At 63.4% G+C, this 114,901-nt stretch carries 103 protein-coding genes and 3 pseudogenes (2 of these 106 cut by a window edge); 57 read left to right on the top strand and 49 right to left on the bottom strand.

The features are described 5' to 3' along the window. From AWB75_RS04660 to AWB75_RS04630, 7 genes are all read left to right on the top strand, one after another. A protein-coding gene (locus AWB75_RS04660; RefSeq protein ID WP_061122900.1) for a pyridoxal-phosphate-dependent aminotransferase family protein crosses the window boundary here: on the top strand, window positions 1-1,010 show its 3' portion. It extends 211 nt beyond the left edge of the window; only the last 1,010 of its 1,221 coding nucleotides appear in the window; its start codon lies off the left edge, out of view; the stop codon is at window positions 1,008-1,010. Next, window positions 1,007-1,201 (top strand): hypothetical protein, encoded by a 195-nt coding sequence (locus AWB75_RS04655; RefSeq protein WP_061122899.1) that lies wholly within the window; start codon window positions 1,007-1,009, stop codon window positions 1,199-1,201. The genes AWB75_RS04660 and AWB75_RS04655 overlap by 4 nt, the downstream gene beginning before the upstream one ends. A 68-nt stretch (window positions 1,202-1,269) precedes the next feature. Beyond that, window positions 1,270-4,308, top strand: a complete 3,039-nt coding sequence (locus AWB75_RS04650; protein ID WP_061122898.1) for an FAD-binding and (Fe-S)-binding domain-containing protein — start codon at window positions 1,270-1,272, stop codon at window positions 4,306-4,308. A gap of 250 nt (window positions 4,309-4,558) precedes the next feature. Then, the gene (locus AWB75_RS04645; protein WP_061122897.1) at window positions 4,559-5,854 is read left to right on the top strand and encodes an MFS transporter; all 1,296 of its coding nucleotides are present in this window, start codon (window positions 4,559-4,561) and stop codon (window positions 5,852-5,854) included. 58 nt (window positions 5,855-5,912) lie between these two features. After that, complete coding sequence (locus tag AWB75_RS04640; RefSeq protein ID WP_087086470.1) at window positions 5,913-6,722, top strand: enoyl-CoA hydratase/isomerase family protein; 810 nt, start codon at window positions 5,913-5,915, stop codon at window positions 6,720-6,722. A 10-nt stretch (window positions 6,723-6,732) separates the two neighbouring features. Beyond that, a complete protein-coding gene (locus AWB75_RS04635; protein WP_061123048.1) occupies window positions 6,733-7,950 on the top strand; it encodes a CaiB/BaiF CoA transferase family protein in 1,218 nt (405 codons plus the stop codon). Between the two features lie 93 nt (window positions 7,951-8,043). After that, window positions 8,044-9,192 (top strand): DSD1 family PLP-dependent enzyme, encoded by a 1,149-nt coding sequence (locus AWB75_RS04630; RefSeq protein ID WP_061122895.1) that lies wholly within the window; start codon window positions 8,044-8,046, stop codon window positions 9,190-9,192. Here AWB75_RS04630 and AWB75_RS04625 read toward each other — a convergent pair. The 11 genes from AWB75_RS04625 to AWB75_RS04575 form a co-directional block, all read right to left on the bottom strand. Further along, window positions 9,189-10,238, bottom strand: a complete 1,050-nt coding sequence (locus tag AWB75_RS04625; RefSeq protein ID WP_061123047.1) for an FUSC family protein — start codon at window positions 10,236-10,238, stop codon at window positions 9,189-9,191. The genes AWB75_RS04630 and AWB75_RS04625 overlap by 4 nt on opposite strands. Window positions 10,239-10,458: 220 nt before the next feature. Continuing rightward, window positions 10,459-10,644 carry a hypothetical protein gene (locus tag AWB75_RS04620; RefSeq protein WP_061122894.1) on the bottom strand — a complete coding sequence of 62 codons (186 nt, stop codon included), beginning with the start codon at window positions 10,642-10,644 and terminating at the stop codon, window positions 10,459-10,461. Window positions 10,645-10,791: 147 nt separating this feature from the next. Then, entirely contained in the window at window positions 10,792-11,988 is a 1,197-nt protein-coding gene (locus tag AWB75_RS04615) for a c-type cytochrome (RefSeq protein WP_061122893.1), read from the bottom strand. Between the two features lie 74 nt (window positions 11,989-12,062). After that, a complete protein-coding gene (locus tag AWB75_RS04610; protein ID WP_061122892.1) occupies window positions 12,063-13,802 on the bottom strand; it encodes a methanol/ethanol family PQQ-dependent dehydrogenase in 1,740 nt (579 codons plus the stop codon). Between the two features lie 239 nt (window positions 13,803-14,041). Beyond that, window positions 14,042-14,323, bottom strand: coding sequence for a pyrroloquinoline quinone biosynthesis peptide chaperone PqqD (pqqD, locus tag AWB75_RS04605; protein ID WP_061122891.1), 282 nt, complete (start codon window positions 14,321-14,323; stop codon window positions 14,042-14,044). 66 nt (window positions 14,324-14,389) lie between these two features. After that, window positions 14,390-14,464, bottom strand: coding sequence for a pyrroloquinoline quinone precursor peptide PqqA (gene pqqA, locus AWB75_RS04600; RefSeq protein WP_008347847.1), 75 nt, complete (start codon window positions 14,462-14,464; stop codon window positions 14,390-14,392). Between the two features lie 195 nt (window positions 14,465-14,659). After that, a complete protein-coding gene (locus AWB75_RS04595; RefSeq protein ID WP_061122890.1) occupies window positions 14,660-16,603 on the bottom strand; it encodes a sigma-54-dependent Fis family transcriptional regulator in 1,944 nt (647 codons plus the stop codon). 182 nt (window positions 16,604-16,785) lie between these two features. Continuing rightward, window positions 16,786-17,430 carry a LysE family translocator gene (locus AWB75_RS04590; protein ID WP_061123045.1) on the bottom strand — a complete coding sequence of 215 codons (645 nt, stop codon included), beginning with the start codon at window positions 17,428-17,430 and terminating at the stop codon, window positions 16,786-16,788. A 72-nt stretch (window positions 17,431-17,502) separates the two neighbouring features. Then, window positions 17,503-19,083 (bottom strand): sensor domain-containing diguanylate cyclase, encoded by a 1,581-nt coding sequence (locus tag AWB75_RS04585; RefSeq protein WP_235011964.1) that lies wholly within the window; start codon window positions 19,081-19,083, stop codon window positions 17,503-17,505. A gap of 222 nt (window positions 19,084-19,305) precedes the next feature. After that, complete coding sequence (locus AWB75_RS04580; protein WP_061123044.1) at window positions 19,306-20,145, bottom strand: hypothetical protein; 840 nt, start codon at window positions 20,143-20,145, stop codon at window positions 19,306-19,308. A 93-nt stretch (window positions 20,146-20,238) separates the two neighbouring features. Then, window positions 20,239-21,705 carry a mannitol dehydrogenase family protein gene (locus AWB75_RS04575; protein WP_087086469.1) on the bottom strand — a complete coding sequence of 489 codons (1,467 nt, stop codon included), beginning with the start codon at window positions 21,703-21,705 and terminating at the stop codon, window positions 20,239-20,241. A 120-nt stretch (window positions 21,706-21,825) separates the two neighbouring features. On the opposite strand from AWB75_RS04575, the gene manD reads away from it, so the two are divergent. The 5 genes from manD to AWB75_RS04550 all read left to right on the top strand — a co-directional run bounded on the left by manD (window position 21,826) and on the right by AWB75_RS04550 (window position 27,779). Then, window positions 21,826-23,034, top strand: a complete 1,209-nt coding sequence (manD, locus tag AWB75_RS04570) for a D-mannonate dehydratase ManD (RefSeq protein WP_061122888.1) — start codon at window positions 21,826-21,828, stop codon at window positions 23,032-23,034. A gap of 56 nt (window positions 23,035-23,090) precedes the next feature. Continuing rightward, window positions 23,091-24,458, top strand: a complete 1,368-nt coding sequence (locus AWB75_RS04565) for an MFS transporter (protein ID WP_061122887.1) — start codon at window positions 23,091-23,093, stop codon at window positions 24,456-24,458. Between the two features lie 34 nt (window positions 24,459-24,492). After that, window positions 24,493-25,530 carry an L-idonate 5-dehydrogenase gene (locus AWB75_RS04560; protein ID WP_061122886.1) on the top strand — a complete coding sequence of 346 codons (1,038 nt, stop codon included), beginning with the start codon at window positions 24,493-24,495 and terminating at the stop codon, window positions 25,528-25,530. A 90-nt stretch (window positions 25,531-25,620) separates the two neighbouring features. After that, entirely contained in the window at window positions 25,621-26,919 is a 1,299-nt protein-coding gene (locus tag AWB75_RS04555; RefSeq protein WP_061122885.1) for an MFS transporter, read from the top strand. Between the two features lie 89 nt (window positions 26,920-27,008). After that, window positions 27,009-27,779: a GntR family transcriptional regulator gene (locus AWB75_RS04550; protein ID WP_407642123.1), complete on the top strand. Its 771-nt coding sequence runs from the start codon at window positions 27,009-27,011 to the stop codon at window positions 27,777-27,779. 49 nt (window positions 27,780-27,828) lie between these two features. Here AWB75_RS04550 and AWB75_RS04545 read toward each other — a convergent pair whose 3' ends face one another. Next, complete coding sequence (locus AWB75_RS04545; protein WP_407642119.1) at window positions 27,829-29,148, bottom strand: MFS transporter; 1,320 nt, start codon at window positions 29,146-29,148, stop codon at window positions 27,829-27,831. 128 nt (window positions 29,149-29,276) lie between these two features. Beyond that, entirely contained in the window at window positions 29,277-30,362 is a 1,086-nt protein-coding gene (locus tag AWB75_RS04540) for a tartrate dehydrogenase (RefSeq protein ID WP_061122884.1), read from the bottom strand. Between the two features lie 276 nt (window positions 30,363-30,638). On the opposite strand from AWB75_RS04540, the gene AWB75_RS04535 reads away from it, so the two are divergent. The 8 genes from AWB75_RS04535 (at window position 30,639) to AWB75_RS04500 (ending at window position 38,505) form a co-directional block, all read left to right on the top strand. Beyond that, the gene (locus AWB75_RS04535) at window positions 30,639-31,847 is read left to right on the top strand and encodes an efflux RND transporter periplasmic adaptor subunit (protein WP_061122883.1); all 1,209 of its coding nucleotides are present in this window, start codon (window positions 30,639-30,641) and stop codon (window positions 31,845-31,847) included. Window position 31,848: 1 nt separating this feature from the next. Continuing rightward, the gene (locus AWB75_RS04530) at window positions 31,849-32,550 is read left to right on the top strand and encodes an ABC transporter ATP-binding protein (RefSeq protein ID WP_061122882.1); all 702 of its coding nucleotides are present in this window, start codon (window positions 31,849-31,851) and stop codon (window positions 32,548-32,550) included. After that, window positions 32,547-33,701 (top strand): ABC transporter permease, encoded by a 1,155-nt coding sequence (locus AWB75_RS04525; protein WP_061122881.1) that lies wholly within the window; start codon window positions 32,547-32,549, stop codon window positions 33,699-33,701. The genes AWB75_RS04530 and AWB75_RS04525 overlap by 4 nt, the downstream gene beginning before the upstream one ends. Window positions 33,702-33,710: 9 nt before the next feature. Further along, window positions 33,711-34,877 carry an ABC transporter permease gene (locus AWB75_RS04520; RefSeq protein ID WP_061122880.1) on the top strand — a complete coding sequence of 389 codons (1,167 nt, stop codon included), beginning with the start codon at window positions 33,711-33,713 and terminating at the stop codon, window positions 34,875-34,877. A 116-nt stretch (window positions 34,878-34,993) separates the two neighbouring features. Then, on the top strand, window positions 34,994-35,386 hold the full coding sequence (locus AWB75_RS04515; RefSeq protein WP_061122879.1) for a tautomerase family protein: 393 nt from the start codon (window positions 34,994-34,996) through the stop codon (window positions 35,384-35,386). A 25-nt stretch (window positions 35,387-35,411) separates the two neighbouring features. Next, entirely contained in the window at window positions 35,412-35,783 is a 372-nt protein-coding gene (locus tag AWB75_RS04510; protein WP_061122878.1) for a GFA family protein, read from the top strand. A 155-nt stretch (window positions 35,784-35,938) separates the two neighbouring features. Next, window positions 35,939-37,405, top strand: coding sequence for an alkaline phosphatase family protein (locus tag AWB75_RS04505; RefSeq protein WP_061122877.1), 1,467 nt, complete (start codon window positions 35,939-35,941; stop codon window positions 37,403-37,405). Between the two features lie 116 nt (window positions 37,406-37,521). Further along, entirely contained in the window at window positions 37,522-38,505 is a 984-nt protein-coding gene (locus AWB75_RS04500; protein WP_407642118.1) for a SphA family protein, read from the top strand. Between the two features lie 11 nt (window positions 38,506-38,516). Here AWB75_RS04500 and AWB75_RS04495 read toward each other — a convergent pair whose 3' ends face one another. The 4 genes and pseudogenes from AWB75_RS04495 to AWB75_RS04480 form a co-directional block, all read right to left on the bottom strand. Next, window positions 38,517-41,084 carry a fused MFS/spermidine synthase gene (locus AWB75_RS04495; RefSeq protein WP_061122876.1) on the bottom strand — a complete coding sequence of 856 codons (2,568 nt, stop codon included), beginning with the start codon at window positions 41,082-41,084 and terminating at the stop codon, window positions 38,517-38,519. 16 nt (window positions 41,085-41,100) lie between these two features. Continuing rightward, a complete protein-coding gene (locus AWB75_RS04490; RefSeq protein WP_061122875.1) occupies window positions 41,101-42,771 on the bottom strand; it encodes an arylsulfatase in 1,671 nt (556 codons plus the stop codon). A 37-nt stretch (window positions 42,772-42,808) separates the two neighbouring features. Continuing rightward, window positions 42,809-43,021, bottom strand: a pseudogene (locus tag AWB75_RS04485) (haloacid dehalogenase-like hydrolase); the annotation flags it as partial. A 58-nt stretch (window positions 43,022-43,079) separates the two neighbouring features. Then, window positions 43,080-44,150, bottom strand: a complete 1,071-nt coding sequence (locus tag AWB75_RS04480) for a formylglycine-generating enzyme family protein (RefSeq protein ID WP_235011993.1) — start codon at window positions 44,148-44,150, stop codon at window positions 43,080-43,082. 411 nt (window positions 44,151-44,561) lie between these two features. Here AWB75_RS04480 and AWB75_RS04475 point away from each other — a divergent pair, with 411 nt between their 5' ends. The 11 genes from AWB75_RS04475 (at window position 44,562) to AWB75_RS04425 (ending at window position 56,201) form a co-directional block, all read left to right on the top strand. Then, window positions 44,562-45,521, top strand: coding sequence for an AAA family ATPase (locus AWB75_RS04475; RefSeq protein ID WP_061122873.1), 960 nt, complete (start codon window positions 44,562-44,564; stop codon window positions 45,519-45,521). An 18-nt stretch (window positions 45,522-45,539) separates the two neighbouring features. Beyond that, a complete protein-coding gene (locus tag AWB75_RS04470) occupies window positions 45,540-46,502 on the top strand; it encodes a DUF58 domain-containing protein (RefSeq protein ID WP_061122872.1) in 963 nt (320 codons plus the stop codon). Beyond that, window positions 46,499-46,987 (top strand): DUF4381 domain-containing protein, encoded by a 489-nt coding sequence (locus tag AWB75_RS04465; RefSeq protein ID WP_061122871.1) that lies wholly within the window; start codon window positions 46,499-46,501, stop codon window positions 46,985-46,987. Before AWB75_RS04470 ends, AWB75_RS04465 begins: the two co-directional genes overlap by 4 nt. Next, complete coding sequence (locus AWB75_RS04460) at window positions 46,974-47,993, top strand: vWA domain-containing protein (RefSeq protein ID WP_061122870.1); 1,020 nt, start codon at window positions 46,974-46,976, stop codon at window positions 47,991-47,993. The genes AWB75_RS04465 and AWB75_RS04460 overlap by 14 nt, the downstream gene beginning before the upstream one ends. A gap of 1 nt (window position 47,994) precedes the next feature. After that, on the top strand, window positions 47,995-49,575 hold the full coding sequence (locus AWB75_RS04455) for a vWA domain-containing protein (protein ID WP_061122869.1): 1,581 nt from the start codon (window positions 47,995-47,997) through the stop codon (window positions 49,573-49,575). After that, entirely contained in the window at window positions 49,575-50,885 is a 1,311-nt protein-coding gene (locus tag AWB75_RS04450; RefSeq protein ID WP_061122868.1) for a BatD family protein, read from the top strand. Before AWB75_RS04455 ends, AWB75_RS04450 begins: the two co-directional genes overlap by 1 nt. 22 nt (window positions 50,886-50,907) lie before the next feature. After that, complete coding sequence (locus AWB75_RS04445) at window positions 50,908-51,993, top strand: linear amide C-N hydrolase (RefSeq protein WP_061122867.1); 1,086 nt, start codon at window positions 50,908-50,910, stop codon at window positions 51,991-51,993. 76 nt (window positions 51,994-52,069) lie between these two features. Next, window positions 52,070-52,765: a DUF3348 domain-containing protein gene (locus AWB75_RS04440; RefSeq protein ID WP_061122866.1), complete on the top strand. Its 696-nt coding sequence runs from the start codon at window positions 52,070-52,072 to the stop codon at window positions 52,763-52,765. Between the two features lie 10 nt (window positions 52,766-52,775). Next, window positions 52,776-54,989, top strand: a complete 2,214-nt coding sequence (locus AWB75_RS04435; protein ID WP_061122865.1) for a DUF802 domain-containing protein — start codon at window positions 52,776-52,778, stop codon at window positions 54,987-54,989. Further along, window positions 54,986-55,633 carry an OmpA family protein gene (locus tag AWB75_RS04430; RefSeq protein WP_061122864.1) on the top strand — a complete coding sequence of 216 codons (648 nt, stop codon included), beginning with the start codon at window positions 54,986-54,988 and terminating at the stop codon, window positions 55,631-55,633. Before AWB75_RS04435 ends, AWB75_RS04430 begins: the two co-directional genes overlap by 4 nt. After that, window positions 55,626-56,201, top strand: coding sequence for a DUF2894 domain-containing protein (locus tag AWB75_RS04425; protein WP_061122863.1), 576 nt, complete (start codon window positions 55,626-55,628; stop codon window positions 56,199-56,201). The genes AWB75_RS04430 and AWB75_RS04425 overlap by 8 nt, the downstream gene beginning before the upstream one ends. A gap of 43 nt (window positions 56,202-56,244) precedes the next feature. On the opposite strand, the gene AWB75_RS04420 is transcribed toward AWB75_RS04425, so the two are convergent. The 8 genes from AWB75_RS04420 to AWB75_RS04385 form a co-directional block, all read right to left on the bottom strand. Next, window positions 56,245-57,228 (bottom strand): transketolase family protein, encoded by a 984-nt coding sequence (locus AWB75_RS04420; RefSeq protein WP_061122862.1) that lies wholly within the window; start codon window positions 57,226-57,228, stop codon window positions 56,245-56,247. After that, window positions 57,225-58,067, bottom strand: a complete 843-nt coding sequence (locus tag AWB75_RS04415) for a transketolase (RefSeq protein WP_061122861.1) — start codon at window positions 58,065-58,067, stop codon at window positions 57,225-57,227. The genes AWB75_RS04420 and AWB75_RS04415 overlap by 4 nt, the downstream gene beginning before the upstream one ends. Window positions 58,068-58,093: 26 nt before the next feature. Next, the gene (locus AWB75_RS04410; RefSeq protein ID WP_061123039.1) at window positions 58,094-59,422 is read right to left on the bottom strand and encodes an MFS transporter; all 1,329 of its coding nucleotides are present in this window, start codon (window positions 59,420-59,422) and stop codon (window positions 58,094-58,096) included. A 56-nt stretch (window positions 59,423-59,478) separates the two neighbouring features. Further along, complete coding sequence (locus tag AWB75_RS04405; RefSeq protein WP_061122860.1) at window positions 59,479-60,228, bottom strand: SDR family NAD(P)-dependent oxidoreductase; 750 nt, start codon at window positions 60,226-60,228, stop codon at window positions 59,479-59,481. Between the two features lie 93 nt (window positions 60,229-60,321). Beyond that, complete coding sequence (locus tag AWB75_RS04400; RefSeq protein ID WP_061122859.1) at window positions 60,322-61,215, bottom strand: LysR substrate-binding domain-containing protein; 894 nt, start codon at window positions 61,213-61,215, stop codon at window positions 60,322-60,324. A 6-nt stretch (window positions 61,216-61,221) separates the two neighbouring features. Next, a complete protein-coding gene (locus AWB75_RS04395; protein WP_061122858.1) occupies window positions 61,222-61,809 on the bottom strand; it encodes a peroxidase-related enzyme in 588 nt (195 codons plus the stop codon). A 48-nt stretch (window positions 61,810-61,857) separates the two neighbouring features. Then, a complete protein-coding gene (locus tag AWB75_RS04390; protein ID WP_061122857.1) occupies window positions 61,858-64,467 on the bottom strand; it encodes a PAS domain-containing hybrid sensor histidine kinase/response regulator in 2,610 nt (869 codons plus the stop codon). Window positions 64,468-64,677: 210 nt separating this feature from the next. Next, window positions 64,678-64,863 (bottom strand): hypothetical protein, encoded by a 186-nt coding sequence (locus AWB75_RS04385; protein WP_061123038.1) that lies wholly within the window; start codon window positions 64,861-64,863, stop codon window positions 64,678-64,680. 117 nt (window positions 64,864-64,980) lie between these two features. Here AWB75_RS04385 and AWB75_RS04380 point away from each other — a divergent pair, with 117 nt between their 5' ends. Further along, window positions 64,981-66,135 (top strand): aldose epimerase family protein, encoded by a 1,155-nt coding sequence (locus AWB75_RS04380; RefSeq protein ID WP_061122856.1) that lies wholly within the window; start codon window positions 64,981-64,983, stop codon window positions 66,133-66,135. A 254-nt stretch (window positions 66,136-66,389) separates the two neighbouring features. Here the strand turns inward: AWB75_RS04380 and AWB75_RS04375 are convergent, their stop codons facing one another. Further along, window positions 66,390-66,689 (bottom strand): hypothetical protein, encoded by a 300-nt coding sequence (locus AWB75_RS04375; RefSeq protein WP_061122855.1) that lies wholly within the window; start codon window positions 66,687-66,689, stop codon window positions 66,390-66,392. A 274-nt stretch (window positions 66,690-66,963) separates the two neighbouring features. Between AWB75_RS04375 and AWB75_RS04370 the strand changes: the two genes are divergently transcribed. Further along, window positions 66,964-68,016 (top strand): helix-turn-helix domain-containing protein, encoded by a 1,053-nt coding sequence (locus AWB75_RS04370; protein ID WP_061122854.1) that lies wholly within the window; start codon window positions 66,964-66,966, stop codon window positions 68,014-68,016. Here AWB75_RS04370 and AWB75_RS04365 read toward each other — a convergent pair. Next, window positions 67,967-69,253: an MFS transporter gene (locus tag AWB75_RS04365; RefSeq protein ID WP_061123037.1), complete on the bottom strand. Its 1,287-nt coding sequence runs from the start codon at window positions 69,251-69,253 to the stop codon at window positions 67,967-67,969. The genes AWB75_RS04370 and AWB75_RS04365 overlap by 50 nt on opposite strands. A 190-nt stretch (window positions 69,254-69,443) precedes the next feature. On the opposite strand from AWB75_RS04365, the gene AWB75_RS04360 reads away from it, so the two are divergent. The 5 genes from AWB75_RS04360 (at window position 69,444) to AWB75_RS04340 (ending at window position 73,081) form a co-directional block, all read left to right on the top strand. Continuing rightward, complete coding sequence (locus tag AWB75_RS04360) at window positions 69,444-70,325, top strand: RNA polymerase sigma-70 factor (protein WP_061122853.1); 882 nt, start codon at window positions 69,444-69,446, stop codon at window positions 70,323-70,325. Between the two features lie 122 nt (window positions 70,326-70,447). Next, complete coding sequence (locus AWB75_RS04355) at window positions 70,448-70,927, top strand: carboxymuconolactone decarboxylase family protein (protein ID WP_061122852.1); 480 nt, start codon at window positions 70,448-70,450, stop codon at window positions 70,925-70,927. A 39-nt stretch (window positions 70,928-70,966) separates the two neighbouring features. Continuing rightward, window positions 70,967-71,374 carry a cupin domain-containing protein gene (locus tag AWB75_RS04350; RefSeq protein WP_061122851.1) on the top strand — a complete coding sequence of 136 codons (408 nt, stop codon included), beginning with the start codon at window positions 70,967-70,969 and terminating at the stop codon, window positions 71,372-71,374. Window positions 71,375-71,473: 99 nt separating this feature from the next. Then, entirely contained in the window at window positions 71,474-72,481 is a 1,008-nt protein-coding gene (locus AWB75_RS04345; RefSeq protein WP_061122850.1) for a LysR family transcriptional regulator, read from the top strand. 102 nt (window positions 72,482-72,583) lie between these two features. Beyond that, window positions 72,584-73,081, top strand: coding sequence for an Ohr family peroxiredoxin (locus AWB75_RS04340; protein ID WP_061122849.1), 498 nt, complete (start codon window positions 72,584-72,586; stop codon window positions 73,079-73,081). Here the strand turns inward: AWB75_RS04340 and AWB75_RS04335 are convergent, their stop codons facing one another. The 4 genes from AWB75_RS04335 to AWB75_RS04320 all read right to left on the bottom strand — a co-directional run bounded on the left by AWB75_RS04335 (window position 73,082) and on the right by AWB75_RS04320 (window position 77,547). After that, a complete protein-coding gene (locus tag AWB75_RS04335; RefSeq protein WP_061122848.1) occupies window positions 73,082-74,482 on the bottom strand; it encodes an MFS transporter in 1,401 nt (466 codons plus the stop codon). A 100-nt stretch (window positions 74,483-74,582) separates the two neighbouring features. Next, window positions 74,583-74,918 (bottom strand): NIPSNAP family protein, encoded by a 336-nt coding sequence (locus AWB75_RS04330; protein WP_061122847.1) that lies wholly within the window; start codon window positions 74,916-74,918, stop codon window positions 74,583-74,585. Then, on the bottom strand, window positions 74,915-76,660 hold the full coding sequence (locus tag AWB75_RS04325) for an FAD-dependent oxidoreductase (RefSeq protein WP_061122846.1): 1,746 nt from the start codon (window positions 76,658-76,660) through the stop codon (window positions 74,915-74,917). The genes AWB75_RS04330 and AWB75_RS04325 overlap by 4 nt, the downstream gene beginning before the upstream one ends. A gap of 47 nt (window positions 76,661-76,707) precedes the next feature. After that, window positions 76,708-77,547: an SDR family NAD(P)-dependent oxidoreductase gene (locus AWB75_RS04320; RefSeq protein ID WP_061122845.1), complete on the bottom strand. Its 840-nt coding sequence runs from the start codon at window positions 77,545-77,547 to the stop codon at window positions 76,708-76,710. Window positions 77,548-77,683: 136 nt separating this feature from the next. On the opposite strand from AWB75_RS04320, the gene AWB75_RS04315 reads away from it, so the two are divergent. Together AWB75_RS04315 and treA are read left to right on the top strand one after the other, a co-directional pair. Then, window positions 77,684-78,577: a helix-turn-helix domain-containing protein gene (locus tag AWB75_RS04315; RefSeq protein ID WP_061123036.1), complete on the top strand. Its 894-nt coding sequence runs from the start codon at window positions 77,684-77,686 to the stop codon at window positions 78,575-78,577. 134 nt (window positions 78,578-78,711) lie between these two features. Next, window positions 78,712-80,361: an alpha,alpha-trehalase TreA gene (treA, locus tag AWB75_RS04310; protein ID WP_061122844.1), complete on the top strand. Its 1,650-nt coding sequence runs from the start codon at window positions 78,712-78,714 to the stop codon at window positions 80,359-80,361. 66 nt (window positions 80,362-80,427) lie between these two features. On the opposite strand, the gene AWB75_RS04305 is transcribed toward treA, so the two are convergent. Then, the gene (locus AWB75_RS04305) at window positions 80,428-80,664 is read right to left on the bottom strand and encodes a tautomerase family protein (RefSeq protein ID WP_061122843.1); all 237 of its coding nucleotides are present in this window, start codon (window positions 80,662-80,664) and stop codon (window positions 80,428-80,430) included. Between the two features lie 78 nt (window positions 80,665-80,742). After that, window positions 80,743-81,453: an SDR family NAD(P)-dependent oxidoreductase gene (locus AWB75_RS04300; RefSeq protein ID WP_061122842.1), complete on the bottom strand. Its 711-nt coding sequence runs from the start codon at window positions 81,451-81,453 to the stop codon at window positions 80,743-80,745. Between the two features lie 191 nt (window positions 81,454-81,644). Here AWB75_RS04300 and AWB75_RS04295 point away from each other — a divergent pair, with 191 nt between their 5' ends. Beyond that, window positions 81,645-82,367, top strand: coding sequence for a haloacid dehalogenase type II (locus AWB75_RS04295; protein WP_061122841.1), 723 nt, complete (start codon window positions 81,645-81,647; stop codon window positions 82,365-82,367). A 37-nt stretch (window positions 82,368-82,404) separates the two neighbouring features. Here the strand turns inward: AWB75_RS04295 and AWB75_RS04290 are convergent, their stop codons facing one another. Next, window positions 82,405-82,698: a DUF1330 domain-containing protein gene (locus AWB75_RS04290; RefSeq protein ID WP_061123035.1), complete on the bottom strand. Its 294-nt coding sequence runs from the start codon at window positions 82,696-82,698 to the stop codon at window positions 82,405-82,407. Window positions 82,699-82,923: 225 nt separating this feature from the next. Between AWB75_RS04290 and AWB75_RS04285 the strand changes: the two genes are divergently transcribed. After that, window positions 82,924-83,223: a DUF4148 domain-containing protein gene (locus AWB75_RS04285; protein ID WP_061122840.1), complete on the top strand. Its 300-nt coding sequence runs from the start codon at window positions 82,924-82,926 to the stop codon at window positions 83,221-83,223. A 7-nt stretch (window positions 83,224-83,230) separates the two neighbouring features. On the opposite strand, the gene AWB75_RS04280 is transcribed toward AWB75_RS04285, so the two are convergent. Further along, window positions 83,231-84,112, bottom strand: a complete 882-nt coding sequence (locus AWB75_RS04280; protein WP_061122839.1) for an isocitrate lyase/PEP mutase family protein — start codon at window positions 84,110-84,112, stop codon at window positions 83,231-83,233. Between the two features lie 187 nt (window positions 84,113-84,299). Here AWB75_RS04280 and AWB75_RS04275 point away from each other — a divergent pair, with 187 nt between their 5' ends. Continuing rightward, complete coding sequence (locus AWB75_RS04275) at window positions 84,300-85,475, top strand: alpha/beta hydrolase (protein WP_061122838.1); 1,176 nt, start codon at window positions 84,300-84,302, stop codon at window positions 85,473-85,475. A gap of 130 nt (window positions 85,476-85,605) precedes the next feature. Next, window positions 85,606-86,799 (top strand): acyltransferase family protein, encoded by a 1,194-nt coding sequence (locus AWB75_RS04270; RefSeq protein WP_061122837.1) that lies wholly within the window; start codon window positions 85,606-85,608, stop codon window positions 86,797-86,799. 2 nt (window positions 86,800-86,801) lie between these two features. On the opposite strand, the gene AWB75_RS04265 is transcribed toward AWB75_RS04270, so the two are convergent. Together AWB75_RS04265 and AWB75_RS04260 are read right to left on the bottom strand one after the other, a co-directional pair. Further along, on the bottom strand, window positions 86,802-88,103 hold the full coding sequence (locus tag AWB75_RS04265) for an MATE family efflux transporter (RefSeq protein ID WP_235011963.1): 1,302 nt from the start codon (window positions 88,101-88,103) through the stop codon (window positions 86,802-86,804). Window positions 88,104-88,512: 409 nt separating this feature from the next. Continuing rightward, the gene (locus AWB75_RS04260) at window positions 88,513-89,886 is read right to left on the bottom strand and encodes a sigma-54 dependent transcriptional regulator (protein ID WP_061122835.1); all 1,374 of its coding nucleotides are present in this window, start codon (window positions 89,884-89,886) and stop codon (window positions 88,513-88,515) included. Window positions 89,887-90,292: 406 nt separating this feature from the next. Between AWB75_RS04260 and AWB75_RS04255 the strand changes: the two genes are divergently transcribed. Beyond that, complete coding sequence (locus tag AWB75_RS04255) at window positions 90,293-91,180, top strand: response regulator (protein WP_061122834.1); 888 nt, start codon at window positions 90,293-90,295, stop codon at window positions 91,178-91,180. A gap of 7 nt (window positions 91,181-91,187) precedes the next feature. On the opposite strand, the gene AWB75_RS04250 is transcribed toward AWB75_RS04255, so the two are convergent. Then, window positions 91,188-95,153, bottom strand: a complete 3,966-nt coding sequence (locus tag AWB75_RS04250) for a response regulator (protein WP_235011962.1) — start codon at window positions 95,151-95,153, stop codon at window positions 91,188-91,190. A gap of 454 nt (window positions 95,154-95,607) precedes the next feature. On the opposite strand from AWB75_RS04250, the gene AWB75_RS04245 reads away from it, so the two are divergent. Together AWB75_RS04245 and AWB75_RS04240 are read left to right on the top strand one after the other, a co-directional pair. Next, window positions 95,608-95,781, top strand: a complete 174-nt coding sequence (locus AWB75_RS04245) for a DUF3563 family protein (protein ID WP_143746401.1) — start codon at window positions 95,608-95,610, stop codon at window positions 95,779-95,781. A gap of 24 nt (window positions 95,782-95,805) precedes the next feature. Then, on the top strand, window positions 95,806-96,648 hold the full coding sequence (locus AWB75_RS04240) for an alpha/beta fold hydrolase (protein WP_061122831.1): 843 nt from the start codon (window positions 95,806-95,808) through the stop codon (window positions 96,646-96,648). On the opposite strand, the gene AWB75_RS04235 is transcribed toward AWB75_RS04240, so the two are convergent. Together AWB75_RS04235 and AWB75_RS04230 are read right to left on the bottom strand one after the other, a co-directional pair. Continuing rightward, a complete protein-coding gene (locus AWB75_RS04235; protein WP_061122830.1) occupies window positions 96,637-97,284 on the bottom strand; it encodes a VC0807 family protein in 648 nt (215 codons plus the stop codon). The two genes, AWB75_RS04240 and AWB75_RS04235, sit on opposite strands and share 12 nt — an antisense overlap. Before the next feature lie 163 nt (window positions 97,285-97,447). Beyond that, the gene (locus tag AWB75_RS04230; RefSeq protein ID WP_061122829.1) at window positions 97,448-97,810 is read right to left on the bottom strand and encodes a hypothetical protein; all 363 of its coding nucleotides are present in this window, start codon (window positions 97,808-97,810) and stop codon (window positions 97,448-97,450) included. A 219-nt stretch (window positions 97,811-98,029) separates the two neighbouring features. Between AWB75_RS04230 and AWB75_RS04225 the strand changes: the two genes are divergently transcribed. Both AWB75_RS04225 and ppk2 read left to right on the top strand, forming a co-directional pair. Beyond that, window positions 98,030-98,251 carry a YdcH family protein gene (locus tag AWB75_RS04225; RefSeq protein WP_061122828.1) on the top strand — a complete coding sequence of 74 codons (222 nt, stop codon included), beginning with the start codon at window positions 98,030-98,032 and terminating at the stop codon, window positions 98,249-98,251. A gap of 53 nt (window positions 98,252-98,304) precedes the next feature. Then, window positions 98,305-99,396 carry a polyphosphate kinase 2 gene (gene ppk2, locus AWB75_RS04220; protein WP_061122827.1) on the top strand — a complete coding sequence of 364 codons (1,092 nt, stop codon included), beginning with the start codon at window positions 98,305-98,307 and terminating at the stop codon, window positions 99,394-99,396. Here the strand turns inward: ppk2 and AWB75_RS04215 are convergent. Beyond that, window positions 99,393-100,283 carry a LysR substrate-binding domain-containing protein gene (locus tag AWB75_RS04215; protein ID WP_061122826.1) on the bottom strand — a complete coding sequence of 297 codons (891 nt, stop codon included), beginning with the start codon at window positions 100,281-100,283 and terminating at the stop codon, window positions 99,393-99,395. The two genes, ppk2 and AWB75_RS04215, sit on opposite strands and share 4 nt — an antisense overlap. 82 nt (window positions 100,284-100,365) lie before the next feature. On the opposite strand from AWB75_RS04215, the gene AWB75_RS04210 reads away from it, so the two are divergent. Continuing rightward, on the top strand, window positions 100,366-101,133 hold the full coding sequence (locus AWB75_RS04210; RefSeq protein WP_061122825.1) for a sulfite exporter TauE/SafE family protein: 768 nt from the start codon (window positions 100,366-100,368) through the stop codon (window positions 101,131-101,133). 222 nt (window positions 101,134-101,355) lie between these two features. Here the strand turns inward: AWB75_RS04210 and AWB75_RS04205 are convergent, their stop codons facing one another. Then, complete coding sequence (locus AWB75_RS04205) at window positions 101,356-101,706, bottom strand: hypothetical protein (RefSeq protein WP_235011961.1); 351 nt, start codon at window positions 101,704-101,706, stop codon at window positions 101,356-101,358. A gap of 346 nt (window positions 101,707-102,052) precedes the next feature. Beyond that, on the bottom strand, window positions 102,053-102,256 hold the full coding sequence (locus AWB75_RS04200) for a cold-shock protein (protein WP_008347993.1): 204 nt from the start codon (window positions 102,254-102,256) through the stop codon (window positions 102,053-102,055). A 245-nt stretch (window positions 102,257-102,501) separates the two neighbouring features. Here AWB75_RS04200 and AWB75_RS04195 point away from each other — a divergent pair, with 245 nt between their 5' ends. Then, window positions 102,502-103,290 carry an aldolase gene (locus AWB75_RS04195; RefSeq protein WP_061123034.1) on the top strand — a complete coding sequence of 263 codons (789 nt, stop codon included), beginning with the start codon at window positions 102,502-102,504 and terminating at the stop codon, window positions 103,288-103,290. A 120-nt stretch (window positions 103,291-103,410) separates the two neighbouring features. Continuing rightward, a complete protein-coding gene (locus AWB75_RS04190; RefSeq protein WP_061122823.1) occupies window positions 103,411-104,823 on the top strand; it encodes an HdeD family acid-resistance protein in 1,413 nt (470 codons plus the stop codon). A gap of 15 nt (window positions 104,824-104,838) precedes the next feature. On the opposite strand, the gene AWB75_RS04185 is transcribed toward AWB75_RS04190, so the two are convergent. Both AWB75_RS04185 and AWB75_RS04180 read right to left on the bottom strand, forming a co-directional pair. Continuing rightward, on the bottom strand, window positions 104,839-105,096 hold the full coding sequence (locus tag AWB75_RS04185) for a hypothetical protein (RefSeq protein WP_061122822.1): 258 nt from the start codon (window positions 105,094-105,096) through the stop codon (window positions 104,839-104,841). Between the two features lie 40 nt (window positions 105,097-105,136). After that, window positions 105,137-105,976, bottom strand: coding sequence for an NAD(P)H-binding protein (locus AWB75_RS04180; protein WP_061122821.1), 840 nt, complete (start codon window positions 105,974-105,976; stop codon window positions 105,137-105,139). 112 nt (window positions 105,977-106,088) lie between these two features. Here AWB75_RS04180 and AWB75_RS04175 point away from each other — a divergent pair, with 112 nt between their 5' ends. Next, the gene (locus AWB75_RS04175; RefSeq protein ID WP_061122820.1) at window positions 106,089-106,724 is read left to right on the top strand and encodes a TetR/AcrR family transcriptional regulator; all 636 of its coding nucleotides are present in this window, start codon (window positions 106,089-106,091) and stop codon (window positions 106,722-106,724) included. A gap of 13 nt (window positions 106,725-106,737) precedes the next feature. Here AWB75_RS04175 and AWB75_RS04170 read toward each other — a convergent pair whose 3' ends face one another. Next, window positions 106,738-107,820: a glycosyltransferase family 2 protein gene (locus AWB75_RS04170; RefSeq protein WP_061122819.1), complete on the bottom strand. Its 1,083-nt coding sequence runs from the start codon at window positions 107,818-107,820 to the stop codon at window positions 106,738-106,740. 367 nt (window positions 107,821-108,187) lie between these two features. Here AWB75_RS04170 and AWB75_RS04165 point away from each other — a divergent pair. Continuing rightward, window positions 108,188-108,319, top strand: a pseudogene (locus AWB75_RS04165) (fatty acid desaturase); the annotation flags it as partial. After that, window positions 108,307-108,552 (top strand): annotated as a pseudogene (locus tag AWB75_RS04160) (non-heme iron oxygenase ferredoxin subunit); the annotation flags it as partial. The pseudogenes AWB75_RS04165 and AWB75_RS04160, both read left to right, overlap by 13 nt. A gap of 16 nt (window positions 108,553-108,568) precedes the next feature. Here AWB75_RS04160 and AWB75_RS04155 read toward each other — a convergent pair. Both AWB75_RS04155 and AWB75_RS04150 read right to left on the bottom strand, forming a co-directional pair. After that, window positions 108,569-110,524, bottom strand: a complete 1,956-nt coding sequence (locus tag AWB75_RS04155) for a methyl-accepting chemotaxis protein (protein WP_061122817.1) — start codon at window positions 110,522-110,524, stop codon at window positions 108,569-108,571. An 85-nt stretch (window positions 110,525-110,609) separates the two neighbouring features. Further along, window positions 110,610-111,482 carry a DMT family transporter gene (locus AWB75_RS04150; RefSeq protein WP_061122816.1) on the bottom strand — a complete coding sequence of 291 codons (873 nt, stop codon included), beginning with the start codon at window positions 111,480-111,482 and terminating at the stop codon, window positions 110,610-110,612. Between the two features lie 429 nt (window positions 111,483-111,911). Here AWB75_RS04150 and AWB75_RS04145 point away from each other — a divergent pair, with 429 nt between their 5' ends. Then, window positions 111,912-113,201 carry an MFS transporter gene (locus AWB75_RS04145; RefSeq protein ID WP_061122815.1) on the top strand — a complete coding sequence of 430 codons (1,290 nt, stop codon included), beginning with the start codon at window positions 111,912-111,914 and terminating at the stop codon, window positions 113,199-113,201. Between the two features lie 71 nt (window positions 113,202-113,272). Here AWB75_RS04145 and AWB75_RS04140 read toward each other — a convergent pair whose 3' ends face one another. Beyond that, window positions 113,273-114,262 carry a LacI family DNA-binding transcriptional regulator gene (locus tag AWB75_RS04140; RefSeq protein ID WP_061122814.1) on the bottom strand — a complete coding sequence of 330 codons (990 nt, stop codon included), beginning with the start codon at window positions 114,260-114,262 and terminating at the stop codon, window positions 113,273-113,275. A gap of 200 nt (window positions 114,263-114,462) precedes the next feature. Between AWB75_RS04140 and AWB75_RS04135 the strand changes: the two genes are divergently transcribed. Beyond that, window positions 114,463-114,901 carry the 5' portion of an NAD-dependent epimerase/dehydratase family protein gene (locus AWB75_RS04135; RefSeq protein WP_061122813.1) on the top strand. It continues 392 nt past the right edge of the window, so only the first 439 of its 831 coding nucleotides appear in the window; its start codon is at window positions 114,463-114,465; the stop codon falls past the right edge of the window.

Below are 114,901 nucleotides of genomic sequence, written 5' to 3'. Positions count from 1 at the left end.
CGGGTGCATGGGAGGCGGCGCTTTGCAACACCTTGAGTCCCGGCGACACGGTGCTCATGTACGAGACCGGCCACTTCGCGACGCTGTGGAAGAAGATGGCGGAGAGCCTCGGACTGAAGCCCGAGTTTCTGGGCATGCCCGGCATCGAAGGATGGCGGCGCGGCGTGCAGGCCGACATGATCGAGAAGCGCCTTCGGGACGACACGCAGCACACGATCAAGGCCGTGTGCGTCGTGCATAACGAAACGTCGACGGGCGTGACCTCCGATATCGCCGCGGTGCGGCGCGCCGTCGACGCCGCGGCGCATCCCGCGCTGCTGATGGTCGACACGATCTCGGGTCTCGCATCCGCCGACTATCGTCATGACGAATGGGGCGTCGACGTGACCGTTTCCGGCTCGCAGAAGGGCTTGATGCTGCCGCCGGGGATCAGCTTCAACGCGGTATCGGAGAAAGCGCGCGAGGCATCGAAACATGCAAGGCTGCCGCGCGCGTTCTGGGACTGGGCCGACATCATCGAGATGAACAAGCAGGGCTACTGGCCGTACACGCCGAATACGAACCTGCTTTACGGCCTGTCGGAAGCGCTCGACATGATTCTGGGCGAAGGGCTCGACAACGTGTTCGCGCGCCATCAGCGGCTCGCGGCTGCGTGCCGCGCGGCGGTCGCCGCGTGGGGACTCGAGATCCAATGCGCGGACCCGTCCGTCTATTCGCCGGTGCTCACGGGCGTGATGACGCCCGAAGGCGTCGATGCCGATGCCGTGCGCAAGCTCATTTACGAACACTTCGACATGTCGCTCGGCACGGGGCTCGGCAAGCTGAAGGGCCGCATGTTCCGCATCGGGCATCTGGGCGATTGCAACGACCTCACGCTGATGGCCGCGCTTACCGGCTGTGAAATGGGCCTGAAGCTCGCGGGCATCGAGTTGAAGGGCAGCGGTGTCGCCGCGGCGATGGACTATCTGACCAGCCATGTCGCGAAGCCCGCGCTGAAGGCGGCGGCATGAGCGCCGCATTCGACGCCAACGCGCTCGCAGGGCTTTTCGTCGAGGCGCGCGCGCATCGCGCGAAGCTCGACGCCTTGCCCGAAGGCGCGCGCCCCGATGGCCCGATTCAGGGCGCACCGCTTCCCGCCGATGGCATGCATAAGCACGGCGATCGGCGTGATCGAGGGTTTGCCTGCCGTCGAATTGCATAACGCATAACGCATAACGCATTCATAAGGCCAGGTCCGCACGACATTCCGGCACTCACCCGACAGCGACGATGCTCAATTCCCCTACAGACCGGCTCGTCAAGCCGATTCATCTGATGCCCGCTTCCGCGCGTGCGCGGCTCGCGTCCACGCCGACGCCGCTGCAGGCGCGCTTGCAGCGCGAACTGAAGGGCGATGTGTTGTTCGATCGCGCATCGCGCGGGCGCTACGCCACCGATGCATCGATCTATCAGATCATGCCGCTCGGCGTCGTCGTGCCGAAAGATCAAGACGACTTGCGCCTCGCGTTGCAGATCGCACGCGATAGCCATGCAAGCGTGCTTGCGCGCGGCGCGGGCACGAGCCAGTGCGGGCAGACGACGGGCGAGGCGCTCGTCATCGACACGACCAAGTGGCTCAACAACATCGTTCGCTTCGACAAGGACGCGCGCACGGTGACGGTCGAGCCGGGCGTCGTGCTCGATCATCTGAACGCGTGGCTCAAGCCGCATGGCCTGTGGTTTCCGGTGGATGTGTCGACGAGCGCGCAATGCACCATCGGCGGCATGGCGGGCAACAACTCGTGCGGCTCGCGCTCGATGGAATACGGGATCATGGTGCATAACGTCGAGGCGATCGAAGCGATCCTCGCCGATGGTCACGAAGCCGCTTTCGGCAGGCTCTCGACCATGACGATAGAAGCGCGCACGCGCGATCTCGTCGACGGAATTCGCAGCATTGCGATGCGCGAACAGCAGGAAATGCGCGAGCGCATACCGAAGGTGCTGCGGCGCGTGGCCGGCTACAACCTCGATCTATTCGATTGTCAGAGTCCGCTTGCTTTCAGCGCCGACGGTGAGCCCAATCTCGCCAATCTGCTCGTCGGATCGGAGGGCACGCTCGCATTCAGCCGTCAACTGACGTTGAAGCTCGCACCGCTGCCCGCGCACAAGACGCTGGGCGTCGTGAACTTCCCGAGCTTCTACGATGCGATGGAGATGACGCAGCACATCGTGAAGCTCGGACCCGTCGCGGTGGAACTGGTCGATCGCACGATGATTGATCTCGCGATGTCGAATCCGGCTTTCAAACCCGTCATCGAAAAAGCGCTGGTCGGCCGGCCGCAAGCGGTGTTGCTCGTCGAATTCGCGGGCGCGGATCGCGACGCACAAGTCGCGAAGCTCGCGCAGCTCGTCGAACTGATGGACGATCTCGGCTTGCCTGGCTCCGTCGTGCAGATGCCCGGCGCCGGTGCGCAAAAGGCGCTGTGGGACGTGCGCAAGGCGGGCCTGAACATCATGATGAGCATGAAGGGCGATGGCAAGCCGGTGTCCTTCATCGAAGACTGCGCGGTGCCGCTCGAACATCTCGCCGAATACACGAGCCGTCTCACCGAAGTTTTCAGGAAGCACGGAACGGAAGGAACGTGGTACGCGCATGCGAGCGTGGGCACGCTGCATGTACGGCCGATTCTCGACATGCGCCGCGACGGGGCCATCAAGATGCGCGCGATCGCAGAAGAGGCGGCCGCGATGGTGCGCGAATACAAGGGCGCATTCTCGGGCGAACACGGCGATGGTCTGTGCCGCGGCGAATGGGTCGCATGGCAGTACGGTCCGCGCATCAACGAGGCGTTTCGGGATATCAAGCAGCTCTTCGATCCCGAGAACCAGTTGAGCCCGGATCGCATCGTCGCGCCGCCGAAGATGGACGATGCGAGCAACTTCCGCTTTCCGCCTTCGTATCGCGAACGCGCATTGACGCCGCGTCTCGACTGGTCCGCATGGAACGTCACGCGCGATCCGCTGACGGGCGAAGAGGGCTCGCCTGGCTCGGGCGGCGATCTGTCGGGCGGACTCGCGAAAGCGGTCGAGATGTGCAACAACAACGGCCATTGCCGCAAGTTCGATGCGGGCACGATGTGCCCGAGCTATCGCATCACGAAGGACGAGCAGCATCTCACGCGTGGCCGCGCGAATACGTTGCGGCTGGCGTTGTCGGGACAGTTGGGCGATGACGGCCTCGCCAGTCGGGACGTGAAGGACGTGCTCGATCTGTGCGTATCGTGCAAGGGCTGCAAGCGCGATTGTCCGACGGGCGTCGATATGGCGCGCATCAAGATCGAGGCGCGCGCCGCGTGGACAGCGCGTCACGGCGTGCGCCTGCGCGAGCGACTGATCGCTTTTCTGCCGCGTTACGCGCCGTATGCTAGCCGCATGCCGGCTTTGTCGAAAGCAATCGAAGAAAGCATGCCAGACGTCGCACGTTGGCTCAAGACGAAGATCGGCCTCGCGCCGCAACGCGCGTTGCCACGCTTCACGAAGCCTTTTCTGCAAGGCGCGCAGAGCAAGCCATCAGCATCGCTAAGCAATGAAGTGTTGCTCTTCGTCGACACCTTCAACAACTACATGGAGCCCGACAACGCGCGTGCGGCGAAGCGCGTGCTGGAAGCCGCGGGCTACACGGTTCATCTCAACGTGAAGGCGGGGGAGCGGCCCCTATGTTGCGGGCGCACGTTCCTCTCCGCCGGTCTCGTCGATGAAGCAAAGGCCGAAGCGCGCCGCGCGCTCGATGCGCTCATGCCTTATGTCGAACGCGGTGTGGCGATCGTCGGACTGGAGCCGTCGTGCCTGCTTTCCTTGCGCGACGAGTTCCTCGGTTATGGCTATGGCGATGCCGCTAAACAGCTCGCGAAGGCATCGTTTCTCTTCGAGGAATTCCTCGTGCGAGAAGAGGCGGCAGGGCGATTGAAACTTAAGCTCAAGGCGCTCGATCGATCGAATGCGATGTTGCACGGACATTGCCATCAGAAAGCGTTCGATGCCGTGCGTCCCGTCGAGAAAGTGCTCGGCTGGATACCCGGCCTCGACGTAAAGACGATCGAGTCATCGTGCTGCGGCATGGCCGGCAGCTTCGGCTATGAAGCGGAGCATTACGACGCATCGCAGGCAATGGCGGAGCTGTCGCTGCTGCCGGCCGTGCGCGCGGCGCGCGATGCGCTGATCGTCGCTGACGGCACGAGTTGCCGTCATCAGATCGCGGATGGCGCGCAAAGGGAAGCGCTGCATGTCGCACGTGTGCTCGACATGGCGCTCGATGCAAAGGACTGACGACAGCGAGACGAGAGATTTTCTTTCAACGATGCAAAACAGCGGACAGTGACGAGCCGCGACCAGGAGACAAGCCAATGACATCACCGCGCAAACCACGCATCCGCAAGCTGCGCCGCCGAACGCAATAGCGCGCCTATCGAGCCGCAACCTTCATCCGACGTACCCAAGCGAAGTTCCGCATGCCGTGACATCCGGCGCCATTCCACGATGAAGGCGTCGGCCCGCGCACGCGGTTACCAAGGAGACGATGATGTTCCGTCGAGCCACCACGCGCGTTTTGCTGCTGCTATGCGCGATGTATTTCATCACCTATATCGACCGGGTCAATGTCAGTACCGCGGCGAGTCAGTTCGGCGTCGAACTCGGCCTCTCGCACACGCAGGTCGGTTTCGTGTTTTCCGCATTCGCGTATCCGTATCTCGTGTTTCAGATCATCGGCGGATGGGTGGGCGACCGCTTCGGGCCGCGCCGCACGCTCACGCTGTGCGCGATCATCTGGGCGGGCGCCACGGTGCTGACCGGTCTCGCGGGCGGCTTCGCTTCGCTGATCGTCGCGCGCGTGCTGCTCGGGCTCGGTGAAGGCGCGACCTTCCCGACCGCGACGCGCGCAATGTCCAACTGGATGCCCGCGGACCAGCGCGGCTTTGCACAAGGCATTACGCATGCAGCATCACGGATCGGCAATGCGGTGGCGCCGCCGCTCATCGTCTGGCTCATGGTTGCGACGAGCTGGCGCGGCGCGTTCGTCATCACCGGGATCATCAGCTTCCTGTGGGCGTTGGCGTGGGTGTTCTACTTCCGCGACAATCCGCGCGATCATCCGCGCATTACGGAAACCGAATGCGCGACGCTCGCGACTTACTCGGGCGTGAAGCAACGCACGCCCGTGCCGTGGCGCACGCTGCTCGGGCGGATGGCGCCCGTCACCGCGGTGTACTTCTGCTACGGCTGGGTGCTGTGGCTCTTTCTCGGCTGGATCCCGCAGTACTTCCTGCACAACTATCACATGCAGCTCGGCAAGTCGGCGCTGTTCGCTTCGGGCGTGTTCTTCGCGGGCGTGCTCGGCGACTGGCTCGGCGGCTCGGTGACGGACCGCATCCTCAGAAAGAGCGGCAACGTGCGCCTCGCGCGCAACGTGATGGTGGGCGTGTGCATGGCGCTGACGCTGCTGTCGCTCGCGCCGATCATGCTGATCTCCGATATCTCGATCGGGCTCGTGGCCGTGTGCCTGTCGGCCGGCTTCTTCTTCAACGAGATGACGATTGGCCCGATGTGGTCCGTGCCGATGGATATCGCGCCGAAGCATGCGGGCACCGCGTCCGGCATCATGAATTCCGGCTCGGCGCTCGCGGCGATCATCAGTCCGGTACTGGGCGGCTGGCTCATCGACCGCACCGGCAACTGGAACCTGCCATTCACGGTGTCGATGATCCTGATGGCGGTCGGCATCATCCTCTCGTTCACGATGCGCCCGGACCGCGCGCTCGAAGAGGAAAAGGACAAGGGAAAAGACGACCCGGCGCCCGCGCGCAAGTTCGTCTGATCGTGCAAGCACGGCGGTTCGATGCATTTTGCATGCATTGAACCGCATCGAATAACGCATGCAGCATTCAATTCAAGGAGGCGCTGTGGCCGAGCCATCCATTCTGATCGAGCGCGACGGCGATATCGCGACGGTCGTCATCGACCGGCCCGAGAAGCTCAACGCGATGACGAAGTATCTCTGGCGCTCGCTGGGCGACACCATCGAGACGCTGTCCGGCGACGATTCGCTGCGCTGCATCGTGCTGCGCGGCGCGGGCGAGAAGGCGTTCTCGCCGGGCAACGACATCGGAGAGTTCCGCACGGATCGCGCCAATGTCGAGCAGGCGCGTGCCTACGGCGCGATCATGCATCGCACTTTGCATGCATTACGCGAATGCCGCCATCCGATCGTCGCGATGATCCACGGCATCTGCGTCGGCGGCGGCCTCGAAATCGCGGCGATGTGCGATCTGCGCATCTGCGCTGAATCGAGCCGCTTCGGCGTGCCCATCAAGAACCTCGGCCTCGTCATGGCGCATGCCGAAATGGAAGGTCTCGTGCGTCTCGCGGGGCCCGCCGCCGCGCTCGAGATTCTTCTCGAAGGACGCATCTTCGACGCGCGGGAAGCGCTTGCGAAAGGACTCGTCACGCGCGTCGTCGCAGACGGCGAAGTCACCGCGCATGCTTACGAAACCGCGCGGCGCATCGCGGACGGCGCGCCGCTCGTCGCGCGCTGGCACAAGCAGTTCGTGGGCCGCGTGATGGAGCCCGCGCCGCTCACCGACGCGGAACGCGACGAAGGCTTCGCCTGCTTTGGCACCGAGGATTTCCGCACGGGCTATCAGGCTTTCCTCGACAAGATCAAACCGCAATTCAAGGGACGTTGACATGACAGACATGAAACCAGGCGCGGGACCGCTTGCAGGCATGCGCGTGATCGAACTCGCGCACATCATGTCCGGGCCCATCTGCGGGATGATGCTCGCCGACATGGGCGCCGATGTGATCAAGGTCGAAAAGATCCCCAATGGCGACGATTGCAGGCGTTTCGCACCGATTCTCGCGAGCGGCGAATCGGCATCGTTCATGATCGTGAACCGCAACAAGCGGGGCATCGCGCTCAACCTGAAGACCGCAGGCGGCAAGGAAGTGCTGAGGAAGATGCTCGCGAGCGCGGACGTCGTGACGGAAAACTATCGGCGCGGCACGATGGAAAAGCTCGGCATGGGCTACGAAAGCCTCAAGGCGATGAACCCCGGCCTCATTTACTGTGCGATATCGGGTTATGGCCGCAGCGGGCCGATGGCCGACAAGGGCGGCTTCGATCTGATCGCGCAAGGCTTGAGCGGCCTGATGAGCATGACGGGCGAGCCGGGGCAGGCGCCGATCAAGGCGGGTTCTCCCGTCACCGATATCAACGCGGGGATTCTGGCGGCGCTCGGCATCAGCGCGGCCTATGCGCGCAAGCAGGCGACTGGCCTTGGCCAGATGGTCGATACGTCGCTCTTCGAAGCCGGCCTGCAGCAAATGTACTGGGCCTTCGCGAACTACTTCGCCGACGGCACCGTATTGCCGAAAGCGGGCTCCGCGAATCCGACGAGCGCGCCGTATCAGGCGTTTCGCACGCGCGATGGCTGGGTCAATATCGGCGCGGCGAATCAGAGCAACTACGAGCGTCTCGTCGGCGTGTTGAACATTCCCGGTATCGCCGATGACCAGCGCTTTCAGACGAACGCGGGCCGCCTGAAGCATCGCGAGGCGCTGGTCGAGATCCTGAGCGCGCGGCTCGCCGAGCGCACCACGGACGAGTGGCTCGCGAGCTTCGACGAGATCGGCCTTCCGAGCGGCGCGGTGCTTGGCGTGCCCGAGGCGTCGTCGCACGAGCAGGCGATCGCGCGGGGGATGATCGTGGAGACGGCGCATCCGCTCGCGGGCCCGATGCGCGGCATCGGCTTGCCGATTCACTTCTCCGAGGGATGCACGAAGGCCTCACGTCCCGCGCCGCTTCTCGGGCAGCACACCGGCGAAGTCCTCGGCGAGTACGGCTTCGACGACGCGCGCATCCAGGCGCTCAAGGACGAAGGCGCGATTCTCGAAACCGAGGTTCCGGCGTGACGTCGACGGGCGAGCGGATGGTTTTATGCATTCGTCATGCAAAATGCGGCGCTATGATCGATGCCTGATTCCACTTCATCGCCACGATTCGCCATGACGCTCGCACCTCCTCCCGCCGCCCGAGTGGGCGACACGCTCGCATCCGTCGCCACGCCTTCCCTGACGCTCGACCTCGACGCGTTCGACGCCAATCTTGCGGCGATGTCCGCGTTCGCGGCGCGACATGGCGTCGCCTTGCGGCCGCATGCCAAGGCGCACAAGTCCAGCGAGATCGCGAAGCGTCAGATCGAAGCGGGCGCGGTCGGCGTGTGTTGCCAGAAGCTGTCGGAGGCCTATCCATTCGCGGCGGCGGGCATTGCGAGCATTCATGTGAGCAACGAGTTCGTCGGCGCGGACAAGCTGGCGATGGCCGTCGAACTCGCATCCCATGTGCGGCTGTCGGTGTGCGTGGATGCGTTGCCGCAAGTGCGGGCACTCGGCGAAGCGGCCGCGCGCGCCGGCGTGACGATCGACGTCCTGCCCGAAATCGACGCCGGTCAGCATCGCTGCGGCGTGACGAGCGAAGACGCGCTGCTTGCACTCGTCGATGGCATCGCCGCGCAAAACGCGTTGAGGCTCGCGGGCATTCAGGCTTATCACGGCGGCATCCAGCATGTGGCCGACTGGAGTGCGCGCAAGACCGAAGCGCAGCGCGCCGCGGACATTGCCGCACGCTATGTCCGCGCGCTCGATGCACGCGGCGTGCGTTGCGCCATCGTGACGGGCGGCGGCACCGGCACCGTCGAATTCGATGCAGCCAGCGGCGTCTTCACCGAACTGCAACCCGGCTCGTATCTCTTCATGGACGGCGACTACGGCGGCATTGGCTGGAGCGGCGAACTGCGCTGGCGTCATAGCCTTTTCGTGCTGTCGACGGTCATGAGCGCGACGCGTCCCGGCATGGCCGTATGCGATGCAGGTCTCAAAGGTCTCGCGGTCGATTCGGGCTTGCCGCGCAGCGCGCATTGGCTCGATGCGAGTATCGAGGCCGCGTTGACTTATGTGTCCGCAAACGACGAGCACGGCATGCTGCAAGCGCAGCACGCGCCCGACGACGACTTCGCGCGGCTCGTCGGCCAACGTCTCCTGTTGCCGCCGGGACATTGCGATCCGACCGTGAATCTCTACGACGAATACGTGTGCTATCGCGGCGAGCGCGTGACGGACATATGGCCGATCGACGCGCGCGGTCTCTCGCGTTAGGCAGACTGTTCCTTGAGCGGATAGATCGTCGCGATCAACGCATCGAGATCCGCGACGATCAACCCGACGACGAACTGCGCCACTTGCTGCGCGCCGTGCGTCGGCTCTTGCGCCGTGAGCATGGCCTTCAACTCGCCCGCCGAAGAACGCACGCGCGCGAGCTTCGCATCGTCCTGACGATTCGAGGCGAGCACGCTCGCGAGCGCCTCGAACAAGGCCTGTAGCTCGCGACCCGTCGCGCCGAGCCGTGCCGCGCAGGCATCGCGGTCCGGGCGCGATACCGCCTTTGCAAGAAACAGCGCATCGCTATGCAGACGCCGCAGAAAGGGCGCGGCCTTGTCGATGGCGTCCGAGCGGCGATTCTGCACGAGCACGATGATGTGTTCGCGCTCGGCCTCCTTCAACGCGTCGTCGAGTGCTTTCTGCGCGTCCGTGCTTTGCGTTTCGAGGCGCTGTGCGCGGGCATCGTCGTGATCGCCCGACAGGTACAGCCCGATCAACTGGCCGAGGCTCCTCAACGTATCCGCGACGCTGCGATGCGCGGCGTCGAGCGCACGATTCGGCCACAGCGCCGACACGACGAACGACGATGCCGCGCCGATCAATATCTCCAGCACGCGATGCATCGGCCGTTCGTATGGCGAGCCCGGACTCGCGGGAATCAGCACGACGATCACGAGCGTCACGCACGCGAGCCTGAACGCAGGCCGCTTCGCACTCAACGCGGCAAGCGGCAGGAGAGCGATGGTGAAGACCGCGAGCGGCGCCGCGCCGTGCTGCATCGCAACGATGCCGAGCACGCCGGCGACCGCGCCGATGAATGCGCCGATGATCTGATCGCGCGCGGTATCGACGGCTTGCGTGAGGCTCGGCTGCGTCACGATCACGAGCGTCGTGATGAGCGCCCAGTATCCTTCGGGCAGCGCGGCGAGGCGGGCGGCGCCGTAACTGATGGCGCAACTCATCAGGGTGCGCAGGAGCCGTCTGGCTTCGGGTGCGCCGAAGAAGGCGTGCAGGCGGCGTCGAGTGCGAATGATCGCTGTCATGCGGTCTCTTTCGATGCTGAAACGGAAGGGGTAGCGACGGCGCGACACGCGCGCGCACTGCATTATGCCAATGCAGTGCAAGGCGAGATGGAAGACGGGGAATCAGCGGAAGAAAGGAACAAGAGAAACAAGGCGGTGCGCATGTTCTCGCTTGCAGAACACGCGTACCGCCCTGGTATCGCGAACAACCGAAGTCTCGACGAAACGTCAGGGTGTGTCGTCAGGTAAGCATCGGCACCGCTTCGATCAGCGCAAGCCCGAGTAACGCCCCGAGGGTCGCGCCGATGAGCTTCGGATGCCAGCGGTCCAGATGCAGCGCCGTGAGCAGCGCGCCGATCAGGACGACGCCTAGCAAAGCGAAAACGACGACCAGATAGCCGATTTCGAACTCGTTATTGATAAGCACGACGTTGGCCTCCCGCCGGCTTGAAACCGGCTGACTTGCGCATTGCGCCGCGCTGCGGCATACATCGCGATCCGCGCGCGCGGCAATTCAATTATATGTCACGTTGTGATGTATTCAAGTCGTTAAACCGGCGTACGGATCGCGCACTTAACGGCCCGGCCCGGCGTTGAGCGGCAAGGTCGAGGCGCGCGCGCTGTCGGCGGTCATCTTCGATGCGCTCGGCTTGTAACCGTTCGACAGCAGCAGGAAGGCCATGATGTCGGCGTAGTCCTGATCCTTGAGCTTGCCCGGACGATCGGCGGGCATGTTGGTGGCCATGTAGTTGAAGATGCCGCCGACCGTCAGATGAGAATTCGATGCCGGTGCGAACGAAGGTCCTTGCAACGCGGGCGCCGTCACACCCTGAAGCTGCGCGCCGTGACACTTCGCGCACGCGCTCGAATAGAGCGTCTTGCCGTGCGTCGTCTGCGCCTGTTCGAACGAGGGAGGCGTGACGCTTCCTTCGTTCGCGACCTTGATGACGCGGCCCGCGCGCGCAGCGTTCATATCCGCGAGGACGACGCCATCGGGCGTGCTGCGACGGCGTGCAGTCGAAGCAGTCTGCGCGGGCAGAAGCCATTGCTTCGTCAATGCCTGCAGGCGGCCATCGTTGCTCATGGACGCGAGCGCATCGTCGATGCGCGCGCGCAACGCAGCGGTTTTATCGCCGAATGCGAACGTCAGTTGCCACTCCGCATACGGCGAGTGGGTGGCCGCCACCGCGAAGCTGCGCGCGGGATGCGCGATGCGATATGCGACGACCGCGGGATACCAGACGATCGCGCGTTGCGCACGTCCGTTCGCGACCGCTTCGACCGTCGCCGCCGATGTGTTTTCGAGATCGAGCGTCACGTCGGACTCTTGCACGGCGATCAGTTGCGCGGGACTCGCATAGGTCGCGGCGATCGTGCGCTTTGCGGCGTCCTTCAAGTCGGCGCCGGGCGCTTCGATGCTCACATAGCCCGCGCGCAGATAGCCGCGCGAGAAGCGCATCTTGCCGCCGGATGCATCGGCGACGGCGGAGCGCGGAAAACCCGCGATCACATCGCAATTGCGTGCGAGTGTCTTGTCGAGTTCCTTGAGCGATACGCCATCGTCGTCACCCTCACCGATACCGTTCGCAACGAACGTCGCCGCGATATTGGCACGCGCGAAGACGGCCTGCGCGACGCTGCGATCCAGCGCCGCCGACGGACTGCCGGGAAACGTGCAGATTCTCACGGCGGCTTCGGATGGCGAAGGCGTGAGCGCGACGCATGCGGCAAGCATGCTCGCCGCGCGAAGGGAGTTGAATGAATGATTCATGTCTATGCGTCCGATGATGTCGATAAACTCCGCGAACGCGCGCTAAAACGTGCTCGCGGTTCGATCAGAGGTTTTCAGGTGCGATTGAGCGCGAACACATAGAGCGTGCCGCCGCGCGGCACCTTGTCCGCTGCCTTCGCCATCGGTCCGCCCCAGATCGGGTTCGCGCCGCCATAACCCGCAAGAATTGCTACGTATTCCTTGCCGTCGATCTCATAGACCGAAGGCTGAGCGATGATGCCGCTCGCGAGCTTGGGGCTTTGCCACAGGACCTTGCCGCTCTTTTCATCGAACGCGTAGAGATGACCATCGAGCGAGCCGCTGAATGCGAGGCCGCCCGCCGTCGTTGCGACGCCGCCGTTCCAGGGCAGCTTCGTCCAGTGGCTCCAGACCTTCTTGCCCGTATCGACGTCGATCGCCTGCAGTTCACCGTAGCCCTTGCTGTTCGGCTCGGGCTTGATCTCGAAGCCTTCGCCGAGATAGGGCAGACCTTCCATGTACGTCACCGACTTGCCCGAGAGGGACATGCACGCATGCAGCGCCGGCACGATCGCAAGACGCTTTTCCGGATCGTATGAAACAGACCACCAGTTCTTGCCGCCCAAAAAACTCGGGCATGTGTCGATGGTGGTGCCCGTCTTCGGATACTTGGAGGCATCCTGAATCGGCTTGCCATCGTCCGTATAGCCCGTGACCGATGTCGCGGTGACGAACGGGCGCGCATAGATCAGCTTGCCGTTGCTGCGGTCGATCGCATGAAAGAAGCCGTTGCGGTCCGCATGAATGATCGCGTCGTACTCCTTGCCCTGGTACTTGATGTTCGCGAGCACGGGCGTATTGACGCCGTCATAGTCCCACGTGTCGTGCGACGTGTATTGATAGTGCCACTTGAGATCGCCGGTCTTCGGATCGAGCGCGAGCAGCGAATCGGAATAGAGATTGTCGCCGGGGCGAAGATCGGCAAGCCAAGGCCCCGGATTGCCGACGCCCCAGTAGAGCGTCTTGCTCTTCGCGTCATAGGTGCCGGTGAGCCACGCGGGCGCGCCGCCATGATCCTGCATGCCATCGGGCCACGTGTTGCCGCCGGGCTCCTTCGCACCGGGCACGGTATAGCGCTTCCACAGCACCTTGCCGTCATTCGGATCGAGTGCCGCGATGAAGCCGCGCGCGCCGTACTCGCCGCCCGAGCTGCCGACGACGAGCGCGCCATCGAGCGCGAGCGGCGCAAGCGAGAACGCGTAGCCTACGCCCGGATCGAACATCGCTTTCTTCCATACGAGCGCGCCCGTTTGCGCATCGAGCGCGGCCACTTCGCCGTTCAGCATCGCGACATAGACGTTCTTGCCGTATAACGCGACACCGCGATTGACCACGTCGCAACACGCGGTCTTGAACGATCGCGCATCGAGATTCGGTTCATATTTCCAGAGCTGCTTGCCCGTTGCGGCATCGAAGGCATAGACATTGTCCTTTGGCGTCGTCACGAAGAGAAAGCGTCCGTTGACGATGGGCGTCGCTTCGAAGCCTTGCTGCAGATCCTTCGGAAATTTGTAGCTCCACACCTGCTTCAGGCCCTTCACGTTGCCGGTGTCGATCTGCTTGAGCGGCGAGTGTGCATGACCGTTATACGTGCGGTAGTACGTGAGCCAGCCCGGATCGTCTTGGGCGCTCGTGAGACGTTCATAGCTGACATCCGGATACTGCGCCGGCGTGCTGCCTGCCGCGATGGCCTGATGTTGCGCCACGCCGAATGCCGCAACGGCGCCTGCTGCAAGCGCCGCGATGCGCATGGCCGGACTGAAGCGAGTCTTCATCGTTGTCTCCTGGGTATTGTCGGTACGACGTATTCCTGAATCTCGATAGCAATGCGAAACGGTAGCGACTTCATCAAGGCAAGTCATGTGCCATTCACGATTCATGCGCGCGTGCGCCTTGCCGCATGCGGATCTCATGCGCCAAGTGATGCATGCGAGCGCCCTATGACGTTCATGCCGGTGTGTTGCATCGTGGAGCAGTGGGACGTTGGGCGTGTTGCCCGATGTGACAACGCGCTTCAGTCGAGCCAGCCGAGACGGCGCGCTTCTTCGATGAAGCGATACACATCCGCCGCAAGTCCCGACATGTCGAAGCGCGCTTCGATCTCGCCGATGATGTGGTCGAGCTCGCGCGTGCCATCGCAGCGTGCGAGTATCTCGCCCGCGCTGCGGTTCAGTTCGACGCTGCCGTGGGGATGCACGATCTCGCACGAGCGCATATCCGCGTGCCAATGCAGCTTCAATGGCGCGCGCAGACTCGGGCGCGTGGGCGCGCCCGCACGTGCGGTCGTTGTGTCCATGTGGAGCAGGGGAGGAGAGTGCAAGCCCGAATGCCGCGAGGCATCCGGGCCTCGGTCACCGACGCATCAGCGCGTGGCGATATACATCGTGATCTCGAAGCCGAAGCGCAGATCGGTGAAGGCAGGCGTCGTCCATTGCATGTTCATCTCCTGGGTGATGTTCGAGTGAGATCGCGAACGGTTCGCAATCGGACGTCGAAAATGCAAGCTCCGTGCCTTCGCTGAAAGGACCGTGCATGTGCACGCTTCTGGCTTTCAGATTGGTTTCGAAGGAGCGCTACCGCCGTGTCTCTTCGGTGCACAGGTGTATCGAAGTGGAACACTGCACGGAACAACTCATTGCTCCATCGATGAACAGACGGGCATCTTGCGATAGATCGTATTGCGGGAAACCCCTAAAGCACGCGCGGCCGCGGATACATTGCCGCGATGACGCGCGAGCGCCGCAGCGATCACGGATGCCGTGACTTCCTGCAGACGCCCCGAAGCGAGCGCGGATGAAGCGCATGCTTCGGACAGGTTCTGCGCATCGATGCGGGGTTCGTCGAAGAAGTCGTCCGGAAGATGCTCGCGGCGAATGCAACCGTCGTCGTCCACCATCGCGGCGGCGGTGCGCAGCAGATTGCACAGTTGCCGGAAATTGCCGGGCCACGCGTAGCGCTCGAAGAGCGCCATCACTTCGTCGTCGATGGACAGGCGCATGCCGCACGTTTCATCGACGCTCACGGCGTGCAGCATCTTCGTGATCACGGCCGCGAGGTCGGTGCGCTCGCGCAACGGCGGCAGCTTCACGACGAGCCCGTTCAAGCGGTAATACAGGTCCTCGCGAAAGCGGTTCTGCTCGATCATCTCGCGCAAGTTGCGATGCGTCGCGCAAATGATGGCGACATCGACCGGTATCGATTTGCTCGAACCGAGCGGATCGACGACGCGTTCCTGCAATACGCGCAAGAGGCGCACTTGCAGCGGATAGGGCATGTCGCCGATTTCGTCGAGAAAAAGCGTGCCGCCGTTCGCCTGCAATAACTTGCCGGCCGCGCCCTTGCGCCGTGCGCCCGTGAACGCGCCTTCCTCGTAACCGAAGAGTTCCGATTCGATCAGGTTCTCCGGAATCGATGCGCAATTCACCGCGACGAACGGCCCCGCGCGGCGCGGCGAGTCGCCGTGGATGGCTTGCGCGAGCAGTTCCTTGCCCGTACCGGTTTCCCCCGTGATGAGGATCGGTATGCCCTTGCCGATGACCTTGCGCACCTTGCCGATCACGGCGGCCACTTTCGGGTCGCCCGTGTCGAGTGCCGCGAGCTTCGACGATGCATCGATCGCAGCCGATACACGCGGCGCAGACCTGACCGTTGCCGGAGCAGACGTCATCTCGGCGATCGGCGCGCGGTTCAGGCGCACGCGCGCGCATACGACGGTTCCGTTGTTCAGATCGAGGGTGATATGCGGCGCGCGGCACGAACGCGAACGATCGATCAGTTGCGCGCTCGTCAATCCGAATAGCGATGAGAGCGTATGCGCGCGCAATGCCGAGAGCGGCAGGCCGAATTGGAACTGCGCGCTGCGATTGGCCGAGAGAAAACGCCCATCGCACGTAAAGGCCATGATGCCTTCCATCAACGTGCCGAGGAATTCGTGCCGGCCATGAAACGCGATTTGCAACATCCCCTGAAAAGCGCTGGAAAACAGATGGTTTTCGATCATCTGCACGGACATGCGCGCGAGCGCCATCGTGTGGCGATGGTAGCTGCGATGATCGCCCGTTACATCGAGCACGCCGATCAGATCGCCGTAGGGATCGAGAATCGGCACGCTGGAGCATGTGAGAAAACGGTTCGCGGCGAGATAGTGCTGGTCGCCATGCACGACCGTGGCCGTGCGTTCCGCGATAGCCGTGCCGATCGCGTTGGTTCCTTGCCGTTCCTCGGCCCAGTTCGCGCCGGCCCTGAGAGCGACCTTCTCCGCTCGCGCGAGGAAGTCGTCATCGCCCGTCGAATGAAGGATGAGTCCTTGCGCATCCGTCAGCACGATCATGCTTTGCGTATTGACGATCTGGTCGCGCAACGTTTCCATCACCGGTGTGGCGTGCGCGCAAAGCACGCGGTTCTGTTCGAGCTTGAGCAGGAGTTCGCCTTCGGTCAGCACATCGTAGTCGGGTCGCGTCGACGCGTTCAGGCCGAACGTCTCCGAGCGCTCATGCGCCTGGCGGATCGAGGGAATGAGCCAGCCGTTCTCTCGTTCATCCTGGGAAGCCGCGGTTTCGCGGATATCGTCTTGCATCGTCTCCTCCGTGTGCAAGTGCCGGTCGTATCGCCGGACATCTGAGCGCGGACAGGAGCAAGTCCTGCGCCAAGGAGTGAGACGAAGGCGGTGTGTCGGCAAAACGAAAGGCTGCGCGCGTCGTGATCCTTTGCATCAAAAATGGCAGATGGCGTTTTGCGTTATGCGTTTTGCATGCTGAATCACAAACCGGTCCTGCCCGCCATGAGCACGAGACGCAGGCCGAGCGCAGTGATCACGCTCGCGGCGATGCGGTCGATCCACTTCTTCGCGCGCAGATACATTTCGCGCGGACGCTCGCTGGAGAAACCCAGCGCGACGATGGTGTACCAGCCGGTCTCGATGGCGAAGACCATCGGCGGCAACACGATGTAGCACCACAGCGGAGGATGTTGCGGCAAGAGCGCGGCGAAGATGCTGCCGTACCAGATCGCGGTTTTCGGATTGCTCAATTGCGTCGTAAGCCCGAGCCAGAACGATTTGCGTGCGCTTCTCGTGAGCACGGGTGCATCGTCTCGAGCCGGCATGTGCATCGGCTGCGCGGCGCCGCGCCAGATTTTCGATGCGATATAGATCAGATAGAGGCCGCCCGCAATCTTCAGTCCGATGTAGAGCCATTCGACGGCGACGAGCAGCGTGTAGAGCCCCGCGAGCGCGAGGCCGCCGAAGAAGATACCGCCCACGCCCATGCCGAGCGCGGTCGCGAGACCATCGGCGCGCGATATGCCGATGGCGTTGCGCGCCACGATCACGAAGCTCGGTCCGGGGATCATCGCGCCCAGCAGCAGGGAGAAAAGAATGGCGAGTACGGCGTGGGATGCGGTCATCGGCTTGTCTCCTTCGGAAGGCGTTTTGGATGCGAAATGCAACCGGCGCGATTGCATGCATGATACGGCGCGCTACGCGCCGCCGCTCGCGACGCTGTTTTCGTGGATCGCGCGATTGCGTCCGGCGCGTTTGGCGAGATAGAGCGCGGAATCGGCGCCGTTGAGCAGCTTGAGCGCGTTGTCGGCGAGGCGCGGCGAGGTCGTCGCGCAGCCGATGCTGATGGTCAGCACGCCCTTGGGCGCGGCGCTGTTCGCGATGGCGAGTCCTTCCACTTTCAGCCTCAGGCGTTCCGCGAACGTGAACGCGCCGTTCGCGGCGGTGCCTGGCAGCACGACGACGAATTCCTCGCCGCCATAGCGCGCGACGATATCGCCGGGACGCTTTGCGGAATTCTGTATGCAATCGGCCACCGTGGTGAGCGCATCGTCGCCCATCGCGTGACCGTACGTGTCGTTATAGAGCTTGAAGTAATCGACGTCGACGAACAGTGCGGAAAGCGGCTGATCGGCGCGGCGTGCACGCCGCCATTCCTCGTCGAGCCGGCGGTCGAGCGCGCGGCGATTGCACAGCCCGGTGAGCGCATCGGTGCCCGCGAGCCGTTGCAGCTTTTCCTGCGCGATCGCACGCGAGCGCAGCGAGATCGCAAGCAGCCAGGAGATGATGACGAAGCCGCCGCCGAACATCAGCGTCAGGCCGCCTATCACGATGCCGCGCTGGCGCCATGCCGCGAGCACGTCGTTTTCGGCGGGTGCGACGGCCGCGATCAGATGCGTGCCCGGCACGCGCTGGAAGGTATAGAGCCGCCGCACGCCGTCGATTGGCGAACTCGAGATATAAGAACCGGAGGGTGCGTCCTTCATCAGGGCGAAGCTCGGCGACTTCGCGACGTATCCCGCTTCGTCCGGCCGTAGCGCGGGCTTGCGCGCGATCATCACGCCGTCCTGCTGCACGATGAACACCGAGCCGGACCGGCCGACGTTCACGCGCGAAAGCAGGCTGTCGAAGTAGGCGACGTTCAACGCGATGACGGCGACGCCCGCGAACGAGCCATCCGGTGCATCGATGCGCCGGCTCATCGCGAGCGAGGTCACACCCTTGCGCAACCGCGACGCATAGGGTCCGGAGATGAACAGGCCCGCGTCGCGTTGTCCGGCGTGAATCTTGAAGTAATCGCGATCGTCGAAGAGCAGATCGGCATGCTGCGAAGGATCGCGTTCGAGAACGATACGTCCTTCGCGATTCATCACGAACGCGCCGCCGACATAGTTCATGCCGGTCGCGCCATCGAAAACGACGAGCTTGCGCAGATCCGGCGGGAGCGCCATCACGGCGGGATTTTGCACGCCGCTCACGATGGTGCGTAGCGACAGGTCGCTCGCTTCGACGTTGCGCGCGATATCGGCGCTCAGGGTGGCGACCAGATTGGCCGATGCGAAATGCGCGTTCTGCAGCGCTTGTGCGCGTCCTTGCCAGAGCGCGGCGAACGACAGCGCGGCCATGGATATGGCGATGGCGGTGCCGAGAAGTCCGGCGAGCACCGGAAATCGCGAGAAGGACTCGGCGAAACGCATTGCAGCGGTGCTGTTGCGTCGCAACAGCCGGCGACTGACCACGCGTCCGGTCTTGCGAACGGCATTCAATCTGGCGGGCATTCAGGTTCTCCGCACGGCGCCCTTTCCTTGACGACTGCGTCGGAAACTCCGTGATGGACGGACTGGAAATGACTCTGACGCGCTTTTGATCTGTGTGCCGCGCGTTATCGTATGTCGATTGTAGTCGGTCGCGATCTGTGTTTCAGAACGACCGTTCCGAAGATTCGCTTGTCGGTGATGGCAGGACTCCGTAATATCGTCATCGGATATTGGAGTATCGATCTATTTGACGAGATGCAGCCGTTTCGTGATGATCGTGCCTTCCTTGCGATCGATGAGCCACGCAGCATTGACGCTCCCATTCAACGTCGATGTCCTGCGCGTGATGTCCGTCGGCTCTTCGTCGGTGGGCTCAATGTGTTCGATGTCATCTTCCAGATAGGGCGGCGCGAGCGTGCAGATGAGCACGATGGCGAAGTCGTCGTTGCCGTGCTCGTGATCGAAGCTGGGCAGCATCATGCGGCCCCGAACCGTCGTTTTGATGCCGCCTTGCGGTTGCAACTGGATGACGTCGAAGGTCTGGACGAATCCCTTCGCCTTCGCCTCGGGCGCTACGACGAGCTTGCGGCCGCTTTGCCCTATCACCGTCTGCTTGAGCAGAATGGCGTCCGGATGATCAGGCGCCGCCAGCGACACGTTCACCGTGAGCACCTTTTTCTTCGCCAGATAGCGCACGCCGTATGAAACCGGAATCACGAACGTGAATGTGCGCGCCGCTTGGGCGGGGGTCTGACCCGCGCTCGCGACAGCCGACGCGCCTTGCCGGGATTGACGGAACGGATGCGAGAGAAACGCCCGCACGCGACTCGTGATCGACGACGGCTGTCCCGGCGCCGGATGGCCCGCGAGCGCGTCGCGGACATGCTCGGGATCGTCGCCCGTGAAGTTCGGCGCAAGCACATCGGCGGTCGAGATGTTCTGCCCGGATGCGCCGCTCGCGCCATCAACGGCACTTGCTGCATGGCGGCCAGACGCCGCGGCGGCCAAGGCGGAGACCGTGCCGCACGACAACGCGAAGGTCACACAAAGAACGGCGCCATGCCCACGTTTGAGAAAGAACACCTGCCACTCCTCGCGCATCAAGCGGGGTCACGATGAAGTGGCTATCTTAAAACGAAGCGGATAAATCGGCATCTTGCATGCGTAATGATGAATTCAATCCAAGCGCGCGTATTCATCTATTGCCGCGAGCGACCCGTTCTGTAATTTCGTCGCGGCGCGTACGAGCACTTCGCGAAGAACCGGGTTGCGTGCGAGCGCTGCAGGGAACACGTCGCTCACGGCAAGCAGCGCATCGACGAGGCTTTCCGGCGTGCCGGCGCATTCTGCCGCTTTCGTGAGACGTTCGGCAAGCGGATCGCTGATCGCGTAGCGCGTGCCGTCGTCCGCGCGGCCGCGCAGGAACGTGAACCACGCCGCGACCGCCAGCGCGAGCCGCTCGATCGGCTGACCCGCATCGAGCCGTGCCTCAATGGTCGACAAAATGCGCGGCGGCATCTTCTGGCTGCCGTCCATCGCGATCTGCGCGCAGCGGTGTTTCAACGCCGGGTTCGCATAGCGGTCGAGCAGGGCGTCGCGGTAGGCGGCGAGATCGAACGATGGCGGAACGTCGAGCGTCGGTGCGATTTCGCGCGTCATCATCGCGTGGATGAGCGAGCCGAGCGGCGCGTGGCCAACCGCGTCGCTGATGGTTTCGAATCCCGCGAGCATCGAGAGATAGGCGAGCGCCGAGTGCGTCGCGTTCAGCATGCGCAGCTTGGCGATTTCGAACGGCGCGACATCGTCGACGAGTTGCGCGCCGGCCGTTTCCCACGCCGGGCGTCCGGCCGGAAAGCGATCTTCGATGACCCATTGACGAAACGGCTCGCACGGCACGGGCGCTTCGTCGCGCACGCCGAGCGCGGCTTGCGCGGCTGCGCGGTCGGCTTCCGTGGTGGCGGGGACGATGCGGTCCACCATCGTCGATGGAAATGCGACGTGCGTTTCGATCCACTTGGCGAGCGCCGGGTCGAGCCGGCGCGCGAAAGAGCAGACGGCTTGCCGCAATGCTTCGCCGTTCTGCGAGAGGTTGTCGCACGAGAGAACGGTGAACGGTGGCGTGCCCGCGTGGCGGCGCGCCTTCAACGCGGCGCAGAGGATGCCCGGCACCGTCGAAGGCTCGTCAGGATGCGCGAGATCGTGCGCGACGCCCGGATGAGCGAAGTCGGCGTCGCCGGTCTGCGGATCGCGGCAGTAGCCCTTTTCGGTGACCGTCAACGAGACGATGCGCACGCGCTCGTCGGCAAAGAGTTCGAGGAGACGCGCGCGGTCGAAGGGCATCGCCAGCACTTCGCGCAATGCGCGCACGACCGTCACGCGCTCGCCGTCCGGCCCGCGTTCGACGACGCTGTAAAGCCCGTCCTGCGCCATCAGTGCGTCGCGCTTGCTCACATCGCCTTGCAGCGTGACGCCGCAGATGCCCCAGTCGCCCGGTTGCGCGAGCATCGCCTCTTCCGTGTAGAGCGCTTCATGCGCGCGATGGAAGTTGCCGATGCCCAGATGCACGATGCCGATGGCCGGCTCGCGCCACTCCGGTGACAGGCAGTGCGCTTTGAGCGTGCTCAGCGAAGAACGGGAAAGCATTGATTTCTCAGTCATTTTCGATGGCATTTTGCATTAAGAATGGGGAAAACCCGCGATTGACTACGTGACATACTGGTATGGTAGTATCCGACACATCGAATGCCCATTCAAGGAATCCCTATGAAAATCATCCGCGCCGACGTGATCGTGACGTGCCCCGGCCGAAACTTCGTCACGTTGAAAGTGGAGACGGACGAGGGCATTCACGGCATCGGCGATGCGACGCTCAACGGCCGCGAACTGGCCGTCGCCTCGTATCTGAAGGATCACGTGTGTCCGCTTCTGATCGGGCGCGATGCCAGCCGCATCGAGGACACGTGGCAGTTCCTGTACAAGGGCGCGTACTGGCGGCGCGGTCCCGTGACGATGACCGCGATCGCTGCCGTCGACATGGCGCTCTGGGACATCTTGGGCAAGGCGGCGAACATGCCGCTCTACAAGCTGCTCGGCGGCGCGTCGCGCGAAGGCGTGATGGTCTATGGGCACGCCACGGGCCGCGATATCCCCGAAGCGCTCGACCGCTATGCCGAGCATATCGAAGAGGGCTACAAGGCGATCCGCATCCAGTGCGGCGTGCCGGACATGCGTTCGGTGTACGGTGTCTCGAAGGGCGAAGGCATGTACGAGCCAGCGACGAAGGGCTCGGTGGAAGAGCAAAGCTGGTCTTCCGAAAAGTACCTGGATTTCGTGCCAAAACTCTTCGAAGCCGTGCGCGACAAGTTCGGCTTCGACACGCATCTGCTGCACGACGTGCATCACCGTCTCACGCCGATCGAAGCCGCGCGGCTGGGCAAATCGGTCGAGCCGTATCGTCTGTTCTGGATGGAAGATCCGACCCCCGCCGAGAACCAGGCCGGCTTCCGCCTGATCCGCGAGCACACCGTCACGCCGATCGCGGTGGGCGAAGTGTTCAACAGCATCTGGGACTGCAAGCAACTGATCGAAGAGCAGTTGATCGACTACATCCGCGCGACGCTCACGCATGCGGGCGGCATCACGCATCTGAAACGCATCGCGGATTTCGCTTCGCTTTATCAGGTGCGCACCGGCTGTCATGGCCCCTCCGATCTGTCGCCGGTATGCATGGGCGCGGCGCTGCACTTCGATCTCTGGGTGCCCAACTTCGGCGTGCAGGAGTACATGGGCTTCCCGGATGAAGCGCTCGACGTGTTTCCGCATGCGTGGTCGTTCGATCGCGGAATGATGCATCCGGGCGAGGCGCCGGGGCACGGCGTGGATATCGACGAGAAGCTTGCCGCGAAGTATCCGTACGACCCGGCCTATCTGCCGGTGGCGCGCCTCGAAGACGGCACGCTCTGGAACTGGTGAGCGCGCAACTGCACAACTGCATTAAGCATCCAAAAGACAAGATACCGGAGAGAGACATGGCAGACAGGGAAACCAGCGCGATGCTGCGCCGTGTGGCCGCCGCATCGACCATCGGCACGGCCGCGGAGTATTACGACTTCTTCGTCTACGGCACGGCGGCGGTGCTCGTGTTCGGCGCGAAGTTCTTTCCGAGCCACGATCCGCTGATCGGCACGCTCGCCGCGTTCGCCACCTATGCGGTCGGTTTCGTGGCGCGGCCCATCGGCGGGATCGTGTTCGGGCATTTCGGCGACAAGATCGGCCGCAAGAAGGCGCTCATCGTCACCATTCTGATCGTGGGACTCGGCACGTTCGCCATCGGTCTGCTGCCGGATTATTCGCAGATCGGTTTCTGGGCGCCGGCGGCACTCGTGCTGATCCGCGTCCTTCAAGGCTTCGGCGTGGGCGGCGAGCAGGCGGGCGCCGTGCTGCTCACCGCCGAATACGCGCCGCCGCGCGAACGCGGCTTCTTCGCGAGTCTCGTTCAGCTCGGCGCGCCCGCGGGCTTTCTGATCCCATCGGGCATCTTCGCCGTGCTCACCGCCGCGCTCACGCACGAACAACTGATGGACTGGGGCTGGCGTCTGCCATTTCTCGGCAGCATCGTGCTGGTCGCGGTCGGGCTTTATATCCGGCTGCGCACGGAAGAATCGCCCGTGTTCGCAGCGATCCGCGCAACCAGGGCGGTCGAGTCGCGGCCCGTCGTGGAAGTCGTGAAGCAGCACGGCGCGACGATCGTGAAGGGCGTCGGCGCGAAGCTGATCGAAGCCTGCACGTTCGCGATGTACACGATGATCGTGCTCGCCTACGGCCGCGCGCATGGCATCGCGGATGCGCTCTTGCTCCAGAGCATCATCGTCGCGGTGGTGCTCGAGCTGATCGCGATTCCGCTCGCGGGCGCACTGTCGGATCGCATCGGCCGGCGCACGACGTTCATCGCGGGCGCGGTATTGCACGTGCTGCTCGTGGTGCCGCTCTTTCATGCGATCGACAGCGGCAGCCGCCTCGCGATTCAAACCGTGATGATTCTCGCGATCACGGTCGGTCATAGCCTGTGTTATGCGCCTCAGGCGTCGCTCTTTCCCGAGCTGTTTCCGGCGCGCGTGCGCTGCAGCGGCATCGCGCTCATCTGGCAGATCGGCTCGCTGATCGGCAGCGGCGTGCTCGGGCTCGTCGCGGTGAAGCTGATCCAGGCGACGGGCGGCAGCTCGATCGGGCTTATCGCCTATGTGGCCGTGCTCGGCATCGTCTCGACGATTTCGCTCCTGCTTCTGCCTGAGACCGCGCCGGTGCGAATCGGCGGTGATCTGCACGACTGGGGCGCGCCGCAACACGACACTGCCGCCGCCGAATCGCAGGCCGCTGAGCGCATTCAAAACGCGTAACACAAAACGCAATCCGCAACCCAGGACACCGATCATGCTCGCAGCCGTTCTTCACGAACCGAAAAAGCTCGTCATCGACGAGATCGACACACCCGAGCCGCAACCCGGGCAGGTGCAGATCCGCGTGCGCGCGGGCGGCATCTGCGGATCGGATCTCTCGTATTACTTCAAGGGCAAGAGCGGCGACTTCGCGGTGCGCGAGCCGTTCGTGCTCGGTCATGAAGTGGCGGGCGAAATCGCCGCGTTGGGCGACGGCGTGACCGGGCTCGCCGTCGGCCAGCGCGTCGCGGTCAACCCGGGCCTGAATTGCGGCACGTGCCGTTTCTGCGTAAAAGGCATGCCGAATCACTGCCTGAACATGCGCTTCATGGGCAGTGCGTCGACGTTTCCACACATGCAGGGCATGTTCCGGCAGTACATCACAGCGGCCGCGCGGCAATGCGTTGCGGTGCCGGACACGCTCGACTTCGCGCAGGCGTCGATGGCCGAGCCGCTCGCCGTCGCGCTGCACGCGTTGAAGCTCGCGGGTTCGCTCGTCGGCGCGAAGCTGCTGCTCGTGGGCTGCGGGCCGATCGGCTGCATCGTGCTCGCGGCGGCGCGGCGTGCGGGCGCACATCGCATCGTCGCGCTCGATCTCGCTGAAAAGGCGCTCGCGATGGCCGCGTCGCTCGGCGCGGACGAAACCGTGCTGACGAACGATCAGGCGCCTATCGACGCATGGTCAAGGGAGCGCGGCACGTTCGATGTGGTGATCGAGGCATCGGGCAGCCCGGCCGGTCTCGATACGGCGCTGCGCTCGGTGCGCGCCGGCGGCACGGTGATCCAGCTCGGCAATCTGCCCGCGGGCCAGTCGCCCGTCGCGGCCAATCTCGTGATGGCGAAGGAGTTGCGCTATCAGGGCTCGTTCCGCTTCACCGACGAATACGCAACGGCCGCCGATGAAATCGCGTCGCAGCGCATCGATCTTCGCCCTTTGATGACGCACGCCTTTCCGCTGGCGGAAGCGAATCGCGCATTCGAAGTCGCGCTGGACCGCAATCAGTCGATGAAAGTGCATCTGCAATTCGACTGACGCGCGCCGCTCGAAACGGCATTCAGAATTCATCATTCATAGAACCGCCCGGACCCAAGGTAAGAAGAGGCGGTGCATCGGAGACTCACCATGATCAAAAGTCAGCGATGGTTCGTCGTCGGCCTGCTGTTTCTCGCGGGCGTCGTCAACTATCTCGACCGTGCGGCGCTCTCGATCGCCGCGCCGCTCATTCAGAAAGACCTGCATTTCACGCACGCGCAGATGGGCATCGTGTTCAGCAGCTTTTTCATCGGGTATGCATTATTCAATTTTGTCGGCGGCGTGCTGTCGGACAAGATCGGTGCGAAGAAGGTGTTCGGCGGCGCAATGGGCATCTGGTCGCTTTTTTGCGGTGCAACCGCCCTGGCGAGCAGCCTCGTTTCGCTGATCGTGCTGCGCGTGCTCTTCGGCATGGGCGAGGGGCCATTCAGTTCGTCGAACAGCAAGATGGTGAACAACTGGTTCCCGCGCCGTGAAGTGGCGAGCGCCATTGGCGTCATCAGTTCGGGAACGCCGCTCGGCGGCGCGCTGGCCGGTCCGGTCGTCGGCTATATGGCGATCACGTTCGGCTGGCGTTGGGCGTTCGTCATCATCATGATGATCGGCTTTGCGTGGCTCGTGCTGTGGGCGCTGACGACGACCGAGCATCCGCAACAGAACAAGCGCGTGACACAGGCGGAGCTCGATCTGATCGTCGCGGGCCAGCAGGACGCGCCGTCGATGGAACACGGCGCGCACGGCAAAAAGGCGAATCTCGGCTTCTATCTGCGTCAGCCGATCATCCTCGCCACGGCGTTCGCGTTCTTCTCATACAACTACGTGCTGTTCTTCTTTCTCTCGTGGTTTCCGACGTATCTCACCGAAGCGCATCACATGTCATTGCGCGACATGAGCTTCGCGACGGTCATTCCGTGGCTGCTCGGCAGCATCGGGCTCGCAGCGGGCGGCTTCATCACCGATGCGATCCTGCGCATCACCGGCAAGCCGCTGATGTCGCGCCGCATCGTGTTGACGGTGTGTCTCGGCATGGCTGCGCTGTGCGTCGCGTTCGCGGGCCGCGTGGAGAGCACGCAGGGTGCGGTGGCGTTGATGTCGGTCACGATCTTCTTTCTCTACGTGACGGGCTCGGTGTATTGGGCCGTGATTCAGGACACGGTGCGGCGCGAGAACGTCGGCGGCGTCGGCGGCTTCGTGCATCTGCTCGCGAATCTCGCGGGCGTGATCGGGCCGGCGGTGACGGGCTTCATCGTCGAGGCGACGCATGGCGCTTATGGCAGCGCATTCGTATTGGCCGGCGTGATCGCGGTGCTCGGCGCGCTGTGTTCGTTGATGTTCATCCGCGAGCCGAAAACGCGCGCGAAGCGTGAAAGCGCGGCAAGAGCTGCGTGATAGTATCGAGACGCGGCGCGCATTCATGCGCCGCGCTCATCAACAAGGTTTCGATCATGCAAGACGGTATCGTGTCGAATGGCTCAACAATGCGGCGTGCGCGCGTGCGCAGACCGCTCGCGTCGCAGAAGATCGAGTTGCCCGATCTGACTTCGCTGATTTCGCACGAGTCGCACGAACCCATCGGCAAGCAGATTTTTCGGGCGTTGCGTCAGGCCATTTTTGCGGGGCAGCTCGTGCCCGGCACGCCGCTCTCGGAAAAGGAAGTATCGGAGATGTTCCAGGTTTCGCGGCAGCCGGTGCGCGAGACCTTCATCAAGCTCGTCGAAGCGGGCGTGCTGCAAGTGCTGCCGCAGCGCGGCACCTTCGTGAAGAAGATTTCGCCGCGACAGGTGCGCGAAGGGCGCTTCATTCGAGAGGCGATCGAAACAGCCGTTGCGCGCAAGGCGGCGGTCGCCATCACGGATTCACAGCTCGACGATCTCGCCGCGAACCTGCGCGAGCAGAAGACGGCATCGAAAGTGAACGACACTAGCGCGTTTCTCACGCTCGACGAACAGTTCCACATGCAGATCGCGCAATCAATCGACTGCGTCGCCGCGTGGGACACCATTCAGGACATCAAGGCGCAGATGGACCGCGTGCGCTATCTGAGCTTGCCGGACGTGTCGCCGCTCGATCTGCTCATCAAGCAGCATGCACGCATCGTGAGCGCGCTGAAGGCGCATGATCCCGATGGCGCGGAAGAAGCGATGCGCGCGCATCTGCGTGAGATTCTGGTCTCGCTGCATCCGATTGCGGCGCGCAATCCGGACTGGTTCGAGCCGGATGAGCCCGAGCGGGTGGCGTTGGGTTCATGAAAAAAAGAGCGGCGCGCGCCGCTCTTTTTTCGTTCGATGAAGATGTTCGTCACGTCTTGGCCGTCACCGCATGCGCGTCGCCGTTCCGCGTCTTGCGGCTCAAAAGAAGCGTGATGACCGCGGACATCGCGAGCGTCGCGCCGACCACATACAAGCCCGCCGAATAGCTGCCCGTGCTGTTCTTGAGCCAGCCGATCGCGAACGGTCCGACAAAGCCGCCGAGATTGCCGATCGAGTTGATCATCGCGATACCCGCCGCCGCGCCGGCGCCCGAGAGGAACATGCTAGGCATCGCCCAGAGCGGCGCCTTCGCCGCGCTGATGCCCACGTTCACGACGATGAGCGCGAGGATCACGAAGAGCGCGGTGCTTGCCTGACCCGCGAAGATGAAGCCGATGCAAGCAAGCGCGCAAGGAATCACGACGTGCCAGGTGCGTTCCTGCGTACGGTCCGAATGCTTCGCCCAGAGGATCATCGCGACGACGGCGACCACGCTCGGAATGCCGGTGATGAGACCCGTCTCCAGCGCTGTGAAGCCGAACTGTCGAATGATGAGCGGCGCCCACAATCCAAGCGTATAGAGACCCGCCGACGTGCCGAAGTAGATCAATGCGAGCGCGAGCACACGCGGATCGCGCAGCGCGCTCCATGCGCCCGCCGTGTGCCCTGCGTGAGACTGTTTCGCATCGGCTTCGCTCTTCAGCTTGGCGATGAGCCATTCGCGTTCATCGCTGGCGAGCCAGTGCGCTTTGGAGGGCGTATCGGTGAGGAACTTGAGCACGACGAAGCCGAGCACGATCGCGGGCAGTGCTTCGATGATGTAGAGAATCTGCCAGTCGGCGAGACCGAATATCGGCGGCAATTGCATGATCGCGCCGGAGAGCGGCGAGCCGATCGCGGTCGAGATTGGCGCGGCGGCCATGAACCATGCGGCCGCGACCGCGCGCTGCTTCGCGGGGAACCACAGGCTCAGATACAGAATGACGCCGGGGAAAAATCCTGCTTCGGCGACGCCGAGCAGAAAGCGCAGCGCATAGAAGCTCGTCGGTCCGGTGACGAACGCGGAAGCCACCGACACGATGCCCCACGTCACCATCACGCGTGCGATCCAGATGCGGGCGCCCACCTTGTGCAAGATCAGGTTCGACGGCACTTCGAACAGAAAGTAGCCGATGAAGAACAAGCCGCCGCCGAGACCGAACGCAGTGGGTGAGAGGCCGATGGCCTTGTTCATCGTCATCGCGGCGAAGCCCACGTTGACGCGGTCCAGAAAGCTGATGAAGTAGAGCAGCATCACGAACGGAATGATGCGCCATGCTAGCTTGCGCGAGACGCGCGCTTCGACATTGGATTCGATGCTGGATTGCATGTGTCTCCTCCTGGGAGGCAGAGCGTTGCGCTCTCGATGAAGGACGCGAACGCGTCCCCGCTGCCCGCGATGTGCATTGCATCGCGGGTCAGTTGCGTTTGATTGCCCGGATGAAACTCGATCGGGCTTTAAACCGCGGCGGCTTCCACGCGCTCGACCAACGCGCACACGGCGGCCGTCACCTGCGCGGTGGTCGCTTTGCCGCCGAGATCGCCGGTATGGAGCGCGGGATCGGCGGTGACGGCTTCGACCGCGGCCATTACGCGCTGGGCGGCTTCGAGTTCGCCGAGATGCTCGAGCAGCATGACGACGGACCAGAACGTGCCGATCGGATTCGCGAGCCCCTTGCCCATGATGTCGAACGCGGAACCGTGGATCGGTTCGAACATCGACGGATAGCGGCGCTCGGGATCGATGTTGCCCGTCGGCGCGATGCCGAGACTGCCCGCGAGCGCGGCGGCCAGATCGCTGAGGATGTCGGCGTGCAGGTTCGTCGCGACGATGGTGTCGAGCGTGGCGGGACGGTTGACCATGCGCGCGGTGGCGGCATCGACGAGTTCCTTGTCCCACTTCACGTCCGGAAATTCCTTCGAGATCGCGAGCGCGACTTCGTCCCACATGACCATCGCGTGACGCTGCGCGTTGCTCTTCGTGATGACGGTCAGCAGCTTGCGCGGACGCGACTGCGCGAGTTTGAATGCAAAACGCATAATGCGTTCGACACCGCCGCGCGTCATGATCGACACGTCGGTCGCGGCTTCGATCGGATGCCCTTGATGCACGCGGCCGCCGACGCCCGAATATTCGCCTTCCGAGTTCTCGCGCACGATCACCCAGTTCAGGTCCTCGGGCCTGCAGCGCTTGAGCGGCGCGTCGATGCCCGGCAGGATGCGCGTGGGGCGCACGTTCGCGTACTGGTCGAAGCCCTGGCAGATCTTCAGGCGCAGACCCCATAGCGTGATGTGATCGGGGACGTCGGGGTCGCCGGCGGAACCGAAGAGAATCGCATCCTTGTCGCGGATCGCGTCCAGGCCATCGGCGGGCATCATCACGCCGTGCTGGCGGTAGTAGTCCGCGCCCCAATCGAAATTCTCGAATTGGAATTCAAAATTTTGCGTGCTGCGTGCAATCGCTTCGAGGACTTGTTGGCCTGCGGGCACGACTTCCTTGCCGATGCCGTCGCCGGGGATGGTTGCGATGCGATAGGTCTTCATGTGTCGTCTCCGTGTTCCACGTGTGTTGGGTGTGTTTCGATGTGGGTCCACTGTACACAACCGTTGGCGCTGTAACCGGCGCTGAACTCAAAGCATCTTTAACTTTGATTCATAAGTGAGGCAATCTCGCCGAATCGGTGAAGGCGTTGAATTCGCGCTTTTTTCAAGCGCGGGCGGCATTGCGGCGCATCATTCCCGCCAAACCACAGCGCTATACTGACGATCCTCTCAACGCTTCCCGACTCGCGGCTTTTCCCCGCGGCGCAAGTCCATAAATTGGCTGAACACGATCTCGAAAAACTCAAAATCGACCGGGGACCGTCCGCCGCCACGCCGCGGCGCCGGCGCAACTGGCTTCGTTACGCGATCATCGTCGCGATCCTGCTCGCGCTCATTGCCGTGGCGCTTCGCATGACCGGCCCGCAGGCTGTGGAGACGGCGACCGTCACCTCCGTTTATCCGTCGCAGAGCTACACGCTCCTGAACGCCACCGGCTATGTCGTGCCGCAGCGCAAGGCGGCGGTGGCGTCGAAGGGACAGGGGCGCGTCGAATGGCTCGGCGTGCTCGAAGGCACCGTGGTGAAGGAAGGGCAGATCATCGCGCGGCTCGAAAGCGATGACGTCGCCGCATCGCTCGCACAGACGCGAGCGCAGGTGAAGGTCGCGCGGGCCAATCTCGAGCTTCAGCGCGCCGAGTTGAAGAACGCGGAAGTCGATCTCAAGCGCTTCAGGATCCTCGCCCCGCAAGGCGCGATTCCCGTGACGCAATACGACGCGGCGCTCGCCCGTTACGACAAGGCCAAAGCCTCCGTCAACAGCGACGAAGCCGCGATCGTTGCCGCGCTCGCCAACGCGCAGGCCGCGCAAGTGGCCGTCGATCAGACCGTGATCCGCGCGCCGTTCGACGGCGTCGTGTTGGTGAAACACGCGAACGTGGGCGACAACATCACGCCGTTTTCGTCGGCGTCGGACAGCAAGGGCGCGGTCGTCACGATCGCCGACATGAAGACGCTCGAAGTCGAGGCCGATGTCGCCGAGTCGAACATCTCGCGCATCACCGTGGACCAGCCTTGTGAAATTCAGCTCGATGCGCTGCCCGACGCGCGCTTCGCGGGCCGCGTATCGCGTATCGTGCCGACGGTCGATCGCTCGAAAGCGACCGTGCTCGTGAAAGTGCGCTTCGTCGATCGCGACGCGCGCGTGCTGCCCGACATGTCCGCGAAAGTCGCGTTCCTCTCGAAGCCCGTACCGCCCGAGGAGAAGAAAGCCGTCGTCGCCGTGCAGCCGTCGGCGGTCGTCACGCGCGATGGCAGGAAAGTGGTCTACGTCATCGATCACGACACGGCGCGCGAAATGCACGTGACGACAGGCGAGCGCATCGGCGATCTGCTCGCGGTGCAAGGCGTGAAGCCCGGCGATGTCGTGGTGCTGTCGCCCGGCGACAAGCTCAAAGACGGCGCCAAAGTTACTCTGGCGAAGAAATAGCGTGAGCACGCCACCTCTGGTTCAGATCAGCCACGTCGTGAAGTCGTATCGGCGCGGCGTGCAGACGGTGCCCGTGCTGACCGACATCACGCTGTCCATCGGCCAGGGCGATTTCGTCGCGCTGATGGGGCCGTCCGGTTCCGGAAAAAGCACGCTGCTCAACCTGATCGCGGGCATCGACCGGCCCGACAGCGGCGAATTGCTGGTCGGCGGGCTGGATATCACGCGCCTGCCCGAAGCGGCGCTCGCGGACTGGCGCGCCGCGCACGTCGGCTTCATCTTCCAGTTCTATAACCTGATGCCAGTGCTGTCCGCATTCGAAAATGTGGAACTGCCGCTGATGCTCACGCGCCTCACGCGCCACGAACGGCGCGAACGCGTCGCGATGGTGCTCGACATGGTAAGAATGGCCGATCGCATGAGCCACTATCCGTCGGAGCTGTCGGGCGGGCAGCAGCAGCGTGTCGCCATCGCGCGGGCGCTGATTACGGACCCGACGCTGATCGTCGCCGATGAACCCACGGGCGACCTCGACCGCAACTCCGCCGCCGATGTCCTCGCGATGCTGCAGCGCCTGAACGACAAGCTCGGCAAGACCATCATCATGGTGACGCACGACGCGCATGCGGCGGGCGCGGCGAAGTCGCTCGTGCATCTGGAGAAAGGCGAACTGATCGATGGAACCCCGCGCGAGCCATCATGACCGTGCTCAAGCTGATCCTGCGCAACGCGCTGCGTCACAAGCTGCGCACCACATTGACGGTGCTCGGCCTCACCATCGCCGTGCTCGCCTACGGTCTGCTGCACACGGTCGTGGATGCCTGGTACGCGGGCGCGGCGGCGGCATCGAACGCGCGGCTCGTCACGCGCAATGCGATCTCGCTCGTGTTTCCGTTGCCGCTCGCCTACGAGAACCGCATTCGCGGCGTCGACGGCGTGACGCTGGTCGCGCGCTCGAACTGGTTCGGCGGCGTCTATCGCGATCCGAAGAACTTCTTCGCGCAGTTCGCCGTGTCGGACAACTATCTCGATCTCTATCCCGAGTTCATCGTTTCCGAACAGGCGCGTTCCGATTATCAACGCGACCGCAAAGGCTGCCTGATCGGGCGGCAGCTCGCGGATCTATATGGCTTCAAGGTCGGCGACGTCATTCCGCTCAAAGGCACGATCTATCCAGGCACGTGGGACTTCGTCGTGCGCGGCATCATGGAAGGGCGCGATGAATCGACCATCACGCGGCAACTGATTTTTCACTACGATTACCTGAACGAGTCGATCCGAAAAACAACGAAACGCAATGTCGATCAGGTCGGCGTGTATGTGGTCGGCATCAAGGACCCGGACGATGCTGCCGCCGTCTCGCGCAATATCGACGATGTATTCAAGAACTCCCTCGCCGAAACGCTGACCGAGACGGAGCAGGCGTTTCAGCTCGGCTTCGTCGCGATGTCGAATCAGATCATCGCGGCGATACGCGTCGTGTCATATGTCGTCATCCTGATCATCATGGCGGTGATGGCGAATGCAATGGCGATGAGCGCGCGCGAGCGCATCACCGAATACGCGACCTTGAAGGCGCTCGGTTTCGGCCCGGCGTTTCTTTCGACGCTCGTATTCGGCGAATCGCTCGCGATCTGCGCGATCGGCGGCGGCATCGGCATTCTTGCGACGCCGCCGATGGCCGAAGTCTTCAAGCGCGCGACGGGCGGCGTGTTCCCGGTCTTCATGGTGTCGCACGAAACGATGCTGTTGCAGGCCGCGTGCGCGCTCGTCGTCGCGTTCGCGGCGGCGATCGTGCCGGCGGTGCAGGCAAGCCGCGTGCGCATCGTCGAAGGCCTGCGGGCGATCGGCTGAGGGCGCGCGATGGCCATTCCGGTTTCTTACGTCGCACGCAATCTCTGGGCGCGCCGTCTCACGACGATGCTCACCGCAGGCGGGCTCGCGCTCGTCGTGTTCGTGTTCGCGACCGTGCTGATGCTCGATGCGGGCCTGAAGAAAACGCTCGTCTCGACGGGCGAGCGCGACAATGTCGTCGTGATCCGCAAGGGCGCGGAGACCGAGATCCAAAGCGCGATCGACCGCGGCCAGGCCAAGGTGATGGAAATGCACCCATCGGTCGCGATGAACGGCGACGGCGAGCCGCTCGCGTCAAAGGAAACCGTCGTGCTGATTTCGCTCACCAAGCTCGGCACGAACACGCCCGCGAACGTCGTGATACGCGGCGTCTCGCCGATGGGCCTGCAACTGCGTCCGCAAGTGCAGCTCACGGCGGGACGCATGTTCAGGCGCGGATCGTCGGAGATCATCGTCGGCAGCGGCATCGCAAAGGGATTCGGCGGCACGCGCATCGGCGACCATCTGCGTTTCGCGCAACGCGACTGGACCGTGGTCGGCCATTTCGATGCGGGCGGCAGCGGCTTCGATTCCGAAATCTGGGGCGATGTCGATCAGTTGATGCAATCGTTCCGGCGCACCACTTTTTCGTCGATGGTCGTGCGTCTCGCGCGCAGCGACGCGCTCGGGCGCTTCCGCGCCGACATCGACGTGGACCCGCGTCTCACCGAAGAAGCGAAACGCGAGCAGGTTTTTTACGGCGATCAGTCGAAGGCGCTGTCGTCGTTCATCAATATTCTCGGCATCACGCTGTCGAGCATCTTTTCGATCGCGGCGATGATCGGCGCGATGATCACGATGTACGCGTCGGTGGCGAATCGCGTCGCGGAGATCGGGACCTTGCGGGCGCTCGGATTCAAGCGCTTCGACGTGCTCGGCGCGTTTCTGCTCGAAGCGCTGCTGCTCGGGCTCGTCGGCGGCGTCGCGGGGCTTTGCTGCGCCGCGCTGATGCAGTTCGCTTCCTTTTCCACGACCAATTTTCAGACCTTCGCGGACTTGTCGTTCCGATTTATTCTGACGCCTTCGGTGATCGCGCAGACGCTCGGCTTCTCGCTCGTGATGGGCCTGGTCGGTGGATTCCTGCCCGCGTTGCGGGCTTCGCGGATGAATATCGTCGACGCGCTGCGGGCGCGTTGAACGTCGCGACGATTCGATTTTCTGGAATCGTCCGTACCGAACTTTCAAATATTCGGAAACGGCGGCACGGCGTAGAGTTGGCCTGACTCCACCTCGATTCAGGAAGGAAACTCATCATGCCGCTCGTCAGAATTTCGCTCCTCAAAGGCAAGCCGCGCGATCATGTCCGCGCCATTTCCAACAGCGTGCACGAGGCGCTCGTCGAAGCGTTCAAGGTGCCCGCCGACGATCGTTTCCAGTTGATCGAGCAGCGCGAGCGCGACGATTTCATCTACGATCCGGGTTATCTTGGCGTCGAACGCAGCGACGATCTCGTGTTCATCCACATCACGGCGAGCGACTGGCGCGATCTGCCGACCAAGAAGGCGTTCTATAAAACGCTGGTCGCGAAGCTCGGGGAATCGCCCGGCCTGCGGCCCGACGACGTCATGATCGCGCTCGCGCCGAATCGGCGCGAAGACTGGTCGTTCGGCCGCGGCATCGCGCAGTACGTGGAGGACGCGGGCTGAACGACAACCTCGGAGACAAACCACGATGAACCCGACGACCCTGAAAGGCGCGTGCCATTGCGGCGCGGTTACGTTCGAAGCCGATACGCCGATCGAACCGGCCAAGCGCTGCAATTGCAGTTACTGCCGGCGGCGCGGCGCGGTTATGTCGCCGCCGTTCACCAGAGACAAGCTGCGCATTCTTTCGGGCGAAGACGACCTCGCGCTCTATCAGTTCAACACGCAGGTCGCGCAGCATTTTTTCTGCAAGCATTGTGGAATCTACACGTTTCATCAGACGCGCTCGAATCCGCAGGAGTGGCGCGTGAACCTCGGCTGCATCGACGGCGTGGACGCGTATGCGCTCGCTTCGACCGTCGCCGATGGTGCGAGCAGTTCCGTCGTGAGAGACGCATGACAGCGCGTCCGTGTGAATAAAAAGTGGAACGCGGGTCGCCGGGAACGCAGCATGCTGCAACCCGGCACCCACAAGCCGTTCGCCTTCGATCTTCCGAAGCGCAACCGTTTGCCGACGAACGGCGTTCGATAACTACATTTACATGGAGCGTCGCCATGGCACGACCCCCTTCGAACGAACCCGACGCGGTACGCCGGCGTCTACTCGCGGCGCTGGCCAGCACCGCGATGTTGTCCGCGTGCGGCGGCGGCGGCGGCGACGACAACTCCGGCGTCGTCCCGCCGACGAGCCCTATCGGCAATATCCCGCCCGATCGCGCGAACCTGCCGCGTCCCGCGTTGCCCGCGCCGGCGACTTCGGGCGTCGATCACATCGTGCTCGTCACGATGGAAAACCGCTCTTTCGATCACTTGCTCGGCTGGGTGCCGGGCGCGGAGGGCGGGCAAGCGGGCAGGCAGTTCACCGATGCGTTCGGCGAGACGCATCCGACCTTCGCGCTGTCCGCCAATGCCGCATACGGCTTTCAGGGTTGTCAGTTCGCCGACCCCGATCACGAATACGACGCGGGCCGCGCGCATCTCGCGAACGGCGCGATGAACGGCTTTCTGCTCACGCCCGGCACGAACAAGACGCGTGGCGACCTCTTGCCGATCGGCTATTTCACGGGCAGCGATCTCGAGTTCTATCGGCAGGCGGCCGCGCAGTACACCGTCTGCGATTACTACATGAGCGGCATCCTTGCCGACACGTTCCCGAACCGCATGTATCTGCACAGCGGCGAAACGGATCGCCTGAGCGACACGATCGACACATCGTCGCTCTCGACCATCTGGGACCGGCTCGACGCGAAGAACGTCTCGTCGAAGTACTACTTCCACGACGTGCCGTTCACGGCGCTGTACGGCACACGTTATGTCGACCGCTCGAAGGTCTTTGCCGATTTTCTTGCCGATGCGGCCGGCGGCAATCTGCCGTCGTTCTGCATGGTCGATCCGAGTTTCGGCGGCGAAGCGAACGGCACGTCCAACGACGATCATCCGCACGCGGACGTGCGCAACGGTCAGGCGCTGCTCGGGCAAATCTACGAAGCGCTGCGCGCGGGACCGAACTGGAGCACGACGCTCATGATCGTCGTCTACGACGAGTGGGGCGGCTTCTTCGATCATGTCGCGCCGCCGGTGAAGTCGCTGTCGGTCGCGGAACAGAAGGTAGGCAACGACGGGCGTCTCGGCTTTCGCGTGCCCTGCGTGCTGCTCGGTCCGCGCGTGCGGGCGAACAACGTGGCGCGCTATCCGTTCGATCCGAGCTCGATCCATCAACTGCTCGCATGGCGCTTCGGGCTCGATCCGCTGGGCGTGCGCGCAAGCGATCCAGGCACGTTCAACATGGCCTATGCGCTCGATCTGAGCGACGCGCCGCGCACCGATGCGCCTACGCTCGCGGTGCCGCCAGGACCATTCGGCCTCGCATGCTCGAACACGCTCGCGAGCGGAACGGGCATTGGCGCCATCGACAAGTCGCAGACCGCGAAAGCGGCGGAGGGCGCATCGCAAACACCGACACCGGGCGGGCGCTTCGCCGATCTGCGCGCAAAGGCCACGGCGCTGGGCTTTCCTTCCTGACGCGCTTCTCTCGCCATCCGAAACGAAGCGCCGCACGATGCGCGCCGCGCGCCTTTACAAAGCCGCTGGATTGCAATATTGCTGAAGGCGGGCTTTGGCGTCGCGGAGGGTGAGCCATGAGAGCGCTGATGAACGCACGGCGGCGCCGCACGAGAAATCGCTTGCGCCTCGCGATGCTCGCCATCGTGCCGATGCTCGGCGCGGGCAACGCGTCGGCGACAGAAGGCGCGCTCGGGCGGCCCGTCGCGGGAACGAGCGTGCTGTCGGGCATAGGCATCGTGCCGACCGAGCCGGTATGGATCGCGAACCTGGAGACCGTGTATCTCGATGGCTCGATCGGCGGCGATCGTCAGGTGCCCATCGCGGGGCAGCGTTCGCTGGGCATCGACGGCGAACTGTCGCTCACGCTCGTGAGCCTTCTGAAAGTGTGGGGCAGCTATGGCGGCTGGGCTTTCGCCTCGGGCTTTACGCTGCCTTACATCTGGGAAAAGGTCACGGGGACGTTCGCGGTCGGCCAGGCTAACCGAACGACGAGCGACCGCGCGTCCAATCTCTACGACATGCTCTTCACGCCGCTCGAAGCGGGCTACCAGATTTCGGAGAACGATCACATCGCGCTGTCCTTCAACATCTGGGCGCCGACCGGCAAATACAACGTGACTTCGCTCGCGAATCCGAGCCTCAACAACTGGACCTTCGTGCCGCAGATCGCGTACACGAAGACCGTGCCGAAGTACGGCCTGGAATTCGATGCGGTGATGGGCTTCCAGTTCTACACGAAGAACACCGCGACGGATTATCAGAACGCGCCCTTGTTCACGCTCGACGTGATGGGTCTGAAGAAGTTCGCGAACGGTGTCGGCGTGGGCGTCGTGATGGGCACGGTGCAGCAGCTCGGCAACGATAGCGGCCCGGCCGCCGACCGGCTCGACGGCTTCGTCGGGCATGATTTCACGATCGGGCCGATCGTCACTTACGAGACCACGCTCGGCGGCAAGAGGCCGCTTTCCGCAAGTCTGCGCTGGGTGCCTTCGGTCGTGAGCACCAACCGGCTGAAGAGCACGAAGACCTTCATGGCGACGGCCACGCTCGTGTTCTGAGGGCTTGGGCTTTATTCCGGTCCGCCGATTACCCAGAGATAATAAGGATTCCTTCGATCAGCCTGCATTGCCGCGCCGATGTCGCGCGTCCACGCCTCGCGGTCGCCGCGATACGCGTCGAGGCCCGCGCGATAGAACGCATGCAGCGTGCGGCGTTCGGCGGCGAGCGTGTCGATGAACGACGCGTCCGCGCCCGCCAGCGGCGGCTCGCTTTGCAGCGCGAGCATGTGCGCGAGCGTCGCCGCAAAATCGCCACGGCGCACCCACGGCGCATATTCGATGCGCGGATCGTCGTCGGTGACGGGCGGCGCGTCTTCCGCGTAGTAGGCGAGCGCCGAGCGGTCCGCGACCCACGTCGCCGCGAACGCTTCCGGCGATGCGATGCCGACTTCGCGCAATGCGCGCGCGACCTCGGGATGCGCGAAGCGCTCGCGCAGGCGCGGCACGTCGAGCGGCATCGGCTGCATGGAACCGACGAGCATCATCTCGTGGAACTCGGTCGTCCAGAGCGCCGCTTGCGGAAACACCTGCAGGAAGCTCTGGATGAGCGAGCGCGTCTGATCCTCGTTCTGCGTCGCGAGCGGCAGCCATTGCGCGACGATGCCGCCATCGTTCAGACGCGCGGCCGCGAGGCGATAGAAGTCCGTCGAGTACAAATTGACGACGCCCGCGGCCGACGGCGGCGGCGGCTCAAGCGTGACGAGATCGTAACGCTCGTCGCGCGCGAGCAATTCGCGGCGGCCATCCGCGAGACGTATCTCGATGCGCGGATCAGCGCTCATGCCCAGGTTGCCGTCGAAGCGCGACGACGCGCGCACGACCGCCGGCAACAGCTCCGCGACGACGCGCTTGTCGAGCGTCGGCCACGTGAGCAGCGCGCCGCCCGTGATGCCCGTGCCGAGGCCGATCACGAGCGCCGAGCGCGGCGTGCCCGCGTGCACCATCAGCGGCGCGAGCGCTTGCAGGCGCATGTAGCGGCGCGAGGTCATCGCGTCGCCCGAGTTGGACACGCCTTGTATGTAGAGACGGCGAAAGCGTTGCGCGCCATCGCCCTGATTGAGCACGGCCACCGTGCCGCCCGCGCTTTCCTCGTAATACGCGAGCGCGCCGCCGTGCGCCTTCGCGAGCAGCGCGCCGAGGCGATCGGCGGGCGTGACGATCGCAACGATCGCCGACAACGCCGCAATCGACCCGCACGCGACGATGCCCGTGCGCCGGACGGCGCCGCCGCTCAATGCCGCCGACAAGCCGATGAGTCCCGCCGCGACCGCGAGCACGCCGAGCGAGCGGACGAGCCCGAGCGACGGCACGAGCACGAAGCCCGCGAACAGCGTGCCCGCGATGCCGCCCGCCGTGTTCAGCGCGAGCACGCGGCCGACATCCGCGCCGATGCCGGATTTCGGCTCGCCGGCGCGTCCGCTGGCCGCCATGCGCAGCGCGAAGGGGAATGCGGCGCCGAGCAGCAGCGTCGGCACGAGCACGATCGCGCAGGCGGCGACGGCGAAGCTCGCGCACATCGACGTGAGCACGTTGCCGGTCGCGGCGAGCGCGAGCGCCGCTGCGTGGCGTTGCGCCCCGGCGAGCCAGCCGCCCGCACCCGCGACGCCGCCGAGCGCGGCGAGTCCCGCCATGCCGATGAGCACGCCGAACGCGCTCCAGGGATCGCGCGCGCCGTCGGCGTAACGCGCGGCGATCGCGCTGCCGAGCGCAAGGCCTGCCAGATACGTCGCGAGCACGATCGAGAATGCGAAGCTGCGCGTGCTGATGAATTGCGCGATCGCCTGCGACCAGACGACTTCATAGCCGAGCGCGATACCGCCCGCGACCGCATACAGCGCAACCGCGATGCGTGCGTGCGCGGCATCGGGCGAAGTCTGCGTGCGCGGCGTATCGGCGGCGATGGCCGTCGCAAGGCTCGGCCGCGCGCGACGCGCGATCGCGAGCGCGCCGAGCGCCGCAACGGCGTTCAACGCGGCGGCCGCCCACGCGCTGCCTTGTACGCCGAGCGGCGGAATCAGCAGGAACGCGGGCAAGAGCGCGCCGGTGATCGCGCCCGCGGTGTTCGCCGCATAGAGCCGCCCGCCCGCGCCGCCCACGCCGTGCGGCGACGGCGCGAGCGCGCGCGTGAGCACGGGCACCGTGCCGCCCATCGCGATGGCGGGAAGGCCGACGCACGCGAAAGGCAAGGCCCACGCGATCGGCCCGGCGTGGGCCTGCAACGTGGCGAAGAGGGCGGCGCTGTGTGCGAGCGCATGCGTCGCGCCGATGCCGAGCACGAGCGCCGCGACTTCGAGCGCGGCACAAAGCAGAAAGGGCTGCGCGACGCGATCGGCGAGCTTGCCGAAGCGCCATCCGCCGATGGCGAGTCCCGCGAAGAACGCGCTGATCGCGATGGTGACCGCCTGCACCTCGACGCCCACGACGAGCGTGAGCTGCTTCACCCACAGCACCTGATAGATGAGCGCGGCCGTCCCGGATGCGAACAGCAGCAGCGCAGGCCACGTGACACGCGTGCCCCGCGTCGTGCTGCCCGCACGACTGGAAACCGGCTTGCGATGCTCCGCGCTGAGATGGCTCATCGTGCGCGTCCGGCGCTTACTTGCCCGTCGCGCTCAGGCTCTTCATCAGCGAGTCCGTCATCTGGTCGATGCTGAAGCTCGCCGGACGCTGGCTCGGCGGATAGTCCTTGAACGACGCCAGGAACGGCGCGACCTTGGACACCGCATATTGCGCGATATACGCGTTCTTCGTGACCCAGTCGTAATACTGGTCCGAGACCTCGTCCGCGCGCTCGTAGGGGTCCATGCGCAGGTTGAAGACCTTCGGCACGCGCAGGCAGGTGAACGGATTGGCCCATACCTGGAATCCGCCCGGCGCGCGCTGCTCGCAGAAGACGACCTTCCAGTTGTCGTGACGCATCGCGACGAGCAGGCCGTCGTCGTTGAAATAGAAGAACTCGTGGCGCGGGCTTTCCTTCGACTGGCCCGTGAGATAGGGCAGGAAGTTGTATCCGTCGAGACGATTCTTGAAGTTCTTGCCGCCGATCGACGCGCCTTTCGCGAGACGATCGCTGATGTTCGTGTCGCCGGCGGCGGCGAGCAGCGTCGGGAACCAGTCGAGGCCGGACATCATCTGCGTCGACACGACGCCGGGCTTGATATGACCCGGCCATCGGACCAGCGCGGGCACGCGGAAGGCGCCTTCCCAGTTCGTGTTCTTTTCGCTGCGGAACGGCGTGGTGGCGGCATCGGGCCAGGAGAACTGGTTCGGCCCGTTATCCGTCGTATAGACGACGATGGTGTTATCCGCGATCTTCAGATCGTCGAGCGACTTGAGCAGCTTGCCGACGTCGCCGTCGTGCTCGATCATGCCGTCCGCGTAGTCGTTGCCGGGCATGCCGCTCTGACCTTGCATCGAGGGCCGTATGTGCGTGTACATGTGCATGCGCGTCGTGTTCATCCACACGAAGAATGGCTTGCTCGCCTTCACCTGTTTCTGCATGAAGTCGATGGCGGCTTGCGTCGTTTCGTCGTCGATGGTCTCCATGCGCTTGGTCGTGAGCGGGCCGGTGTCCTCGACCTTGCCGTCCGCGAACGAATGGATCACGCCGCGCGGCGCGTTGGCCTTGACCCACGCCTTATCGTTCTTCGGGTAGTAGGGACGTTCGGGCTCTTCCTCCGCATTCAGGTGATAGAGATTGCCGAAGAACTCGTCGAAGCCATGCGCGGTCGGCAGATATTCGTTGCGGTCGCCGAGGTGATTCTTGCCGAACTGGCCGGTTGCATAGCCGAGCGGCTTCAATGCCTGCGCAATCGTGATGTTCGACGCCTGCAGGCCCACGGTCGCGCCCGGAACGCCGACTTTCGAGAGACCGGTGCGCAGCGTCACTTCGCCGGTGATGAACGTCGAGCGGCCCGCCGTGCAACTGTTCTCCGCGTAGTAGTCGGTGAACAGCATGCCTTCGTTCGCGATGCGGTCGATGTTCGGCGTCTCGTAGCCCATCACGCCCTTGCTATATGCGCTGATGTTGGTCTGCCCGATGTCGTCGCCGAAAATCACGAGGATGTTCGGCTTGTTCGAGCTTTGTTTCTGGTTGTTCTGCGTGTTCTGCGCGGCGGGGGTCGGTTTAGCGGGCGCGGCGGGTTTTGCGGCGTTCTGCGTCTGCGCGGTCGAGATCATCGGCGGGACGATCAGCACGCACACCGCCGCAATCGCGGCGAGCGCGCCGGTGATGTAGCGAACGCGTCGAAGCTTCGTTTGTGTCATCGTTGTTCTCCCAAGGCCGCTTGCCCCGTTGAAACCGCTACTGCCCCGCGCGTGGCGGATAAATCACGTTCCAGTCGTCCTTCATGCTCACGACGATCCAGCCTTTCGCGAGCGCTTCGTCCCACGCGCGGTCGAGCTCGCCGACTTTCGATTGCCGGTCGTAGGCGAACGCGAGCACCGCATCGTCGTGATGCACGAGCAGCGCGAGATGCGGACCCGTTTGCGCCGCGGTGTACTGGAGCATCTGCATCTTGCGGCCGGCGATGACGAACGCGGCAAAGAGCGCCGCCGCGAGCGCGAAGAGAAGCTCAGCGCGCTGCCGTATCGATCGATGTGTGTCCATGCGTCCGATCCCACGAATCCTTGTCCATCACGAGCCGGAATCCCAGGTGCGACATGCTGTTGAACGGATCGGTGCCGCGCCGCGCGCTCGGGCGATAGCTGAGGCAATACGCTTCGTTGCACAGGAACGAGCCGCCGCGCGTGACGCGCTTGGGCGCCGCCACGGGCACGCCGGGATCGGCGGGGTCCCATGATTCGGACGGCCCTTTGGGTTCATCGACGATGCCGCCCGCCGACGCCTCGCGCCGGAACTGATCCGCGCGATACCAGTCGGCGGTCCATTGCCACGCGTTGCCGGTCATGTCGGCGAGGCCGTAGCCGTTCGCGGGAAAGCTGCCGACAGGACTCGTGCCCGCCGCGCCGCCCGCCTTTGCATTGACGACGGGAAACGGCTGGGGCTGCTGTCCTTGCCAGACGTTCGCCATCTGCCTGCCATCGGGCGTGAACTGATTGCCCCACGCATAGGTGGCCTGATCGAGCCCGCCGCGCGCGGCGAACTCCCATTCGGCTTCGGTGGGCAGACGCTTGCCCGCCCATTTCGCGTAAGCCTCGGCATCCTCATACGAGACCTGCACGACGGGATGATCGTCCTTGCCGTCGATGCTGCTCGCAGGTCCTGTCGGATGACGCCAGTCCGCGCCGGGCACGAAGCGCCACCAGCGCGAGAAGTCCTGCAGCGGCACTTGCTCTTTCGTGCCGACGAAGACCATCGCGCCGGGCACGAGCGCGCGTTCGGGCGGGCGCGGCGTGCCGGGCGGCAACTGCACCTTGAGGGTTTCCCAGTCGGGCTTCTTTTCGGCGGTGGTGACGTAGCCCGTCGCCGCGACGAAGGCGCGGAACTGTGCGTTCGTCACGTGATGCTCGTCCATCCAGAAGCCTTGGATGCGGACCCTGTGCGCAGGGCGCTCGTTCGCTTGCGCGAGCTTGCTGTCGCTGCCCATCAGGAATTCGCCGCCGGGCACCCACGCCATGTCCTTCGGGCCATGCACGCCATCGCCGAGGACGATGCGGACCTGCGGGCGCGCATGCTCCGTCATCGCCCAACTGACCGCATAGCCGACGAGCGCGGGGCACAGAAGCAGCAGCACGGCCCACAGCGTGACGCGGCGCATTCTCGAGCCGCGCGCGTCCGTGTTCTGCCTTCGCTTCGTCGACGTGTCCGTCATGGGTGTGACTCCGCTTGCGTCCTGGTTACCGCATGGGCTTCCGCATGGGCTTCCGCATGGGCCTGCAATCGGTCCCACCAATATACGAACGATTAGGCGAATTCAATGTTTTTTTGCGGCCGTGTCGCGCGTGCGCGAGCCGGTCGATTCGAGCCGAATATCGCTTCCAAAAGCGCATTCCGTTTCAAAAAGCAAAGCAATGCGATGCTTTGACGAAAGCGCGTGGGTCCAGTAACTTGTCGCTCACGCGGGCAAGAGCAACCCAACGGATACGAGCCAGTCATGCGCGATACCATCCGGCGTTTCGAAGCGAGCATCGGGCAAGCGGTCGTGGGACAGGAAGCCGTCGTTCGGCAAATCCTGATCGCGCTGCTCGCCGATGGTCACGTGCTGCTCGAAAGCCTGCCGGGTCTCGCGAAAACGCGCACCGTGAAAGCGATTGCCGCGCGCCTCGCCGCCACGATGAAGCGCATCCAGTTCACGCCCGATCTCCTGCCTTCCGACATCACCGGCGGCGAAACGCTATTGCAATCGGGCACGGAGCGCACGCTCGCGTTTCAGCCCGGACCGATCTTCGGCAATCTGATCCTCGCGGACGAAATCAACCGCGCGCCCGCGAAGGTCCAATCCGCGTTGCTCGAAGCAATGGAAGAGCGGCAGATCTCGGTCGCCGGCAAGACCCATGCGATGCCCGGTCTCTTTCTCGTGATGGCGACGCAGAACCCCATCGAACAGGAAGGCACGTATCCGTTGCCCGAAGCGCAGATGGACCGCTTTCTGCTGAAGGTGCTGATCACGTATCCGTCGCCGCAAAGCGAGTGCGAGATGTTGCGTCTGTTGCGGCGTGAGAACGAAGGCGAGAAGGCGTACTTCGACACGCTCTCGCAGGAAGATATCTTTGCCGCGCGCGAGGCGGCGCGGCGCGTGAACGTGTCGCCCGCCATCGACGAATACATCGTGTCGATCGTCGATGCGACGCGGCATGGCGCGGGCATCGACGCCGATCTCGGCAAGTGGATCGAAGTGGGTGCGAGCCCGCGCGGCGCGATCGGGCTGGATCGTGCGAGCCGTGTGCATGCGTGGCTCGACGAGCGCGAGTTCGTCACGCCCGATGACGTGCGCGCGGTGATTCATCCGGTGCTGCGTCATCGTCTGCTGCTGTCGTATGAGGCGAACGCGGACAACATCGGCGCGGACGACGTGATCGACCGGCTGGTCGAGAAGGTGGCCGTGCCTGCGTAGACCCAGAGGAACGTTTCGATGGCGACGAACGCGGAGGACCCGATCGGAAGCGTCTATGTCGATGCCGCGCATCTCGCGCGGCTCGAATTCCGCGCGCGCGGGCTGAGCTTTCTCGCGCCCGCGCCGGTGTCGAGCATTCTGTCGGGCCGGCACGCGTCACGCATGCGCGGGCGCGGGCTGAACTTCGAGGAATTGCGCGGCTATCTGCCAGGCGACGATATCCGTCATCTCGACTGGCGCGTGAGCCTGCGCACCGGCAAGCCGCACGTGCGTGTGTACACCGAGGAACGCGATCGTCCGTTGCTCGTGATGGTCGATCAACGCATGAGCATGTTCTTCGGATCGAGCCGCGCGTTCAAGTCGGTCGTCGCGGCCGAAGCGGCCGCGCTCGCGATATGGATGGGCTTCGCGGCCGGCGATCGCGTCGGCGGCGTGGTGTTCGGTGACGACGACATCGTGCGCGTGCGGCCTTTGCGCAGCAGGACGCGCATCGAGACATTGTTCGGCGCGATCGGCGGAATGAACCGCGCGCTCGCCGCCGAAAGTCCCGCGCGCACCAACTACGCACAACTGAACGCTGCGATAGAAGGCGTGCTGCAGATCGCGGGACATGATTTCCTCGTATGCATCATGAGCGATTTCGCGGGCGCCGACGAACGCACGCGCCAGCTTCTTCGGCAACTCGCGGCCCACAACGACGTGATCGCCGCGCTGGTCTTCGATCCGATGTGGCAGCGCATGCCGGAGCATCGCGCGCTCGTCGTGAGCGAAGGGCGCTTGCAGGTGGAACTGCGCATCGAGAACGGGCGCGTTCGCGCGCCGCTCGCGAGCCTCTTCGAGGGCCGCGCCGCCGAGATCGCGGAACTGCTGCGCGCGAGCGGCGTGCCGTTGATGGCTTTGTCGACGGCCGAGCCGGTCGTGGATCAGGTGCGCAAGCTGATCGGCGCGAGGCCGCGTCATGCGTTGGGAGGCGGCATATGAACGACGCGCTGCAATCGCTGCGTGAATTGCCGTTGCCCGCGCCGGTTTCGTATGCGCCGCAGACCATCGGCTGGGTGTTCGTTGCGTTGTTGATCGTCGTGATTGCGCTCGCCGTGATGGGGTTCGCGTGGAAGCGTCATGAGAAGTCGCGTTATCGGCGTGAGGCATTGGCTGAGCTCGCGTGCATCGAAATGAAATTGCGCGATGAAACCACGCGCGCGACGGCGCTTGCTGAAATCGCGCCGCTCATCAAACGGACCGCACTTGCAGCCGCGCCGCGTTCGGAAGTGGCCTCGCTGAGCGGCGCAGCATGGCTCGCGTATCTGAAGAAGACGCACGGTGCGTTCGACGACGAAAGCGGCGCGCTGATGTACTCGGCAAGCTATGCGCCGCGCGATCGGCTTGCTCGCGTCACACCGCAGCAGACGCAGCGTCTCGTGCAAGCCGCGCGCGACTGGATCGGCCAACATCATGTGGAAGTTTGAGTTTCCGTGGATGTTCCTGCTCCTGCCGCTGCCCGCGCTCGTGTGGTGGCTCGCGCCCGCGTATCGCACGACGGCGTCCGCGGTGCGCATGCCGTTCTTCCGCGAAATGGCCGAAGCCGCGGGAGAGAAGCCCGCGCCCGGCGGCGTGCGCCTGCGCAGCAACTGGCTGCAACGCCTGCTGATGCCCTTGCTCTGGATCCTGCTGCTGGTCGCGGCTGCACGGCCCGTATTCGTCGAAGCGCCCGTCACGCGCGACATGGCCGCGCGCGATCTGCTGCTGGCCATCGACCTGTCGCAGTCGATGAGCGAGCGCGATTTCATCGACACCGCCACGAACGAGCGCATGGACCGCCTGAGCGCGGTGAAGCGCGTGGTCGCGGATTTCATCGCGAAGCGCAAGGGCGATCGTATCGGGCTCGTCGTGTTCGGCGATGCCGCGTATCCGCAAGCGCCGCTCACGCTCGATCACGACAGCGTGCTGATGCTCCTCGACGCGATGCGTATCGGCATGGCGGGGCCGCGCACGGCGATCGGCGATGCGCTGGGTCTCGCCGTGAAACTAATGGAGAACACGCCCGCGCAGGAGAAAGTGCTCGTGCTGCTCACCGACGGCAACGACACCGCGAGCGCGATTCCGCCGGAGCAGGCAGCGCGCATCGCGAAGCGGCATGGGATCGTCGTGCATACCATCGGCATCGGCGATCCGGGCACGCAAGGCGAAGACAAGGTCGATCTCGACGCGCTCGCGCGCATCGCGAAGATCACGGGCGGCAGCGCTTTTCATGCGCTAGGCCGCGAACAGGATCTGGCCGCCGTCTATGCGGCGATCGACAGGTTGACGCCCGAGAAGATCAGTCATGCGATCTATCGGCCGCGGCGCGAATTCTATTGGGTGCCGCTCGCGCTGGCCGTATCGATACTCACGCTGTATCACGTGCTCGCGTATCTCATCGCGTTGCTGCGCGCACCGCGCCGCGCCGTGCCGATGAAGGAGGCGGAGGCCTGACATGGCCATCGATCTCACCGCATTTCATTTTCTGCGGCCGATGTGGCTGCTGCTGCTGATTCCCGCCGCGCTGCTGCCTTTCGTCTGGCTGCGGCGCAACGATGTGCGCGCGCGCTGGCGCAATCTCATCGCGCCGCAGTTGCTGGATCATCTGATCGTCGGCGAGACGACGCGGCGTCGCGTGCAGCCGGTGCATACGCTGTCCGCGCTGATCGCGCTCGGTGCGATTGCCGTCGCGGGACCGACATGGCAGCAGGAACGTCCGCCATTCGATCAGGACAAGGCGCCGCTCGTCGTCGTGCTCGAACTCGCGCGTTCGATGGATGCAGCGGATATCGCGCCGACGCGCATCGAACGCGCGAAGCAGAAGGTTCTCGATCTCTCGGCGGCGAGAAAGGGCGCGCGCACGGGGCTCGTCGTGTTCGCATCGAGCGCGCATCTCGTCGTGCCGCCGACCGAGGATCCGGCCATGCTCGAGCTCTATGTGCCCGCGCTCGCGCCTGAACTCATGCCGCGCGATGGCAGGAACGCGGCGGCGGGTCTCGCCATCGCCGAGCGCATGCTGCAAAAGGATGAGGCGGCGGGCACGATCGTCTTCATGAGCGATGGCTTCGACGAAAGCCGCACCGACGAATTCGTGCGGATCGCGAAGGCGTCGAAACATCAGTTGCTATGGCTCGCGGTGGGCACGGAGAACGGCGGCGCGATACGCAAGCCGAACGGCGAGCTCGCGACGGATGAGGCGGGCCGTCCGGTCACGGGCGCGTTCGATGCGCCGGCGATCCGCAAGATCACGCAGGCAGCGTCGATTCCGCTCGCGAGCATGCGCTCGGATGATGAGGATATCGAATGGATTCAGCGACGCGCGCAGGTTTATCTGGAGGCGGCGCAGGAGGAGAAGATCGTGCCGCGCTGGAAGGAAACGGGTTACTGGCTGATCGTGCCGATTCTCGTCATCGCGCTCTATTGCTTCAGGCGTGGATGGACGGTGAAATGGCTGCCCGTCCTGCTGATCGCGTGCGGAGCAATGGGCGTGCAGAACGAGGTGCGCGCGGCGTCGTTCGAATGGCTCGATCTGTTCGCCACACACGATCAGCAAGGACGATGGCGCTTCGACCACGGCGATTACAAACGCGCCGCGCAACGCTTCGACGATCCGATGTGGAAAGGCCGCGCGCAATATCTCGCCGGCGATTATGCGGACGCGCTCGACACCTTCTCGCGCATGGATACGGCGGAAGCGGACTTTTATATCGGCAACACGCTCGCGCATCTGAAAGACTATGAAGGCGCGCTGAAGGCCTACGACAACGCGCTCGCCCGGCGCGCCGATTTCGCCGATGCGCGCGCAAACCGCGAACTGGTGCAGAAGCTCATCAAGGATCAGAAAGACGAAGGCGATGAATCGACCACGCTGAAGCCCGATCAGGTCGACATTCAAAAGAAGAAGAGCAACGAGGGCAAGCAAGTGCTCGTGCAGGGGCAGCGTCCATCGGAAGAGGCGTGGATGCGCAATCTGAACACGTCGCCGGCTGCGTTTTTGCATCTGCGTTTCGCCCAGGAAGCGGGAGGCGGGCCGTGATGCGCCGCTGCTTCGCGATGCTCCTTCTGTGGCTCGCATGCTCGATCGCCTGCGCCGACGATGCACCGCGCACGATGCTGCGCGCCCACCTCGAACCATCGGGGCCGGTCGTCGCGGGCAGCGCGGTCAAGCTCGTCGTCGATGCACTGACGACGACCTGGTTCACCGCTGCACCCGACTGGCCCCTCTTCGAGATCCACGACGCATTCGTCACGCTGCCCGACGAAAACGCGTTGAATGTCAACGACACGATCAATGGCGTGCGATGGTTCGGCGTGAGCCGCGTGTATCGCATCGTGCCGCGCGCGTCGGGCGCATTCGATGTGCCCGCGTTCAGCATCACGCTGCATCCGGGCGGCATGGATACGCCTGTGAAGCTGGACACGCCGCCGCTGCGATTCACCGCGACGCTGCCACCGGGCGCGGAGGGCATGACGCCGTTCTTTCCCGCGCCGAATGTCGCGGCGACGCAGCGCATCGAGCCGGGTGGCGGCGGCATGCTGGAAGTCGGCGGCGCGGTGACGCGCATCGTCACGCAGCGCGCCGATGCGACCGAGTCGATGCTGATCGCGCCGGTTGGCTTCGGCGATATCGAAGGCTTGCGGCGCTATCCGAAGCCGCCCGCGACGCGTAACATCGCCGACGATCGCACGGGTCTCGTGGCGGGGGAGCGCACCGATACCGTGACCTATGTCGTGAACAAACGCGGGCGATACGAGCTTCCGCCGATCGATATCGAATGGTGGAACACGCAAGCGCGTCGACGTGAAATCATTCATCTGCCTGCGATACGCTTCACGGCGCACGCGGCGCGCGAGAAGCCGCTATGGGAGATTCCCGCCGATGCGCTCGCCGGCGCTGCGCGCCATACGGTGATCTTCCTGAACGCGCGCGATATCGTGATCGCGTGCATCGTGCTGGCTTGCATCGTGGCGGGCGTGTGGTTCTATCCGCGCTTGCGCGTGTGGCTCGAACGGTTGTCGCGCTGGTGGATCGCGGAGCGCAGGAAGCGCGCGGAAGGAGAGTTCGCGGCGTGGCGTGCGTTGAAGCGTGCCGTGGATTCGGGCGTCATGCGGCGCGTGATTCCGGCGCTTTATCGATGGATGGATGTGAACCCGCGCTTCAGGCGTCCGGCGCTGCTCGACCAGCTCTCGGAACCCGATTTGCAAGATCTGGCGAAGGCCGTCGAAACGCATTACGAAAAGGCGACGGAGTCCGGCGCGCGCATGAAGCTGCATCGGCGGATGCGATGGCAACATTCGCGCCGCCCGAGAGGGCCGGCGCTGCCGCCGCTCAATGAAGGTCCTTGATTATCGATGAGGAAATACGGCCATGACTCGTCTGACTCAGAAGCTCGCGTGCATCGTCGCGCTCGCCTTGCTCTCTACCTCGCTCGCGCTAGCGTGTACGCGCGCGCTGTATGTCGGCGACAAGGGACTCGTGATCACGGGCCGCACGATGGACTGGTCCGAAGACATGCGCTCGAATCTCTGGGTCATGCCCGCGGGCATCGAACGCGATGGCAACGCGGGTCCGAAGTCGATCAAGTGGAAATCGAAGTACGGGAGCGTGGTGGTATCGGGCTACGAGATCGGCACGGTCGATGGCATGAACGAACGCGGGCTCGTCGCCAATGCGCTCTATCTCGCGGAGACCGACTACGGCAAGCCCGACCCGAAGCGCGATCCGATGTCGATCAGCCTGTGGGCGCAATACGCGCTCGATAACTTCGCGACCGTGGGGCAAGCCGTCTATGTGCTCTCGCGCGAGCCGTTTCAGATCATCGCGCCGCCGCTGCCCAACGGCAAACCGCTGACGATTCATCTTTCACTGTCCGATGCACGCGGCGATTCAGCGATCTTCGAATACATCAACGGCAAGCTCCTGATTCATCAAGGCAAGAAGTACAAGGTCATGACGAACTCGCCGATCTACGACGAGCAGCTCGCGATCGATACCTACTGGAAAAGCGTCGGCGGCGCCGGTTTTTTGCCGGGCACGAACCGCGCGGCGGACCGCTTCGTGCGCGCATCTTTTCTACTCGATGCCATTCCGAAGCAGGCCGATCCGAACTATATGGCGGGCGTGCCGCAAAAGTCGTACGCGTTTCAGGCGGTGGCGAGCGTGATGAGCCTGATGCGTTCGGTGAGCGTGCCGCTCGGCATCAGCACGGCGCAGCAGCCGAATCTTTCATCGACGATATGGCGCACGGTGTCGGACCAGCAGAACATGATCTATTACTTCGATTCGGCGACGCGGCCCGATACGTTCTGGGTGTCGTTGAAGAAGCTCAACCTGAATCCTGGCGCGCCGGTGATGAAGCTCACGATCGATTCGGGCCAGGTTTTTTCGGGCGAGACAGCGGGCAGTTTCGTCGCGACGCCCGCGTTCGCGTTCATGCCGGCGAAGGCGCCTTGAGGGGCGTCTACAAGAAAACGGGGCATCGATTTCCCCCGCGCAGGTAAAATAGCGAGCTTTTGCCCCCGGTGATCCTGTGCAAGGCTCCAAGCGCACGGCATTCAGCGGCCCGGCGCTCGTTCGCCTGCTGGCACATTTTGCCGATCTCGACGTTCACGAACCCGCTCAATCGCTTTCGGACCGCCTGAGCCAATGGCTCGGCTGGACCGATGCGATCGCGCTCTCGACCGCGCTCGCGTCCGATCCGCCCGCCGTCTCCGGCGCGCGATCCGTAGCACGCAACGTGGAAGAGGAGTGCGTGCGCGTGCGGACATCGCTCGCGGGCGCATTGGCTCGCGAGGACGCGGCCGCGCATCGCAGGCATCGGGCCGCCGCGCAACCGGTGACGGATCAGCCTGCGGCTGATTACGCGGACTACCGCCAGCGCTACGTGTCCTTGCAGCAGGCGATGGACACCGATATCGGCGCGCTGCGCACTCGTCTCAGATCGACGCTCGCTGCCAGATCGCCGGACATGGCGCGCTTAGCCGTTGTCGATGCCGTGATGGAACAGGCGCTGAGCGCGCGCGAGCGCAGTTTGCTCGCGCATGTGCCCGCCTTGCTCGGCAAACACTTCGAGCGCCTGAAGCGCGCGCACGCTGCGGCGGAAGCAACGCCGCCCAACGCGTGGCTCGAAGTGTTCCGCAAGGATCTGCAAAGCGTATTGCTCGCCGAACTGGATGTTCGTTTTCAACCGATCGAAGGCTTGCTCGCGGCTCTTCGCATCCGCTAACTGGCTCGCTATGCCCCGAAATCTATTGAACATCGCCGTCTTTTCGATTGGCCTCGCCGCGATCTGCGGCATCGGTATCGCGTATGTCGGCTCGAATGCGCTCGCGTTCGCCGTCACGGTCGTGATCGCCGGATGCTATCTCGCGGGCGCCGCCGAACTGCGCCGCTTTCAGCAAACCACCAGTAGCCTGGAGCAAGCCGTCGCGCAGCTCGCAAGCGCGCCGCGCAGCCTGGCCGTATGGCTCGACACGCTTCATCCGAGCCTGCGCAATACGGTGCGGCTGCGTATCGAAGGCGAGCGCGCCGCATTGCCGGGCCCGGCGCTCGCGCCGTATCTCGTCGGCTTGCTGGTGCTGCTCGGCATGCTCGGCACGCTGCTCGGCATGGTCGCGACGTTGCGCGGCACGGGCACCGCGCTGCAGAGCGCATCGGATCTGACGGCGATCCGGGCGTCGCTCGCCGCGCCCGTGACGGGACTCGGCTTCGCGTTCGGCACGTCGATCGCGGGCGTCGCGGGCTCCGCTATGCTCGGCCTCTTGTCCACGCTGTGCCGGCGCGAGCGCCTGCATGTCACGCAGCAGCTCGACATGAAAATCGCCGGCACGCTGCGTGTTTTCACGCAGGCGCATCAGCGCGAAGAGACGTTCAAGCTGTTGCGGATGCAGACGGAACTGATGCCGAAGCTCGTCGATCGTCTTCAGTCGATGACGCTCGCGATCGAGCAGCAGAGCCTTGCCGCGAGCGAGCGGCAGAGCGCGAGTCAGGAGGCGTTTCACGCGAAGACGGAGACTGCATACCGGCGGCTCGCGACATCGGTCGAATTGTCGTTGAAGCAGAGCGTCGCGGACAGCGCGCGGGCCGCGAGCGCCGCGCTGCAACCGATCATGCAGACGACGATGGACGGCATCGCGCGCGAAGTCAGCGCCTTGCACGGCAGCGTCGAGCAGGCGGTCGCGCGTCAGCTCGAAGGATTGTCCAGCGGATTCGAGGCGTCGTCGGAGAAGGTCGCTCGGATCTGGAACGCGTCGCTCTCGAAGCATGCGGAGTCGAACGCGGCGCTCGTCGGCGAAATGGGCGTATCGCTCGATCGCTTCGCGCATGCCTTCGATCAGCGCGCAGCAAGTCTCGTCGATGGCGTGTCGGTGCAGATGGATCGCGTGTCGGGCGCGCTGGAGTCGTCGGTGGCCAAGCACGGGCAATCGAGCGATGCCCTCGTTGCGCGCATGGACGCATCGCTGGATCGTTTCGCACAGACGTTCGATGCGCGTTCTTCCGGTTTGATCGATGTCGTTTCGACACGCCTCGAAACCGCGACGGGCAATCTGTCGCAAGCGTGGACCGACGCGCTCGCACAGCATGCGCGCTTCAATGAACAAGCAGCCGGGCAGAACCAGAACGCATTGACGGCCGCTGCGGCGAGCTTCAAGGAACACGCCGCGTCGCTGGTGCAATCGGTGGATCAGCGAAGCGAAGAGCGCCTTGCCACATGGAGCGGCACGCTCGAAACGATGGCCGCGTCGTTGCGCGAGCAATGGCAGGCAACGAGCGCGGTGGCGGCGAATCGTCAGCAGGACATCTGCGATGCGCTCGCGCAAACCGCGCAGGACATGTCCGCGCAATCGCAGGCCCATGCGAGCGCGACGATCGCGGAGATCGGGCGTCTCGTGCAGGCCGCATCCGAGGCGCCGAAGGCCGCGGCCGAAGTGGTCGCCGAGATGCGTCAGAAGCTTTCCGATTCGATGGTGCGCGATACCGCGATGCTCGACGAGCGCAGCCGTTTGCTCGCGACAGTCGAAACCTTGCTCGATGCCGTGAATCTCGCATCGAACGAGCAACGCGCCGCCATCGACGCACTGGTCGATACCTCGGCGACCTTGCTCGAACGCGTCGGCACGCAGTTCACCGGCACGGTCGAAACCGAAGGCGGCAAGCTCGGCGCGATGGCCGCGCAAGTGACGACGAGCGCGGTCGAAATGGCCAGCATGTCGGATGCGTTCGGCGCGGCGGTGCAGTCGTTCGGCGCATCGAACGAGAAGCTCGTCGCGCATCTGGAACGCATCGAAAGCGCGCTCGACAAATCGCTCGCACGCAGCGATGAGCAGCTCGCGTATTACGTCGCGCAGGCGAAGGAAGTCATCGATCTGAGCATGCTGTCGCAAAAGCAGATCGTCGAGGACTTGCAGCATATCGCGGGCCATCGCGTGGCCGGAGCGCGCGCGGCATGAACGAGGACATCGACGGCGGCACGGAATACGCCGCGCCAATCTGGGCCGCATTCGCCGATCTGATGTCGGTGCTGCTCGGCGCGTTCGTGCTGATACTCGTCGGCGTGATCGGCGTGCAATTGCAGCTCGAAAACAAGCTCGACGAAGAAGTGAAGCATCGGCAGGAAGAAACGCAGCGCCGCCTGACGCTGGAGCAGGCGCTCGCGGGGCCGCTCGCGTCGGGGCGCGTGACGCTCGTGAACGGGCGCATCGGCATCAGCGGAAGCGTGCTCTTCGCGCTCAACTCGGATCAGTTGCAGCCGCAGGGCCGCGACGTGCTGAAAAGCCTGGCCGGACCGCTTTCCACGTATCTTCGCGCGCATGAAGAGATTCTCATGGTGAGCGGTTTCGCCGACGATCAGCAGGTTCACGAAAACAATCGCCGCTTCGCGGACAACTGGGAGCTGTCCGCGAAGCGCGCATTGACGGTGACGCGCGCGTTGATCGATGCGGGCGTGCCTTCTCCTTCCGTGTTCGCGGCGGCGTTCGGCTCCGAGCAGCCGGTGAGTTCCAACGCCGATCCTGAAGGGCGCGCGAAGAACCGGCGCGTCGAGATTTCGGCCGTGCCGCGGCCGACCAACGGCGACGCGAAGGCGCATGAATAACGCGGCATCGGCACGCGCGATGCTCGACGCATGGCGCGCGAACGGCGACGACCGCGCGAATCCCGTGCGCTTCCATCTCATCGATGCATTGGACCGGCGCGCGGGCGCGTATGAAGGCGAGGCGCGTCGCATGCTCGATGAACGGCTCGAGCAATTGCTCGATGCGTATCGGCGCGATATCGATTCGATGAAAGTGGCTGCTGCGAAGGACGATCCGGCACACGGCCCGCTCGCGGCGCTCGTCGATGACATCGCCAGGGCGACTTCGACGAACGAGACTTCGCACGCGGAGTTGCTCGATTATTTCCGTGCGGTGTGGTCGAAGGTCAGCGCGGAAAAGCAGTTGCGCGATTCGTTCGCGCAAGTGCCGAAGAATGCGGGGCCGCTCAATTCGAGCAGTCTCGTGCATCGGTCGCTGTCGTTGATGCGCGAGTTATCGCCGGAATATCTTCAGCAATTTCTCGCGTACATCGATGCGCTTTCGTGGATGGAAGCGATGAACGGTCCTGTATCGACCGTTTCGAAAGATGCGCCGGGCGCGAAGAAAAGCGCACGCAAGAAGAAATAAAAAACGCCGCGCGATTCGTGCAACCGCGCGGCGCAATCACGCATTACGCCAGCCAGCCTTTGATCGTGCTCGCCATCACGTTCGTGGAGATGCCATAGCGGTCGTGCAGGGTGGGCAGCGCGCCTGCGTCGAGGAACGCATCGGGCAATGCGATCTGACGGAACGCCGGCGTCACGCCCGCCGTCAGCAGCGCGGTCGCCACCGCTTCGCCCAGTCCGCCGATCACCGTATGATTTTCCGCGACCACGACGAGACGTCCCGAACGCTTCGCCTCGCGGATGATCGTGTCCGTATCGAGCGGCTTGATCGTCGGCACGTGCAGCACGGCGACATCGACGTTATCGGCTTGCAGCGCCTTGGCGGTTTCGAGCGCGCGCATCGTCATGATGCCCGACGAGATGACGAGCACGTCGCGGCCGTCGCGCAGCAGTTTCGCCTTGCCGAGCTCGAACGTGTAGTCGTATTCGTCGAGCACGGCGGGCACGTTGCCGCGCAACAGACGCGCATACACGGGACCCTTGTGCGCGGCGATCGCGGGCACCATCTGCTCGATATCGAGCGCATCGCACGGATCGATCACGGTCATGTTCGGCATCGCGCGCATCAACGCGAGGTCTTCCGCCGCCTGATGGCTCGGGCCGTAGCCCGTCGTGAGTCCGGGCAGCGCGGCGACGATCTTCACATCCAGATTGTCTTCGGCGATCGTCTGATGGATGAAGTCATACGCCCGGCGCGTCGCGAATACCGCATAGGTCGTGACGAACGGCTGTGCGCCTTCATGCGCGAAGCCCGACGCCGCGCCCATCAGCAATTGCTCGGCCATGCCCATCTGATAGTAACGATCGGGAAATTCCTTCGCGAGGATATGCAGGTCCGTGTACTTGCCGAGATCGGCCGTCATGCCGATGACGTTGCTCTTCGTGCGAGCCAGTTCGACGAGCGCATGGCCGAACGGTGCGGAACGCGTGACCTGTCCTTCGTTCGCGATGGAGGCGATCATCGCCGATGTCTTGAGGCGCGTGCTCATGCTTGTCTCCCTGCTTCGAGTGCTTCGAGCGCCAGTTGCCATTCGTCGGCATCGACGCGGATAAAGTGGTTTTTCTCGCGCTGTTCGAGAAACGGCACGCCGCAGCCCATCTTCGTATCGCACACGATGATGCGCGGCTTCGCTTCCTTCGAAGTGCGCGCGTTGTCGAAGGCCCGCTTCACGGCGTCGATATCGTTGCCGTTCACGCGCTGCACGTACCAGCCGAACGCTTCGAGCTTCTCGACGAGCGGCTCGAAGGCCATGATCTGTGTCGAAGGGCCATCGGCTTGCTGGTTGTTCACGTCGACCATCGCGATGAGGTTATCGAGCTTCCAGTGCGCCGCCGACATCAGGCCTTCCCAGACCGAGCCTTCATCGAGCTCGCCATCGGAAAAGAGCGTGTAGACGAAGGACTTCGATCCCTTGCGCTTGAGGCCGAGGCCGCGGCCCACCGCGATGGTGAGACCTTGCCCCAGCGAGCCGCCGGACATTTCCATGCCGGGCGTATAGCTCGCCATGCCGGACATGGGCAGGCGGCTGTCGTCGCTGCCGTAGGTTTCGAGTTCCTCTTGCGGCAGGATGCCCGCTTCGAACAGCGCGGCGTACAGCGCGATCGCATAGTGACCGTTCGACAGCAGGAAGCGGTCGCGATCTTCCCATTGCGGATCTTCGGGGCGGTAGTTCATCGCGCCGAAGTAGGCGACGGCCAGCACGTCGGCGATATCGAGCGCCTGGCCGATATAGCCCTGGCCTTGCACTTCGCCCATCAGCAGGGCGTTGCGGCGAATACGGTGGGCGCGCTCAGCGAGCGTCACCTCCTCGATGACGGGAGTACTCATGTGTTGTCTCCTTGAGTGAATTGGATTTAGCGATTGACCGTCTTGGCCGGCACGAAGAACACGAGCACCGCGCCCAGCACGACAGCCAACGAGATGAAGATCAGGCCCGCGGTCGATTTGCCCGTGAAGTCATTGAGCCAGCCGACGATCGCCGGGGAGAAGAAGCCCGCGAGATTGGCGAAGCAGTTGACCGCCGCAATGCCCGCCGCAGCCGACATGCCGCCCAGCACTGCCGTAGGCAGCGACCAGAATTGCGACGACGACGCGAGAATGCCTGCTGCCGCGACGCTCACGCAGACGATCGAGGCGCCCACGCTGCCGAGCATCGGCAAGGTAGCGAAGCCGGCTGCGGAGATGAGCATCGGAATCGCGAGATGCAGGCGGCGTTCGCGGCGCTTGTCCGCGCTTGCGCCGACCAGCGGCAGTGCGACGATGGCGCAGAGATACGGAATCGCGGTGAGAATGCCGACCCACAGCGGGTCAGCTACACCGGTGCGGCGGATGATCGTCGGCAGCCAGAACGTGAGGCCGTATTGACCCAGCACGACGCAGAAGTAGATCGCGGCCATCAGCCACAGACGACGATCGCCGATGAACGAACGGATCGATACGTGCTGGACCGTCTGCGCGTTGTCCTTCTCGACATTGCGGGCGAGCAGGGCTTTTTCCGCATCGGTGAGCCACTTCGCGCCGGCGATGCCGTTGTCGAGATAGAACAGGATCGCGACGCCGAGGAAGAGCGAAGGCAGGGCTTCGAGCATGAAGAGCCACTTCCAGCCGGCGAGCCCGTGCACGTTCTGGAATGCATGCATGATGTAGCCGGAAAGCGGCCCGCCGACGATGCCCGCGAGCGGAATCGCCATGAAGAACAGCGAGAGCGCTTTGGCGCGGCGCGCGGCGGGAAACCAGTACGTCAGATAGAGAATCACGCCGGGCGCGAAGCCCGCTTCGGCGACCCCGAGCAGAAAGCGCAGGACATAGAACATCGTGGGCGACTTGACGAACACGAAGCTCGCGGAAATTACGGCCCACGTCAGCATGATGCGTGCGAGCCAGTTGCGCGCGCCCACCTTATGCAGGATCACGTTGCTGGGCACTTCGAAGAGGAAGTAGCCGAGAAAGAAGATACCCGCGCCGATGCCATAGATGGTTTCGGAGAAGCGCAGATCGTTGAGCATCTGCAGCTTGGCGAAGCCGACGTTGACGCGATCGAGATACGCGCCCAGATAACACAGCATCAGAAACGGAATGAGGCGGCGTCCGACCTTGGCATAGGTCTTTGCCTCGAAGCTCGTTGCATCATCGGATGATGCGAACTGAGCGCTTGCCGACGATGCGGCGAGTTTGGATTTCATGAGTTTGTCTCCAGCCATGTCAGGCGCCCTGGTTATCCAGGTGCGCCTGCGTGCGATCAGTGAATCAACATGCCGCCATTCACGTCGAGCGTGATACCCGTGAGATACGAAGACAGATCGCTCGAAAGAAAGAGGCACGCATTGGCGATATCAGCGGCATCGCCGAGACGGCCGAGCGGAATGCCTTTGATGATGTCCGCGCGCAGGTCGGGCGTGAGCTTGTCGCCGGTGATATCGGTTTGAATCAGGCCCGGCGTGATCGAATTGACGCGGATGCCGTCGCCGCCGAATTCACGCGCCATTGCTTTGGCGAGACCGAGCACACCGGCCTTCGCCGCGCTGTAATGCGGTCCGCCGAAGATGCCGCCGCCGCGCTGCGCCGACACCGACGACATGCACACGATGCTGCCGCGCTGCTGCTTTTTCATCTGCGGAATGACGGCTTGCGACATATACAGCGTGCCGCGCAGATTGACGTCGATCACGGCGTCGAAGTTATCCGCGCCGATTTCCAGCGTCTTGATGGGCTGCGTGATGCCTGCGTTGTTGATGAGCGCGTCGATGCGCCCGTACTTTTCGATCGTCGCGTCGGCGGCGGCGACGCATGCGGTTTTATCGGTGACATCGCAGGCGAGGCCGAGATGGCCTTCGCCCAGATCGTTCGCGGCGCTTTGCGCGTCGGCTTCCTTCAAATCCAGCACGACGATGCGCGCGCCCTGTGCGGCAAGCGCCTTTGCCGTCGCCTTGCCGATGCCGCGCGCCGAAGCCGCGCCCGTGACGATCACTACCTGATTCTCGAGCAACATCGTTGTCTCCGTTGGTTGTCTGGTGTAGACGCAGTGTCTTCGCCTTCGACCTGACGATCAACGCAGTTTGTCTCAACTGTTGCTGAGAAATTTTCAGGTATCGGTGCGGCGCTCGATTTGCTGATCCATCCACGCGAGAAACTTCGCTACGCGCGGCAATCCGGCGTTCTGACTGGGGTAAACCAGATGATGTGCGCCGACTTCGACCGCAAATTCCCTGCTGAAAACAGGCACCAGCGAGCCGCGTTCCAGATGGACGGAGGCGAGCATCGTGCTTTCGAGCGCGATGCCGTGACCGAGCGCAGCCGCTTCGAGCGACATGTACGAGCGGTCGAATGAAAAATCGAACGCCTTGCGCTTCACGGCCACGCCGAATTTGCCGAACCACTGCTGCCATTGCACGAGCGGCGATTCGGAAAAGATCAGGCGTCGTTCGAGAAGATCGTCGGGAGAAGCCACGGGAAAGCGCTCCAGATAGGCGCGCGATGCGAGCGGCGCGATGGTCTCGTGGCGCAGGGTTTTGATTTCGACATCGGTCCAGTGTGCATAGCCATGACGCACGTCGATGTCGAAATAACCCGATGTGAACGACACGTTTTCATAAGAGCACGCGAGGTTCATCTGGATGTCGCCGTTTGCTTCCTGAAACGCGGCGAGACGCGGCAGCAGCCACATGAGACCGAAGCTCGGGCTCGAATGAATGCGCAATATTTCGACCGACGTTTCGCTCGATGCACGCTCGGTCGCGCGATTCAGCTCGGCGAGCGCGCCGGTCACGTCGGAGAGATATTGCGTGCCGGTGGGCGTGAGCACGAGACCGCGGCCGAGCCGCGTGAACAACGGACGGCCGACGATGCCTTCCAGATTCGCCAGTTGATGGCTGACGGCGGAAGGGGTGAGGCCGAGTTCGTCGGCGGCGCGGTTGACGCTCTTGGTGCGCGCGACGCTTTCGAACGCGATGATGGATTTCAGCGGAGGGAGGCGCATGGGTGATTATTTTGGCTCTTTCGGCACACGCCCCATCAGGAAGAACTCGTCATTCGGCCGCATCGAAATCACATTCGCCATGCGGTTCGATAACCCGAAGAACGCGGTGATCGCCGCGATATCCCACGCATCTTCAGCGCTGAAGCCATGCGCGTGCAGTGCGGCGAAATCCTGATCGTTCACGGCGCCCGACGCGCGGCACACTTTCAGCGCGAAATCGAGCATGGCCTTCTGACGTGGCGTGATATCCGCCTTGCGATGATTCACCGCCACCTGATCCGCGACCAGCGCGTTCTTCTCGTAGATCCGCAAGATGGCCCCATGCGCGACGACGCAATAGAGGCAATCGTTCACCGCGCTCGTCGCGACGACGATCATCTCGCGCTCGCCCTTGGTGAGCCCGCCATCCTTCAGCATCAGCGCATCGTGGTACGCGAAGAACGCGCGAAACTCATCGGGCCGATGCGCCAGCGTGAGAAAAACATTCGGCACGAAGCCCGCCTTGTCCTGCACTTCGAGAATGCGCGCGCGGATATCGTCGGGCCAGTCTTGCGGTTCGGGAACGGGATAGCGGCTGATGGGCGGTTGCGTCATGACGTCCTCGAAGGCGTTGATCGAAGACCCATTGTAGAGCGGCGAGGTTCAGCGTGTGATGGTCAGCGACGACAACAGCTTGAGCAGGCTGTCCACATTCACCGGCTTCACGAAGTGATAATCGAAGCCCGCCGATTGCGCGCGCAAGCGGTCTTCGGCTTGCCCGTAGCCGGTGATCGCGATCAATAGCGGCATCGTATCGCCCTTGCGGCGCAGGCGTCGCGCGAGTTCATAGCCGTCGATATCGGGCAGGCCGATATCGAGCAGCGCCACATCGGGTTGCAGCAACGGCGCGGACTCCAGTGCTTCGGCCGACGAATACGCGACGCGCGCGACATGTCCCTCCGACTCGCATAGCATCGCGAGCGAATCGGCGGCATCGCGGTTATCGTCGACGACGAGAATGCGCAGCGCCGTGCGCGCCTCGCGCATGCTCGTCTCCGAAAGCGCGAGCGCCGAATGCCGTTCATGATGATGCAGACGCGGCAAGCGCACGGTCACGGTCGTGCCGAGGCCCGGCCCGGGGCTTTGCACGGTGATCGTGCCTTTGTGCATCTCGACGAGCTTCTTCACGAGCGAAAGCCCGATGCCGAGGCCGCCGTTCGAGCGGTCGAGCGTGCGCTCGCCTTGCGAAAACAGCTCGAATACCTTCGGCAACAGGTCCGCTGAAATGCCGGTGCCCGTATCGGCGATGACGATCGACACCGATCCGTCATCCGCCTGCACGCTCACGCTGATGCGGCCTTCCTCCGGCGTGTACTTGCTCGCATTGTTCAGCACGTTCACGAGGATCTGCGAGAGCCGCGTGGGATCGCCGCATACCCACGTGGTCGCGTCGGATACGTCGACCTGTATGTTCTGCGAGCGCGATTCGATCATGCCCGCGATCGCTTCCACCGCGTGATACACCGCCGTGCCGACGAGGATCGGTTCGAGTTGCAGCGCGATGCGTCCCTGCGTGATGCGCGACACTTCGAGCAGGTCATCGACGATGCGCGTCATGTGTTCCACTTGCCTGCGCATCAGATCGATCAGCTCGTGCAACTGCGTCTCGTCGTCCTGATTCTTTTGCAGGAGCGCGATGGCCGTGCGCAATGGCGCAAGCGGATTGCGCAGCTCATGCGCAAGCATCGCGAGGAACTCATCCTTGCGGCGTCCGGCTTCGCGCAACACGAGCTCCATGTGCTTGCGCTCGGTGATATCTATCACGCTGCCGATGATGCGCAACGGCTCGCCTTCCTTGTTGCGCTGAAGCAGGGCGCTGCCCTGCATCCATTGCTCGCCATGCTTGTTGCGCACGCGGAATTCAAAATGTCCTTCAGGGTTTTCGCCATTCGCGAGGCTGCGCACGTAGCGATCGAGCGTCGCGCTGTCGTCGGGATGCACGCGCGCGAGCGCCGCTTCATAGCTGAGCGTTTCGGTGATCCGACGCTCGCCGCCGGTTTCGAGCGACAGCGTCCATGTAGCGAGTTCGAGCGATGCGATATGAATGTTCGCGGCCTGCATCGCCACCATGAGGCGCAGGCTGCGCGCTTCGATCGCGGCCTGGGCTTCATAGCGCGGCGTGACATCGCTCGTCGTGCCGAACCATTCCTGCAGGTGGCCTTTGTCGTCATAGAGCGGTGCGGCGTGGGCCTCAACCATGCGATAGGCGCCATCGCGCCGGTACATGCGGAAGGTGAGCGTGCGCGCGGCGCCTTCGCGCAATGCTTCGAGCCATGCGTGATGCGTGCGCTCGCGATCGTCGGGATGGATGTAATCGAGCCAGCCCCATCCCGACAATGTTTCGGGCGGCGTGCCCGTGAATCGCTCCCATTCGCCGCCGGAAGGAAGGATCTCGCCGTTCGCGTTGGCGGACCAGACGAGCGCGCCCGTCGTCTCGGCCAAAGCGCGATACCGTCGCTCCGAAAGGCTCAGGCGTTCTTCATCGGCGCGTTGCGCGCTGATGTCGAAGCTCACGCCATAGACGCGCGTGAGCACGCCATGACGGTCGAACTCGGGATGCCCGCGCATGCGCAGCCAGCGGCGTGTTCCCTGATCGCCTTCTAGCACGAAGTCGAATTCGAACGGGCCGCCGTCGCGCAACGCCTCGGTGAGCTTGCGCTGAAACGGCTCGCGATATTCCGGTGCGACGCGGTCCCATAGTTCCGCAAGCAGCACGGCTTCGGTGCCCGATGGAAAGGAATACAGCGCGGCATTTTGCGCGGTCATGCGCACGACACGCGTTTTCATGTCCCATTCCCACGCGCCCATGCGCGCGCCGGCGAACGCGGCCTGCAGACGCCGCTCGCTCGCCTCATACATCTCCCATGCGTGACGGCACTGGTGTATGTCGATGGCGACGCCGACCGTATCGGCGATGTGGCCTTCCTCGTCGCGCCGCGCCTGAAGGTGGAGGGTATGCCAGCGAAACGCGGCATCGGCGCGCAAGAGGCGCACGTCGACGTTGCGCAAAAGCGTGCCGTCGCGCATCTGGCGGAGTGCATCGAGAACGGGCGGGATGTCGTCGGGGTGAACAAAAGCCTGCCAATGCCGACCGACTAACTCCGGAAAAGGAACGCCGAGATAGCGGCATGCCCAGGGATTCGCATACTGGATCACCCCGTCGCGCGCCGCGCGCCATACGAACGACGGCAGGAAATGGGCAGGATCGTGCATGGGCGTCCTTGCTTCCTCATGCGGGCAATACGCGTCGCCCGGCGCGGCATCGTTGGCTGCGATAGCTTTAGGGATACCATACAACAAAAGCGAATGGACTAAACCGGCTCGCGCTCCCGTGCAGTTGACCCTTTAACGACTGCGCCATTCTTCTAATGAATCACGCGTAGGGTTCTGCATTGGACACAACGCTTCACGCGCAGTCCACAATCAACCCGCTTCGCCGACTTCCTTCGGGTCCGGCAACTTTCCTTCCTCTCCGTCGTTCCGGCGCTCAGGCGGCGCGGGCTCGTTCGTCATTGCGCGCTTTTGCTCGCCGGACAGACGGCGATCCGCCGTGTTGGGATCCTCGGGCGTCTGCTTGGGCGGCGTTGCACGGTCCGTTTGCTCGGTCATGACTGGCTCCTTGTCGTCGTCATTGATGAAATGACCTGCTCGCATCGGACGTGCCCGGCCTCGATAGCGGGCATAGCCGATGCTCGACCGCCTGCCTATTGTTTTACGAATCGCTTTATGCAGAACACAAAAAGGACACTCATCGTTTTCGCTGGTTGCGCATGCGCAATCTCGATGGCGCTGCGCGCATCGGCGGCATCGATCGTTTCCGCAGCTTATGGCGCGACGCAGCAAGGGCAGGCCGTCGTGCAGTACACGCTCTCGAACGCGCGCGGCGTGTCGATGAGCTGCATCACGTATGGCGGCATTGTCACGCGGCTCGATGTGCCGGACCGGCGAGGCCGTCGCGCGGATATCGTGCTCGGCTTCGGCTCGCTCAACGACTACGAGAAGTACAACGGCAAGCTTCATTTTGGCGGTTTGATCGGGCGCTATGCGAACCGCATCGCCGATGGACGCTTCGAGCTCGATGGACACACCTACAAGCTCCCCGTCAACGAGCCGCCGAACACGTTGCACGGCGGCCCGCATGGTTTCGACGAGAAAGTCTGGACCGTGGTCAGGACGTTTCAGGGTGCGCAGGGCGCGGGCGTGCAGCTTCGTTACGTGAGCAACGATGGCGAGAACGGCTTTCCCGGCACGCTGACCGTCGATGTCACGTATACGCTCACGGACGACAACGACGTGCGCATCGACTATCGCGCGAAGACGGACAAGCCGACGGTCCTGAACCTCACCAATCACACTTACTTCAATCTCGCGGGCGAGGGCAGCGGCAGTGTCGAAGGGCAACTGGTCATGATCGCGGGATCGGCCTATACCCCGACGCGTCCCGATTCCATTCCGACGGGCGAGATCGCGAGCGTCGAGAACACGCCACTGGACCTGCGCGCGCTGACGCCGATCAGCGCACGGCTGCGATCGGCGAATCAGCAGATGCGTTACGCGCGCGGCTATGACCAGAACTGGAAGCTCAACAAGAACGGCCAGCACAACGCCGAAGCGACGTTCGCGGCGCGCGCCTACGATCCGTCGAGCGGACGCGTGCTCGATGTGTACACGACGCAACCGGGCCTGCAGTTCTATACGGGCAATGGTCTGGATGGAAGTGTCGTCGGCGCGTCGGGCGCGGCGTACCGGCAGACTGACGGCTTTGCGCTCGAAACGCAGCATTTTCCGGACTCGCCGAATCATCCGGCGTTTCCGTCGACGGAACTCAAGCCCGGCGACGAGTTTCACGAAATCACGGTCTGGAAGATCGGCGTGCGTTGATCGTCGAAGTCGGCGCGAGTTCGAGCGGCGCGAAGCTTTCGCGTCCCGCACATGGCCTCGCGCATCGTCGGCGAAGCAGGTGCGGGACGCGAAGCCCCGTTGTCATAGCGCTTTCGGCGCCGCGGTCATAAAACCGCACGGTCGATCGCGCTCTCTCAGGCCGCCCTCGTAATGGATCGGCTATCCAGCGGTTGGAATTGCGTTTTGCATACGAAATGCTTTGTTGTATTTTGCATTCCGCAATCTTGTCGCGATTACGCGGCAGCCTTGTCCGGACCGGCGCCAGCGTGTTCCTGTGCGAGAAGATCGAGAAGCCGCAGCACGCGCGCACGTTGCGTCGACACGAGATCGCTTTCGTCGCCGAGCGCGGCCACCCGCCTCTTCCAGTAGCCGCGATCCAGACACGCGAACGTTCTCGCGTTACCCGATAGCGCGAGCGAGCGGATCATATGCTCGAGATGATCCAGTTGCGCATCGGCCATGCGGGCCGGCTTGAGCGCCACTGGCGCGGTGCGCGCGGCGCGCGTGACCGGCAAGACTTTCGACTTTCCCATTTTTTTGACGCCCCGACGTCTTGTTTTTCGTGTTGCCTGTGGCTGTGCTCTTTATTGAACCGGCCGTAAACCACAGTGAAGCAAGGAGGCAGCGACGTGACAGCAGCACGACGGCTGGAATCGCCGACCTGGACGTCCGCAACGAGGCACTCGCTGCTCCTTGCCTTGCACGATATACCTGCATTTCGAAAAGGCTTTACCATGCGTCTCATTTGCCGGCGCACTTCGTGCGCGCCCGATCCATCCAGGGACGACTCGACCCATCGCTGATTTCATGCCCGCCGATTCCGATCCGCCGACCTTGTTCACGCATTTTTCCACGCAAGCGTTTGCGCGTGAACGGCAATTGCTCGCATGGCGCGACCGCGTCGGGCATGTCGTCGATGTCCTGCCGGCGAAGGATCAGATCGAGCGCGGCTTTTCGGGCAGCATCGACCTGCATGCGGCGGGCGGGCTCGTATTCACGGAAGCGCGCACCGAAGCGCTCGTGCTCGAGCGCTCGATCGCGCGCGTGTCGACCGATACGCGCCGCGATTTCGCGTTCCACGTGTACGCGGAAGGTGAGACCGGCAACGTTAGCGGTCTCAACGTGAAGCGCAGCGCGCGAGGTTCGGTGCGCGGCATCGCCGCGTTCGACCTGAATCAGCGTTTTCGCATCGAGCGCCCGGCGTGTCGCGTGTTGACGATGTTCTTGCCGCGCGCGCTCGTCGCCGCGCATGTCGACGATTGCGATGCGCTGCACGGGCGCGTCGTGCCCGACGACGCGCCGCTCGCGCGATTCCTGTTCCAGCATTTCGATGCGACCGCGCGCGGATTGCCGGCGCTCGAACACCCCGATGCAATCGATGCGCTCGATGCCGGCGCACGATTGCTGCTCGCCGCCTTCGCGGACAAGCCGCATGCCTTGCATGATTCACGCGCGGCGTTGCAAACGGCGGTGAAGGAGCAGGTGAAGCGTTATGTCGATACGCATCTGCACGAAGCCGATCTCACGCCGATGAAAATCGTCGAAGCGCTCGCCCTGAAGCGCGCGACGATCTATCGATGGTTCGAACAGGAGGGCGGCCTCGCCGCCTACATCCGGCATCGACGCTTGCGTGAAGCTGCCGATGACATCGCGCGCTTTCCGAACCTGCAGATTGCGGATATCGCGTTCGGTCTCGGCTTCAAGAGCGCGTCGGATTTCACGCGCGCATTTCGCCGTGCGTTCGACGTGAGTCCGCTGGAAATGCGTCTGCGTGCGCTCGAACTGCTGCGCGCGACGCACGACGATCCGGTCATGCGCTCGCGCGCCGCGCACTCGCGGGGCGCTCGGGAAAGCGGCTGAGCGCGAACAGCGTGACGCAGTTCGCGGCCAGCAGATACCAGGCGGGCGTCATCGCGTTGCCCGTCGCGCCGATGAGCCATGCGACCGCGAGCGGCGAGAATCCCCCGAAGATCACGACGCCGAACGTGTAGATCACCGCGAGGCTCGCCGCGCGCCGATGCTTCGGAAAGGCTTCGAGCATGAGCACCGAACCGGCGCCCGCGTTGTTCAGCGCGAGCGCCACGTAGAGCAGGATGATCGCGAGCGCGAGCTCGTCGGGCGCGCCCTGCGTGAGCGCGTGAAACGCGGGATAAACCGTCGCGAGCGCCGCTGCGAGCGATGCGTATTGCAGCGTCTTGCGGCTTCCAAGCCGGTCCGCCGCAAGCGCGACGAGCGGCGTGACGACGAGTATCACGAGCCCGGAGAGCGACGCGATCGCGAGGCTGATCGTCGCGGGCCGATGCAGCGTGTGCGTGAGATAGCTCGGCATGTAGAGCACGGCGATATAGATGCTCGCCGAAGGCGCGGCCATCATCAGCATGCCGCAGACGAGCGGGCGCGCGTGTTCGCGAAGCACGATGGCAAGCGGCGTGCGCGTGGGCCGCGATGGCGAAGCCGGTGCGCCGGGCGCGCGCCGCAGGAACCATCCGAGCGGCGCGATCAATCCACCGATGACGAAGGGCACGCGCCATCCCCATTGCGCGAGTTCGGCGGGCGAGAGCAGCGCCGACGTGCATGCGCCGACCAGCGCCGCCACGCATGCGGCCGCGCCCTGACTCGCGCCGCGCCAACTGACGATGAAGCAGCGCCGCTCGTAAGCTACCGACTCCATCAGCAGCGCGGACGCCGGACCGATCTCGCCGCCCGCCGCGAGCCCTTGCAGCAGCCGCGCGAATACGATCAGCACGGTCGCGCCGGCGCCGATTGCGGCATGCGTGGGCAGACACGCGATCATCCAGGTGCCCGCGGCCATCAGGCCGATCGAGAGCCGCATGCCGGCCTCTCGTCCGCGGCGGTCCGCATGGCGGCCGATCAGCACTGCGCCGATCGGCCGCATCACGAAACCCGCGCCGAACGTCGCAAGCGAGAGCAATAGCGACGAAGCGGCGTCGTGCGCGGGGAAAAACAGCCGGCCGATGATCGCCGCGGAAAAGCCGTACACAGTGAAGTCGTAAGCGACGAAGCCGTTGCTGATGACCGTCGCCACGATGATGCGCGTCAGATTCGGCGATGCGTTGCGAGTATCGGTGTTTGTCATGAATGAACGGAGATTGATGCGCATGAGCCCGGCCATCGAGGTAACGGCCGCATTATCCAGATCTTTCGATGCTTGGTCGCGATCATCCACCAATACGCGCGTGTGCGCGCACGCGTAATATACGTTCACCTTTTGCGCAGCTTTCGAATCGATGTCTTCTGATTCCGCAAACGAACGAGGATTCGCTTTCATGGATGACGCCACGCGCGAATTCGACCGCTTGCGCCCGCGCTTGCAGGGCATCGCATATCGGATGCTCGGATCGGTCGCGGAAGCCGAAGACATCGTGCAGGATGTGTGGCTGCGCTGGCACGCGGCGGCGCGCGATGCGATCGAGAATGCGGAGGCGTGGCTCGTCGCGGTGACGACGCGCCATTCGATCGACCGCCTGCGCGCGGCGAAAGTGCAGCGCGAGCACTACCTGGGCATCTGGCTGCCCGAGCCGCAGATCACCGAGCCGCCCGCAACGCCCGAAGAAGTCACGGAGCACGCGGACGACGTGTCGGTTGCGTTTCTGATATTGCTCGAACGTCTCACGCCCGAGGCGCGCGCGGCGTTTCTGCTGCGCGAAGTCTTCGATGCGGATTATCCGGAAGTCGCGAATATCATCGGCAAGACAGAGGCCGCGTGCCGTCAACTCGTGAGCCGCGCGAAAGCCCAATTGCGCGAGGAGCGTCCGCGCCGTTCGGTGCCGCGCGAGATTCATCGGCGTGTGTTGCATACCTTCGCGCGTGCGATCGAACTGGGCGATTTCACCGCGATTCACGCGATGCTCGCGGACGACGCGACGCTCGTCGGCGATGGCGGCGGCCGTGTGCCGAGCTTTCCGAAGCCGCTTCTCGGCAGCACGCGCATCGCACAGCTTTTCTATGCGGGGTTCCTGCGCTATGGAGAGTCCGTGCATGTCGAGCTCGTCATGCTCAACGGCGAATGGGCGCTCTTGCGCTTTATCGAGGGCAAGCTCGAATCCGCGCAGACGTATGAGATCGAAGACGAGCGCATCGTGCGCATTCAGGTGCAACGCAATCCCGAGAAGCTTCAGCGCATCGCGGCGCTCTATGGCAGCGTGTAATGAATGGCAGACGATTGATGCGTGCGAGGCAATAGCGTGGGCACGCGCGCGCGTCTACCGGGAGAACGACTTCGAAATTACGATGACAGCCATGCCGAACCCCAACCACGCATGGAGCCATCATGACGCAGCGAATCAACTACATTCAACAATCGCCGGAACTGTTCAAGAAGTTCTATGAATTCAGCCAGGCGGTGAAGGAGTGCTCGATCGAGCAGTCGACGCGCGATCTCGTTACGCTGCGCGCATCGCAGATGAACGGCTGCGCGTTCTGCGTCGACATGCACGTGAAGGAAGCGAAGATTCACGGTGAGCGCGAGCTGCGCACGCACCACGTCGCGATCTGGCGTGAATCGACTTTGTTCTCGCCGCGCGAGCGCGCCGCGCTGGCGTGGACCGAAGTGCTGACGCGCTTGCCCGAGCATGGCGTGCCCGACGAACTCTTTGCACGCGTGCGCGAGCAGTTTTCCGAGAAGGAGCTTTCGGACCTGACGTACATCATCATCGAAATCAACGGATGGAATCGCGCGAATGTCGCGTTCCAGACGGTGCCGGGCTCGTCCGACAAAGTGTTCGGGCTCGACAAGGCGAACCTGTCGTAAGCGCCTCGGCGCCGGCATTCGCTCAACGGAGGACCGATCATGCACAGCATCAAACGCGTGGGACTGGCGCTCGTCGTCGGATGTGCGGCGCTCGCCGCGAACACGGCGCAGGCCGCGCCGGAGGCCATCGTCAAGGAGCTCATGACGAAGCCGCTTCCCGACTATCCCGGCAAGGAAGCGCTGATGATCAGCGTGGAATATCCGCCGGGCGCGGTCGATCCGGTGCATCGTCACGATGCGCACGCCTATCTCTACGTGCTCGAAGGCACGATCGTCATGCAGGTCAAGGGCGGCAAGGCCGTGACGCTCAAGCCCGGCGACACCTTCTATGAAGGCCCCGACGATATCCACACGGTGGGCCGCAATGCGAGCAACACGAAGCGCGCGAAGTTCATCGTGCTGCTTCTGAAGGACAAGGGCAAGCCGGTTCTGACGCCGGTGCAATGAGCGAAAGCGTGACGCGCAAAAACATTTTTTGCATCGGCGCGTCACAAACGCTGCGGCACGAACGTCTGGTCAGATAGAGCCACTACGTATCGTGCCGCCATGCCATCAGACCTTGCGTACCATTCCGACGATTCCCTCGCCTATAGCTTCGCGACGAGCTATGCGGGCGTTGTTTCGTTTCTGGCCGTCGCCAATGAAGGCAGCTTCGCGAAAGCGAGCGATCGCCTCGGCATCGGCCGTTCCGCCGTTAGCCGCAACGTGCAGAAGCTCGAAGCGCAGCTCGATGCGCGTCTCTTTCTGCGCACGACGCGCAGCACGTCGCTGACGCGCGAGGGCGAGCTCTTCTACAAGAATTGTCAGCCGGGCGTGGAGCGCATCGTGCAGGCGCTCGAAGACATGCGCGAGCTGCGCAACGGGCCGCCGCGCGGCCACTTGCGCATCGCATCGACGCCGGGATTCGGCCGCAAGGTCGTCGCGCCGCTTCTGGCCGGCTTCAATGCGCGCTATCCCGACATCGCGCTCGAGCTTCTGCTCAATGACCGTCCGTGCGATTTCACGGCAGAGCGCGTCGATGTCGCGTTTCGCGACGGTCGCATGGAAGACAGCGAAGTCGTCGCGAAGCAGTTGATCCCGATGCAGATGATCGTGTGCGCGTCGCCGCACTATGCGCGTGAGCATGGTTTGCCGCGCCGTGTCGACGATCTGGATCAGCATCGCTGCATCAATCTGCGTACATCGAGCGGGCGCATCGCCGACTGGGAATTCAGGGTCGATGGCGTTGCGCAGAAGCGCTCGCCCGCCGCGCGGCAAACGTTCAACGATATCGATCTGATGCTGCAAGCGGTGCTCGACGGGCAGGGCATCGCGCAACTGCCCGCGTATCTCGTGTGCGATGCGGTGAAGGCCGGGTGTCTCGTCATGTGTCTCGCGCAACACGCGCCCGACGATGGCGGTCACTATCTATGTTATTTGAGCCGCAAGCACTTGCCTGCGCGCGTGCGCGTTTTCGTCGATTACATGACGGAGCACGCGCGTGCGCTCGATATGCACTGCCTCAACACGACGATAACGAACAAGCGCGCGCCAGCGCTGATGCCCGTCGATTGATTGATGCATCGAAGGCAACACCGCGCGTCCGGTAACGGCGCTACCGGATGCATGCGCGCAGGCCTAGGATACGTTCAGGCGGTTCAGTTCAAAGGAGACAACATGGAGCCGCTCGTTCCGCCGCCGGTCAGCCTGCTCGACAAGTACCGAGGCGACGACGTCAAACCGCTGTATGCGACGACCGTCACCGTCACGGGCGGCGATGCGGGTCATGGCCGCGCCTCGGGCGTGGCACGCTCCGACGACGGCAATCTCGACATCGGCCTGCGCATGCCCGAAGCGCTCGGCGGCCCCGGCGGCGGCACGAATCCGGAGCAGTTGTTCGCCGCGGGCTATGCCGCCTGCTTTCATGGCGCGCTGGTTCTGCTGGCGGAACACGCGGGCATCGCGGTGAAGGGCGCGAGCGTGGCCGTCACGGTCGAATTCGCCCGCGATCCAATGGATGGCCTCTTTCTGCTCACCGCGCGCACATGCGTGCGGATACCTGACGTGGAACGTGCGGTGGCCGAAGAACTCGTGCGCAACACGGAACGCTTTTGCCCGTACACGAAGATGGCGCGCAAGGGCATCGCGAACGTCGTCGCGCTCGACATGCCGTGATCATTCGACCGGCACGCGCGCAGCCTGATCGAGTTCGTTTGCTTCAGCCGATGCATCGCGCCGGCTCAATGCGCCCAGCGCGAACGCGGCAATGAACGCGGGAAGCGCGAGCAGCGTGAAGACCGCGCCGAACTGCAGACCCATGCTCATCAGGAGGCCACCCGTCATCGCGCCCGCGACCGCGCCCATGCGCCCGATGCCGAGCATCCATGCGACGCCCGTTGCGCGGCTTCGCGTCGGATAGAACGACGCTGCGAGCGCCGACATCGACGTGACCGCGCTCGTCACGGCGGTGCCTGTCAGGAAGATCAGCACGGCGAGCCAGAAGTGATCCGATACGCCGCGTCCGATGGTGAGCACGAGCGCCGCCGCGAGCACGTAGGCGCATGCGTTGACGCGTCTCGGGTTGGCCTTGTCCATCACCCAGCCGAGACACAGGTTGCCGAGAATGCCGCCGAGCGGAAAGAGCGATGTCGTGAGCGCCGCACGTTCGGCGGAGAAGCCCGCGTCCCGGAAGAGCGTCGGCAGCCAGTTGGTCAGCAGATAGAAGATCATCAGGCCCATGAAGTAGGCGAGCCATAACATCGACGTGCCGAAGCGATAGGGCCGCGAAACGATGATCCCGAGCGAAGATTTATCGGCATTGCCCGTGCGTGTATCGGCGGAGGTGAACGTGATCGGCGATCCCTCTGCGAGACGCGCATCGTTCGAGATGCGCCGCAAGACACGCGCGATCTTATCGGCGGGGCGTTTTCTCACGACCATGAACTGCGCGGACTCGGGCAGCATGCAGAGCAACAGCACCGTAAGCACGATCGGGCCGATGCCGCCGGCAACGAGCACGCTCTGCCAGCCGAAATGCGGGATGAGCCAAGCGGCGCACAGTCCGCCGAGCGAGAGGCCCACGGAGAAGCCGCAAAACATCGTGTTGACGGCGACCGCGCGGCTGCGTGCCGGTGCGTACTCGGACATCAGCGTGACCGCATTGGGCATCGCCGCGCCCAGGCCGAGACCGGTGAGAAAGCGCCACGCGGTCAGTGCTTCGACCGATGTCGCCTGCGCCGATGCGAGGCTCCACACGCCGAAAAAGAACACCGAAAGCGTAAGCACGGCTTTGCGCCCGATGCGGTCAGCGAGCGGTCCCGCCGCGAGCGCGCCGATGCCGAGGCCAACGAGCGCCGCGCTCATCACCGGTCCCAATGCGGCGCGCGTGATGCCCCAGCCCCCGATCAGCGATGGCGCGATGAAGCCGATTGCGGCGGTATCGAAGCCATCGGCTGCCACCACGAGAAAGCACAGGATCAGGATGATCCATTGATACGGCGAGAAGCGCTCGCCGTCGATGAAGCTCTGGACCTCGATGGTCCCGAAGTTCCCGAAGTTCCCGAAGTTCTTTTCCATGCCGGTATGTCTCCATTGATGCACGTATGAGTAATCGAGCGATCGCGGCCTTCGTCGTGCCGCTGTCCGTCCCGCTGTCCGTGCCGCTGTGCCACGCTCTTCAGCGCACGGCGGGCGAAAGGCTCCTGAACTCCACGCGCCTGATGATGCGGCTCTCCTGCGCGACGATGAGATGCGCCGACGCCTGCAGATAAGCGGGCCATTCGGGATCGTTGTCGCGCGCGGTGCGCCGCTGGTCGTAATCCGCGATGCTTTCATAGCCCCACAGATGCACGACCTGATTCAACGCACCGATATCGCTCATGTAGAAGCCCACGGGCGCGCCGAGATACTTGAGCTGAATCGGCATGGCGAGACGATCGAATACGTCGATGAATTCGGCCATGCCGCGCGGCTTGATCGTATAGATGCGGTGATCGATGAAAGGCTTGCTCATGCAGCGCTCCTCAGTTCGTTGGTCTTCGCGCGTGTTTCGATGCGGCCCGCGAGATGCAATCCGGTGAGATAACCGAATGTCATGATCGGGCCGAGCGTAATTCCCGCGCCGGGATAGTTGCCGCCCATGACGCTCGCGCGATCGTTGCCCACGGCATAGAGTCCCGGAATCGGCTCGCTGCCATCGAGTACCTGGCCTTGTGGATTCGTTGCGATGCCGTCGAACGTGCCGAGATCGCCCATCACGACCTTGAGCGCGTAATACGGGCCATCGCCGATGGGCGCGACGCAGGGATTCGGCTTATGCGCCGCATCGCCGAGATAACGGTTGAACGACGTCGTGCCGCGGCCGAATGCGGCGTCCTTGCCTTGCACGGCATCGCGGTTGTATTCGCGCACGGTTGCTTCCAGCGCGGCGGCGTCGATGCCCGCGCGCGTCGCAAGTTCCATCAGCGTGCGGCCCTTGACGAGATAGCCGCTTTTCAGATGAGCGCCGAGCGGTATCGGCGCGGGCTTCGCGAAGCCGAGGCCGTATTTGCGGATCGTCGCGTGATCGCATATCAGCCACATCGCCGTTTCTTTTTCATCGCGGCAGGCTTCGATCATCGCCGCGCCGACATCGTGATAAGAGTTCGATTCGTTGGTGAAGCGCACGCCGCCGCGCGTCACGCCGATCACGCCCGGCTTGTAGCGATCAAGCAGATGCGGAAACACGCCGTATTTGCCGTCTTTGAGCGGCACGCGCGAGACCGGCATCCATGCGGCGGGCTGTGGATAGCGAATATCGACGCGCCCGCCCACGCGCTCCGCCATGCGTGCGCCGTCGCCGGTGTTGCCCGCGGGCACCGGCGATACATGTTCGCCGCCGCGCCGCACATGCGGATAAGCCTTCGCGATGCGCGCGACATCGTGCGAGAAGCCGCCGCAAGCCAGCACGACACCGCGCCGCGCGGTGATGCGTGTCTCGCGTCCATCGGCGATGACGATGGCGCCGGCCACGCGGCCCTTGACCGTGACGAGTTCTTTCGCTCCGGTGCGCGTATGAATCGGAATGCCTAGATCGAGCGCGGATTTGGCGAGACGCGCGGCAAGTGCATTGCCGCTCGTGATCTGTACGCCGCGTCTATAAAGCGCGAGTTCCTTGATATGACTCGCGAGGCGCTTTGCGACATACCACGCGGAGGCAAGCGATCTAGTCGCGTTGAAGAAATGCTTGAGATCGGCGCTCGACGAATTGAACATCATGCCGATGAACGTGATCGTCTTGAGCGGCGGACGCAGCCGTGCGATGTCACGGCCCAGCGCGCGCGCATCGAAAGGCTTCGCGACGACGGAGCGGCCCACGTCGACACCGCCGGGTGCATCGGGATGATAGTCGGGATAGAGCGTCGGCAAGAACTTCACCGAAGTCTCGCGCTCGAAGAAATCGATCATGCGCGGACCGTTGTCCAGGAATGCATCGACGGCGGCCTCGTCGTACATCGCGCCTGTTTCGCCGCGCAGATAGCGCACGGCCGCATCGCGCGTGTCGTGGATGCCCGCATCCTTCGCATGGCGGTTGCCGGGTATCCACAGCACGCCGCCCGAGAACGCGGTCGTGCCGCCGAAGTATTCCTCTTTCTCGACGACGATGACGTCGAGCCCTTGCTTCTTCGCTGTGATGGCCGTGGAAAGGCCGCCAGCGCCCGAGCCGATCACGAGCACGTCGCAAGCGAGATCGGACGACCGCGTTACGGTAGTCATGATGTTGTCCTTTGATTGAGGCAGGGCGCATGACGCGCCCGCGATATTCAGGCAGTGCGCGCCGCTTCGAAGCCCGGACGCGGAACGAGATCCATCAGCATGCATTCGAAGCCGCCGTCGACGGCAAGCTCCGCGCCGTTCACATAAGCCGCGCGACGGCTTGCAAGGAATGCGACGACCTCTGCGATATCACCCGGTTCGCCGATGCGCCGGCTTGCGGTCATCGCGCTGCGGCGTGCTTCGACATCGCCTTGCTCATAGAACGCCTTTGATAGCGGCGTGCGGATCATGCCGGGGCATATCGTGTTGCTGCGCACGCCGCGCGCGCCCCATTCGGCGGCGATTTGCCGTGACAGCATGGCGATGCCGGCCTTGCTTGGGCTATACGCGCCGCTCCATGTTTGCGGATGATGCGCCGCGACCGAGGCGATATGCACGATGCTGCCCGCGCCGCGAGCGAGCATGCCGCGCCCGAATGCCTGCGCGCATAACATATAGCCCGTGAGATTGACGGCGAGCATCGCGTTCCACGCATCGAGCCCGATATCCTCGATTCCGCCCGCTCTCAGCAGGCCCGCGTTATTGACGAGCACGTCGGCGTGGCCGAATTTGCGTTCGACGTGATCGCGTGCGCGATTCACGCTCGCTGCATCGGCGATATCGCAGGCAAGGGCTATTGCATCCACGCCATTTGCACGCAGCGCTTCGGCCGCTTCATGACAACCTGCTTCATCGCGATCGAGCAACGCGAGGCGTGCGCCTGCATCGGCGAAAGTCTTTGCAATGGCGCGGCCGATGCCGCCCGCCGCACCCGTCACTACACAGGTGCTCGATTCGAGGCCGAGCCAATGCGGCGCGGTGTGATCCCGCGCAACCTGATTAGTCATCCTTGTCTCCTGAGTCCATTCGATGCGAAGGCGCAATTACCTTTCGCCGTGAAAAAAGTATATTCACGGCCGCGCACGAAAAATTGGACAAAGGCAGCAGACAACAGGACAATTTGTGCATCAGGAGATGCACGACATGAGGAAAATCCCTAACTACAACTTGTACGGGGAATCGGCGCGTCCGCCGTGGTATGACGCGTTCAACTTCGAATGGATCGTCGAGCGCAGTGCGCCGAACGACTGGCATATCGACGCGCATCGGCATGACGCGCTCTTGCAATTTCTGTACATTCGCGGCGGCGGCGGAGAAGTGCTGATCGAGAACGTCATGATCGAGATCGTGCCGCCGTGCGTCATCATGTTGCCCGCGCAAACGGTGCATGGATTCAACTTCGCGCCGGACGTCGATGGTCTCGTCGTGACCGTCGCGCAAAGATCAATCGAAGCGCTTGCATCGATCGCGGCGCCGGGACTCATTCCCATTCTGCAGCGTGCGGGCGTGTCCCGCGTCAGCGCTCAGTCGGTGAAGGAGAGCGCGTTCGTGCCGATCCTCGAATTGCTGGAGAAAGAGTTTCGCGCAACGGATCGCGGCCACATGGCGGCGGGCATGTCGCTGTTGATTGCACTTTTCGTGCAGGTGGCGCGCATGTGCGAGAGTGCGTCGGCGCCGAGCGTTGCATCGACGGAAAGACGCGCGCAGCAGATCAAGCGCTTCAGGCAACTCGTGGCCGCGCATTTTCGCGAGCATCGACCGGTCGAGTTCTATGCGGACAAGCTCGGCATGACTGTTACGCAGCTCGGACGCATTTGCCGCGAGGAAATATCGAGCTCGCCGCTTGCGATGATCAACGAGCATCTCGTACGCGAAGCACAGCGCGATCTCGTCTATTCGACGATGTCGGTCAAGCAGATCGCGCATGGGCTCGGTTTCTCCGATATCGCGTATTTCAGCCGCTATTTCCGCAAGCAGACCGGCGTGACGCCGACGCAATTCCAGGCCGAGGCGCACAAGGCGCTGGCTATCCAATAGCAGACGCGCGCTCGCATTCGAGGGTTGCCACGGGCTTGCAAGCGTGCGAAGCTTCGCCGTGCTTTGAAAATAAAAAGACCAAACGCGGCCCGAGCGAGACCAGTCCGGTTCAATCACCCTTCCGAGGAGGGAGCATGATCGCACTGTCATTGCATCGCGCGGCGCATGAGGCATCGCGGCGTTTCCGGTTCAAGGCGCACCGAATGCTGAGCGCCTGGCTCGTGTTGAGCGCCGCCACCACGCTGGCTTATGCCGACGCGCAAACGGGTTATGCGCTGCCGCCTCCGCCCAGCGAGTTATACGGCGATCTCTTCGTGGCCGTGCAGACGGGAGGCGTATATCCCGATCAGAAGACGTTCGTCGATGCGGTGCCCAAGATCGATCCCGCGCAGATCGTGCAGGCTTATCAACAGCAGAAACTGGCGCCGGGCTTCGTGCTCAAGGATTTCGTCGCGCAATACTTCACGCCGCCGACGGACCAGATCATCACGCCACCGAAGAATCAGAGCTTGCGTGAGCATATCGACTGGCTTTGGCCCGAGCTCACCCGTTTGACGACGACCGCGAACGTGCCGCTCAACAGCTCGCTGATTCCGATGCCGAAGCAGTACGTCGTTCCGGGCGGACGCTTTCGAGAAGGTTACTACTGGGACACCTATTTCACGATGCTGGGTCTTCAGGAAGCGGGCCGCGAAGATCTCGTCGACGACATGCTCGATAACTTCGCGTATCTGATCGATACCATCGGGCATATTCCAAACGGCAATCGCACGTATTACGTGAGCCGGTCGCAGCCGCCGTTCTTCTCCTACATGGTCGAACTTGCCGCGCACAAGGAAGGCGGGCGCGTCTATCAGAAGTATTTGCCGCAATTGCGCCGCGAACACGACTACTGGATGCAGGGCGCGAATGCGCTGCAACCGGGCGACGCGGTGCGCAATGTCGTGATGCTGCCGGACAAGACGGTGCTCAATCGTTATTGGGACGAGCGCGATACGCCGCGCGACGAGTCGTATCTGGAAGACGTGAACACGGCGAAGCAGGTCACGAACCGCCCGGCGAACGAGGTTTATCGCGACCTGCGCGCGGCGGCCGAAAGCGGCTGGGATTTCAGCTCGCGCTGGTTCGGCGACAACATGACGCTCGCGACGATACGCACGACATCGATCATTCCCGTCGATCTGAACAGCCTGATGTTCCACCTCGAAACGACTATCGCCATCGGCTGCGGCGAGGCGCGTGATTTCCGTTGCGTCGGCGAGTTCGTTGGACACGCGGCAAAGCGGGCCATCGGCATCAACCGGTATCTATGGAACAAGAACGGCTACTACGGCGATTACGACTGGAAGCTCGGGCAGCCGCGCAACAATCCATCCGCGGCGATGCTGTATCCGCTCTTTGCGAACGCGGCGTGGCCGGAGCGCGCGCACAAGACCGCGGAGACCGTCGAGGCGTTGTTGCTGAAACCGGGCGGCCTCACGACGACCACGTACAACACGACGCAGCAATGGGACGCGCCGAACGGCTGGGCGCCATTGCACTGGATCGCGGTGCAGGGCTTGCGTCGCTATGGACGCGGCGACCTCGCACAGCAGATCGGCACGCGTTTTCTTGCTGACGTGAATAACGTCTACAAGACGCAGCAAAAGCTCGTCGAGAAGTACATCGTGGAAGGCCAGGGAACCGGCGGCGGAGGAGGCGGCGAGTATCCGTTGCAGGATGGCTTCGGATGGACGAACGGCGTGACGCTGAAACTGCTCGATCTCTATGCGCCGGGGCAATAAAGCGTCGATTCAATCGACATCGCCGCCTTTCATCATGCGGCGATGTCATTGCCGGTCTGCGCTGCGCTAGCTTTCCTTCGCCTGTTTTTGCCGTCGATACGCGGGCACCGGCAAGCCGCCCCAGCCCCAGTTCTCCAGTTCCACTTCCTGAATGACGACGAACGTGGATTCGAGCGGTTTGTTCAATACATCACGCAACAGCTCGCTCACGCCTTTGATGAGTTGCGCTTTTTCATCGGCGGTGACGGCGTTCGTCCCCGGTTTATTGCCTTCGCGTGTCACTTGAATGGTAACGATCGGCATGGCGATCTCCTTGAAGTGGAAACTGCGAAGCGCCCCGCGAAGGGCGCGTTCGCAAGCAGCAAGCGGCAAAGCAATCGATCAATGACCCGCGCTTTGGCCGCCATCGACGTGCAGGATTTCGCCGGTCACGAACGACGCGGAATCGAGATACAGCACGGCATTGGCGATATCGCTCATTTCGCCCATATGGCCCACCGGATGCAGGGCGCCGAGCGCTTCATGCGTTTCGGGCGCGTGCATCGGCGACTTGATGATGCCGGGCGACACGGCATTCGCGCGAATGCCGGCCTTCGCATATTCGATCGCAAGCGACTTCGTCGCGGCATTCAAACCGCCCTTCGTCAGCGAGGCCAGCACGGAAGGCACGCCGCTTACCGCATGATCCACGAGACTCGTCGTGATGTTGACGATATGCCCGCTCTTGTTCTTTTCCATCTGCTCGATGGCGAGTTGCGTGATATGGAAGAAGCCGTTCACGTTCACGTTGAGGATCGCGGCATAGTCTTCCTGCGTGTACTGCGTGAAGGGCTTGGCGATGAAGATGCCTGCATTGTTGACGAGCGTATCGACGCGCCCGAAGTTAGCGATGGCTGCTTCCACGGCGCGCTGCGCGGTGGCGCGATCACCGATATCCCCGGCGACGGCGATGACATTCGGATCGTCGGCCTGCTGAATCGAACGGGCGGTCGCGACGACGCGATAACCTTGCGCGCGAAATGCACTGACGATTGCTGCGCCGATGCCTTGCGATGCCCCGGTAACAATAGCGACTTTGTTTGCGTTGCTCATGATGAACCTCGATAGATGATGTGTTGGGCCTGTTGCGGATCGGACCGAAGGCTCCGATGGGTCGTAATCTAGGCCTTTCGAGGTTCGTTGCGTACACACGCGGTGGACAATCAGTCGTGCGCGCGAGGAACAAATGCGTACCGTGCATTAGGATCAGACGATTTCGGTTTCATCGAAAAGGGAGAAAGCTCGTGGCCTTGTCTGAAGTGAAGGCATTCGTATTCGACGTATTCGGCACCGTGGTCGACTGGCGCGGCGGCGTCGCGCGCGAGGCTGCGCCGTTCCTGCGGCGACATGGCGAGGCGGGCGCACGGCCCGAAGCGTTCGCCGATGCATGGCGCAGCCGCTATGTGCCCGCGATGCGCAAGGTCATCAGCGGCGAGCGCTCCTTCGTGCGGCTCGACGTGCTGCACCGCGAGAATCTCGTGGATGTGCTGCCTGAGTTCGGCATCGACCCGAATGGCATTGCCACGGAAGAACTCGACGAATTGAATCTCGCGTGGCATCGCCTCGATCCGTGGCCGGATTCGGTGTCGGGTCTGCAAAGGTTGAAGGCCCGCCATATCATCGCGCCGCTTTCAAACGGTAATGTCCGGCTGATGGTGGATATGGCCAAACGCGCGGGCTTGCCTTGGGATGCGATTCTCGGTGCGGAAGTCGCGCGGATTTACAAGCCCGATCCTCAGGCGTATCTGCGCACCGCGGAAGTGTTGATGCTGAAACCGGAAGAGGTGTCTCTCGTCGCCGCGCATAACGACGATCTCGCCGCTGCAAGAAAATGCGGCTTGCGCACGGCATTCGTCGCGCGTCCGTATGAGCGCGGTGCGGGTCAGACGGTCGATCTGAAAGCCGAGAGCGACTGGGATGTCGTCGCGAACGACATGAATGAACTGGCCGATGCCGTGGGCGCCTGAGTCCCGAGCGCCGCCGACATCGGCCGGTATAAAAGCCTTAAGCGACGCCTTCGACGATACGGAAGTCGCGCACCACGGAATCGCCCAGCACTTCCAGCGCGTGCTGATACGTTGCGCTGTTATAGGCGGCGACAGCCGCGTCGATCGAATCGAATTCGATCACGACCGTGCGCTCGATGACGCCTTCGCCCTGCGTCATCGACGCGACGCCGCGAACGAGAGGACGTCCGCCGCCTTCAGCAATGGCCTGCGTTGCGATCTTCGCGTATTCCGCGGTCTGCTCGGGCTTAATGATCGTCTTGTACACGCTGACCCAATAACCTTTTGCCATCTTTATCTCCAGTGTTTGACGGGCGCTTCGCGCCATGAGGTGTCCGGCGGCCAGCATAGCAAATTCTTCTGCTCGAAGAATGCGCGACGATTCCGCGCGTTTTCGTGAAAGGTGCTTTCCGGCGCTCGGGGTTAACCCGAAAGGACCAGCGTTTTAGACTTCTGTCACTGCTTCGAACAACACTATGTTCGAAACCAGGCACCTCATAAACACTGGAGTTTCATCATGAAGTCGATCATCCGCGCGGCAGTCGTCGCGACCGCTCTCGTCATTCCCGTGGCTTCGTTTGCTCAAAGCCAGATCACGCGCGCTCAGGTGCGTGCGGAGCTCGCTGAACTGGCCAGTGCGGGTTATCACGTTGGCGACGGCGATCAGGCGCACTATCCCGAGGCGATCCAGGCGGCCGAGGCGAAGCTCGCTGCACGCAATGGCGCGACGGCTTATGGCGGCGCGGCTAACGGCACGTCGCAGTCCGGCGCGGCGCGCGTGCCGCAATCCGACTGGAACGCAATGTACTCGCGTTAAGACGTTCTCAATCGGCTGCGTATTTGCGGTCGAGTTCGTCGAAGAGCGGCTTGTTGACGAGCCGCTGACGCTCGGCGAACGGCGCGACCACGGCAGGATCTTCATCGAGCCGTCCTTGCGATTTCAAAGCGCCGAGCGCCGTCTGCATGCCGCGCACGGCGCTTTGCAATGCCGCATTGGCATACAGCACGAGGCTGAAGCCTAGACGCGCGAGATCCGCCTGATCCGTGACCGGCGTCTTGCCGCCTATCACGATGTTGATGAGCTGCGGCGCATCGAGCAACTTCGGCAGCGATGCGATCTGCTCCGGCGTTTCGATCGCTTCGACAAAGAGAATGTCCGCACCGGCATCGACGAATGCGCGCGCGCGCTCGATCGCCGCATCGAAGCCTTCCACCGCGCATGCATCGGTGCGCGCGATGATCTGGAAGTTATCGTCTTCGCGCGCATCCACGGCCGCGCGAATCTTGCCCACCATTTCGTTCGTCGAGATCACGGCTTTGCCCGCGAAATGGCCGCATTTCTTCGGCATCACCTGATCTTCGAGCTGAATCGCATCGGCGCCCGCGCGCTCGAGCGTGCGTACCGTATGACGCACGTTGAGCGCATTGCCGAAGCCCGTATCCGCATCGACGATGAGCGGCAGGTCCACCGCATCGCGAATGCGCGACGTATGCTCCGCGATTTCCGCAAGGCCCATGAACCCGAGATCGGGCATGCCGAGCGACATGTTCGTCACGCCCGCGCCAGTGATATAGATCGCTTCGAAACCCAGATCGGCGACGATGCGCGCGCTCATCGCGTTGAAGGCGCCGGGCAATAGCAGGCCGCGCCGCGCGTTGACCCGTTCGCGAAAGGCGGCGCGGCGGCGGGAGGAAGAAGTGGTCATGGCTTCGGTTCCGGAAATGGAGTTCGTGTTCGGGGCGTTGTCTGCAATGTTATCGCGTGCGGCTATCGGGTGCTCATGCGCGCATACGCGGGCATTTCGAGTGCATAGCGGGACGCGAATCGGTTCGCGGTCTTGCTCGAAGCAGGAACGCATCGCAAGATACGATCTTGCCCGATCGGAGACAAACATGAACGAACCGCTGAACGATCTGCCTTTGCCTGAAGGCATCCGCTCGCGCATGATCGACAATGGCAATGGCCTTTCGATGCATGTGCTCGAAGCCGGATTCGATGCGCCTGGCCGGCCCTGCATCGTGCTTCTGCACGGCTTTCCCGAACTCGCTTTTAGCTGGCGCAAGATCATGAAGCCGCTTGCGGATGCGGGTTTTCATGTGATTGCGCCGGATCAGCGCGGTTATGGACGCACCCTCGGCGGCACGGCCTTGTTCGACGCCGATCTGAACGAATTCACCTTCCCGAATCTCGTGCGCGACGTGCTGGGTCTGGTGTCGGCCTTGGGTTATCGCAGGGTTGCATCGGTGATCGGTCACGACTTCGGTTCGCCCGTCGCTGCGTGGTGCGCGTTGATTCGTCCCGATGTATTCGCGTCCGTCGTGATGATGAGCGCGCCGTTCGCGGGGCCGCCCGCGTTCCCGTACAACACGGCGAAAAACGATGCAACGCTCTCGCGGGTCGAAACGGCGCCGTCCGTCATGGCTGAAGCGGTGGCGTCGCTCGCGTCGCTCGATCCGCCGCGCAAGCACTATCAATGGTATTACTCGGGCGCGGAGGCCAACGACGACATGCGGCATGCGCCGCAAGGAATCGCCGCGTTCCTGCGTGCGTACTATCACGTGAAGAGTGCGGACTGGGCAGGCAATCATCCGCATCCGCTCGAATCGGTGACAGCCGATCAACTCGCGTTGCTGCCGACGTACTACGTGATGAACGCCGACGCCACGATGCCGCAGACCGTCGCCGAGCACATGCCGGATGCAGATCAGATCGCGGCATGCGCGTGGCTCGCCGATCACGACTTGAATATCTATGCGGGCGAATACGCGCGTACCGGATTTCAGGGCGGATTGAACTGGTATCGCTGCGGCACCGACCCACGCTATGCGGATGGATTGCGCCTTTGGTCGGGCCGCACGATCGACGTGCCGTCGTGCTTCATCGCGGGTGCGAGCGATTGGGGCTATTACCAGCGTCCCGGCGATTTCGAAGCGATGCGCGCGCTGACCTGTACCGACTTTCGCGCGACGCATCTGATCGAAGGGGCGGGGCATTGGGTGCAGCAGGAGCAGCCGCGCACGGTGGCGAGCCGCATTCTGCGCTTTCTGCGGCAGGACGCACCGGCGTAAATGTATCCATACGTTTCCTGATGTAAGAGTTGCCGCGATAACGCCGGTCTGACGGAACTTCGCGCAAAGCACGCTTGTCCACGAGCCTCGCGGCCTTTGAAGGTCGGCATCAACCGCGAGGAGAGTTTCGATGGAAAGAGGACGTGTTGCCGCGCTCGACGCAGGCCGGGCGCTCGCGATCGTCGGGGTGGTCGCAGTACACCTGTCGTTTCAGTTTCCCAATCTGCCGGGCGCCGTGACGCTCGCGGCGCGCATGGGCCAATATGGCGTGCAGTTGTTCTTCGTGATCAGCGCGATCACGATCTTCATGACACTGGAAATGGATCATGCGCGCTGCGCGGATGCCCGTCATGTCACGTTGCGCTTCTATATCAAACGCTTTTTTCGCATAGCGCCGATGTATTACGCGGCGATTGCGATCTATGGCCTCATCAGTTTCGGCGCTATGCGCTCGGGCGTCGAGCGCGCCTGGGTTCTCGGTGCGCACGGACCGATGGACATCCTGCTCAACATGGTCTTCCTCCACGCGCTTTCGCCGACGGCGATCAATAACGTTGTGCCGGGAGGATGGTCGATCGGCGTGGAAATGCTCTTTTACATGATTGCGCCGCTGCTGTTCTTTCTGGCGATGAACCGCGTGCGTCTGCTGCTGGCGACCGTCGTGCTGCTCGGCATGTCGTTCGCCGTCATGTCGATGAGCGATTGCAACGGCACGCTCGAATGCAACGTCGCCAACAACAGCTTCAGCTATTTCTGGCCGCCTGTGCAAGGGCCATGCTTCATCGTCGGCATGTGGGCGTGGTATGCATTCCGTTCGCATTTGCTGGGCGCATCGGTGACGAAGCGCGTATCGTTGCTGTATTTTTCGCTCGCTTTGGGCTTCGCGCTCATGACAGGCGCACTCGGCGTATGGCTCGACAAGGCGCATGCGCTCGCGCCTGTGTTCGCCGCTTGCAGCGCCGTCGCGTTTCTGTTGTTCGTCTGTTCGCGGCATGCCCGCAAGCATCGCGACGATGCGCGAATAGCGCCGCTCAACACGTTCATCCGCCGCTGCGCCGCCGCGCTCGGCCGCGAAAGCTATGGCATTTATCTTTGGCACTTCATCTGCGTCTACGCGACGTTTCATTTCTTCGATCGCGCATTCGGCGAGAAGAATGGAGAAACGTCGCTGGCGCTGTTCGGCGCGACGCTGATCGCCGTGCTCACCGTCTCTTATGGACTGTCACGCGTATCCGACCGGCTGATTCAGGGACGCGCGACGCGCCTGTCGGCACGCCTGCTTGCATCGGTCGATCGTCGTTTTCATCTGACGCGCGACGCATAGCGTCAAGTGGCGTTCGGCGTCGCAGGGAAGGACAGATGCGCACGCCGGCCTCGCGTGCGATACAACACGATGCTCGCAACGAGCGTCGCCACTTCCGTTACGGCGACGGTCATCCAGATGCCGCGTGGCCCGAGCCATTCGGTGAGAAGCCACAGCATCATCAACAGCAATAGCCAACTGCGCAGCAGTGCGACGATCATCGATGCAAGGGGCGCTTCGATGGCGGTGAGATATCCGCTGATCGCGACATTGACCGCGGCGGGCAGGAACGCCAGCGCGCACCACGGCAATGCGTCACGCAGCAACGCCTGGGCTGCGGGACTATCGGGGAGGAATAGCGTGCCGAGGGGTTGCGCGAGCGTGAGAATGGCGAGGGCAGCAGCAAGCGCGAAGCCGGCCGTCACGGTCATGCCGATGGAAAATGCGCGCGTCACCGCGTGCTCATTGCGCGCGCCACGCTCGAAGCTCACGATCGGCTGCATGCTTTGCACGAGTGCGACCATCGTGACGGATGCGATCATCGTCATGTATTCGACGACGGCGAACGCGACGAGTCCCGTATCGCCGAGCCAGCGCAGCACCGCGTGATTGAAGGCGAAGAGCGTGACGCTCGGTGCGATCTCGCCCAGAAACTCCGATACGCCGTTATAGGCCATCCGCCACGCGTGATCGAGCCGCGCAAATGCGCGCGCAACGGGACGAACGCGTTGCGCCTTGACGAAGTGATATGCCAGCATCGGCATGCACGGGAGCGCCTGACTGATGCCCGATGCGATGGCCGCGCCGCGCATGCCCCATTGCATGTGGCTCACCATCCACCATGTCAGCGCGACATCGGCGATACCGCCCGCGATCAGGCACGCGAGCCCGAACTTCGCCGCGCCTTCGATGCGCAAGAAGAGCTCGAGCGCATAGCATGCAGTAGGAAACAGGACGAACGGCGCATAAGCATGCAGGAAAGTCTTCGCGAGCAATGCGAGTTCGCCGCGGGCGCCGGTCCAATGCACGAAGGTGTCGGCATAAAAATGGATCGCAAGCGTGAACGCCACGCCACACAGAACGAGCAGCCATAGCGCCTGCGTGAATGCTTCCGCGGCGTCGCGCTCACGCCGCTCGCCGAGCAGGCGCGAGACGAGCGTCGATCCGCCGACACCGATCATCACGCTGAACGCATAGGGCAGGTAAAGCAACGGGACGAGCAGATTCAATGCGGCGAGTGCATCGGCGCCGACATGGCGTCCAATGAATATGCCGCTGATGACGGAATGCATGCAGTAGACCCATGCGGCGAGCACGGTAGGCACTGCGTAGTTCGAGAATCGACGAACGAGGGAAGTGTTGTTGTGCGAGACCATGACTGACAACCCGACGTTACTCGCTAGGCACGCCAGAACGCAGCACGCGACATCTTCGATGAGCGAGTCGAGCTATGGCATGGCGCAAAAGCGCTGATATGGGCGCACCGATAAAAGCCCGGCGAGCCGCATATGAATGAGACAAGACTGCGTAGCGCGCGGTCTGGCGGCGCGAGAATACGCCAGCGGGCTACGAGAGGAAACGCATGACGGGGCTAATGGCGCGAGAAGCGCGAATGCCGCTTCAGGCTTTCACGATGCATCGATTACGATGCGGTGGTTGGAGTGACGAACGCGAATGAAGGTTCCTCGCCGCGCTTTTAAGCGAATCATGATTCACGCGGCACGCAACGACACGCTAAGCGCCCGACGCCTCCAGCGGCCTGTCCGTTTTCGCTCGCAAACCATACGCCGTCAGCATGCGATACAGCGTGACGCGCGACACACCCAGCTCTTCCGCCGCTTCACCGAGGCGTCCGCGATGGCGCAGCAGCGCGACTTCGATCGCCTGCCGCTCGGCCGCTTCACGCGCTTGTGCGAGCGTCATCGGCGCAGCTTCGGCATATTCGCCGAGTTCGAGATCGCTTGCGAGAATCTGCCGCGCTTCCGACATCACGATGGCGCGGCGCACGCGATTGATCAGCTCGCGCACATTGCCGGGCCAGCCATAGTTATGAATCGCCGCGATAGCGCAAGGCGCGAAGCCGCGCAGCCGCCGGCTTGCATCCTTTCTGAAGCGTTCGAGCATGTGATTCGCAAGCAGTTCGATATCCTTGCCGCGCACGCGCAGCGGCGGCTCGTCGATCTGCAATACGCACAGGCGATGGTACAAGTCCGCGCGGAAGCGTCCTTCGAGCATCGCCGTTTGCATGTCGACGTGAGTCGCCGAGATGATGCGCACATCGACAGGCGTCGAGCCTTGTCCGCCGAGGCGTTCGATCTTGCGCTCCTGCAAGAAGCGCAGAAGGCTCGCCTGGCTTTCGAGCGGCAAGTCGCCGATCTCATCGAGAAAGAGCGTGCCGCCGTCGGCTGCTTCCACGCGGCCGATCTTGCGCTGATTCGCGCCGGTGAACGCGCCGCGCTCATAACCGAAGAGTTCCGATTGCAGCAGATGCGCGGGAATCGCCCCGCAGTTGATGGCGACGAACGGATGATCGCGCCGCACCGAACGCTCATGGATCGCCACCGCGGTGAGTTCCTTGCCCGTGCCCGATTCGCCCGAAATGAACACGGGTGCATCGGTCATCGCGACTTTGCGGATCGAGCGATACAGCGCCTGCATCGCATCGCAGGAGCCGACCATGCCGCCTTCCTTGCAGTCGTCCTTGCGCGGGTCGTTGCTGGCGGCATCGTGCAACGACACCATGCCGTATGCGTGCCCGACCGCATCGACGAGTCGGTCCGCGGAAGCGGGCACCGTCACATAATCGAAACAGAAGTCGCGGATAAGACGGCAAATATCAGGGCTGTCGACATGCTCGGCATCGACCGCCGCGACCCAGCCAATCTGATAGCTTGCGAGCATTCCGGTGAGCGTGGCCGCCTCTTTTGCAAAGCCCCGGCTCGTCAGATCGACGATGCCCGCGGCTGCACGCTTGCCATGCCTGGCGGATTTGAGTGGCTTGGTCGGATCGATACGCTCGATAGTCCACCCGCGCGCATGCAAGCGCTCGGACAGATCCTCGGAAACCGCCCGCCCAGCGAAATAGAGTGTCCTGGCTTCCCCGTACATGGCTCTTTTCCCGGCTTTTTTAGATGTAGCGCCAAGTATGCGCCCGGTTCTGTCAGTGCTGAAAGGCTCGCAAACGATAAGCCGATTTTGAATGTTTACATTGATCGGCGGAATTGATTAAAAACGTCATAGCATTTTTTGCGAGACGATCGTGCAGAATTGCGTTGAACATCCGTGCTTTATCTGCGGCGGGTTATGCTGACTGGGCGAGCGGTGGCCGAAGTGTCGGAATGAATTACCTATCCACTTATGAATACGTGCGCTCTAGCAGAGAAATCTAGCGATGAATTAATTTGGAAGCGCTGAAATATCAGATAATAAATACTGTGATTACTGAATTGCGACGCACGCGCGGCAGGCGTAAAGTCTGTGGCTGCGTCATCGTCTGATGAATACCCGTTCGAACATGGTTAAGACAGAGAACTCCACTTCAACGTATCAGCCGCGTTTGCTTCTCGTCGACGACGATCCGGCCACGATCCGCATCCTTGGCGAAATGCTGGCGGAATTTCCCGACCAGCGTTTTGCCACCACCGGCGAGGCTGCGCTCGCGCTGGCCCGTGAAGCAACGCCGGATCTCATTCTTCTCGATGCCAACTTGCCCACTATGACGGGCTTCGATGTCTGCGAGATCCTCAAGAAGGATGCAAAGCTCGCGCGCGTACCGGTGATCTTCGTCACGAGTCACGACGCGCCCGCGCTCGAAGTCGATGCGTTTCGCATGGGAGCGGCCGACTATGTCATCAAGCCGCTCGTCGCGCCACGCCTGCAGGCGCGCGTGCGCGCACAGCTTCGTTTGCGGCGTCGTGTGATGGAAGCGCACGCGCGCTTGCACCGCGAAGGCGCGAAGCCTGTGTCCAAACCTACCGGCGTGCGCGTGCTCGGCATCCTCGCGAGCGATACCGCGCAGGCGCACCGTCAGGCGCTCGAAGCGATCGGCGCGGTCGACGTGGTGACAGATTGCGAAGCCGCGCTGCGTGTCGCCGAACGCAAACAGCCGGACGCTATCGTGCTGGACACCGCCTGCTGCAATGACCCGTGCGAGGCCGTGCGTTCATTGCTGGCGCAGTATGGTCATGTACCCATCGTCGTGCTCGCCGACGCGCGCGATGCCGCAACCGAGCAGTGCACGCTCGACGCCGGCGCGGCCGATGTCATCGCGAAACCGGCGAAATCCGTCGTGCTGGAGGCGCGTGTGCAGGGCGCACTCGATTCCGCGCGCAAGGCGCGAGAGGAACTGCGCGCGTGGCTGGAATCGTCGGGCGGGGACAACGTTCATCCGTTTCCGGTGTAACTTCTTTTCAGGCCTGCTCGAGCATGTCGCGCGCGATCTTCGAAGCGCGCGCGAAATCGAGCGCACGCACGCGTGCGAGGAAATGCTGGAAGTCCTCGCGATATCCATTCGGCGCGTGCGGCGAAAGGCTCTCGGATAGCGCGATTGCCTGCAGGTTCGACGCATCGAGCAACTCGACGATCGCGGCAAGACGTGCGCGCCAGTCTTCGTTTCGAAGCGGTGGCGCGCTCGTATCCGCATTCGCAGAGGTGTGTGGCGTTCCGAATGCATTGATGAGCTGATCAGCGCTCGATGCAAGCAACTGTTCCATGCGCGCCAATTGCGCGCGCGTGTCATCGAGCGCATGCGCGTCATCGCCGTTATCGAGCAGCTTGCGTTCGAGTGCGCTCGCGAGATGCGCGAGCGCCGCCGCGCCGACCGTGCCCGCGCTGCCCTTGATTGCGTGCAGCGCCGAAGCGGCGCCTTGCGCGTCCTGCGCCGCGAGTGTTTCAGCGAGGCGATTCATGTGCTTGCGGCCTTGCGCGCCGAAGCCGCTGGCCGCGCTTCGAATCAGATCGGTATTGCCACCGAAACGCGCGACGATCGAATCGCGTGGCTCGATGATCGACGCCATGTCCGCATCTGTTGTTTGCGCTTCGATCGGCGCGCGTTCCACCTGCATGCGCAATGCGGCAACGAGACATTCGACGTCGATCGGCTTGCCGACATGATCGTTCATGCCGGCCCGCAGACACGCGTCGCGATCCGCGCCTGACGCATTGGCCGTCATCGCGACGATCGGCAGCGCGGCGAAACGGCCATCCGCGCGAATGAGGCGCGTGGCTTCGAGGCCGTCGAGATCGGGCATCTGCACGTCCATCAGCACCGCATCGAACAGGCTATTGGCGGCGATGACCCGATCCACGCCCTCGCGTCCGCTTTCAGCGAGCGTCACGTTCGCGCCTTCCGCACGCAGCACGCCTTCAGCGACCTGCCGGTTGAGCGCGTTGTCCTCGACGACGAGCAGCGCGAGGCCTTCGAGGCGGCGCGCTTTGGCTACGGGCGGCTGCGCCCGATGAGCGGCGTGGTTGATAGCGGCAGGCAACGCGGCGCGGATCGCCGCAGCGAGCTGCTTCGGCGTCACGGGCTTCGTCAGGAATCCGGCGAAGGGCGCGGCGCCGTTTTTCTGCGACTCTCTCAACACTTCGCGACCGAATGCCGTGACGAGCAGCACGAGCGGCGGCGCGACGCGTCCGTTCATCGCGACGACCTGCTTCGCGGCGTTCAACCCGTCGAGGCCAGGCATGCGCCAGTCGAGCAGGGCGATGTCGTAGGGCACATCGCTTCGTGCAGCGTCGGCGATGCGCGCGACCGCCGCGGTCCCGCTCGTGACGATATCCGCGTGCCAGCCGAGCGAGCGCACCGTGCGCGACAGGATTTCGCCCGCGATCGCGTTGTCGTCGGCGATGAGAATGCGCGCGTCATGATCGAAGAACGCGCCCTGGTCATGCACCGGCGCGTGGCCTGCGTCCACGCCGAGCGTGATGTCGAACCAGAAGCGGCTTCCTTCGCCCAGGCGGCTCTCGACTTCGAGCTGGCCACCCATCATCGCGACGAGCCGCTTGCTGATCACGAGTCCGAGGCCGGAGCCGCCATAGCGCCGCGAGGTCGATGCCTCGGCTTGCGTGAAGCCCTCGAAGATGCGCTCGATCTGTGCCTCGCCGATGCCGATGCCGCTGTCGCTCACCGCGATGCGCACGCGCACCGCTTCGCCCGCTGCATCGCTCGGCGTGTCGAGCCGGTGCACGCTCACGACGATCTGCCCGGCCGCCGTGAATTTGAGCGCGTTGCCCGCGAGGTTGATGAGCACCTGCTGAAGGCGAAAGCCATCGCCGACCAGCACGGCGGGCAGGGAAGGATCGAGATCGAAGAGCACTTCGACGTCTTTCGCGCCCTGATTGCCCGAGAGCACGATGCCGAGCTCCTCCATCATCTTTTCAGGCTCGAAAGGATGGCCGTCGAGTTCGAGCTTGCCTGCTTCGATCTTCGAATAATCGAGGATGTCGTTGAGCAGGTTCAGCAGAGACTTCGCGGCGGTTTCGGCCTTGCTCACGTAGTCCTGCTGGCGGTCGTCGAGCGATGTCAGTTGCACGAGATGCAGCATGCCGAGCACGGCGTTCATCGGCGTGCGGATTTCGTGGCTCATGTTCGCGAGAAACGACGACTTCGCCGCGCTCGCCGCGTCCGCCTGCTCTTTCGCGTTGCGCAGATGGTATTCGAGCTCGTACTCGTCGGTGATGTCGTAATTCACGCCGGTCATCGCGACGGGCGTGCCCTGCGCGTTGCGCTGCGTGCGCTGGCCGCTCTGGATGCGCCGCGTCGTGCCGTCTGGCAGGACGATACGAAACGGCGGTAGTTCTTCGGTTTCGCCCGCAGCCGCGGCGCGCAGGCGCGCCATGATGCCGTCGTGATCGTCGGGATGAATGCGCAGGCGCCAGTGCTCGAAATGCAGGCCGTTGTCGAGCAGCGCGGGCGGGTACTGATAGATCTCGAACATGCGCGCGTTCCAGTGCAGCTTGCCCGTCGCGAGATCCCACGACCAGATGCCCAGTTCGGCGATGTCCGCGGCGAGCAGCAACTGGTCGCGCGCATGCGCAAGTTCGCTGCGCTCTTTTCTTTGCCGCGAGATATCCGTAATGACAGATACAAAATGCAAAGCGCCATCCAGACGCATCGCGCCGGTCGTGACTTGCGCGGGAAAAGACGTGCCATCCTTACGCTGCCCCGCAAGCTCGCAGTCGGCGGTCGCAATCCCCGTCGGTCCCTTGAACTGCATGATGTATTCGTTATACGAATCCAGAAACGGCGGCGGCACCAGCATCCGCAGATTCTGGCCGATGACTTCGCTCGCCTGGTAGCCGAACACTTTCTCTCCCGCCGAGTTGAACGAGCGGATCGCGCCGCGCTCGTCCACGGTGATGATCGGACTGATGGCGGTGTCGAGCACGGTTTGCGTCGTTGCGAGGCTGCGCTCCAGTTCCTGCTCGATCTGGTTGCGTGCGTTGATCTGGCGCACGAGCGTCGAGCCGAACATCGCCAGCACGAACGCGAGCATGGCCGTGACGCAGGCGTGCCAGAGCGTATCGCGCCACCACGGCGCGAGGATTTCATCGCGTGCGAGCGCCGCAGCGACGAAGAGCGGATAGTCCTGCAGTTCGCGCAGGCTGTTGAGTCGTGTGACACCGTCCTGCGACGAGCTTGTCGTGAACACGCCCGCGCTGCGCTGTTCGAGATGCGTGCGGTAAAGCGCCGTGTCGATCACGTTCTTGCCGACAAAGCGGTCTTCGAACGGGCGGCGCACGACCATCACGCCCGAGTTCAGCACGAGCACCGCCGCGCCCGACTGCCCGAGATCGAGGCTGTCGTAGAAGCGCGAGAAGAAGTCGACGTCGATGGTCGCGAGCGCGACGCCCGCGAAGCTGCCGTCGGGCGCGTCGATGCGGCGCGACACCGGCACGATCCATTTGCCCGTCGAGCGGCTCTGCACCGGCGGTCCGATGTGCGTGCCCTGATCGGTATGCGTGCGGTGATATTCGAAATACTCGCGGTCGGAGTTATTGAAGCGCGAGTCGAGTTTCGACTGCGAATTGACGACCCACGCGCCGTTTTTATCGTAGATGAAGAGGCCGTTCAACTGCGGCAATTGCCGGACGCGTGACACCATCGAGCGATGAATGCGCGCGAGCGATTCCGGCGACATGCCGTCTTCTTCGACGCGCTCCAGCATGCCGATGAGCGTCGTGTCGGCCTCCTTGAACGTGTCGTTCGCGTGCTGCGCCATCGCGCGCGCGAGGTTGTACGTCGCCGTCGTCATTTCGTCGAGCTGCGCGCGGCGCGCGGCGAGGCTGCGCCATACGTCGGTGCCGATCAGAAGCACGCAGACGGCGACGATGAACGCCGTCATCCTGAAGGTGAGCGAATGGCGACTGAGCACGCCGTGGTCTCCGAAAGAGCGGTTGCAAGCTGCGGGATCGAACGCTGCCGTATCTTATCGTGCCCTTCGGAGAGGGTCGTTCGACGGGCAGGCGAGGGCCATCAGACCCGTTTACGGCGCGCAAGCGCGAAAGCTTGAGCCCGCGAGACGGGAAATATTTTCGCGGTGTCCGGCGTTAAGAGAGAGCATGGATTCGCCTTCGGCGACGCGCGCGCGTGTTTGCATCGCCCCATCTTTCAGGAGTGAAAGCGTTGGTTCGTGCCCGACAGACCTGTCGCCCGGCGCGCGGCTGAATTCGCGCCTCGCCTTGCCGCATAAGGGTTTCGATGAACTGGCACGGTGGCTGCGTCAGATGCCGACACCCGCCGCCTCAGCGAACCCCGAATGATCCGCGTTGCACGATCGCTCAGCCGGCATGTCATGGAACGACCCGTTGGTGCAGAAGGAGCGAATCATGTTGGGATACCTAATCAATATCGCGAGAGACCTCGTGTTGCCGATCCTGAAGGACCGGACCAAGACGCTGCTGGACCGCGCGGAGCATGGCCGTCGCGATACATATCTCGCATCGTCCGTCGATCTCGGCGAGCTCGAGCGCCGCATGCGCGAGTGCGAAACCGATGCCTGATTCTCAACGAAGCGAGAACGGAAGATGATCACCCTGAACGACGAATACGCCGACGCGCCTGTCATCGCGCTGCATTGCTCGGGCGCGGGCGCGAATCAATGGCGTTCGCTCGGCGAAACGCTCGATGCGCTCGATGTGCTCGCGACGCCGAAGACGCGCTATACGCTGATCGCGCCGGAGCATTACGGTTGCGACAGCGTCGGCCCGTGGAGCGGCGAGCACGCGTTCACGCTCGCGGACGAGGCGGCGCGCACGGTCGAAATCATGGATCGTCAGCGCGGCAAGGTGCATCTCGTCGGGCATTCGTATGGCGGCGGCGTCGCGTTGCGCGCGGCGCTCGAACGGCCGCATGGCATCGCGAGCATCACGCTTTACGAGCCGTCGGCGTTTCATCTGCTCGAGCGCATGGGCACGCGCGGCGCCGCGGAATTCGCCGAGATTCTCGCGATCGCGGCGCGCACGGCGGAGGGGGTCGTCGCGGGCGACCTGCGCGGCGCGGCGAGCTCGTTCGTCGATTACTGGAGCGGGCAAGGTGCGTGGTCTGCGCTGCGGCCTTCCGTGCAGGCGATGCTCACGCGCTGGGTGCCCAAAGCGCCGCTCGATTTTCGCGCGCTGATTCACGAGCCGACGCCGATGAGCGCTTACGCGAAGCTGCGCATTCCCACGCTCGTGATGCGCGGCGAGCACGCGCCCGCGCCGACGCGCCTGATCGCCGAAACTTTACCGGAGCTGATGCCGGCGGCGCAGTTGATCGTCGTGCCGGATGCGGGGCACATGGGGCCGCTCACGCACGCGCAGACGGTGAATGCCGCGATCGCGCGTCATATCGCCCAGTGCGACGCGCGCGCTGCGTGCTTATCCGAGTAGGCCGTCGCGCGACGGCGCGCTTTCGCCCTGACGCTCGATGAGCCGCGCGCGAAACCAGAACGTCCACGCGAGCAAGCCGCCGTAGATCACGTAGCTCACGACCGGCGACACGACGAGATAGCGCTCCACCGGCCACGTCCACGCGAACCAGAAGCGCAGCATCGTTTCGAGCGACAGCCCGACGCCCCACACGAACGTCATGAGGCGCAACGATGCGCGCAGCATCGCGCTTTCGCCCCAGTAGGCCTCGAAGCGCTCGGCGCCGTTCTCCTGCTCGCGCGTGACCGTTGCGCGCGCGAGATAGAAGATGAGCGGGCGTTCGAAAAATAGCGAAATCAGAAATACGATGCCCGTCGCGCCCGCCGCGAGCGATTCGCGCACGAGCAGGATGCGCGGGCTGCCGCCCATCGCCAGCATCACGATGGAAAGCGCGATGCCGAACAGCACGAGCGCGGAAAGCGCATCGACACGCCGCGAGCGCGCGAACTCGGCGACGCTCCACACGAGCGGCGGCGCGGCCGACGCGTAGAGCGCGCCGACATCGCCCCAATGAGGCAACGCCAGCCGATACGCGACCCACGGAAGCAGCACATTCGCGGCGAGTTCGAGCACGAGACCGGGCTTGATCTTTTTCATGGACCCAAGAGTGTGCGTTTGAGCGCGGTACCTCGATCCGAGTATAAAAGATCGGACGTGCGCGAATGTGCGCGCGCACGCGGTGAATCAGTGGAAAAGTCTGTAACGAAAGCGCCGCCGGCCGCTGTTTCGAGCGGCGGCGGCTGGAAGGCTCGGACCGGCGTTACTTCTTCGGCGGCGGCGCTCCGGGGATTGCGTTGACGCGCGCGGCATTCGCGGCGTTGGCGGCATTTGCCGCGTTGATCGCGTTCGTGTTGTAGGTCGGGGCGGCGTTGTAGTTCGGGCTGACGTTATAGCTTGGGTTCTGCGCAGGTGCGTTGGGCGTGTTGGAATAGTTGTTGGCCGCAGCGGCGTTCGGCTGCAGCGGTTTTGGCTGAAGCGTCTGATTGATGACGCCCATTTGCCCGAGCTTTTTCGCCGCCTGGCTGTCCGCGCTGGCTGCCGTGGCGAAGCAGAGTCCGGCTGCGCCGGCGATCAACGCAATATGCGTGGCGCGAAGCTGCGCGCGATTGCGATTTTTCTTCATGACGGCCTCCTGGTTCGTGCCCGCCGCGCGGATGCGCAGCCGACAGCTCTATTGTGTGCAAGGACGATGCCCGCGTGGAGAAGGGTTTTGCCTAGGTGCTCTCATGCGATCTGCGGCGTACTGCCTCACCTGACTTTGATATTTGTCTAACAAAAGGGTCGCGTCGGCCGGTAACATGTATTTCGATGTACCAACTAAACGCACCGGAGGACCCACCGCATGTTTCCAGAATACCGCGACCTGATCTCACGCCTGAAGACCGAAGACGGCCATTTTTCGCGTCTGTTCGAGCGCCATAACGATCTCGATCACCAGATCAGCAATATGGAGACGGGCGTGACGCCCGCCGACTCGTTTGCCATCGAATCGCTCAAGAAGGAAAAGCTGATGTTGAAGGACAAGTTGTATGCGGTATTGAGAAAGGCGCACGAAGCCGCCTGACGAAGAGACGAACGCAGAGACAGAGACACCAGAGCAACAACGAAGGGGAATGGATGAAGTTGATATTGCCGGGTGAGACGACCGAATCGAAGGATGGCGACCTCGCAGTTCGAACGGCGACAGACGGCATCGAACGCGAAGAAACGGGCCGCGCGGTCGAGGCGGCGCACGGCCTGCTGACGAACAGCATCGAAGACATACTGAAGACGCTCATCGCGCGGGGGCAGGAAGGCACGGAATCGCTCGTCGACACCGTTAGAACGCTGAGCGGCGGCATGTCGCCGGACGAAATCGCCACGCTGCGCGCCCATCTCTTCGATGTCGAGACCGTGCTGCGATCGGTCAGCGGCACGCCCGATCCCGACGACGAGTTGTCGCCGGCGTGGCGCGAAGGCGGCTATCCGTATCGGCACCTGATGTCGCGGCGCGCGTACGAGAAGCAAAAATACCGTCTTCAGGTCGAGTTGCTGAAGTTGCAGGCGTGGGTGAGGGACACCGGCCAGCGTGTCGTGATTCTTTTCGAGGGCCGGGACGCGGCGGGCAAGGGCGGCACCATCAAGCGTTTCATGGAGCATCTCAATCCGCGCGGCGCGCGCGTGGTCGCACTGGAAAAGCCGACGGAGCGCGAGCGCGGCCAGTGGTATTTCCAGCGCTACGTCGAACATTTCCCCACCGCGGGCGAAATCGTTCTCTTCGATCGCTCCTGGTACAACCGTGCGGGCGTGGAGCGCGTGATGGGCTTTTGTACACGAGGCGAATACGAGCAGTTCATGCAGCAGGTGCCCGCGTTCGAGCGGCATCTGTCGCAAAGCGGCACGCATGTCATCAAGCTATGGTTTTCGGTGAGCCGCGCCGAACAACGCCGCCGCTTCAAGGAGCGCGAGATTCATCCGCTCAAGCAGTGGAAGCTGAGTCCGGTCGATCTTGCGTCGCTCGACAAGTGGGACGCGTACACCGAAGCCAAGGAAGCGATGTTCGCGCATACCGACAGCGCCGACACACCCTGGACCGTCGTGCGCTCCGATTGCAAGAAGCGCGCGCGGCTCAACGCCTTGCGCTACGTGTTGCACAAGCTGCCGTATGCGAATAGCGACTTGAAAGCCATCGGCGCGGTCGATCCCCTCATCGTCGGGCGGCCGTTCTAGGCGGCGCTCACGCCTTCCAGCAGGGCGTGAGAGAGCAGGCGCGCGTGCGGCGTGAGGGCGTCGAAATCGCGTGCGCACAGATGCAGCCGGCGCGTCGCCCACGGCTCGGAGAGCGGCAGGATCGAAAGTTCCGGCCGCTCCAGCATGCGCGCCGACGCCTCCGACAAAATAACCAGTCCTATGCCCGCTTCGACGAGCGTGCCGACATTGTCTATGCTGCGCATGCGGATTCGATAGCCAATCTGCCTGCCGAGCCGCGACGCCCGCTCGGCCAGATGCATTTCGAGCGCGGCATCCGATAACCCGACGAACGCCTCGCCCACGATATCCGCGAACGCCACCGCGCCTTGTTCCGCGATCCGATGCGCACGGTTCGCGACGACCACCAGTTGATCCTGCGCGAGCAGATGCGTTTGAAGCCGTCCGAGATCCGCCGTATCGGAGACGACGCCCAGATCGGCGCGACCTTCGGCGATCGCCTGCACGATATCGACGCTCGGGCGCTCGTCGAGATCGATCGAAAGATCCGGATAATTCGCGAGAAACCGCGTGAGCCGCGGCGGCAGGAAGGCGGCAAGCGCGGCCGTGTTCGACATCAGCCGGACGCGGCCTTTGAGGCCGGTCGCGAACGAACGCAGTTCGCCGCGCATCTGCTCGACCTGGCCGAGTATCGCGCGCGCGTGGCGCACGAACGCGTCGCCGGCGGCGGTGGCCTGCACGCCGCGGCGGTTGCGCTCGAGCAGCGGCGCGCCGAGCGCGGCTTCCATTCCCGCGATGCGCTCGCTCGCCGACGCCAGCGCCAGATGCATCGCCTGCGCGCCCGCCGTGATGCTGCCGCGCTCGATCACGGTCAGGAAAAGCCGCATGTCGGTGAGATCGAAACGCATGGCGGCGCATTCGGTTTTGCCGAAGCCTCACATTGGAAATGCCAGATTGTAAGCGGCGGGCGGCGTCGTTAGCATCTGTCGCATGGAACCCCTTATTCTCGTGATCGGCGCCGGTTTTCTCGCGGGCGCGATGAACGCGCTGGCGGGCGGCGGCTCGTTCGTGAGCCTGCCCGCGATGATCGCCGCCGGCTTGCCACCGGTTCAGGCGAACGCTTCGAGCACCGTCGCGCTGTTTCCCGGCGGCGTGGTGAGTGCGTGGGCGTATCGCGACGGGCTCGGTCCGGTCGGCTCGGTATCGATCCGCAAGATGCTGCTCACCACGCTGATCGGCGGGTTTGTCGGGGCCGCGCTCTTGCTTTCCACGTCGTCGAAAACGTTTTCCTTCGTGCTGCCGTGGCTGCTGCTGTGCGCGAGTTTCACGCTCGCGTTCGGCCGAAAGCTGGGGGAAGTGCTGCGGCGGCGCTGGCATATCGGCGCCGGCGCGGTCCTGTCGATCCAGTTCGCGCTCGGGGTGTATGGCGGTTACTTCGGCGGCGCGGTGGGCATCATGATGATGGCCGTCTGGGGCCTGCTGGATGCGCGCGACCTCAAGAGCCTGAACGCGCCGCGCACGCTGCTCGTGAGCGCGGCCAACTCGGTCGCGGTTTTGACGTTCGCAGCGGCGCAGGCGGTGCGCTGGCCAGAAACGATCGCGATGCTCGTCGCGGCGATCGCAGGTGGCTATGGCGGGGCGCAAGTCGGCCGGCGCGCGCCGCCACAGTGGATACGCGCAGGCACCTTGCTCGTCAGCGCCGGCATCACGATCGCATTTTTCGTAAAGACGTATGGGCCGATGCTTCAGCATCGATGACGCGCGCGTCGACGTTCAGGGAGACCGTCATGATTCCCGCCTTGCTCGAAACTTTAGGTGCGCTTTCGCTGCTCGCGAGCGTCGCGGCGAAGATCATGCTGTTGCGCGATTCGCGCGAGGACGAGGCGGCCGACGCGCCCGAGGCTTCGACAGTCGTTGCGCATGAGTGCACGCCGTGTTTCCGATGCGGGGCTCATCGCGAGCGCCGCGTGCGTTCGGCGTTCAGTGCGCGTTGCGCTCGAGTGGCGGCAGGCCGAGCGGTTTTCGCGCGGACTCGTAAGCACGGATGAAGCGCGGATCGTCGTCGATTTCACGCGCCATCCACTGCGAGAGATCCTGACCGCAAGCCGGATCGGCGATATCGCGAAAGCACGGAGAACTTGCGGGCATCATGCTCGCTGCCCAGTAGAAGCCGAAGAGAACCTGTTTTTCGGCGGCCTCCATGACGAGGGCTTGCGGATCGGATCCGGAAAACCAGCGGCCGAGCTTGCTCGAGAGCGACGCCTCGGTTTCGTGGCTGTCGTACGAGAACACATAACCGCCACCCGCCTGCGCCGTATGAAAGTCATTCATGACGACGTCCGTGACGAAGCGCGCCGCTTTTGCATTGGTTGCGAACGTTTGCGCGTGCACATCGCAACTCAGAAACCAGAGTGAGACGAGCAATGCCTTAGTTTTGTGCCCAACGAGCGCCCGGCATTTTTTCCGATTGCCAGCCGAGTCGACTCGAATTAGAGGAAATATTTGCGCGCGCACTTAAACCGGCATCGAAAAATAAGCTATGGATTCTACCGATTTGTCGAATTGCCGGTGGAGAAACGAGTTATCGGACAGATGAATCAATGCTCTGCCTGAATGAGCTCGCCAATGCAAAACGGCCCATTCGGGCCGTTCCGTGCCTGAGGCGCGTGCGCTTGACTTACAGCGGCTGGATCGTCGAAGCTTGCTTGCCCTTGGGGCCTTGCTTGACTTCGAAGCTCACCTTCTGGTTCTCCTGCAGCGACTTGAAACCCTTGGATTGGATTTCGGAGAAATGTGCAAACAGGTCTTCACCGCCGTCGTCCGGCGTGATGAAACCAAAACCCTTTGCATCGTTGAACCACTTGACCGTACCTGTTGCCATTTTTTTCCAAACCCTTTGAGACGAATTTCGTTGAGGTTGCGCTTCGAATTGTCGAGCGGCATAGAGTTTTACCATGCCAAAACGCCGAGTTCAAATAAGCGTTTCTGCTAAGAGACGCGACATAAGCACGTCATACTCGCCGCCAAATGCCGACCGTACGGAATGTTTTTTGACCGGACTTTTTGGTCCGCTCGATGGATTATCCTCGACAACTCGGTCAGGCAAACGACAAAGGGCATCCTATCATGGCACACACGCTTTCCAGCGCCGGACAACGCATTGCGCCCGGAGCCGTGCGGCTCGCCTCGCCGGAGATTGCGCAGGCGCGCCGCGAACTTGCGGCTTGTTTTCGGCTCGCGGCGCTTCGTGGTTATGAAGAGGGCGTCTGCAATCACTTCTCGGCCGTGGTGCCTGGCCATGACGATCTGTTTCTCGTGAATCCCTTCGGATATGCATTCAGCGAGATTACGGCCTCGCGACTCCTGATCTGCGATTTCGATGGCCGTGTCATCGATGGCGAGGGAGAGCCCGAAGCGACTGCATTCTTCATTCACGCGCGCCTCCATAAGCTTATGCCTCGCGTGAAGGCGGCGTTCCATACGCATATGCCGAACGCGACCGCGCTGTGTCTGCTCGAAGGCCCGCCGCTTCTATGGCTCGGACAGACCGCGTTGAAGTTCTATGGCCGCACGGCCGTCGATGAACACTACAACGGCCTCGCGCTCGACAATGCCGAAGGTGATCGCATCGCCAGCGCGATGGGCGATGCCGACATCCTCTTTCTCAAGAATCACGGCGTGATCGTCGCGGGCGCGACCATCGCAGAAGCGTGGGACGATCTCTACTATCTGGAGCGCGCAGCGGAAGTGCAATTACGTGCGATGAGCGCGAACCGGCCGCTCAGGCCGGTGCCGCATGAGATCGCGCAGCGCACTTATGAGCAGATGCGCGCGGGCGATGCTGAAAGTGCGCGGGCGCATCTCGCGAGCGGGATGCGGGAGTTGCGCGCGCGAGGGATTGATTTCGAAGCGTGAAAATCACGCCGACGTTCGCCACTTGACGGAACACGTCGGAGATATTCGCGCTCGACAGAAAGATGTTGCCGCCGTCCGCCGCGTGTGGCGATGTCAAAGCACCCACCAAGGGCAAGCACGATGGTCAAGCTGATGATGATCCTGCTGGGCGTGGACTACCTGCGCAATCGCTCGCGTAGTCTGATGGTGACGGGCTGGCTGCTTCTGATCATCGGCATCGGCGTGTTCGTCGATGCCCTCGATGGCGCGCTCGGCTTTCCCATTGCATTCGTCGGCTGGCTGCTGCTGATCGAGGGCACGCTTACGCTTGCAGTCGCGTGGGCTGGCGTCGGCGGGCAGCGCAGGCTGCGTTATGCGAAAGGCATCGCGTTCGTGCTCACGGCGGCGCTGATCTTCGAGGGCAATCATCACGGCCACTTCATTCTCTCCATACTGATCGGACTCGCGTTCCTGTTCGATGGTCTTCTGCAAGCGACCTCGGCGCTTGTCGTGCGCTATCGGCGTTACCGGGTCGCGCTCGGCTTCGCGACCTTTGAAATGCTGCTCGGCATCTTCATGATTCAGCCTTATCCCACGCACTATAAAGGCACGGTGCCTTATTGCATCGGCGCATTCTTCATCTTCGCGGGTTGGAATCTGATCCTGATTGCGACGCGCGTGCGCAAGCTGACGAGCAATCCCGCCGTATGGGGCGATAGCAGCGCGGAAACGGCGAACGGAACCGGCGAGACGAACCATGTCGCGCGCCCGGCGCTGCAGGCGCGCGAATGGGACGGCCCGCCCGCCGACGATGAACCCGCGCTGACCGTGCATGTATGGACGCCGGTGGGATCGTCGAAGGCGCAAACACAGTGGCATCCGATCGTCGATCGATATATTGCGGCTGTCGATGGCAATGGCGTGATTTCGACGGGACACGCGGCGCTCGAATCGCCCGAAGGCATCTACGTGAGCCTTTATCCGGCAGTCGAGATCGACCGCTCGCCCGATGACTTCGCGCGGCTCTTGCGCGCCACGCGCGAAAACGACGTGCCCGGCATGTTTCAACAAAGTTATGCGGTCGAATCGAAAGCGTGGTGTCCGTCGACGACGCGCGTGCGCATCCGCAATTACGATCCGGTTCGTCTGGATAGCTTCTGGCGCAACTATCGCGAGGACACGACGTATAACCTTACGCATCGCAATTGTTCGAGCAGCGTGTCGCGCGCGCTGGACGCAGCACTGGAAGGCGCGGCAGGGCGCCTGTACGGCGCACGCGCGGGCTGGGGCGCGCTGTTTCGAATGATCGCGACGCCGGAGTTATGGGTCGCCGCGCAAGTGCGCAAGCGCGCGGTGACGATGGCCTGGACGCCCGGCCTCACCCTCGACTATGCGCGTGCGCTCAGCATGGTCGCCGATCCGCGGCCGTATGGCTGGTTGAAGGTGACGCGCATGGCGCTCGCGAAGATGCGTGAATCGCGGCGCGCATGGCGCGAGGAAGGCACGCATGCTTCGGGCGGTGGATCGAATATCGATCCGCCCGCACGCGTTTGATGCGATGTTTCAAGGTTATAGATCGAGCTCGTCTTCGGCCTTGCGCGCGCGACGCTCTTCGTTCGCACGGCGCGCGCGCAATCGCTGACGCGATAACTGGGCGATCACTTCGCCCGTCGATGCGCCCGGCGGAATTTCATTGCGAATGACCTTGGGCACCATCGGCAGTCCCATGCGCTGTCTGCGCAGCGCGCGGGCAATATGGGTGCGGCATTCCTGCCCGTGACAATCCCATTCGTCACGGATTCGCTCACAGTAGGGACATTGTTCCATCCTTACAGTTTATCGCGAAACGACGACGCCTCTCGTACGCTCAGACGTCCCAGACGCCGCTTTGCGCGACTCGCGTTGTATAGTCCTCGAACGAGCGCGCTTCGCGATGCAAGGCTAGGCGCACGCCATCGGAAGGCTTTTCATTGCGGCCGTCGAGCACGGTCGTGAACAGATAAAGTATCAGATCGGTTTCCGGCTTCGATACCCCCGCTTCGATAAGACCCGCGCGAAATGCATGTGCGGGCACGGGCGCAAGACGCAGGTCGCGCCGCGACGCTCGTGCGATGCATGCGAGCGCTTCGGCGAACGAGATCGCGCGAGGGCCGGTCAGCTCATATAGCCTGTTTTCGTGGCCTGGCTGTGTGAGTGCCGCGACGGCGGCATCGGCGATATCTTCCGCGTCGACGAAAGGTTCCTTGATATCGCCAACCGGCAAAGCGAGCGTGCCTTGGCGAATCGGGTCGAGCAGGAAGCTCTCGCTGAAGTTCTGCATGAACCAGCTGCAACGCAAGATCGTCCAGATTGCGCCCGAGCGTTGCAGCGCATCTTCGGCGGCTTGCGCTTCTTCTTCACCGCGTCCCGAAAGCAGTACGATCCGCTGCGCGCCGTTTGCAAGCGCCGTGTCGAAAAATGCGCTGACCGCATCGAGCGCGCCGGGAATCGCGAGATCGGGCTGATAGGTGACGTAGACGCGCTTCACGCCCGCGAGCACAGTGCTCCATGTCGCGCGATCGTTCCAGTCGAAGCGCGGCTGGGTTGAGCGCGCGCAAGCGCGAACTCCGATTCCGTGCGCGCGAAGTCTTTCCGCCACGCGCCGTCCTGTCTTGCCGTTCGCGCCAAGAACGAGGATGGGCGCCGCATCGAAATCCAAATGGGCCATGACTGCCTCCGGATATTAGAACGTGAGAGTTGCTCACGTTTTAAACATGATAGATACTCACGTTTGGCTGTCAAGTTTTTTGAGCCCGCAATCGTGCGGCAAAGGAGTCGACATGCAAGAGAAGCCGCCGCGCAAGAAGGGGGAAACGAGCGTTACCCGCAGGCAGCCCGCGCAGCAGCGCAGCCGCGAGCGCCTCGATCGCATTCTGGAGGCCGCGCAGCAGTTGATTGCGGAGAAGGGCAGCGAGCACGTGAAGATGAGCGAGATCGCCGAACTCGCGGAGATATCGATCGGCTCGATTTATCAGTATTTTCCCGACAAGCGCGCGATCGTGCGCACGCTCGCCGAGCTATACGCGGCCGAGAGCCGCCGTTGCGTGCGCGAAGCGCTCGAAGCCGTGCAAAACAAGGCGCAATTGCGCGAAGCGTTCGCGTCGCTTGTCGACCAGTACTATGAGATCGTGCGGGACAAGCCGGTGATGCGCGACATCTCGTCGGCGCTGCGCTCGGACAAGGAACTGATGAGCATCGAGATTGCGGAAAGCAAAGCGTGCGGCGCGCTGCTCGCAGCGGCGATCCGGCGCGTGACGCCGCGAGTGGAAAGCAAGCGCGTCAATGCGCTCGCGTTCCTGATCTGGCAGATGGGCGAGGAAACGATGCGGCTCGCCGTCGCGCATAAGCGAGGCGAGGGCACGCTACTGGTCGACGCCTATAAGCAGATGAGCCTGCGAGCGATCGAAGAGACCTGAAAACGGCACGCGCTCATCCACTCAGCTGATTCGACGTGCCCGGGCGCCGCTCGCGCTGATGATGATCGAGGCGGCGCCTCAACACCTTCTTGACGAGCCCTTTGAGGAAGTGGATCGAGCGGTCCGCACGCACATTCAGATCGAACGGCGCGAGCGCGACGACTTCGCGCCCGCCGCGCCCGGCGATCCTCTCGCGCGTCTCGCGATGATCGACGGCCATCGCCTCGAGCGTCTCGGACGCCTCTTTGAAAGAAGCGCGGTTCACTCGCGCGCAAACAAAGCACGCGCGGCGAAACGTCTTGTCGAAAACGGTGAGCCAGAAATCGTCCATCTCGTTGCCTTCGCAACGCGCGAGCGCTTCCTGGCCGTTGGCGCGCAGATCGCGAACGTCGCGCAGCGAAGCCAACTGCGTGATGCTGCCGAAGCGCCTGCGATAACCGATCAATGGCGTCGCGATGCGATAGATAGTGCTTGCGCGAAGATAGGTCGAGGGCACGACGGCTGCGTCCTCGTAATGTCGTCCGACGGGAAAAGGAGCGGCGTCGAACAGATCGGTGCGATAGACGCGCGCCCACGCGAAGCTATGGAACTTGTCGGCGAACTGCTGCAGCGTTTCGCGATTCATCGGATATCCGCCGCGTTCGCCCTGTTCGACGAGTTCGATTTGTTCGAGCTCGCGTCCGTCGTCGTCGATGATCCTGACGTTGTACTCGACCAGATCCCACTTGCGCTCGGCGAGGAGGGGCATGACCGCTTCGGTGAAACCATTCAGATAGATGTCGTCGCCATCGAGAAAACCGACATAAGGCGTGCGCACCGCTGCGAGACCGGTATTGCGCGCGGCGCTCAAGCCAGCGTTTGCCTGCTGCAGCAACTCGATATGCACGCCTCGATCACGTTCGACGATGGCGCGCGCGGCCGCATAGGTCTCGTCGCGGGAGCCGTCATCGACGACGATGATCTTTATCGCGTCGATATGAGGCTGCGACAGAAGGGACTCGAGCGCTTCCTCGATATATCCCTCGATGTTGTATGCCGCCACGACGATGCTGAGCAGCGGGCTCGTGTCTCGCAAGGAGTCACTCTCATACGGCATGGATGACGCTCCGTCGGTGATTGGATCTCTCTCTTCACACGCTGGATGCGAAGAGCGGTCGAGTCATGCAATTGGTCTGACGGATGCGGCCGGCTCGATCACCGTGAATGCCCGGACAACCACGAAAGCCGCCGCGCCGCTTGTAGTTGCGCATGTCAGGTCATATGGCCGGCCCCGGATGCCCGGCCTGACGTGAATGTCGATAGATTAACCGCTAAGAGCAGATTCTGCGCCTTCGGTTCCCCAACACCTCGCATGTTAGCGATGGAAGGAAACGAAGCTATGACACCTGCATGTTACCGGAACAAAAAAGATCAAAAGCAATTGCAATGCCATGATTCACGCCGCGCGCGGTCAATGATGCTTCTATCACGTCGAGCATCATATGTTTCCGATGGTGCCTTATCACGCGTTGCCGCGCCTGCACGAAACGGTGAAGCACGACATGCCGCCGCCCTATGCGAGCACGATCGCGGCCTATGCGGAGATCATTCCGGCCGCACCTTCGCGATCTACCGGATGAACGATGCCGTATTCGCAAGCGACGGCCTGTGCACGCACGAGCACGTTCATCTCAGCGACGGCTTCGTGATGGACTACGTGATCGAATGTCCCAGGCACAACGGACGCTTCGATATCCGCGACGGCCGCCCGCTATGCGCGCCCGTTTGCGAAAAGCCGACGACGTATCCCGCGAAAACGGAGGGCGGGCGCATCTTCATCGAAATCTGAAAGCGCGGCCGATGCATTAAACACGGAACATGCTGACCGCACGCGAGAGACGTTCGGCCTGATCGCGCAACTCGGCAGTCGAGTGTTCCGCTTCACCGACGAGCGCCGCGTTCTGCTGCGTCGCTTCGCCGATCAACATGACCGCGCTATTCACCTGTTCGATGCCGCTCGCCTGCTCGCGCGACGCAACGCCGATCTCGCCAACGATCGCATTCACGCGCGAGACGCGCTCCACGATGCCGTTCATCGTGCCGCTCGCTTCCTCGGCGATCTTGTAGCCGTGTGAGACTTTCGACGCCGATTCCGCGATCAATGCCTCGATCTCCTTCACGGCGCTCGCGCTGCGTTGCGCGAGCGCGCGCACTTCCGATGCGACCACGGCAAAGCCCTTGCCATGCTCGCCAGCGCGCGCCGCTTCGACGGCTGCGTTCAACGCAAGAATGTTGGTCTGGAACGCGATGCTTTCGATGGTCGCGGTGATATCGGCGATACGTCGCGCCGATGCATCGATCTCGCCCATCGTTTCGACGACGCGTCCCACCGCCTCGCCTCCCGCGCGTGCCGCATCCGATGCCGATGCGACGAGCGTGCCCGCCTGCGCGGTATTCGCCGCGTTCTGCTGCACGGTGGACGTGATTTCTTCCATGCTTGCAGCGGTTTCCTCGACACTCGCCGCCTGCGTAGCGATGCGCGTCGCGATATCGCTGCTGCCCGACGCGATGCGCGCGGTGCCCTCGTTCATGTCGGCCGATGCGCTGCGCACCTGCGCGACGATCTCCGCGAGCCCGCGCGCGATGCCGTCGATCGCGCGCATCAGGCGGCCGATATCGTCTTCGCGCGCGCTGTCGATACGCACGGTGAGATCGCCCGCGGCGATGCGTTCGGACGCACGCGTCACATCGTCGATGGGACGGCCGACGAGCTTCGTCACGGCATACAGCAACACGCCGACGAGCAGCGCCACGATGGCGACCCCGAGCATCAGAAAGCGGTCGCGGCTTTCGTGCACGTCGGCGAGCAGCTCGTCGCGATACGCAATGCCGCCGATCATCCATTGCCATTGCGGCACGGACATATAGACGATCTCTTTTGTGCCGCCATGCACGCGCGCATCCGCGCCCGCGATATCGGCGCCGTCGAACGTGAGCTTGCCTTCATGCGATTCGAGCATCTGTTTGAAGGGCGCGACGCGCTCATCGGCGAGCTCGCCTTTCGAGCCGGGATGCACCAGCAGCTTGCCGCGATTCGCGCCATTCGATGCATCGACGACGAAGTGATAACCGCTTGCGCCGATCACGAGTTTCGCGATGCCGTCCTGCAGCGCGGCGAATTCGGACGTGACGTCCACGCCCACGAAAAGCGCGCCGATCACGCGGCCCGACGCATCGGTGACCGGCCTGTACTCGGTGATGTACTGCTTGCCGAACAACGCCGCGATGCCGATATACGGCTTGCCCGCCATCATCGGCGCATACGCGGGGCCCTTGCGATCGAGCAGCGTGCCGATGGCGCGCGTGCCGTCCTGCTTCTTGAGCGATGTCGTCACGCGCACGAAGTCGTCGCCGGCGCGCGCAAAGATCGTCGCGATGGCGCCGCTTTCTTCGAGAAACGCATCGGGAATCGCGAAGTCGTTGTTCAACGGCTTGTCGCCGGCGAGAAAGGTCGGCGTCGCCACGCCGCCGACATCGACGGAGCGCGTCTCGTCGAGCGCGAAGGTCGTGGGCAGGCGATGCGCGAAGATCGTCGTGAAGCGCGTGACCTCGGCGCTCACGGACTTGTCGAACAGGCCGATCATCGTCGCGATCGAGCGATTCTCGCTTTCGACGCGCGCGAGGGCGTGCGTGTCCACTTGCTCGCCCGCGCTTCGCGTGACGGCGACGGTGAAAAAGGCAACGACGACGGCCGTGAGCGCGCAGGCGAGCACGGCGAATTTGGTCCCGACGTTCATGCGGGCCAGAGCAATACGGGGCATGGGGAGTGACTGAACGATAAGAGTAGTTATATCGACCCTTAACGGCAGAAATTGCGCTGCGCTTTAATTTTCTTGCCTTGCGGTGTCAGCGGCGCTGTCTCATCGCCAGCGCGACGCCCGAAAGCGTCAGCCCCATTGCGATCGCCTCGCGCGCGCCAAGCGGCTCGCCGAGCGCGAGCGCCGCCGCGACGATACCCAGGATCGGCACCAGCAACATGCCAATGGACGCGACATCGGCGGGCAAGTGGCGCAGCGTCGCGAACCATGCGAGATAGCACACGGCCATCGGCACCAGGCTCATGTAGACGAGCACGGCCCAGCCGTCCAACCCCAGCGCGGAAACGACCGGATGCTCGATGAAAAGGCCGAGCGCGATCATCGGCGCGCAGCCGATGCCGACCTGCCACGCGACCAGCGTGATCGGCGGGATGGGCATGGGCCCGTGCGAGAGCACCGTGCCGAGCGCGAACAACACCGCGGCCGAGAGCGCGAACGCGATGCCGGCGATCTTGCCGCCATCGAACGAAAGTCCGTGCGCACCGAGCAGCGCGACGACGCCCGCGAGACCCAGCGCGAGCGCGCAGAAGCCCGCGACCGATGGCTTGCGCTTCGCGATGGGCCACGCGAGCAGCATCGCCCAGATGGGCATGGTGTAGACGAGCAGCGCGCCTTCGCTGACCGAAAGCCATTTCATCGAGAGCGTGGAGAAGCCCATCCAGGCGAACACGTTGATGGCCGATGCAAGCAGAAGCCGTGGCACGAGCGCGGCGGGCACGCGCAGGTTCTCGCCGGCGAGTTTCGCGATGACGCCGAGCAGCACGGCGGCCGCGATGCCCGCGACGCCGCGCGAGAACAGCGGCGGCCATTCGCGCAACAGGACCTTCATGGCGGGCCAGTTCAGCGCCCAGCCGGTGGCGGTGACGAGCAGATAGATGAACCCCGTGAAGCGAGCAGGCATGGAAGACAGGATTTGTAGTTCGTTGTTGTCGTTCGTCGGGGTTCGATCATACAGGCGCTGTCTTCGGCCCGAAGGCCGGCATCGGCATTTTGCATGCAGAAGGCGGCATGCAAAGTGCCAACCGGTTTGGGAGCGCCGGACAACGCGCCGCACGAGGATTCCAAGAAAAAACGATTAACTCACTGCATCCCAAAAAGAAGAGCGTGGTCCGTGCCTCGGTAACGGCCAGACAACGGCGAGTAGGCCTGGATTAGGGCAAATACTAGGATAGCCAGTCGACAACAAACCCACTATTCTTCGAAAAAACGTTTTCCAAGACAGGCCGGCTTTGACGTCACAGCCCGCACAAAGCCATGTCCACGGCGCTCGTCGCCGTTCCACGCAACAAAGAACGCGGCACGACGAGCGCCGCCGCGTCCGGAGACTTTCATGAACACTGTCGTTGCCGGCGTCGTGCGAACCGCCAGCCGTTACCGCTGGACCGTGTGCGCGCTGCTTTTCTTCGCCACGGTCATCAACTACATGGACCGGCAGATTCTCGGTCTGCTCGCCCCGATGCTGCAGCACGACATCGGCTGGACGCAGGTGCAGTACGGCCGCATCGTGATCGCGTTCTCGGCGTTCTACGCGATCGGGCTGCTGTGCTTCGGGCGCATCGTCGACTGGCTCGGCACGCGCATCTCCTATGCGCTCGCGATGTTCGTCTGGAGCATCGCCGCGATGCTGCATGCGGCCGTCGGCTCGGTGACGGGCTTCGCGATGGTCCGCGCGCTGCTCGGCATCGGCGAAGGCGGCAACTTCCCTGCCGCCATCAAGACGACCGCCGAATGGTTCCCGCGCCGCGAACGCGCGCTCGCGACCGGCATCTTCAACTCCGGCGCGAACATCGGCGCGGTGTTCGCACCCGCGCTCATTCCGGCGCTCGCAGTGGCCTTCGGCTGGCGGTCGGCGTTCGTGATGGTCGGCGCGATCGGCCTGATCTGGCTCGTGGTGTGGTTCGTGATGTATCGCCAGCCGGACGGCCGCGCGCATGACGACGAAATCGCCAACGAAGGCGACGAAACCAATGCCGCCGATGCCGCCAACGCAAAAGCGGGCGCACCGGGCTTCAAGGAACTCATCAAGAAGCGCGAAACGTGGGCGTTCATCGTCGGCAAGTTCCTGACCGATCCGGTGTGGTGGTTCTATCTGTTCTGGCTGCCGAAGTGGCTCAACGAATCGCGCGGCATGGACATGCAGCACATCGGCTTGCCGCTCGTCGTGATCTATGCGATCACCACCATCGGCAGCATCGGCGGCGGCTGGATTTCGTCGGCGCTGCTGCGTGCGGGCTGGACCGTGAATGCGGCGCGCAAGACCGCGATGCTGATCTGCGCCTGCGCCGTGCTGCCGATCGCGTTCGTCTCGCAAGCCGAGAATCTGTGGGTCGCGGTGGCGATCGTCGGTCTTGCGGCAGCAGCGCATCAGGGCTGGTCCGCGAACCTCTTCACGACGGCATCGGATCTGTTCCCGCGGCGTGCGATCGGCGCGGTGGTCGGTATCGGCGGCATGGCCGGTTCGATCGGCGGCGTGCTGTTCTCCGAAGTGATCGGTCAGGTGCTGCAGCGCACGGGCCACTACTGGGTGCTGTTCGCGATCGGCGCATCGGCGTATCTCATCGCCTTCGCGATCATGCACGTGCTCACGCCGAAGATGACGCCGGCGAAGCTCTCGGCGTAATTGCAGTTCTTATTAGTCAAGCAATGCGCCGCGCCGCTCGCATGAGTCATACGCAGGCGGTGCGGCGTGCGTCATGCAGCCGCGGCAGTCGATTCACGCACGATGAGCCGCGGCTCGAACATGGAGTTGCCCGGGTCGGGATGACCGGCGAGGGCGTCGATGAGCTTCTGCATCGCCAGTTCGCCCATCTTCTCGCTTTGAATGTCGACGGTCGTGAGACCGGGCGCGGCGTAGGCGCCGTAAGGCACGTTGTCGATGCCGGTCACGGAGACATCTTGCGGCACGCGAATGCCGAGCGACGCGGCTTCCTTCATGAAGCCGAGCGCGATGAGATCGTTGTAGCAGATCACGGCTTGCGGTCGCTTCGGGCCGAGCATCACGCGCGAGCAGGCTTGTTCGCCAGCGAGCGAAGTGGGCGCATGGGCTTCGTAGATGTCGAGTTCGAGGCCTGCTTCGGCGAGACAGTCGCGCGCGCCGCGAATCCGTTCATCGTTGATGCGCGCTTGCTCGAAGCCGAGATACGCGATGCGGCGATGCCCGAGATCGAGCAGATGACGCGCGAGCATATATGTGGCGAGACGGCTGTTGATGCCGACGCTCGGAATCGGCAGTTCGGCGTTGCGCAGCAGCACGACGGGCTTGTCGAGATCGAGCATCCATTGCGCGTTTTCGTCGGCGAGGCGCGAGCTGACGAGCAAGCCGTCCACGCGCTGCGCAAGCGCTTCGATGAGCGGACGTTCGCGCGCCTGGTTCTCGTCGATATCGACGAGCAGCAGCGTGTAGTCGTGCCTCAGCGCAATGCGGTTCGCGCCCTTCACGACATGCGTGAAGTGCGGATTGCTGATGTCGAGGATCGTGATGCCGATGGTGCGCGTCTTGCCGGTGATCATCGAGCGCGCGAGCGGGTTCGAGCGATAGCCGAGCGAGTCGATGGCTTCCTTGAGCTTCGCCTCGACGGGCGCGGAGAAGCGCTGTGCGCCGTTGATGTACTTGGACACCGTCGCGACAGAGACGCCCGCGGCGGCGGCGACGTCGCGAATGGTCGGGGAAATTTTTTTCATTCGGAGGGTAACGTTTTCGCAGTGTTACCGGATTGTCGCAGAAATTCGGGAAACGATGACATCGCATCTTGCATTTTGCATGCATCGTTTTTGCATGCCAAACGTCGTTTGACGGTGGGCCCAGCCGATCGCTATAGTCCAGAAAACGTTTTCTTCCTTTTTGCTTTCAACGCATCACCATGTATTCGACAGGAGTCTCGATGAATCAGCCAAACGCAGCGGACAAGCCGTTCAAGCGCCTGCTTCTGACCGGCGCGGCCGGCAATCTCGGCCGCCAGTTGCGCGGCGCGCTCGCGCAATGGGCCGACGTCGTGCGGCTCTCCGACATCGCACCGCTCGACGATGCGGCGAGTCACGAAGAAGTCAGCGCCGTCGATCTCGCGGATCGCGAGAAGGTGATGCAACTGGTCGAAGGCGTCGATGCGATCGTGCATCTCGGCGGCATTTCGATCGACGCACCCTTCGACGATCTGATCGAAGCGAATATCCGCGGCACGTACAACCTCTACGAAGCGGCGCGCCGTCATGGCGTCAAGCGCATCGTGTTCGCGAGCTCGAACCATGCAATCGGCTTTCATCCCGTCACCGAGGTGCTCGACGCGGATTCGCCGCTGCGCCCGGACAGCCTCTACGGGGTGA

It is taken from the genome of Caballeronia catudaia, assembly GCF_001544755.2.
GTDB classification, from domain to species: domain Bacteria; phylum Pseudomonadota; class Gammaproteobacteria; order Burkholderiales; family Burkholderiaceae; genus Caballeronia; species Caballeronia catudaia.
Note: the sequence above shows the minus strand (reverse complement) of the source record. Positions and strands in the feature narration are given on the sequence as shown.

Bases quoted from the DNA above. Each gene is read 5' to 3' on its own strand.
- AWB75_RS04655 (WP_061122899.1), top strand. From the start codon at position 1,007: ATGAGCGCCGCATTCGACGCCAACGCGCTCGCAGGGCTTTTCGTCGAG.
- AWB75_RS04650 (WP_061122898.1), top strand. From the start codon at position 1,270: ATGCTCAATTCCCCTACAGACCGGCTCGTCAAGCCGATTCATCTGATG.
- AWB75_RS04645 (WP_061122897.1), top strand. From the start codon at position 4,559: ATGATGTTCCGTCGAGCCACCACGCGCGTTTTGCTGCTGCTATGCGCG.
- AWB75_RS04640 (WP_087086470.1), top strand. From the start codon at position 5,913: ATGCAGCATTCAATTCAAGGAGGCGCTGTGGCCGAGCCATCCATTCTG.
- AWB75_RS04635 (WP_061123048.1), top strand. From the start codon at position 6,733: ATGAAACCAGGCGCGGGACCGCTTGCAGGCATGCGCGTGATCGAACTC.
- AWB75_RS04630 (WP_061122895.1), top strand. From the start codon at position 8,044: ATGACGCTCGCACCTCCTCCCGCCGCCCGAGTGGGCGACACGCTCGCA.
- AWB75_RS04625 (WP_061123047.1), bottom strand. From the start codon at position 10,238: ATGACAGCGATCATTCGCACTCGACGCCGCCTGCACGCCTTCTTCGGC.
- AWB75_RS04615 (WP_061122893.1), bottom strand. From the start codon at position 11,988: ATGAATCATTCATTCAACTCCCTTCGCGCGGCGAGCATGCTTGCCGCA.
- AWB75_RS04610 (WP_061122892.1), bottom strand. From the start codon at position 13,802: ATGAAGACTCGCTTCAGTCCGGCCATGCGCATCGCGGCGCTTGCAGCA.
- pqqD (WP_061122891.1), bottom strand. From the start codon at position 14,323: ATGGACACAACGACCGCACGTGCGGGCGCGCCCACGCGCCCGAGTCTG.
- AWB75_RS04595 (WP_061122890.1), bottom strand. From the start codon at position 16,603: ATGCAAGACGATATCCGCGAAACCGCGGCTTCCCAGGATGAACGAGAG.
- AWB75_RS04590 (WP_061123045.1), bottom strand. From the start codon at position 17,430: ATGACCGCATCCCACGCCGTACTCGCCATTCTTTTCTCCCTGCTGCTG.
- AWB75_RS04585 (WP_235011964.1), bottom strand. From the start codon at position 19,083: ATGCCCGCCAGATTGAATGCCGTTCGCAAGACCGGACGCGTGGTCAGT.
- AWB75_RS04575 (WP_087086469.1), bottom strand. From the start codon at position 21,705: ATGCTTTCCCGTTCTTCGCTGAGCACGCTCAAAGCGCACTGCCTGTCA.
- manD (WP_061122888.1), top strand. From the start codon at position 21,826: ATGAAAATCATCCGCGCCGACGTGATCGTGACGTGCCCCGGCCGAAAC.
- AWB75_RS04565 (WP_061122887.1), top strand. From the start codon at position 23,091: ATGGCAGACAGGGAAACCAGCGCGATGCTGCGCCGTGTGGCCGCCGCA.
- AWB75_RS04560 (WP_061122886.1), top strand. From the start codon at position 24,493: ATGCTCGCAGCCGTTCTTCACGAACCGAAAAAGCTCGTCATCGACGAG.
- AWB75_RS04555 (WP_061122885.1), top strand. From the start codon at position 25,621: ATGATCAAAAGTCAGCGATGGTTCGTCGTCGGCCTGCTGTTTCTCGCG.
- AWB75_RS04550 (WP_407642123.1), top strand. From the start codon at position 27,009: ATGCGGCGTGCGCGCGTGCGCAGACCGCTCGCGTCGCAGAAGATCGAG.
- AWB75_RS04545 (WP_407642119.1), bottom strand. From the start codon at position 29,148: ATGCAATCCAGCATCGAATCCAATGTCGAAGCGCGCGTCTCGCGCAAG.
- AWB75_RS04540 (WP_061122884.1), bottom strand. From the start codon at position 30,362: ATGAAGACCTATCGCATCGCAACCATCCCCGGCGACGGCATCGGCAAG.
- AWB75_RS04525 (WP_061122881.1), top strand. From the start codon at position 32,547: ATGACCGTGCTCAAGCTGATCCTGCGCAACGCGCTGCGTCACAAGCTG.
- AWB75_RS04520 (WP_061122880.1), top strand. From the start codon at position 33,711: ATGGCCATTCCGGTTTCTTACGTCGCACGCAATCTCTGGGCGCGCCGT.
- AWB75_RS04515 (WP_061122879.1), top strand. From the start codon at position 34,994: ATGCCGCTCGTCAGAATTTCGCTCCTCAAAGGCAAGCCGCGCGATCAT.
- AWB75_RS04510 (WP_061122878.1), top strand. From the start codon at position 35,412: ATGAACCCGACGACCCTGAAAGGCGCGTGCCATTGCGGCGCGGTTACG.
- AWB75_RS04505 (WP_061122877.1), top strand. From the start codon at position 35,939: ATGGCACGACCCCCTTCGAACGAACCCGACGCGGTACGCCGGCGTCTA.
- AWB75_RS04500 (WP_407642118.1), top strand. From the start codon at position 37,522: ATGAGAGCGCTGATGAACGCACGGCGGCGCCGCACGAGAAATCGCTTG.
- AWB75_RS04495 (WP_061122876.1), bottom strand. From the start codon at position 41,084: ATGAGCCATCTCAGCGCGGAGCATCGCAAGCCGGTTTCCAGTCGTGCG.
- AWB75_RS04490 (WP_061122875.1), bottom strand. From the start codon at position 42,771: ATGACACAAACGAAGCTTCGACGCGTTCGCTACATCACCGGCGCGCTC.
- AWB75_RS04480 (WP_235011993.1), bottom strand. From the start codon at position 44,150: ATGACGGAGCATGCGCGCCCGCAGGTCCGCATCGTCCTCGGCGATGGC.
- AWB75_RS04475 (WP_061122873.1), top strand. From the start codon at position 44,562: ATGCGCGATACCATCCGGCGTTTCGAAGCGAGCATCGGGCAAGCGGTC.
- AWB75_RS04470 (WP_061122872.1), top strand. From the start codon at position 45,540: ATGGCGACGAACGCGGAGGACCCGATCGGAAGCGTCTATGTCGATGCC.
- AWB75_RS04465 (WP_061122871.1), top strand. From the start codon at position 46,499: ATGAACGACGCGCTGCAATCGCTGCGTGAATTGCCGTTGCCCGCGCCG.
- AWB75_RS04460 (WP_061122870.1), top strand. From the start codon at position 46,974: ATGTGGAAGTTTGAGTTTCCGTGGATGTTCCTGCTCCTGCCGCTGCCC.
- AWB75_RS04455 (WP_061122869.1), top strand. From the start codon at position 47,995: ATGGCCATCGATCTCACCGCATTTCATTTTCTGCGGCCGATGTGGCTG.
- AWB75_RS04450 (WP_061122868.1), top strand. From the start codon at position 49,575: ATGCGCCGCTGCTTCGCGATGCTCCTTCTGTGGCTCGCATGCTCGATC.
- AWB75_RS04445 (WP_061122867.1), top strand. From the start codon at position 50,908: ATGACTCGTCTGACTCAGAAGCTCGCGTGCATCGTCGCGCTCGCCTTG.
- AWB75_RS04435 (WP_061122865.1), top strand. From the start codon at position 52,776: ATGCCCCGAAATCTATTGAACATCGCCGTCTTTTCGATTGGCCTCGCC.
- AWB75_RS04430 (WP_061122864.1), top strand. From the start codon at position 54,986: ATGAACGAGGACATCGACGGCGGCACGGAATACGCCGCGCCAATCTGG.
- AWB75_RS04425 (WP_061122863.1), top strand. From the start codon at position 55,626: ATGAATAACGCGGCATCGGCACGCGCGATGCTCGACGCATGGCGCGCG.
- AWB75_RS04420 (WP_061122862.1), bottom strand. From the start codon at position 57,228: ATGAGCACGCGCCTCAAGACATCGGCGATGATCGCCTCCATCGCGAAC.
- AWB75_RS04415 (WP_061122861.1), bottom strand. From the start codon at position 58,067: ATGAGTACTCCCGTCATCGAGGAGGTGACGCTCGCTGAGCGCGCCCAC.
- AWB75_RS04410 (WP_061123039.1), bottom strand. From the start codon at position 59,422: ATGAAATCCAAACTCGCCGCATCGTCGGCAAGCGCTCAGTTCGCATCA.
- AWB75_RS04405 (WP_061122860.1), bottom strand. From the start codon at position 60,228: ATGTTGCTCGAGAATCAGGTAGTGATCGTCACGGGCGCGGCTTCGGCG.
- AWB75_RS04400 (WP_061122859.1), bottom strand. From the start codon at position 61,215: ATGCGCCTCCCTCCGCTGAAATCCATCATCGCGTTCGAAAGCGTCGCG.
- AWB75_RS04395 (WP_061122858.1), bottom strand. From the start codon at position 61,809: ATGACGCAACCGCCCATCAGCCGCTATCCCGTTCCCGAACCGCAAGAC.
- AWB75_RS04390 (WP_061122857.1), bottom strand. From the start codon at position 64,467: ATGCACGATCCTGCCCATTTCCTGCCGTCGTTCGTATGGCGCGCGGCG.
- AWB75_RS04385 (WP_061123038.1), bottom strand. From the start codon at position 64,863: ATGACCGAGCAAACGGACCGTGCAACGCCGCCCAAGCAGACGCCCGAG.
- AWB75_RS04380 (WP_061122856.1), top strand. From the start codon at position 64,981: ATGCAGAACACAAAAAGGACACTCATCGTTTTCGCTGGTTGCGCATGC.
- AWB75_RS04375 (WP_061122855.1), bottom strand. From the start codon at position 66,689: ATGGGAAAGTCGAAAGTCTTGCCGGTCACGCGCGCCGCGCGCACCGCG.
- AWB75_RS04370 (WP_061122854.1), top strand. From the start codon at position 66,964: ATGCCCGCCGATTCCGATCCGCCGACCTTGTTCACGCATTTTTCCACG.
- AWB75_RS04365 (WP_061123037.1), bottom strand. From the start codon at position 69,253: ATGACAAACACCGATACTCGCAACGCATCGCCGAATCTGACGCGCATC.
- AWB75_RS04360 (WP_061122853.1), top strand. From the start codon at position 69,444: ATGGATGACGCCACGCGCGAATTCGACCGCTTGCGCCCGCGCTTGCAG.
- AWB75_RS04355 (WP_061122852.1), top strand. From the start codon at position 70,448: ATGACGCAGCGAATCAACTACATTCAACAATCGCCGGAACTGTTCAAG.
- AWB75_RS04350 (WP_061122851.1), top strand. From the start codon at position 70,967: ATGCACAGCATCAAACGCGTGGGACTGGCGCTCGTCGTCGGATGTGCG.
- AWB75_RS04345 (WP_061122850.1), top strand. From the start codon at position 71,474: ATGCCATCAGACCTTGCGTACCATTCCGACGATTCCCTCGCCTATAGC.
- AWB75_RS04340 (WP_061122849.1), top strand. From the start codon at position 72,584: ATGGAGCCGCTCGTTCCGCCGCCGGTCAGCCTGCTCGACAAGTACCGA.
- AWB75_RS04335 (WP_061122848.1), bottom strand. From the start codon at position 74,482: ATGGAAAAGAACTTCGGGAACTTCGGGAACTTCGGGACCATCGAGGTC.
- AWB75_RS04330 (WP_061122847.1), bottom strand. From the start codon at position 74,918: ATGAGCAAGCCTTTCATCGATCACCGCATCTATACGATCAAGCCGCGC.
- AWB75_RS04325 (WP_061122846.1), bottom strand. From the start codon at position 76,660: ATGACTACCGTAACGCGGTCGTCCGATCTCGCTTGCGACGTGCTCGTG.
- AWB75_RS04320 (WP_061122845.1), bottom strand. From the start codon at position 77,547: ATGACTAATCAGGTTGCGCGGGATCACACCGCGCCGCATTGGCTCGGC.
- AWB75_RS04315 (WP_061123036.1), top strand. From the start codon at position 77,684: ATGAGGAAAATCCCTAACTACAACTTGTACGGGGAATCGGCGCGTCCG.
- treA (WP_061122844.1), top strand. From the start codon at position 78,712: ATGATCGCACTGTCATTGCATCGCGCGGCGCATGAGGCATCGCGGCGT.
- AWB75_RS04305 (WP_061122843.1), bottom strand. From the start codon at position 80,664: ATGCCGATCGTTACCATTCAAGTGACACGCGAAGGCAATAAACCGGGG.
- AWB75_RS04300 (WP_061122842.1), bottom strand. From the start codon at position 81,453: ATGAGCAACGCAAACAAAGTCGCTATTGTTACCGGGGCATCGCAAGGC.
- AWB75_RS04290 (WP_061123035.1), bottom strand. From the start codon at position 82,698: ATGGCAAAAGGTTATTGGGTCAGCGTGTACAAGACGATCATTAAGCCC.
- AWB75_RS04285 (WP_061122840.1), top strand. From the start codon at position 82,924: ATGAAGTCGATCATCCGCGCGGCAGTCGTCGCGACCGCTCTCGTCATT.
- AWB75_RS04280 (WP_061122839.1), bottom strand. From the start codon at position 84,112: ATGACCACTTCTTCCTCCCGCCGCCGCGCCGCCTTTCGCGAACGGGTC.
- AWB75_RS04275 (WP_061122838.1), top strand. From the start codon at position 84,300: ATGAACGAACCGCTGAACGATCTGCCTTTGCCTGAAGGCATCCGCTCG.
- AWB75_RS04270 (WP_061122837.1), top strand. From the start codon at position 85,606: ATGGAAAGAGGACGTGTTGCCGCGCTCGACGCAGGCCGGGCGCTCGCG.
- AWB75_RS04260 (WP_061122835.1), bottom strand. From the start codon at position 89,886: ATGTACGGGGAAGCCAGGACACTCTATTTCGCTGGGCGGGCGGTTTCC.
- AWB75_RS04255 (WP_061122834.1), top strand. From the start codon at position 90,293: ATGGTTAAGACAGAGAACTCCACTTCAACGTATCAGCCGCGTTTGCTT.
- AWB75_RS04245 (WP_143746401.1), top strand. From the start codon at position 95,608: ATGTTGGGATACCTAATCAATATCGCGAGAGACCTCGTGTTGCCGATC.
- AWB75_RS04240 (WP_061122831.1), top strand. From the start codon at position 95,806: ATGATCACCCTGAACGACGAATACGCCGACGCGCCTGTCATCGCGCTG.
- AWB75_RS04235 (WP_061122830.1), bottom strand. From the start codon at position 97,284: ATGAAAAAGATCAAGCCCGGTCTCGTGCTCGAACTCGCCGCGAATGTG.
- AWB75_RS04230 (WP_061122829.1), bottom strand. From the start codon at position 97,810: ATGAAGAAAAATCGCAATCGCGCGCAGCTTCGCGCCACGCATATTGCG.
- AWB75_RS04225 (WP_061122828.1), top strand. From the start codon at position 98,030: ATGTTTCCAGAATACCGCGACCTGATCTCACGCCTGAAGACCGAAGAC.
- ppk2 (WP_061122827.1), top strand. From the start codon at position 98,305: ATGAAGTTGATATTGCCGGGTGAGACGACCGAATCGAAGGATGGCGAC.
- AWB75_RS04215 (WP_061122826.1), bottom strand. From the start codon at position 100,283: ATGCGTTTCGATCTCACCGACATGCGGCTTTTCCTGACCGTGATCGAG.
- AWB75_RS04210 (WP_061122825.1), top strand. From the start codon at position 100,366: ATGGAACCCCTTATTCTCGTGATCGGCGCCGGTTTTCTCGCGGGCGCG.
- AWB75_RS04205 (WP_235011961.1), bottom strand. From the start codon at position 101,706: ATGAATGACTTTCATACGGCGCAGGCGGGTGGCGGTTATGTGTTCTCG.
- AWB75_RS04200 (WP_008347993.1), bottom strand. From the start codon at position 102,256: ATGGCAACAGGTACGGTCAAGTGGTTCAACGATGCAAAGGGTTTTGGT.
- AWB75_RS04195 (WP_061123034.1), top strand. From the start codon at position 102,502: ATGGCACACACGCTTTCCAGCGCCGGACAACGCATTGCGCCCGGAGCC.
- AWB75_RS04190 (WP_061122823.1), top strand. From the start codon at position 103,411: ATGGTCAAGCTGATGATGATCCTGCTGGGCGTGGACTACCTGCGCAAT.
- AWB75_RS04185 (WP_061122822.1), bottom strand. From the start codon at position 105,096: ATGGAACAATGTCCCTACTGTGAGCGAATCCGTGACGAATGGGATTGT.
- AWB75_RS04180 (WP_061122821.1), bottom strand. From the start codon at position 105,976: ATGGCCCATTTGGATTTCGATGCGGCGCCCATCCTCGTTCTTGGCGCG.
- AWB75_RS04175 (WP_061122820.1), top strand. From the start codon at position 106,089: ATGCAAGAGAAGCCGCCGCGCAAGAAGGGGGAAACGAGCGTTACCCGC.
- AWB75_RS04170 (WP_061122819.1), bottom strand. From the start codon at position 107,820: ATGCCGTATGAGAGTGACTCCTTGCGAGACACGAGCCCGCTGCTCAGC.
- AWB75_RS04155 (WP_061122817.1), bottom strand. From the start codon at position 110,524: ATGCCCCGTATTGCTCTGGCCCGCATGAACGTCGGGACCAAATTCGCC.
- AWB75_RS04150 (WP_061122816.1), bottom strand. From the start codon at position 111,482: ATGCCTGCTCGCTTCACGGGGTTCATCTATCTGCTCGTCACCGCCACC.
- AWB75_RS04145 (WP_061122815.1), top strand. From the start codon at position 111,912: ATGAACACTGTCGTTGCCGGCGTCGTGCGAACCGCCAGCCGTTACCGC.
- AWB75_RS04140 (WP_061122814.1), bottom strand. From the start codon at position 114,262: ATGAAAAAAATTTCCCCGACCATTCGCGACGTCGCCGCCGCCGCGGGC.